Genomic DNA, 115343 nt, shown 5'->3' on the forward strand with positions numbered 1-115343 from the left:
CTTCGGCAACCACTTCCATTACCGGTGGAACCCGCAGGTGTACGCGGGCCGCGGCTACGTCACGGTGATGATCGACTTCCACGGCTCCACCGGCTACGGCCAGGCCTTCACGGACTCCATCGCCGGAGACTGGGGCGGCAAGCCGCTGGAGGACCTGAAGAAGGGCGTGGACGCCGCGCTCCAGAAGTACCCCTTCATCCACAAGACGAAGCGGTGCGCGCTGGGCGGCAGCTACGGCGGGTACATGATCAACTGGATCGCCGGCAACTGGGCGGACGGCTTCCAGTGCCTCGTGAACCACGACGGCATCTTCGACGAGCGCGCCGCCTACTACGACACCGAGGAGCTGTGGTTCCCCGAGTGGGAGCACAAGGCGCTGCCGTGGGAGAAGCCGGAGACGTACGAGAAGTTCAACCCGGTGAACCACGTGGCCAGGTGGAAGACGCCCATGCTCGTCATCCACGGCGGCAAGGACTACCGCGTGGTGGACACGCAGGGCATCGCCACCTTCACCGCGCTCCAGCGCCGGGGCATCCCGTCACGCTTCCTCTACTTCCCGGATGAGAACCACTGGGTGCTCAAGCCCCAGAACAGCATCCAGTGGCACGATGAGGTGCTGGGCTGGCTGGACCGCTGGACGCGCAAGTAGCGCGCGCCCCGCGAGGCCTTCCCTGGGGCGTGCGCAGGCCGCCTCAGGGGATGCCGAAGCAGTCGTCGATGCAGCTGGCGACGACCTCCGAGCAGGTGCGGTCGGCGATGCACTCCGAGCACTCCGCGGTGCGCTCGCGGCGGTCGTCCTGCTCGCTCTCCTTCTCGTCCTCCCAGGCGCCAATCTTCTCGGCGCACTTGCCGGTGTCCAGGTCGGAGTCGAAGCACTCCTTGCGGTAGTCGCAGATGGCGTCCGCGTCGTTGGAACAGCCGGTCAGCAGCAGCACGGAGACACAGGAGGCCAGGGCAATCAGTCGTGACATGGCGCGGCATCATGCACGCGAAGACGCCTCCCGGGAATGCTCTTCCCAGGAGGCGTCAGGTGCTTCAGCGAAGCTGGATTACTTCGTCTTCGTCGCACCGCCCGTGGTGCCCGTCGAGCCGCCCATGGAGCCGCCCGTGGTGCCCGTGGAGCCGCCCATCGAGCCGCCCATGGAGCCCGGGGAGCCGTGGTTCATGGAGCCGTGGTCCATGGAGCCGCCCTGCATGCCGGAGCCGCCCACGCCCATGGTCTGGGGCAGCTTGCCCAGCGTCTGGTAGGCCATGTCGCGGTGCTTGGGCAGCTCCTGGCTGAGCTGCGTCAGCATGGTGGTCATCTCCGCGGGAGCGGAGGTCATGCCCTGCTTCGCGGCCATCACCTTGCCAATGGCGTCGTCATGGGCGCCGACCTGATTGGCCATGTAACACGAGTCGAACGGCATGCCCTTGAGGGTCTGGAGCTTCTCCATGTGCGCCTTGTCGGCGGCCATGGCCTTCTTCTCCATGTCGTTGGCGGGCTTGGGCATGTCCGCCAGGGTCATCTTCTGCGTCTTCGCGAAGTCCATGACCTGCTTGTCCGCGGCCGTGTGCGAATCAATCATCATCTTCGCGTAGCTCTTCACGTCCGGGTTCTCGGAGGTCTTCTGCGCCAGCTCGGCCTGCTTGATCTCCGACTGGTTGATGTAGTGCAGGCGCTCCAGGAAGGCCTTCGGGTCCGTGGGGGCCATGAAGCCCTTGAAGTCGGCCATGCCCTTGGCGGCGGGCTTCGCGGCGGGCGTGGCGCTCTGGGCCAGCGAGACACCGCCGGTGAAGAGGACCGCGGCGAGGGTGACTCCGTGCAGGGTGCGCTTCATTGGGTGCTGCTCCTTTTCAAGGCCTCGGAAGTGAGGCGGGACAAAGTCGGTGGACCGGGGGTAGCCGGATCCGCGCGGCGCACCTTGGGGCAGGGCGCCACGGCGGACCCAGGGCGTAGGAAGGCAGACGTGTGCCAACTCACGTTGCGCCAGCGGTCGGGTGCGCCAGTGGACAGCACCACTGGCCCCGGGACCGGGCGCGGACGTTCAGCACCACACGGCTGTCTGGGAACGCCATCCGTCCTCCTGTGCCCGAAAAGCTAGGCATCCCGGGAGGGCGGGAAGGCAACGAAGGCATTGCCCCGGCTGGCTGGCAGCCGGGGAGGGTGGCTACTTCGCGGGCTTGGGGGCCGGGGAAGATTTCGGTGCGGCCTTCGGCGCGTCGGGTGTGCCGGCGGGGACGTTCTTCGTCTCCGACAGCTCGTCCTCCGCGCGCAGGAAGGCCTGGGCGGCGCGGTCCACGTCGTCGGGCTTGAGGCCCGTGAGGTTGGCGGCGGCCACGCGCGTGCGCGACGCGAGCGCCGTCTCCCCCAGCGCGCCGTGGATGCGCGTGAGGGCCACGTGGATTTCAGGGTCGAACGGGTCCGAGGCCAGCGCCTCCAGGTACGCCGTCTTCGCCTTCGGGTAGTCCTTGCGGAACAGCAGGATGCGGCCCAGGTGCACGTTGGTGGAGGGCGAGCCCGGGTGCATGCGCAGCGAGCCGCGCAGCACGGACTCCGCCTCGTCCAGCCGGCGCAGCTCCAGCAGCGCGAGCGCGAACTTGTTGGAGACGGACTCGTACTTGTCGCCCACCAGCTTGTGCGCCCGCGCGTACTCCTCCGCGGCGGCCTTCACGCGGTTGCGCTCGCGCAAGACCTCGCCCAGGTGCGCGAACTTGCGCGCGGGGACCTCCGTCACCTCGGAGAAACCGCCGAAGGAGATCTCACGCCCCTTCTTCTTGTCGCCGTCCTTCTGCGCGCCCTTGGCGTCCTCCTTGAGCACCACGCGGTCGTCGCGCGGCACCAGCTCCTGGGGGAAGGGCTGCTTCTTCACGTAGGACAGCCACGTCTTCTCGAAGAGGGGGAAGGGCATGCCCGTCGCCGCCTCCACCGCCTTCTTGTCCAGCTGGCCCGCCTTCAGCTCCTGGAGCAGCGTGCGCAGGCCCGCGGTGCCCTTGGTGCCGTGGATGTAGTCGATGGCGTAGAACACCTCCGCGAACGCGGTGGCCGCGTCCTCCGCCGTGGGCAGCATGGCGATGGAGGGGTGCATCTTCTCGAAGGGGATGAGCTTGTCCTCCTTCACGCGCTTGCCCAGCAGCGCCTGCGTGGAGGGCGTCATGGCCAGGCCACCCTTGCCGCGCCAGCGCGACTCCAGGAACTTGGCCAGGCCCTCGTGCAGCCAGATGGGCACGGTGTTGTGGGACAGCTGGCTGACCACCAGGTGCACGTACTCGTGCGCCAGCGTGTCCTGCCAGTCGTAGCCCTGCGCCACGGCCTTGGGGCTCGTCACCATCAGCTTGTTGAACTTGCAGATGGCGATGGTGCCCGTGGTGCGGATCTGCTTCTCCGTCAGGGTGCTGACGCGGGACAGCTCGCGCGCGTTGTTCACCACCTCCACGCGCACCTTGCCCGGAGGCGTCCAGCCCAGGTCCTCCGCGAGCGCGCGGTGGATGGACTCCAGCGTCTCCAGCGCGTAGGGCACCAGCACCTCTTCCTTGCCCTTCGGGTAGTAGAAGATGAAGTGCTCGGACTCCGCGCGCTGGTGGTCCTTGACGATGGCGCGCGTGTCCTTCGCGAGCCGCAGGTAGCTGCCCGGCTTGTCCTCGATGTTGGCCGCTTCCAGCAGCGTCACCGCGTCCTCGTACTGGCCCTCCTCGAAGGCCACGCGCCCCTGGAAGTACTTCAGGGGCTCCAGCTCGGACGGCACGCGCTTCTCCACCTCGGCCAGCTCGCGGCGGGCGCTCCCCACGTCCCAGTCATCCAGGGACTGCTCCACCTTGCCCAGCCGCTGCTTCACGTCCTCCTTGAGGGCCGCGTCTGGCGGCTGCGCGAAGGCCGTGGGGACGGCGAGGAGAAGGGCGCACAGGAGGCCCAGGCAGGGGATGGACGCGTGCGTGCGGCGGCTCACTTCACCAGCTCCTCGTAGTAGCGCTTCACCTGCTCGCGGTACTTCTCCGGCGCGCCCTGCTTCATGGCGTCCAGCAGGTCCTTGCGGAACTCGCGAGGCGCCTGGAACGCGTCCTCGTCCGGCAGCTCCACCTTGTCCTGCGGGTTGCGGCCGTTGCCCTCCTGCTGGCGGCCGGAGCCCATGGGCATGGGCAGCCCGCGGCCGCCCTTGCGGCCCTTCTGGCTCTGCTGCATTTGCTGCTGGAAGCGCTTGAGGCCTTCCATGGCGGCCTGCTGTTCGCCGTAGCCGCGGCCGGGGTCCTTGCCCTGCATGCGCTGGGACGCCTCGCCCATGCGCTGGCCAATCTCATCCATCTGCTGGCCGGCCTCTTCGCCGAAGAGCGGCGCCGTCTGCTCCATGTCCTCCATCTGCTGGCGCAGGCCCTGCGCGCGCTGCTCCAGTTGCTGCTGGCGCTGGCCCAACTGCTGGAGCTGCTGCTTCTCCTGCTGCGACAGCTGCGAGCCCGGCGGCGGGAAGAGGTTCTGCAACTGCTGGCTCACGTCCGACACGTCGCGCGCGTCCTTCTTGAGCTGCTCCGCGAGCTTCGCGGACTGCTGACGCACCTCCGGCGGGTTGCCGAACATCTCGTCCAGCTGGCGCTGCTGCTCGCCCATGCTGGACAGCTGGCGCGCGGCGTCCTCGGCGCGGGCGGCGGACTCCGCGGCCAGGTCGAAGTCGTCCACCTTGAGCGCGTTCTCCACGTTGCGCAGCTCGGACTGGGCCTCCTCCAGCGGGCGGGCCGCGCGGCTGTTGAGGCGACCCGGGTCCAGCTTCTGGTAGTGCTCCTGCACCTGCTGCACCTTGCGCGCGAGCTCGTCCTTGAGGGCCTGGCCCTTCTCCTTGAGCCGGTCGCGGTTCTGGCTGCGGGCCTGGTCGCGCAGGGCGCGCGTCTGCTCGGCGACCTTCTGCTGCTCGTCCATGGTGCCCTGCAGGTCGTCCATGAACTTGCCGAACTTCTCCGCCAGCTCCGGGTACTGCTCCGCGCCGAAGTCCTCCTGGGACTTGTCCATGGAGTCGAGCATCTCGTCCATCTGCATGCCCAGCTCCTGGAGCTTCGCCAGGGCTTCGTCCGCCTTGCCCTCCTGCATCAGGCGCTCGACTTCATCCATGGCGCCCTGCATGTCCTCCTGCTCCATCATTTCCGACAGCGCCTCGGCGTTGAGGTGCTCGTCGCGGATGCCCTTGCGCAGCTCCGCCATGCGCTGCATCAGCTCCTGGATGCGCGACTTGAGCTGCTGGATCTGTTGCATCACCTGTTCGCGCGCGGCCTCGTCCGGGTTGGCCTTGAACTGCTCGATGAGGCGGGACAGGTCGCGGCGCTCGTTGGCCAGCTGCTTCGTCAGCTCCTGGAGCGCCTCCAGCTTCTGCCGGTCCAGCAGCGACTCCAGGTAGAGGATGTCGCGCTCCAGGCCCTCGATTTCGTCCTCCACCACGGCGGTGAGCCGGGTGCCGGTGCCCCAGTCCTCGCCGCGCGCTCGCTGGGTGCGCAGGTACAGGCGGCGGAAGTCGGAGGTGGTGCCCACGCTGCGCTTGAGCTCCCCGCCGATGTTCAGGAGCGCGGAGATGATCTCCTTGGGGACGTCCTTCTCGCGCGACAGCTCGGAGCCCTGGGCGCGGAAGTCGTCCGCGAGCTGCTGGCCGTTGGTGTCCACGGACTTCGCGGACTCCACCGCCTGCGCGTCCTTCTGCTTCGCGCGGTCGGGGCCCTCCAGGCGGTCCGCCAGGTGGTCCACGAGCCGGCCCCAGAGGACTTCCGCCTTCTCCAGGGCGGCGCGGCGGTGCTCGGCGGCGCTGTAGACGCGCAGGGTCTGCGTGCGGCTGACGCCCTTCTTGGGGCCCTCCACCGCGTCGTTGTCCTTCGCCTCCACGTAGTAGGTGATGCGGTCGCCGGGGGCGGGCTTGAGCGGGCCCAGGTCCCAGTTGAAGGTGCCCCGGCTGCGGCGGCTGTCCTCGCGCGGCAGGTTCACGCGCGTCTCCTGCTTCGCGCCGGGCATGCGGAACACCAGAGCCAGGCCGGACAGGCCGTAGTCGTCGGTGGCCTCGTACTTGAGCGTCACCGTCTGGCCGGGGTCGACCTCAATCTCCGTGGACGGCGTGAGCAACGTCACCTGGGGGGACTTGTCCGCCTCCACGGTGAGGGGGATGTCCGGGCCCACCGCGAGCGGCTTCGCGCGCGCGCCGTAGAAGACGAAGTGGTAGTGGCCGCCCTTCTGGGCGACGAAGCTGCCGGTGAGCTCGCGGCCGCCGGTGACGGTGAGGGGCAGCGTCTGGTCGTTGACGACGACCTCCGCGCGCTCGATGGGGCGGTCCGAGCGCGTCTTCAGCGCGACCTCGGTGCCGGCGGGCGCGCTGACCTCGCCGTTGGTGCCCGGCACGGTGCGCGGCGCCAGGCCGGTGTACGCGGGGTAGCGGTACGTCAGCTCGATGTCACCGGTGATGGGCTCGACCTGCGCGGCGGTCTCCGGGCGCGCGGCCTGCTCCCGCAGGTGCTTCCAGCCCGCGGCCCACCGGCCGCCCACGAAGAACAGCGCCACCGCGAGCAGCAGCACCGCGGCGCCGCACGCCATGGCCACGCGGCGCAGCGGCTGGCGGTCCACCACGAGCCCGGCGTCCACCGTGCGGGCCCGCTCGTCCATCTGCCGCAGGAACGCGTCCGCGAGCTGCGGAGACCAGCCGGCCTCCTCCCGGCGCTCGCGCGACAGCTCCACCGCGGCGAGCACGTCCAGCGACAGCTCCGGGCGGCGCTGGCCCACGAGCCGGGCGGTGAGCAGGTCGTCGCCCACCTGCCGGCGCGCGAGCACGACGCCGAAGAAGGCCGCCACCGCCGCGCCCGCCGGTACGGCGAGCCACAGCAGCCCCTGCGCGAACCCCGGCGCCACGCGGCCCAACAGGCCCGTGGCGAACAGGAGCACGAGGGCCGTGACGGTGCCCAGCAGGGCGCCCTGGGCCCAGAGCTGGCGGCGCTGGCGGGCGCGCACCTGGGCGAGCAGCTCCGCCACGCCGTGCGAGCGCGCTTCGCGCCGGGCCTGGGGCGGCGGGGCCGGAGGAGGTGGCGGGGGCGGCAGCTCGGGGCCTGGGCTCTGCGGTGTCTCGAGGTTCACGCTGGCTTGTCCGCTCGTCGGTCGCGAGCCAACCCCGGGCGGGGCAGGCTATTTCCCAATTGTGACGCACTCCCGCCGTCTTCGCGCGTGCATCGCAGGGGCGGAGGGCGGAAGGGAACGGCCTGTGTCCGCCGCAGGAAGGAGGGGCGGACGGCAGGGTTCTGGGGACAACGCGGAAGGGGGACCCGCGCCCTCCCCGCCCGCTGGGGACGGTGGGAGGGCAGGGGAGCGCGCTCAGCCTTCAGCGGGAGGGGTGGAGCGGGAGGCCGCCGGAGCGTCCTCCAGGGGCGCGGAGAGGCCGCCCAGCTCCTCGGCGAGCGCGGTGAGCACTTCCTGGGTGAAGACGATGCGGTCGCGGGGCATGCGGGCGAGCACGCGCTGCACGGCGGACTCGACGGTGCCTTCCGACGGGATGTCCAGCGCGCGGCCGGAGTCGGTGAGCGCGAAGAGGGCCTTGCGGCCATCGAGCGGATCCGACTTGCGCTCCAGCAGGCCACGCTTCTCCAGGCGCTTGAGCACCCCGGTCAGGGTGCTGGGGTGCACGTGGAGGATGTTGGCGAGCGTGCCGGCGGTGATGCCCGGGAAGCGTCCCACCAGCCGGATGACCAGCCGCTGCGGGCCGGTGAGCCCCAGCGTGGACTCCATCCGCTTGGACGTGGACTGCAGGCCATGGTCCACGGCCCACAAGAGGCGCATGAACTCCAGCACCTCGCCCAACTGCTGTTGCGATCCCCGGGACTTGCTGCCGTCCGGGCCTGCCATCGACTCCGGGGCTTGTGTGTCCTTCATGGGCGCATCCTCCCTCACCTCCGGCCTCCCTGTCTTTCCGTTGTGTTCCAAAGGTGGGCGTGTCCTAGCGCGTCGGCCTGGGGGTTCCAGCAAAATCCGGAAGGGGTGCTGGAAGGAAGACGGGGACGCCCGCCCGGGGACCATGGAGGGCGGCGATGACGCGGACGGATGACGCGGCTCCCCAGGCGTGATGGGTCCTGTCCAGGGGGCAACCCTCCGTGTTTTCCTGGTTGTCCGGTAGCGCGGCTCTTGGCGCCGCACGGTTCCAGGAGGCTTGAAGTCCATCATGTTGGTCCTGCCTGACGGTCGCGTCATCCGCTCGCCGAGCGCCACAATTCCCCTCGAGCTCTTCGGGACGAAGATCTCGGTCACCACCAACGGAGGCGGGGCCAAGGTCAGCATCAAGCTGGAGGAGCTGGGGAAATACCTGGCGCGCGAGTACCTGGGCCGGTACTTCCCGACGGGGTGGGTGACGGACCTGCTCAAGTCCTTCGTGGATGTGAAGACCAAGTGCAACGCGGCGCTCAGCTACAACTACAAGCGGCCGAAGCGCGAGGGGCTGCACGGCTTGATGATGGACGCCACGAACAACGCGTTCGGCGACCTCCAAGGCGCGCTGCTGGGCGTGGAGCACGGGCCGCTGGAGCTGTGGAACACGGTGGAGGACCTGAGCGGGACCGTGCGCAAGTGGAAGCCGACGGACCCCATCCGGGCCTGCACGGCGAAGGTGGTCGCGGGGGTGGTCCTCAAGTCCAAGGTGGCGTGGCTGCCCATCGACGGAACGCTGAAGATCAATTACTCGGTGGTCTACGAGGAGTACGTCGACCGCATCGAGGTGCACCTGGCGGACATCAAGGTCGCGGGCGGGCTGAAGTACCATGCCCGTCTGGACGTCCCCCGGCTGACCACGGTCGTGGAGGGCATGGACCGGTTCTCGGGCCAGTACCCGCTCGGGGGCACGATGGCGCTTCCGTCCTCGGTGATTCCGACGTCGAAGAAGGTGGAAGCCGAGCCGCTGACCCTCGAGGGCGCCTCGAAGATCAAGCAGCTGTCCTTCAAGCAGGAGATTGAGGCCTCCACGTTCACATGGAACCGGCGCACGGGGGCCGTGGGCATCTCCGGCTTCGTGGTGCAGAACTTCCAGCTGGTGCTGCTGCTGGTGCTCATCTTCTTCATCTACTTCCGGTGCTCGTACATGAACCTCAGCAAGCTGATGGAGCGCTGAGCCGGACGGGAAGCAAGGGCCGCCACCCCCGGACATGCCGGGGCCCGGGAATGGCGGCCCTCATGAGCCTGACTCAACCAATGGGTTTCATGGGTTCGTGATGGGTCCCTCCCTTCCCGGCGGCGGGGATGCGGGGACCTGCTCCACCTTGAGCGTCGTGGGGCCGCTGAGGGCCAGGTGGGCCCTGAGCTTGAGGAACTTCTTCTTGCCGAAGCCCTTGACCCGGACCAGCTCCTCGACGCGACCGAAGGGCCGCTTCTTGCGGTGCTCGAGGATGCGCTGCGCCGCCTTCTCACCCACGCCCGGCAGCAGGTCCAACTGTGCCGCCGAGGCTTCATTCAGGTTGACCACCCCCACGTATTGCATGCGCGGGCTGGCGGCATCCGCACGCCCCGGCCCCATCAGCACGCAGCCCAACACCCACGCCCAGGCCCACTTCACGAGTGGCCCCCCACGCCCGTCTCCACCCCCGCGTCGCCCGCGAAGCGTCCGCCCGCCGCCGTGTCGCGCTTCTCCGCCGCCTCGCGCACGTGCAGCTTCCCGTCGAGGGGCAGCACGTCCAGGAGCACGTTGAGCGAGCCGTCCTTGTTCACGAACGCGCTGCCCGCGCGCACCCAGATGCTCCCGCCCTTGCCCTCGCGGATGGAGAACACCGCCAACCGCTTCCCCGCCATCAGCATCGACACGCTTCCCCCTTCAGACTCCCGCGCCACCACGGCCCGGGCACCTCGCTGGCTCGACCGCCTGAGGTCGCGTCGGGGCTTGAGCAGTCCGCGTGCCAGCGGCGTACGCCTCTGAAGTGGAGTCAGCGCACCGTGCGGCGGTGCGCGCGGCGTCCACGCGCGGGGATGGGCGCGGATGCTCCAGCGCGTGTCTTGCGCGGTGAGAGTTGGGGCATCGCGTCAGCACCGGGGGCATCGGTGGCAAGGATGGCGGCCGAATTGTCTCCGCGGTGCGGAGACAATTGGAGGCACGCCCTACTCGGCATCATTTTGCACGTGCGTGTGCCTGCAATGGGCTCATCGCGCCAGGTGTCGGGCGCAGCCCCTCTCGTCGCGGTGCCGTGAGGCATTGCTCCGGCCCGCATTGACAAACACTTTCCCGATGCCTACCTCGCGCACTGTCCGTGTGCCGCGCCGGTCCGGTGCGGCGTTGAAGCAGTCGCTGAAGGTCCAGGCAGTGGCGGATTCCCCCTCCGCAAGACGCTTCCCACATGTGCGCAATGCACAGGAGCAATCACGGATGAAGACCGGAGAGGGATTCAAGGGGTTTACCTGGGTGCTGACGACCCTGGCGATGGCACTGACCAGCACGGGCTGCGGTGAGGAGGACGTCGCGGATTCCAACGACTGGAACCCGCACACTGTCTTGACGGCCGCTTCCACGTCCGACGCGGGCACGAGCATCGACGCGGGCTGGGACCTCGACGCGGGGCCGTGCGAAACCACCCCGTACGACCCGAAGCTGGGCACGCTTCAGCTCCAACCGGGCTTCGTGGCCGGTGAGTCCGTGCCATTACCCGCGGCGGCCGGCGTGGTGGGCGTGACGCCCGGCCCTACGTACTCGCTCTACACGTTGGTGTCCGAGAACTATCACGGCCCGCATGCGCTGTACTCGCTGGGCACGTGGCCTCTCCTGTCGTTGGGCTCGGCGCCGCTGCTCGACATGAGCCCTTCCGGCCTCCCGAACTACAGCAGTTACTTCGTGCAGACGGATGGCCAGCACGTCATCACCGGCGTGAACTTCCCAGGCACCGTGGGCGTGTATGACATCGCCGCGCCCTCCGCCTCCACCTCCATTCCTTTGACGACCCTCACTGCCGCAGCGGTCGTGCCGGGCGCGTTCCTCCTCACCACGAGGCCCCTGGGGAACCCGCCAGGAGGCGCCGGCGAAACAGAGACCCTCGTCGCGTTGAGGACGGACACGTCGCCGCTCACCCAGACGACGGTGGCGACGTTCCCTGCGGAGAGCCAACGCAGCGCCTCCGTCTCCGTGGCCACTCACGGCGCACTGATGGTGAGCTATTACGAGGCCTCCTCCTTCATCAAGGCCCGCCTGGTGGCCCCGGCGACCGTTGCCCAGGCGCTCACTTCCGGCGTGCCGTTCTCCCTGGCGGACGCGCCCGTGATGAACGTGGGTTCGCGCTTCAACCGCATTGCCGGGCACGGCGCCGGCATGTCGGTGCTTCGTGGCTCCATTCCCGCGCCGGGCTTCCCCTATACCGACAGCGACGTCTCGCGCTTCCCCATCACCGTGACGAACAACGGTGCAACCGTGACCGTCGGCAGCCGTCAGCCAATCGTTGTCTTCCCGGACCGGTGCACCCAGGTGACCGGCATGAATGCCATCGGTCCAGATCTGCTCCTGCGTGTGCAGGACAAGAACGGCACTCGCCTGGTCCGCATCCAGCAGGCTCCGTGAGCCGAGGCCGCACGGATCCGTGCGGCTTCCCTCTCGGAGGAGGCGACCGTCTGGAATCGAGGCGGTTCGGGTTGAGGCCCGTCCGCCACGGTGCCGTGAGGCATCGACCCGGTCCGCATTGACAAACACTTCCTCGATGCCTACCTCGCGCACTGTCCGTGTGCCGCATCGGTACGGTGCGGCGTTGAAGGTCCAGGCAGTGGCGGATTCCCCCTCCGCATGACGCTTCCCACATGTGCGCAATGCACAGGAGCAACCACGGATGAAGACCGGAGAGGGATTCAAGGGGTTTGCCTGGGTGCTGACGGCCCTGGCGATGGCACTGACCAGCACGGGTTGCGGTGAGGGGGACGTCGCGGATTCCAACGACTGGAACCCGCGCACTGTCTGCGTCGACGGACAGTGTGGACTGACGGCCGCTTCCGCGTCCGACGGGGGCATGGCTTTCGATGCCGGCACGACTTTCGATGCCGGCACGACCTTCGATGCCGGCACGGCGGCGGACGCGGGCACGACCTCCGACGCCGGGTCTTCGTGCGAAACGGAGACGTATGACCCGAAGCTGGGCACGCTCCAACTCCAGCAAGGCTTCGTGGCCGCTGAGTCCGCGCCCCTGCACGAGGGGACGGGCCCATTGGGCGTCACTCCTGGCCCCGCGTACTCGCTCTACACGTTGGTGTCGGGGAGCCCCAACGGCCCGCATGCGCTGTATTCGCTGGGCACGTGGCCTCAACTGTCATTGGGGGTGACGCCGCTGCTGGAAATGCCCGCTGCTGACAGCTACAACCACCGCGGCGATTTCGTGGAGACGGATGGACAGCGCGTCATCGCCGGCGTGAACTACCCGGGAACCCTGGCGGTGTATGACATTGCCGCGCCCGCTGCTTCCACCTCCATCCCTTTGACGAACCTCACTGCCGCAGGGGTCATCCCGGGCGCGTTCCTGCTCACCACGAGGCCCTTGGGAAACTCCCCGTGGGAATACCCGTGGGAGGGGGAGGCCGGAGAACGTGAGACCCTCGTCGCGCTGAGGACGGACACCGCGCCGCCCACACGGACGACGGTGGTGACGTTCCCGTCAGAGAACCGAAGCAGTGTCTCCCTCTCCGTGTCCACTCACGGCGTGGCGCTGGTGAGCTACTACGACCCCGCCTTCAACCTCGTCACCCGCGTGGTGGCCCCGGCGGCCATCGCCCAGGCCATGACTTCCGGCATCCCGTTCTCCCTGGCGGATGCGCCCGTGATGAACACGGGGGCACCTGCCGTCCGCGTGGTGAGGCACGGCAGGGGTGTGTCGGTGCTTCGCATCGGTCCCCCAGCGCCCAACTCCCCCTATGCGTTTGATTACAGCGACGTCTCGCGCTTCGCCCTCAGGGTGACGAACGCTGGTGCGACCGTGACCGCTGGCGCCCGGCAACCCATTGTCGTCTTCCCGGACCGGTGCACCCAGGTGACCGATATGACCGCCATCGGGCCGGACCTGCTCCTGCGCGTGCAGGACAAGAACGGCGCTCGCCTGGTCCGCATCCAGCAGGCTCCGTGAGCCGTGGCCGCACGGGCCGCGCCTTGACGGGCATGGGGTGACCTCCTAGAACGGCCGGGCCCTTGGGTGCCCATGCCGGGCCTTCAAGAGGGAAGCCGGTGTGAGTCCGGCGCGGTCCCGCCACTGTGTACGGGTTGCCCTGAGGTCCAGGGCCGGAAGCCTCGGCTGTCACCACTTTCGCATCCCGATGCGAGGGGAAGGTGGAGGCTTCCTTCCAGAAGGGCGCAGCGTGCGCCCACGTCTGGAGCCCGTCAGCCAGGAGACCTGCCCAGGGGTGCGGCAGCGGTGCTGCCGTCAGGCCTTCTCTCTTCGACGGAGGGAGCGGAAGGCGGAGCATGCGGCGCTCGCTTCTTGCCCGGACCGTCGCGGGTCTGGTGCTCAGCTTCCAGGGACTGGCCCGGGCCGGGCAGGAGACGCCTGCGCCCGAGGCCAGCGAAACGCCCCTTCCCGAGTTCGTCCTCCCCACCGTGGAGGTCATCGGCAGGGACGACCCCTCCGCCCCCGTCGACTCCGCTCAACGCCGCGACCCCACCGGCGCCATCACCGTCATCGATGCCCGCGAACGCGCGGGTGAAGCTCGCGACACGGCGGAGTTGCTCGGCGGATCCGCGAGCCTCGTCGTGCAGGACTCCGGCGGCTATGGCCAGAGCAAGAGCCTGGTGGTTCGCGGCGCGTCGTCCAATGGCGTGCTCGTGTTCCTGGATGGCATTCCGCTCAACGGCGCGGGCGGCGTCGCGGACCTGTCGCTCATCCCCGTCGCGCTGCTGGAGCGCATGGAGATCCTTCGCGGCGCGGCCGGGGCCCGCTACGGCGCGGGCGGCCTGGGCGGCGCGGTCAACCTCGTCACCCGTGCGCCTTCCTCACGGCTGCTCTCCAGCGGCGAGGTCACCTACGGCAGCTTCGACACCGTGATGGCCCACGTCGCCGCGTCGGGCGCGCTGCTCGACGGTCAGGCGCTGGTGCTGCTGCACGGTGGCCGCTCGCAAGGGGACTTCAGCTACCGCGTGGACGAACTGCCCGCGCTGGACGACAACCCGCTCACGCAGGAGGTGCGCACCCGCAACGACGCTCGCGGCGGTGGTGCGCTCCTGAAGTACCGGCACGGCCTGGACGGTGGCGGACGCGTGGACGTGCTGGCGGAGCTGTCGCTGGAGGACCGCGCGCTCGCGGGCACCGTGCAGAACCCCACCGCGTCCCGCCGTCAGGACCAGACGCGCCTGTCGCTGGGGGCTCGCTGGGCACGGCCCTTCGGTGACACGGGCGAGGGCAGCGCTCGCGGGTTCTTCCGCCGCGACTGGCTGGACGTCACCGGCGGCACCACCGGCGTGGACTCCGGCGCGCAGCACTACACCGTGGGCGGCGTGGAGGTGGAGGGCCGCGCGGTGCTGGGGCCGAACGCGCTCGCCGTCACGCTCGCCGGGTCTTCGGAGTCCGTCACGCAGGCGGTGGGGGGCCAGGCCGCGTCGTGGTGGCGCGCGAGCGTCATGGCCATGGACGAGCTGTCCCTGTTCTCCGAGCGCGTGAAGCTGGTGCCTTCGCTGCGCGTGGAGCGCGTGGGGCACTACTCGCTGCTGTCGCCCAAGCTGGGCGCGAGCGTGGACCTGGGCCGTGGCTTCGGCGTGCGCGCCAACGCGGGCCAGTCCCACCGCGCGCCTTCGTTCCTGGAGCTCTACATCCGTCAGGGGCTGATGCTCCCCAACCCGGAGCTCAAGCCCGAGCGCGCCCTGTCCGTGGACGCCGCGGCCCTGTGGCACGGCGACACCTGGAGCGTCACGGCCGGTGGCTTCGCGGCCGTGTACGAGAATCTCATCGCCTACGAGCTGTATCCGCCGAATCTCGCCAAGCCCTACAACTTCGCCGCCGCTCGCGTGTGGGGCGCGGAGTTGGAGGTGGAGGCCCGGCCTCGTGCGTGGCTCACCGCCACCAGCAGCTATGCGTGGACCCGCACGCAGAACCGCTACGGCGACCCCCGCTACTTCGGCAAGGAGCTGCCGTACCGGCCTCGCCACAAGTGGGTGGGCCGGCTGCGCGTGGGGCCGGACTGGCTCAACGGCCGCACGGAGGTGCTCGTCCAGTCCGCGCAGTTGATCAACCGCGTGGGCGAAGCGCGCCTGTCGCTGCCTTCGCGCACCTGGGTGAGCGTGGGGGCCTCCAGCACCTTCCTGCACAAGCCCGACCTCACCGTGTCGTTCGACGTGAAGAACCTGCTCGACGCGCGGACCGCTGACTACACCGGCATGCCGCTGCCCGGCCGCGCCGCCTACGTGACGTTCGCCGTGGCGCTCGACCCTTCCGCCTCCGAGGACTCCCATGTCGCGTCCCTTCCCTGATGCGCGGCTCGCGCTGCTGCTGTCGGCCGTTGCCGCGGTGCTTCTCACCGGTTGCCCCGAGGAGAAGGTCCTGTGCACGTCCGGCCTGAGCGTCTGCGGCGCGGAATGCGTGGACCTCCAGGGCGACCCTTCGAACTGCGGCGCGTGTGGCACCGCGTGCGGGGCAGGGGAGACGTGTCAGGCGGGCGTGTGTGGCTGCCAGCCGGGCACGGAGGTCTGCGGTGACGCGTGTGTCGCGCTCGCGAGTGATCCGCTGAACTGTGGCGGTTGTGGCGTCACGTGTCCTTCCGGCCAGGTCTGCGAGTCCCGCACCTGCCGCGAGGGCTGCTCCGCCGGTGCCGAGCGGTGCGGGGACAGCTGCGTCGTCCTCGCGAATGATCCGCTCCACTGCGGCGCTTGCGGCAGGGTGTGCCCGGACGTGCAGTCCTGCCACGAGGGGCGGTGCATGTATGACGTGGTGACGGCCTGCTACACGAACGGGCAGCTCGTCGGCATCCAGGCGGGGACGGACCGGATGGGCCCCCGGCGGCAGTTCGGCTCGGGCGTGCAGGCGCTGGCGGCGTGGGATGGCGTGGTGCTGGCGGCGGACGCGGCGCGCTCGGTGCTGTCGCAGGCGCCGGCGGGCGCGCTGGGGACGCTGGTGGAGGAGGACTCGCTGGGCGCGGTGGCGGCTTCGCCCAATGACATCCTCGTGGACCCTCCGTATGTGTATGTCCTCGACTCGGTGAACAACACGCTCCAGGTGCTCAAGCGGGAAGGGGCCGCGCAGGGCGGTGGGCTGGGATTGCGCACGGTGGGGCAGGTGAACCTGGGCGCGAACACCAGCCCGCAGGTCCTCACGAAGCGCGGCGACACGTTCTACATCCCGCTGTTCGGCACGGCCGGCTCCGACTTCAAGCAGGGCAACGCGGTGGCTCGCGTCAGCGTGAGCGACCCGGAGCATCCCCGGCTCGTGGACACTGTTTCGCTCAAAGGCCTGGACCTGAAGTCGTTCGATGGCGGCACGACGATGGCACTGCCGTACGCGGCGGTGTCGGTGGACGCGGGCGTGTACGTGGCGCTCACCAACCTGAACCCCGCGAATGATTACCTGCCCAACGGGCCCGGGATGCTCGCGCGCATCGACCCGGCGGATGGCGGTGTGAAGGCCATCGACCTGGGCGCGAAGGACTGCCTCAACGCGGGCGACGTGCAGGCCGTGGGCGACCAGTTGGTGGTGAGTTGCCTGGGCGAAGCGGTGTTCGACACGGCGGGCGGCTACCGCGCGAAGGCGGTGCGGGCGACGGGGCTGGTGCTGGTGAAGGATGACAAGCCCGTGGCGTCGTATGCGCTGTCGCCGGGGTGCTCGGGCGGGCCGGAGAACGGCTGCGACCTCGCGGTGGGCGGGCGGCTCGCGGTGGTGGGCAATGCCGTGTACGTCACGGACGTGAACGCGGGCCGCGTGTTCGTGGTGGAGGTGCGCGATGGCCAGCTCGTCGAGCGGCGCGGCAATTCCACTCCGGCGGCGAAGGGCCCGGCGTTGGATGTGTGTCCGGTGGATGCGCGGCGCGGGGTGTCCAACGCCATTGACATCGTCGCGGTGCCTTGAAGCGTTGCATTGACAAGGACTGCCGTCCGCCATACTCCAGCGCGCGTCGTTGGTACGCCGCATCCGCATGATGTGGCGTTTAAAGGGAACCCGGTGTGAGTCCGGGACTGCCCCGCAGCGGTGATCAGGAACGAAAGCCGTCCTCGCAAGCACTGGTCCTTCAATGGGCTGGGAAGCGACGGCCAGTAGGTGGGTGACCCGATGAAGGTCTCCCTCGCCTGTGAGTCCGAAGACCTGCCACGACCCATGCCCCCGGGCATGGCCAGACCGGAGCCTCCGAGGGGAGGTGACGGAGGTCTTCCGCTCGCGCGGCGTGTCGTGTCCTGACGTGTCCCTCGTTCGCGGTCCGCTCTCCGTCAGCGCCCCTTGGATTCACCTCGCCCGTGGGGGCGATGCAAGGGAGCAGTCGCGGATGAAGACAGAGCGGATGATGACGGGGCGGGGACTCAAGGACGTCGCGTGGGTGCTGACGACCCTCGTGATGGCGTTGACCGCGACCGGTTGCGGTGATGAGTGCACCGATGATTTCGACTGCCGCGACCAGGGCACTCCCGCGGAGGGCCAGCGGTATGTCTGCGTCGAGAACCGTTGCGAGCTGACGTCCAACCCCGTGCCTGATGCGGGCACGGGTAGCGACGCGGGCTCGAACACCGACGCGGGCACGGGTGGCGATGCCGGTGCGACCACGGACGCGGGCACCGTCACCGACGCGGGCTCGAACACCGACGCGGGCACGGGCACCGATGCCGGTACGTCGACCGACGCGGGCACGAGCACGGACGCTGGGACGACGACGGACGCGGGCACGGGCAGCGATGCCGGTACGACGACCGACGCGGGCACGAGCACGGACGCTGGAACAACCACCGACGCGGGCACGGAGACGGACGCGGGCACGGAGACCGACGCAGGAACGGATCCGTGCGCGAGCGCCACCTACGACCCGAAGCTGGGCACGCTCCAGCTCCAGACGGGCTTCGTGGCCGGTGAGTCCGCGCCGCTGCCCACGGCCGCGGGCCCGGTGGGCGTGACGCCCGGCCCCACGTACTCGCTCTTCACGGTGGTGTCGGAGGGCTACACCGGCCCGCATGCGCTGTACTCGCTGGGCACGTGGCCGCAGGTGTCGCTGGGCGCGACGCCGCTGTTCGACGTGGCCGCTCCCGCCGACCGGGGCCCCTCCGCCGCGATCTTCCTCAGCCCCTTCGTGGAGACGGATGGTCAGCGCGTCCTCACCGGCTACACGAAGTCCGGCGGTGGCTTCCCCGGCTCCGTGGGCGTCTACGACAGCGCCACTCCGTCCTCCTCCACCTACGTCTCCGCCCCGAGCAACTTCTCCGCGGGCGTCGTGCCGGGCGCGTTCCTCGTCAACGGCGGTGGGCTCGGCACGGTGTCGGCGGGCCTGGGCATCTACGCGTTGAGGACGGACACGTTCAGCGCGCTGAAGGTGGGCACGCTCCCTCCGGAGACGGGCGGCAGTGGCTTCACCGCCGTGTCCACCAACGGCGTCGCGATGCTCGGCTACTACTCCGACGACACCTTCCTCAACGAGGGCCGCGCGGTGGGCCCCGCGACCATCGCCCAGGCGCTCTCCTCCGGCACGCCGTTCGACGTGGCGGCCGCGCCCGCGCTCGAGGTGGGCTCCAACTTCGTCGCCGCCTCCGGCCACGGCGAGGGCGTGTCGGTGCTTCGCGGTGACTACGTTCCCCCGAACTACAACTTCGAAGGCACGGACGTCTCGCGCTTCGCCTTCACCGTGACGGATGCCGGCGCGACCGTGTCCATCGGCGCCCGTCAGCCCGTCCTCGTCTATGCGGATCAGTGCACGCGCGTGACCGGGCTGACCTCGCTCGGCTCGGACCTGCTCGTCGGCGTGGATGACAAGAACGGCACGCGCCTCGTGCGCATCCAGCAGGCCCGGTGAGGACACCCATGAAGACCCTTCTTCCGAAGTCGTTCGCGCTGGGCTTCACCGCGCTGCTCGCCGTGGCTTGCGGCGGCGAAGACATGCAGGACTCCCTCCAGACACAGCCGCTCGTGGGCGACGCTTTCGCGGACCGCATCGAGTCCTTCTCGCCGGGCACCGGCGCCGGGTTCGGTCAGTCGCAGCTTCCGGGCATCGTGCTGGGCGCTCCGCAGGGGGCTGGCGCGGGGTCGGGCTCGCTGGACGTGGTGTCGCTCGGGTTCAACGGCGTCATCGTCCTGGAGTTCACCGACATCGCGGTGACGGACGGGCCGGGCGTGGACCTGCTGGTCTTCGAGAACGCGTTCATCAAGCCCAGCGGCAAGCCGTTCGCGGAGACGGGCGTGGTGGCCGTCAGCGACGACGGCGTCACCTGGCACGAGTTCCCGTGCGCGTCCTCGGACGTGACGAACAACTTCCCGGGCTGCGCGGGCGTCACGCCCGTGTACTCGAGCTCCGCCAGTGGCATCTCGCCCACCGACCCGGCCGTGGCGGGCGGGGACGGCTTCGACCTGGCGGACGTGGGCCTCACCCGGGCCCGCTTCGTGCGCATCCGCGACTCCGGCGCCAACGGCTACGCGGGCACCAGCGGCGGCTTCGACCTGGATGCCGTCGCGGTGGTGAACGGCGTGCAGTTGCCGTAGTCGCGCGCGCGAGCGCCGGGGCCGTTCTCCAGCGGACGGTCCCGGCGGCTTCGCGCGCCCATACGGCGAGTCCGGGCCGCACGAGGCTTCCGGGGTGGGGGCGGCGGCATTACATGCGCGCTGTCCCTCCCCCGGATGTGCCTCCATGAATCGTCGTCTCGCCTCACTCCTCGTGCTGCTGGGCGTCCTGCTCGGCGCGGCCGCCACCTTCCTCGTGCCCTCGGCGGTCTGGGCCCAGACGTCGCGCACCCGGGCGGCGCCCGCGAAGGAGGCACCGCCGCCTCCGCCCGCGCCTCCGCCGGCTCCCGCGTACGAGTACACCTTCCTCAAGCGCGAGGGCCCGGACGAGGACCTCGTGGAGCTCCAGCGCCTGGGCGCGGAGGGCTGGCGCGTGGTGTCCACCGTCGTCGTGGACGGCAGCACGCGGCGCTACGTGCTGATGCGTGACCGCCGCGCGGAACCCGCGCCGCGGGCCCCCTGACACCGGGTCACCCTCGTCCCGCCCATCCGCGGCGCAATTGCTGGCGGCGACTCCGCGTCCCTGTCCTTTACTCCTCGCCACCGATACCCGTGCGCCATCACGGCTCACGGGCAAGGAGCGAGGACGCGGATGCGTAGCGACAGCAACACGATGTGGATGGGCAAGAAGGCGCAGCGCGCGGGACTGCTGGGCACCCTGCTGGCGGTGATGCTGGGGAGCACGGGCTGCGGCGAGGAGTGCGTGGACGCCTTCGACTGTCGTGACGAGGGCACGGCGCCGACGGGCAAGGCCTGGGCCTGCGTCGAGGAGAAGTGCACCCAGGTCGCCATCACCAACCCCGATGGCGACGACGCGGGGACGCAGACCGACGCAGGAACACAGACGGACGCCGGAACACAGACCGACGCTGGGACGCAGACCGACGCTGGGACGGAAACGGACGCGGGCACGCAGACGGACGCGGGCACGGAGACCGACGCCGGAACGGATCCGGACGCAGGGCCGGACGTGGGCTCCGACCCGTGCGAGACCGCCACGTATGATCCGAAGCTGGGCACGCTCCAGCTCCAGACGGGCTACGTGGTTGGCGAGTCCGCGGCGCTGCAGGGCCCGGCCAACAGCTCGGGCTTCATCGTCGTCACGCCCGGCCCCACGTATGCGCTCTACGCGGTGATTGGTGGCTCGGTGCAGTCCAGCGAGGCGCCCATGGTGTATTCGCTGGGCACCTGGCCCCAGGTGGAGCTGGGAGCGACGCCGCTGTTCGACGTGCTCGCTCCCGAGGACCGGAACACGACCCCTGGGTGGATCGCCAGCGCCCTCGTGACGGATGGCCAGCACCTCCTCACCGGCTACATGCGGCCCAGCGGAGGCATTGCACCCGCGGCCGGGGCGGTGGGAGTCCACGACCTCGCCACGTCGGCCGCCTCCACGTATCTCCCCGCGCCCAACATCCTCTACGCGGGCGCCGCGCCCGGCGTGTTCCTCACCGTCAGCGATGGCCTGGGCACCGTGTCCGAGGGGCGGAGCGTCTACGCGCTCAAGACCGACGCGTCTCCGTTCACCGCCCTGAAGGTCGGCACGTTCCCGGCGAACATCCACGGCGGGGGTGCCATCAGCGTCTCCACCCATGGCGTCGCCATGCTCAGCTACCTCTCCCAGGCGGACAATCGCTACCACGGCCACGCCGTGGCGCCGGCCGTGCTGACACAGGCGCTCACCACGGGGACGCCGTTCGCCGTGGCGGAGGCTCCCGAGGTGGACACCTTCCTGGGCCCCGTCTCCGCGATGGGCGAAGGCGTCGCGGTGCTGCGCGGCGGCGACACGCCGCCCGACTTCGGCTTCACGGACATCGCCCGCTACGCCTTCACGGTGACGGGTGCGGGCGCGACCGTCACGGTGGGTGCTCCCGAGCCCGTCCTCACCTTCCCGAACCAGTGCACCCTGGTTTCGATGATGGTCCCCATGGGCTCGGACCTGCTGGTCAAGGTGCAGGACAAGAACGGTGCGCGGCTCGTCCGCATCCACGACGGGCGATAAGCGTCTTCATTCCCACGCGGTCGCCCTGGCGGCCGCGTGTGGAACCCGCACCGCATTGACTTTGCCCCGGGGCCGCCATAGTCCCGCCCCGTCATCGATGCCTTCCCGCCATGGGGTAGGAGGGCTTCCAGGGAACCCGGTGTGAGTCCGGGACTGCCCCGCAGCGGTGAGCAGGAGCGGCGTTCGCACGAACCCCGCTCCCGCGAGTCCGAAGACCTGGCGACGACCCGGCGCCCCTCCTCACGGAGGGGCCCGGCTACAGACCGGAACCTCCGAGGGGAGCTGACGGCGAAGGCAGGCCTCCAGCGCGCGACACGCGCCTGGCGGTCCGGTGCCTCGCGTCCGTGCCGCCCCCCGCCAGGAGAAGGCCTTGTCCGCCTGCGTGCGGAGAAGGGCCAGGAGCGAGGACGCGATGCGGACCGACATGAAGCGGATGGGCACGAAGGGCCAGCGCGCGGCGCTGATGGGCGCCCTGCTGGCGGTGGTGCTGGGCGGTACGGGTTGCGGCGAGGAGTGCGTGGACGCCTTCGACTGCCGCGACAAGGGCTCGCCCCCGGAGGGCCGGGCCTGGGCCTGTGTCGAGGAGACGTGCACCCAGGTCGACGTCTCCACGGGCGGCGACGACGCGGGCACGGACACCGACGCGGGCACCGGCACGGACGCGGGCACGAACACCGACGCGGGCACGAACACCGACGCGGGCACCGGCACGGATGGCGGCACCGGTACGGATGGCGGCACCGGTACGGATGGCGGCACGGCCTCCTGCGGCCCGCTGCCTCGCGAGTCGGTGCTGGGCACGCTCCAGCTCCAGACGGGCTTCGTCGTCGCGGAGTCCGCGCCCCTGTCCACGGAGGTGGTCGCGGTGGTGTCCACGCCCGGCCCCACGTACTCGCTCTTCGGGCTGCGCCAGACGGCCACGGGCCGCGACGTCTTCTCGCTGGGCACCTGGCCGGACGTGCAACTGGCGGACGCGGCGCTCGACACGGTGCTCGCGCCCGCGGACCGTGCCAACGCGGCCGGCACCTTCCCGTCCTACTTCCTGGCCCATGACGGCACGCGCCTGCTCGCGGGCTACACGAAGAGCGGCTTCCCCGCTCCGGGCTCCGTCGCGGTGGTGGATCCGGCCGGGCGCGACGCGACGGACTACCTCGACGCGCCGGACAACTACACCGCCGTGGGCACCACGGACGCGTTCCTCATCAACGGCGGCGGCCTGGACACGGTGTCGGAAGGCTTCGGCGTCTACGCGCTGGTGACCTCCGCCAAGCCCTACGCCGCGGTGAAGGTGGTGGACTTCCCGGCGCAGGTGGGCGGCAGCGGCTTCTCCGCCATCGCGAGCAACAACATCACGGTGTTCGGCTACTCGCTGCCGGACACGTACGTGAACGTGGCCCATGCCGTGGCCTACGCGAAGCTGGGCGAGGCGCTGGCCTCGCGCACACCGGTGGTGCTCACGAACGAGCCGAAGGTGGACGTGGGCTCGAACTTCAACGCCGCCGCGGGCTTCGGCAGCGGCGTGGCGATGGCGCGCGGCGCCTACAATGCCTCCTTCACCTTCGAGGTCTCCGACGTGTCGCGCTTCTCGCTCACCCCGGGCCTGGGCGGCAACCAGCCCATCAGCGTGGGCACCCGCGAGCCGGTGGTCACCGCCACGGACGCGTGCACGAGCGTGAACCTGCTGTCGTCGCTGGGCTCGGACCTGCTCGTGGGCGTGACGGACGTCAACGGCCGCCGCCTCGTGCGCATCCAGCAGGCTCCGTGATGAAGCGCCCGTTGCTCGCGCTCGGCGCGCTGCTGACCCTGGGCGCGTGCTCGGGCGACCCGGACCCGGCGCCGCCGCCGGGCTCCGACATCGTGGACGCCGGCACCCGCGCGGATGCCGGTCCGTCCGATGCCGGCGTCACCGATGCCGGGGCGGACGTGGACGCGGGGACGGACACGGATGCCGGTGCCGACGCGGGCTCGCGGCCGGTGGATCCGTTCGCGGACCGGGTGACGGCGTATCACTTCGGCGACGCGGCCGGCTTCGGGCAGGACCGCTTCCCGGGCGTCGTGCTCGGGGCTCCGGTGGGGGCGGGCCAGTACACGGGCTCGCTCGACGTGCTGTCGCTGGGGAAGGGCGGCTCCATCACCCTGGAGTTCACCGACCTGTTCGCGGTGGACGGCCCGGGCGTGGACCTGCTCGTGTTCGAGAACGCCTTCCAGAAGGTGGGCGGCGACATCTTCGCGGAGACGGCCAGCGTGTCCGTCAGCGACGACGGCCTCACCTGGTTCGACTTCCCCTGCGCCTCCACCGACAAGGACGGCGGCTTCCCGGGCTGTGCCGGGACGCATCCGGTGCACTCGGCGCCGGACAACGGCGTGTCCCCCACCGACCCGGCCGTGGCGGGCGGGGACGGCTTCGACCTGGCGGACGTGGGGCTCGCCCGCGCCCGCTTCGTGCGCCTCACCGACACGGGGCTCAACGGCTACGCGGGCACCAGCGGCGGCTTCGACCTGGATGCGCTGTCCGTGGTGAACGGGCAGCTGCCGGACGGTGGCGTGCCGTGAGCCCGCGTGCGCTCCACCCGCCTTCCGAAGACGCGGGGGTGGGTGGAGTGGATCGCCGTCAGGCGCTGTGCACGCTGCTGCGCGGCACCTGCGCCCTGGCCGCGCTGGGCTGCGGCGGTGACTGGCGCGAGGCCGTGGTGCTCCCCGCGCCGGAAGGGGACGAAGACCCCGTGCCCGCCACCTGCGGCGACACCGGGGTCCCCGGCACGGCCCAGGAGGGGTGGGTGGAGGTCCCGCTCCAGCAGCATCCCGCCCTGCGCGAGCCGGGAGGCCAGTCCACCGTCCGCGTCCCGGACGCGCTCCTGGACGTGGTGGTGGTGCACACGGCGGACGGCTGCTACCGGGCCGTGTGGCGCACCTGCACCCATGGCGACTGCGCGGTGGCCTGGGACGGAGCGCTGGGGCTGGTGGAGTGCCCCTGCCATGGCTCGCGCTTCGGCCTGGACGGCCGCGTGGTCCGGGGCCCCGCGTCCCGGCCGCTGACGGCCTTCCGCACCCTGCGCGTGGGTGACTCCCTCTTCATCCACCGCCCCAGGTGAACTCCGACCCCGGCCCGGCTCCCAGCGCGGGCCGGGCCCCCTGGGTATGACGCGACGCGGGAGGGCTTCCGGGGCCTTGGCTGGACGCCCGTATTCCACGGGAAAGCGTCTCGGACTCTCGGAAGATTGGGAGGTCGTGTAATGTCGTGGGCCCGATGTGGCAGATCATCATCAACGGGCCCGGCTACTTCGACACGTCGTACGACCTGCCCGAGGGCGTCACCAGCCTCGGCCGTGCCGACGAGAACGACATCGTGCTGGGCGGTGACCTCGTGTCGCGCCGGCACGCGCGCCTCTACGTCGAAGGCGATGTGCTGCGCATCGAGGACCTGGGCAGCCGCAACGGCAGCCGGGTGAACGGCGCGCCCCTGCAGGGCAGCAAGCACCTGAACGCGGGCGACACCGTGGCGCTGGGGGAGAACACCCTGGCGGTGCGCCAGCCGCACACGGTGGAGAACGCCGCCACGGAGATGATGGACCTGGGCGCGGGCGGCGTCGTGCGCTTCGGGCACGGCACGGACGTGGGCCCGGCCGTGCTGATGGCCAAGAACGTCAAGGACGCGGACGTGCTGCGCCTGCTGGACAACGTGGGGCCGCTGCCGTTCGACGACGCGTTCTCCGGCCCCTCGCCCGTGCCCGCGGGCTCCGCCGTCGCCAGCCCGCGCGTGTCGTATGAGACGCTGGTGCTGCTGGTGCACGCCGCGGAGGCGCTGGCCACCGCGCGCACGCTGACCGCGTTCCTGGAGTCCGCGATGGACCGGCTCCTGGAGCGCACCGACGCCACGACGGCGGTGGTGCTGCTCAAGCACGCCGCCGGGCCGCTGGTGCCCGCGGCGGTGCGCCACCGGGGACGGCTGGCCAAGGGCGAGGTGCCCGTGTCCGACGCCATCGTGGACGAGGCCCTGCGCCAGGGCCGCGCGCTCGCGGTGGGCGACGTGAAGGACGACCGCCGCTTCGCCGGACGCGAGAGCGTCATCATGTACGGCGTCAACCGGGTGCTGTGCATCCCCATCGGCACCGAGCCGCCCTTCGCGGGCGTGCTCTACGTCAACGTGCCCGCCGAGGGCGACACCAGCCTGGAGCTGATGCTGGACGCGTGCACCGCGGTGGCCCACCTGGTGGCCAGCGGCGTGCAGCGCTTCGCCGTGCGCGACGGCTCCAGCACGGACCGGCTGCGCCGCAACCTGGAGCGCTTCCACTCGCCGGAGGTGGCCGAGCGCCGCTCCGCCGAGGCCCAGCGCACGGGCGGCAAGCTGCCGGGCCTGGAGGAGAAGAACCTCACCGTGCTGCACGCGGAGCTGGCGGACTTCGGCGCCGTCATTGGCCGGCTGGGCGCGGCGCGCGCCACGCAGCTGCTCAACGACTTCCACGCGCGCATGAGCGGCATCGTCTTCAGCTTCGAGGCCACCGTCGAAGGCTTCATGGGCGAGTCCATGCGCGCGCTGTTCGGCGTGCCCTACGCCAAGGGCGACGACGCGGTCCGCGCGGTGCGCGCGGCGCTGGCCCTGCGCGCGGACTGGGAGCGGGGCATGGCCCGCCGGCCCCAGGACGAGCGCTGCGACCTGAGAATCGCGCTGCACTCCACCAAGGCGCTGGTGGGGATGATCGGCACCGAGTCGCGCACGGAGTACAGCGCCGTGGGAGAGGGCATGGGGGTGGCAGGCTGGCTGGCCTCCACCGCGGCCCCCGGCCAGGTGCTGATGACGGGCAAGCTGCTGGCGGCCACCGGGGCGCGCTTCGACGTGATGCCGCTGGGGGAGCGCGTGGTGCGGCCTCCGCGCGACAAGGTGGCGGTTTTCGAGGTGATTGAAGAGGACATGGGCATGCTGACCAACCCCGGTATCCGGTGAGGCGGTCGGCGCGGCCGGTTGACGGGTTGAAGCGGGGGGCCTGCCCGGGGTTCAATGCGGTTTCCGTGGTGGACCCCCGCACCGCATGAACTCTTCGACCCAGCCCGCCCGATTGCGTCCCTTCCGGCCGCAGCCCTTCGGCCGGTACACGCTCCTGTCGCACCTGGCCACCGGCGGCATGGGGGAGATCTACCTCGCCCGTCTGGAGGGCGCGCAGGGCTTCGAGAAGCTGTGCGTCATCAAGAAGATCCTCCCGCAGTTCGCGGAGGACCAGGACTTCGTCGACCGCTTCGTGGGTGAGGCGCGCACGCTGGTGCGGCTGGGGCACGGCTCCATCGCGCAGGTGCTGGACATGGGCGTGCACGAGGGCGAGGCCTACATGGCCCTCGAGTACGTGGACGGCAAGGACCTGCGCAAGGTGGCCGCGCGCGTGCGCGACCGGCAGACGCCGCTGCCGCTCACGTTCGTGCTCTACGTGATGGGCCGCGTGCTGGACGCGCTCGCGTACGCGCACCGCAAGCGGGACGAGGACGAGAAGGAGCTGAAGCTCGTCCACCGGGACATCTCGCCGCAGAACATCCTCATCTCCTACGAGGGGGAGGTGAAGGTCATCGACTTCGGCCTGGCGAAGAGCCGGCTGTCGGCGGCCAAGACGAACCCCAGCATCATCCTGGGCAAGTTCCTCTACATGTCGCCCGAGCAGGCCCGGCACCAGCCGGTGGACCGCCGCAGCGACCTGTACGCGGTGGGCCTGTGCCTCTACGAGCTCATCTCCGGCAAGAACCCCTTCGACGCGATGCCGCCGGGCGAGCTGATGTCCGCCGTCGCGAACCCGAAGGTGGCGCCGCTCAGTGAAGTGGAGCCGCTGACGCCGCCGGCGGTGTCGCAGCTGGTGGCGAAGGCGCTGGCGGTGGAGCCGGCCCAGCGCTTCCAGACGGCGGAGGACTTCCGGGTGCGCCTGCAGGCGTGCCTCATGGAGATCGACACCAGCGCGGGCCCGGAGAGCGTCAGCCGCTTCATGCGCGACCTGTTCTCCTCGGACTACCAGTCCGAGCGCCGCCTGCTGGCGTCCCTGCGCGAGGTGTCGCGCGACGTGCGCGCCAGCGGCACGTACGAGTCGCTGGGCCCCGCGCCGCGCCCGACGATGCCGGCGCCCACGCTGCCGGCGAAGACCATCCGCCTGGACGGGCCGGTGGAGCCGCTGTCGTTCCACCCCACGCCGCGCAGCCGCGAGGACGGCGGTGGCGCGCGCGACGACGGTGAGACGCGCCCTGGCGTGATGGTGGACGAGTCCACCCGCCCCGCGTTCCCGGTGGAGGCGCTGGAGGAGGCGGCCCGCGCGAAGATGCGGCCCAGCCCCGCGTCCTCGGAGCCGTCGCCCACGGTGGAGGTCCGCCAGGACGCGATGGAGCGGCCCACCATCCTCGAGGGCCTGCCCGCCATCCGGCTCCCCTCGGACCGCGCGGTGGAGGCGGAGGCTCCGGTGGCCCCGCCGCTCGGCGAGCCCACCGCGCCCCGGACGGAAGCGCTGCCCGTGGCGGAGGCGAGAGGGGAGCCCACCGCGCCGCGCGCCACGTCGCTGCCGTACGCGGATGCAGGGCTGCCGTCGCGTGACGCGCCTCCCGTGGAGGACGTGCCCGCGCCGACGCCGTTCGCGGACGCGGGACGGGGGGCTTCGCTGCCCTTCTCGGATTCGGTGGGGCCTCGTGGCGTGCCGCCGCCCGCGCCGATGGCGGCGATCCCCGCCGTGCGGCCGGCGGATGGACCCGTGCCCTTCGTGCCGGCGGATGCGTCGCGGCCGGTGTCGCCTCCGCCGATGCCGTCGTCGTTCGACGCCGGGGCGGAGCGGTTCGATACGTCCGGCGAGTCGCTGCCGTTCATGGAGCCGCCGCCTCCGCCGGACGGCCCGTTCCTCGATGACGAGGAGGAGCTTCCCGAGAGCGACTACCCGTGGCCGGCGCCCATCGTCGAGGGCGTCCAGATCGAGTCTCGCGCCGCCGAGCCGCGCATTCCGGAGGGGCAGCGCCCCACCGCCGCGATGCCGTCCCTGTCGTCGTCGCGCCCCGGGGTGACGACGCCGTCGAATGGCAGCCGTCCCGTGTCGCCGCCCCCGTTCGACGCGGCCCGCACCCCGGAGCCCCTGCCGACCTTCGAGCCGGTGCGCGCGCCGGAGTCCTCGCGCGGCTTCGACCCGCCGCGCAGCCCCGAGTCGTCCCGAGGCTTCGATGCGCCCCGCGCCGAGCCGCGCATTCCGGAAGGCCAGCGCCCCACGGCCGCGATGCCATCGCTGCCGTCCTCGCGCCCTGGCGTGACGACACCGTCGAATGGCAACCGGCCGGTGCCGGCGTACGCCGCGCCCACCATCCAGGTGCCCTCCATCCAGCCCGGCGCCTCGCGCTCCATCGACTACGACGAGGCGCCGCTGGGCTCCGAGCCGCTCGATTCGGGGCCGGCGCCCCGGCCCACGATGCAGGACACGCGGCCGTCGGAGGAGCTGATCTCGGTGGATCCGCGCGCGCTGGAGGTGGACTCCAGCGTGCCGTACATCTCCGCGGATCCGGACGACGCCCTGGCCGCGCGCGAGGGCGACGCGGACACGCACCCGCGCATCCAGATGCCTCGCCCCCCGCGCCGCGAGGAGCCCCAGGCCCGCGTGGTGCTGGACGAGGCCGCGCTGCGCGAGCCCTCCACCTCCTCCGGCAAGCGCGATCCCGACACCGGCCCCACGGGGCCTGCCCGGGGCCGCACGGGGTCTCGCCGCGCCGTGCGCGGTTCGTCTCCCAGCACGCCGCCTCCGCGCTCCAGCACCGCGTCGAGCATGCGCGCCGTGGCTCCACCCCGCGCCGCCGCGCCCTCCGTGGACCCGGACGAGTCCTCCACCTCGCGCTCGACGCGTGACGACTCGACCCGGCGCAAGGCGATGCCCGTACGGCCGGAGCCCTCGGAGCCGGCCCCTGCCTCGCGGCGTGAGCCGGCGCCGGCCCGCAAGGGTGGCGCGCTGCGCTCCGTGCTGATGTTCACGCTGCTGATGCTCGTGGCGCTGTCCATCGTGGGCGCGGGGCTCTTCTTCGTCCCCGAGCTGCGCGTGGCCGTGGGCCTGGAGCAGTCGCGCACGTCGACGCCGGCTCCGCCGACGAAGGTGCAGCCGATTCCGACGACGCTGCCCCCGACCCCGCCGGTGCGCCCGTCCACGCCCGCGCCGTCCGAGGACACGAAGCCAGACCAGGAAGTGGCCGCGACGCCCACCGCCGAGCCGGCGGAAGTCACGCCGCCACCCGCGGAGCCCGTGCAGGCCGCCGCCGAGACCGCCGCCCCGGCAGAGACTCCCGCCGAGCCCTCGACGCTGGCGCTGGAAGACATGCTTGGCCCGGGTGGGCAGGCCGAAGGGACCGCTGCTCCCGGCTCCACGCCGGCCACTCCCACGGGGAAGAAGGCGGCTCCGGCCCGCCCGGCCAAGCGCACCGCCAAGGAGGCCGCCGCGACCACCGAGCTGGAGCGGGAGTGGGCGAAGACGAAGGAGCTCTTCCTGAAGCTGGAGAAGAACCACAGCTGCGCGGCCATGGCCATGCAGTGCAGCCGCTTCGGCACGCTCCTGGAGGACTTCAACGAGGGCGGCAGCAAGACGCCGACCCTCAAGGAAGTGCGAGCCCTCTACAACCAGCTCAAGGACGTGCAGCGCCGTCAGGAGTAGCGTCTCCTGACGGCCCTGGATTCACGGGTGCGCCTAGCGCCGCGTGCCAGCGTCGCGCGTCGTGCCCGCGTCCATCATCCCCGTGCCCGCGTCACGCGTGGTGCCCGCGTCCATCATCCCGGTGCCCGCGTCGCGGCCGGAGCCGCCCGTGCCCTGGTAGCTCTCCGCGAGCCCCGTGCCCAGCTCCTGGTTGCCGCCGGTCTTCCGGCCGGAGTTGTTCGGGGCGTCGCCCTCCACGGCGTTGGGGGCGGACGTGCCGCCACCCAGCGCGGCCTGGCTGTCGCTGTTGTAGGGCCTGCCGCCTCCCTCCTCGGTGGAGGGGTGGCTCAGGTTGCTGCCAGCCTCCCGGCCCGCGGGCGCCGGCTGGGAACGGTGCTGGAGCTGCACGGGGTCCTGGAACCCCTGGGGGCCTCTTGAAGCCTGCTCGCTGTTGCAGCCCCAGGCCGCCAAGGCACCACCCACCAGCAGTCCCAGCCCCATCACGCGCTTGATGCCCTTCATGGTTTCCCCCTCGGGCGCGAGGACCTCCGCGCCTGTCCGTCCGGGAAGTTAGGACCGACGCCCGCTGGGGCCACCCACCCCAGCAGCAGCCCGCCTGCTTGCCCGCCGGGCGCCAGGACGTGCCCGTGTTGACAAGACTGTCGCCCTGGCGGGAAACACTGTGAGCGCGGGAAGTCCTACGCCGTGCGTCTTGCCCCGCTCCCGAGGTCGCATGGTCCGCTACGCCCTCGCCATCTTCACCAGCGCCTTCCTGCTCTTCGGCGTCCAACCGCTGGCGGGCCGCTACGCGCTGCCGTGGTACGGCGGCACGCCCGCGGTGTGGACGGTGTGCATGCTGTTCTTCCAGGCCGTGCTGCTCGCGGGCTACGCCTATGCGCACGCGGTGGCCTCGCGGCTGCGCCCGCGCGCGCAGGCCTTCCTGCACCTGGGGCTGCTGGCGGTGGCGCTGGGCGCGCTCGTGGCGCGGGCCTCGTGGACGGGCTCGCCGCTGGCGCCGGGGGAGGGCTGGCGCCCGGTGGATGATCACCTGCCCGTGCTCCGGCTGATGCGGATGCTGGCCGCCACGCTGGGCCTGCCCTTCTTCGTGCTCAGCACCACCGGGCCGCTGCTCCAGTCGTGGTTCGCGCGCGCGCGGCCGGAGCGCTCGCCGTACGTGCTCTACGCGCTCTCCAACGCGGGCTCGCTGCTGGCGCTCTTGGGCTACCCGTTCCTCGTGGAGCCCTGGGTGGGCCGCAGCGCGCAGGCGTGGGGCTGGGCCGCGGGCTTCGTCCTCTTCGTCCTCTTCGTCCTGGCCTGCGCCCGGGACCTGCTGCGCCGCGCGCCCGGGGCGAACGCGCCCGAAGCTCCAGCCGAAGCCCACCCCGAGGCTCAGGCCGACTCACCGCGCCCCGGCGTGGGGCGCACGCTGACGTGGCTGGCGCTGAGCACGTGCGCGTCGGTGCTGCTGCTGGCCACGACGAACAAGCTCTCCCAGGACGTGGCGGCGGGCCCCTTCCTGTGGGTGATGCCGCTGGCGGTGTACCTGGTCACCTTCATCCTGGCCTTCTCGCGCGAGTCCCTCTACGCGCGCACGCCGTACTCGGTGGCGCTCATCGCCTCCGTGGTGCTGGTGACGTACGCGCACAAGGAGGGCCCCGCGCTGGGCCTGGGGTGGCAGGTGCTCTTCCACGCGTCCGCGCTCTTCACGGGCGCCATGGTGTGCCACGGCGAGCTGTACCGGCGCCGCCCGGCTCCGCGCTACCTGAGCGCCTTCTACCTCTGGGTGTCCGTGGGCGGCGTGGCGGGCGGCGTGTTCGTCAACCTGGTGGCGCCCGCCCTCTTCAACACCTACTGGGAGCACCCGCTGGCCCTGGCCGCGTGCTGCGCGGTGGCCTTCGCCGGGCTGCTGCGCCGGCCGAAGGAGGAGACGGCGGTGGTGCGCACGCAGCGGCTGCTGCGCGGGGCCATGCTGGTGGGCGTGGCGCTGCACCTGCCGCTGCTCGTCGCCTCGGACCAGGAGCGCGTGCGCTTCGCCGCGCGCAACTTCTTCGGCGTGGTGCGCGTGCTGGAGCTGTCCCCGGAGGACCCCCAGCAGCACCAGTTCGCCCTGCGCCACGGCGCCATCACGCACGGCTGGCAGTACATCCGTCCGGAGCGCCGCCACATCCCCACGGCGTATTACACGCCGGACACCGGCCTGGGGCTCGCGCTCGCGGAGCAGCGCCGGTGGCGCCAGTCCCAGGGGCTGCCCACCGGCCTGCACGTGGGCATGCTGGGGCTGGGCGTGGGCAACAGCGCCACGCTGATGGCGGCCGGGGACGACGTGCGCTTCTACGAAATCAACCCCGTCATCATCGGCCTCGCGCGGGGCCAGGGCGGCTTCTTCAGCACGCTGACGGACACGCCCGCGCGCGTGGAGGTCATCGAGGGCGACGCGCGCATCTCGCTGGAGCGGGAGCTGGAGCACGGCTCGCGGAAGTTCGACGTGCTGGCGCTGGACGTCTTCAGCTCGGATGCCATCCCGGTGCACCTGCTGACGCACGAGGCGGTGGCGCTCTACCTCCAGCACCTGGCGCCGCGTGGCGTGCTGGCGCTGCACATCAGCAACCAGCACCTGGACCTGGTCCCCATCAGCCTGGCGCACGCGCGCGCCTCCGGCCTGTCCGCGGCGCTGGTCACGGTGGACGGCCAGGGCGACACGGTGTCGAGCTCGTGGATGCTGCTGAGTCCGGAGCCCGGGTTCTTCGCGGGCGCCACCTTCACCGGTGGCCCCGCGCACGTGCGCCGGCTGGTGCTGCGCGGCGAGCCCGCCTACGTCTGGACGGACGAGCGCAGCAGCGTGCTCCAGGCCCTGCGCCCCCGGGCCCAGGGCCGCGCCGCGGCGGACCCCAACGTCACGGACGCGCCCGCGGTGGCCCGGCCCTCGGAGCCCTGATCAGCGGTCCGGAGCGGCGGGGGACGGCGCGGGCTTGACGTTCAGCCGCAAGTCCAGCGCGGCCAGCACGCCCAGCACCACGCACGGCAGCACCAGCGTCAGCGCCCCGTGGCGCAGGAAGAGGTAGGGGCCCAGCGTGGAGCCGGCGAGGAACGCCAGCGCCAGCCCCAGGTGCAGCCGCGTGCGCTCGAACTGCACGGCGGAGGGCAGGTCCCGCACGCGCTGCCACAGCCCCGGCGCGCCTTCCCCCCGCAGGCCGTCGCGCACCCACGCCAGCATCTGCACCCCCTGGATGCCGATGTCCGTGAGCAGCCCCGTCACGTGGCTGGTGCGCACCACCGCGCCAGACACCCGCGTGACGAGCGCGTTCTGCAGCCCCATGGCGAAGGCGATGCCCCAGAGCGGCCCCGGCGCGCGCGCGCCCGGCGTGGACGCCATGCCCAGGCCCACGCCGCCCAGCACGAGCATCTCCAGCAGCAGCGCGGCCACGTGCCGTCCTCGCGTGCGGTGCCGCGAGGCGTCCAGCAGCCCCGTCGCGCAGAAGGCCCCGGCGACGAACAGCCCCATCAACTGCGCGGGCAGCCGCGCCGTGTCCCAGCGGCCCTGGGCCAGGGACTCGCCCAGCGTGGCCATGTTGCCGGACATATGGGACGCATGCGCGCCCAGCGCCACGAACCCCACGGCGTTGACCGCGCCGGCCACGGAGGCCAGCAGCACGGCGAGGAGGGAGTAGGCGCGGCGCGACTGGGGCGACGACTGGGCACTGAACATGAACGGCGAAGGCGGCTAGCCCGGGGGCCAGTGCAGGGGACGGCCCGCGAGCAGGTGCAGGTGGATGTGGAACACCGTCTGGCCCGCGTCGCGCTGGGTGTTCATCACCACGCGGTAGCCCGTGTCCGCGAAGCCCCGTTCGCGCGCCAGCTTCGCCGCGCCGATGTAGAGGCTGCCCACCACCTCGCGGTCCTCCGTCGTGATGTCGTTCACCGTGGCGATGTGCTTGCGCGGGATGAACAGCACGTGCGTGGGAGCCTGCGGGTTGATGTCCTCGAAGGCCAGGCAGTCCGCGTCCTGGTAGACGACCTTCGCCGGGATGAGGCCATCGCGAATCTTGCAGAAGAGGCAGTCGGATTCGGGCATGGCCCTGGCTTACCAACCCGCTGGTGGAGCCGGAAGGGTCTTCTGGACCCGAACTGTCCCCCTCAGGGCAGTCGCCACGAATAGCCGGGGTCCGGCGTGCAGCCCGCGATGGGCAGCTTCACCAGCACCAGCGAGCCCTCCCGGGCCACCGCCGTGCCCGCACCCTCGTAGCCCGCCGCGGTGATGACGTGGCTGAAGCGGTTGGAGCCCCGGCCGGGGCCGTTGTGGGCGTACAGCGGCACCTTCCGGTGGAAGTAGCTGTAGCCCCCCGTCCACGCCTGGTGGACCGCCTCCACCTTCAGGCCGCACACGTCGTCGAGCCGCCCCGCGGCCTCCAGCAGCCGGTTGACCGGGCCCTGGTCGTCCCACGCGCTGTCCTGGGGGCGCACGCGTTCGTACTGGCCCAGCTCGCCGAAGGTGAGCGTCCCCGCGTTGGCGCCGGACAGGAGCGCCGCCGCCACCACCGCCAGCGCGACGGTGGCCCGCGCGGGGAAGCCCCGGAGCACGCGCAGGACGGAGTCCAGCCCCACGCCCGCCAGGGCCGCCAAGAGCGGCATCGCCGGCACCAGGAAGCGCAGCTCCTTGTGCGGCTGGGCCGCGTGCAGGAGCACGAAGGCGGCCGTGAGGAAGGACAGCCCCCACGCCCGGGGCAGTGCCAGCAGGGCCAGCGCGCCCACCAGCAGGGACAGGCCCGGCATCGCGCGGCGCAGGATGCGCGGGTAGTAGTCGAAGGCCTCCGTGCCCCACTGGGCCGCCTTGCCCTGCACCACGTTGAAGTCCAGGTAGACGATGGCGGAGTGGAACCACCGGCCCCAGGTGAGCTTGTCCAGGAGGCCAAAGGCCAGCGCCCACCCGGCCAGCACCGCCAGCGCCACGCCCGCCTGCCGCCACTGGCGCCGCGCCAGGAGCACCGCCAGCAGCCCCACGCAGAAGACGCCGTTCTGCAGCCGCAGCAGCACCGCCAGCCCCAGCAGGGACGCCCCCGTCACCAGGGCCCGCCGGGACGCGGTGGCCGGCAGCACCAGGGCCAGGCCCAGCGCCACCGGCAGCACGGAGGCGTTCTCGCTCATGGCCCGGGGGGCGAAGTACAGGGGTACCGACGCCAGCGCGAACAGGGCCGCGCCGCCGGAAGCCGCCAGGGTGGAGGCCCCGGACGCGCGGGCCAGCCGCCACGTGGCCCACGCCGTCGCCGTGCCAAGGAGCGCGAAGCAGCCCTTCACCAGCGCCAGGTAGCCCGCCGGCTCCGTCAGCCCCACCGCCCGCCCCAGCCCCAGCAGCGCCGCCACCAGCGCCGGCAGGGCCCAGTTGCGGGCCCCCTCGACGAACTCCCAGGCAATCAGGCCGTAGCCGTAGACCAGGCGGTGGGCGGGCTCCAGGCTCTGGTAGACCTCGTCCGGCCAGTAGATGCCGTCGTCGTACAGGGCCCAGTACAGCCGGAACGCCGCGCCCAGCCCCAGCACGCCCAGCAGCAGCAGCAGGCCCAGCCGGCGCTCGGTAGGGGCGTCGGCGCCAGCCTCGGAGGCGGCTGTAGGGGAGGCGGGGGGGACGGCGGACACGGTGCGGTTCACCTCCGGAGGCCGGTGGGTGATATCCACGTCCTGACGATGAAATCCATTCGCATCTCCCAGCTCCTCGAGGACCAGGGCCACGACCTGCGGCTGACCCTGATGGCGGGCAGCCAGGGCCTGACGCGCACGGTGGACTCCTCGCGCATCCAGAAGCCGGGCCTGGCGCTGGCGGGCTTCACCGAGCACCTCCACCCGCACCGCGTCCAGGTCTTCGGCAACACCGAAATCTCCTACCTGGCCACCCTGGCGGAGGACGCGCAGCGCGCCTCGCTGGCCAAGCTCTTCAGCGAGGAGGACCTGGCCTGCGTCGTGGTCACCAAGGCGCTGGACGTGCCGCGTGCACTGGTGGACGCCTGCGAGGCGGCGGGCCTGTCGCTGATGAAGACGCCGCTGCTCTCCAGCGAGTTCATCCAGCGGGTGCAGAGCTTCCTGGAGGACGCGCTCACGGAGTCCAGCAGCCTGCACGGCGTGCTGATGGACGTCTTCGGCGTGGGCATCCTGCTCTTGGGCAAGAGCGGCATCGGCAAGAGCGAAATCGCCCTGGACCTGGTGATGCGCGGCCACCGGCTGGTGGCGGACGACATCGTGGACGTGACCCGGAGGAAGGGCGCCGTCTACGGCGCGGGCAACCCGGTCATCAAGCACCACATGGAGATTCGCGGACTGGGCATCATCAACATCAAGGACCTCTTCGGAGTGTCCGCCGTCCGGGAACAGAAGAAGATTGAGCTTGTGATCGAGCTGCAGGAATGGGATCCGCACCAGGAGTACGACCGCCTGGGCGTGGAGGACAAGCACCTGCAGATCGTCGGCGTGGACATCCCCTTGTCGGTCGTGCCGGTGCGTCCTGGACGCAACATGGCCACCATCGTGGAGGTGGCCGCGCGCAACCAGTTGTTGAAGCTTCAGGGCCACCATTCGGCGCGAGAGTTCGCCGAGCGACTCAATCGAGCCATCGCCCAGGGGGCGATGCGCCGCACCTTGGGAGAAGAGGTCGAGTGACCGCCCCCGCGAAGCAGATCATCGTCATCACCGGCATGTCAGGTTCCGGAAAGTCCACCGCCATCCGGGCGCTGGAGGACGCCGGCTTCTTCTGCATCGACAACCTGCCGGTGCTCCTCTTGCCCAAGCTCACGGAGCTGGCGGGCGGCGGCAACATCGAGCGCATGGCGTTGGTGATGGACGCGCGCGAAGGCGTCTTCCTCAAGGACGCGCCGCGCGTGCTGGATGAGGTCCGCCGCGCGGGCCACCAGGTGGACGTGCTCTTCCTGGACGCCAGCGACGACAGCCTCATGCGCCGCTTCAGCGAGACGCGCCGCCGTCACCCGCTGGCCCCGGACGGCACGGTGGCGGAGGGCATCCACCTGGAGCGCGAGGCGCTCAAGGACCTGCGCGAGCTGGCGGATCAGGTCATCGACTCGTCGGCGCTCAACGTGCACGATCTGAAGCGCATGGTGCAGGGGCGCTTCAGCCCGGAGCCCACGACGGGCCCCAGCCTGTCCATCATGTCCTTCGGCTACCGCTACGGCGTGCCGCCGCAGGCGGACCTCGTGTTCGACGTGCGCTTCCTGCCGAACCCGTACTTCGTGCCGGAGCTCAAGGGGCTCACCGGCAAGAACCCGAAGGTGTCCGGGTACGTGCTGGAGCGCGAGGAGACGCAGCAGTTCCTGGAGAAGGTCGTGGACCTCTGCCGCTTCCTGTTCCCGCGCTACCAGAAGGAGGGCAAGGCGTACCTCACGGTGGCGCTGGGGTGCACGGGCGGCAAGCACCGCTCGGTGGCGCTGGCGGCGGAGATGGTGCGCCGGCTGTCCGCGGACTACGGCCGCGTGCAGCTGTGGGACCGGGACATCGAGAAGGAGTAGGCCCGCTCGGCCGGCCCCGGCGCCTCTTCAGTGCCGGGTGTCGGTGACGGGCGTGAAGCGCGCGCCGGTGACGCGCTCCTTCTCCAGGGCTTCCTTCACGACCTCGGAGACGACGAGGGTGACGGGCCAGCCCCAGGGGCGGAACACGCGGGCGCGGCCCACCTGGGCGGGGTCGATTCTCAGGCCCCGGACGGAGCGGTACTGGCCCACGCGCGCGGGGATGCCGTCGCCGGGGCCGTAGCGGTGGAGCTCCAGGCAGGCGGCCTCGTCCACGCAGCGGATGAGGCGCGTGGCGACGACGAGGAAGTACGGCTCCGGCTGGCCCTCGATGTCCACGGGGATGAGCTGCACGTCCTCCGGGGCCAGGCGCGCGAACACGGCGGCCACGCGCGGGTGCACCACGGGGGTGAGGCCTGCGCCCGCGAGGCTGAAGTCCAGCGGGGCGGCCCGCTCCTCGTTGGGGATGTGCAGGGGCCCAGGCGGATCCACGGGGCGCCCGGCGGTGAACATCCACACGTCGCCCACCACCTTGTCCTCCAGGTCCTGTGGGTCGCCGGGCTCCCAGCGGCCGGGGGCGCGGAAGTCGTCGTGCAGGTCGTAGAAGCGCGCGGAGGTGACGCCGGCGCGGCGGACCTTGCGGTTGCTGACGTGCGGGGTGGCTCCGTGCGCGACGATGCGGACGGCCGGACGGCGGGGACGGCTGGTGCCGTGCTTCGCCTGGGGGGAGGGTTCCTCCGCGACCGACGCACGCGAGCGCCGGGGCGCGGCGGCGGGTTCGGTCCCGCCGGCCGGGCTCTGCCGGTCCGGAGGGCTGCTTTCGGCGGGGCGGTGCCACAGCCGTCGCAGCGCGTTGGTGAGACGCCTGAACATCAAGCGATGTTACCCAAGCGCCTGCTGGAGGGGAGCCCCTACCGTACGGCTTCCTCGCCCGTCCTCAAGGCAGGCCGGCAGCCGTCGGGGGTGGCCCATGTGGGGCCATGGGAGACGGGGCCTGCCGGGAGCCGCTTCGGACGTGGCCGGGCCACGGGGCCATGCCATGGTCCGCGCCCATGACGACCCCGAGCCCGAAGTCCGAAGCCCCCGCGACGCCGGAAGCCGTGTTCGCCCGCCTGCTCCAGGGGCTGAGGGAGGCGGGCAGGGCTCCGGCTGGAGCGCCGGCCACGCCGAAGACGCCCGAGGCGCTGGCGGCGGCCCTCTTCGACGTCGCGGGAAGCACGGGCGCGGCGATGTTCTCCGTCTGGGCGGCGGATGACACGGACAGCGCCGAGGACGGGGACGGGGAGGGTGGGGACGTGGGGGCAGGGGAGCGGATCATCAACGCGGGCATCTCGCTGTTCTTCATCGCGAAGGACCCGTCAGGCACGGTGGGACTGCTGGGCGCGGAGCGGATCCCGGTGCGTCAGCCCATGGCGTACGAGCTCTACCGGCCACTGGGCAACGCGCTGACGGCGTACGCGAAGCGGGGCGCGGATCCGGTGATGCCGGACCGGGGCAGCGTGGCCTTCCCTGCGGGCGCGGCGGATCCGGACGTCGAGTTCCGCGTGTCGTTCCGCGAAGACGCGCTGGGCACCTGGACCACGGCGCTGGCGAGGGACCGGGAGACGCGCAAGGCGTACCCGAGCATCGCCAGCCTCCCGCTGTCCGCCGAAGCGGCGCGGTTCCTGAAAGGGCTCTTCAACCGCCTGGACAAGTCGCTGTTCAACGGCCAGGTGGTCCTGCTCACGGGCGCATCCAGCACGGGCCGCAGCACGACCCTGCGGGCCGTGATGGACGCGCTACCTGACAACGTGCACGCGCTGGCGGCGGTGGAGGATCCGAAGGGCGGACCGGGAGGGGCCATCGGCGTCGTGAAGGTGGGCGGGGAGTTGCCGCTGACGCAGGCGCTGCGTTCATTCCTGCGGCAGGACCCGGACCTCGTCTTCGCGGACGAGGTGCGCACGCTGGAGGACATGCAGATGCTCTGCAACGCGGCGTTCACGGGACACGCGGCGGTCAGCGTCCTGGAAGCGAAGACCCCCGAGGAGGGCTACGCCTGGCTGACCGAAGCCATGCCGGGACTGCCCGTCTCTGCGTTCATCGTGCATCACACGCGCGACGCGGCGGGCACACTGGCGATGACGCTCCACGAGACGAAGTCCACGGAGGACGGCAACACGCTGCGCCTCGTCCCGTGGACGCCTGGGAGCTGATCAGGCCTCTGGGAAGATGGTCCCGATGGTGTCCTTCACCACGGGGTACTTGAAGAGGAAGGGCGGTCCCGCGCCCAGCGGCTTCCATCCCGCGCGGAGGGCCCGCCGGATCATCTCGCGAACCATGGCCGTGGTGATGCCGGTCTGATGCGGGACGATCCAATTGTCCGGACGGCTGATGCCGAGCCGGACGACCAGGACCCGTCGAGGACCCTCCGAGAGGGCCTGGACCGCAAGGTTCATGGGGCCGGCGAAGTCCGCCTGGAAGTGCGTCGGCTTCCGTCGGATGTGCCAGAGGTACTCGGTCCCATCGACCTCGACGCGGCGGCTGCCCTTCCTGGGAAGGCTCATGTCGCGCGAGCCTCGCGCGTCGCCGTCAGCTGCCGCATGCCCCAGCGCAATGGAACGCTGCCGTCCGTACGCCGCAGTGGTTCCACGGCCTGGAGGAACGCGGCCTGAAGAGACGCCTGTGCCGCTGGAGACAGACGGTCCGCGTCGTACGTCGTGAGCAGCGACTCCCAGACCTCGCTCGGTGACCCATCTCCCTGCACGGAGAGGGACCGCACCGTGACGTCCGCGAAGCCCTCGGCGAAGAGTTCCCGCAGCCCATCCACGGAGCGGACACGCGAGTCGCCCAGCCGCGTGGGAGGAACCGTCGCCGTGCTCTTCATGAGCCCTGCGAAGACTTCCAGCGCCTGCCCCGGCACCATGTCCCCGCCCACGACGATGGACACCCGCCCGCCCGGCTTCAGCACGCGCCGCAATTCCGCGAGCACGGTCTCCACGTCGTCCATCAGCATGAGCGCCAGGTGGCTCAGCACCACGTCCACGCTGGCATCCCCGAATGGAAGCGACTGCGCCCGTCCCTGGATCAGCGTCGCCGCTCCGTTCAACCGCGCCCGCGCCGCATCCAACTCATGCGCGCTCATGTCGAGCCCGACGAGCGACAGCCCCGGTTGCTCCCGCCGCGCAAGCAGCTCCAACAGGTGCCCATCTCCACACGCCAGGTCGAGCACCGTCAGGGGCCGTGCATCGCGAGGCACGACGGCCTCCAGCAGCGCATAGGTCGAAGGAGCCGATTCCTTCGCGTGCACGGGCGCGTGCGCGAACCACCGCGAGGTCACCCCCGCGAGGCGCGCATGGAAGTCGAGCAGGTAGGACTCGGAAGGGGAGGGCATGGGCACTACATCCAGGAGAGCCATTCCGTTGGGGGCGTCCAGCGATGGGCGTACTGCTGCCGCTCCGCAGGGGGCAGGCGCTGCCAGAATGAAGACCAGACGTGAGCGAGCCAATACTCTCCGTTGCCTTGACGCCATCCTGACGACACAGGGCCGTACCCGGGAAATGCCTTCCAGGGAGGTGCCATGTCCCCGGTCTGGTTGAGTTCACGGGTCCTGAGGAGAAATGCTTCGTTCATCCCGATCAGGGCAATCTGGCAGACCCATTCGCTCCAGGAATTCACCTGGACCAGGAGGCGTGCTTCCTCCTGACGCCCATGCTCCTCGCAATGCGGAACCCCGTCGAGGAGCCGTTCTCTACGAAGGAGCCCCAACCATCCTGGGGGCGCATGAACGGGAAGCCAGCGCTGCACGGCCCGCAGGCAGACGCAACATTCCTGGGGGAACGCCAGGGAGTGTTCCTTGCGCCAGCGTTCCAAAGCCGGGACGGCCAGGAACACCTCTGTCTGCCGCAGCGTGGGATAGCCCATGAATGCCAGGCTCGTATTACTTATGGCCTGAGATTGCTCTCGGGCAGGGACCGAGGACTTCGCAAGCCTGAAGACACGTTGGATCTGTCGGTCCAGATTCATGATCCCCAAGAGTCAGGCCACTGGTTTTCGTCGATCAAGTCCGCGACCCAGTCTGCCCCGAAGTACCCTGCCGTTCCAACGATGAGCGCGCCTGCGAATCCGGTGAGAATGGCTCCTGGGCCCGTTTCGAATCCCAGCGTGGCACCGGTCAGTGCGCCAACCTTCATCCCTGCCATGGCCGCGGCCCACCCACCGACCTGGCGGATTCCTTCCGCGGTGATGGGCTTGATGGAGGCCTGCTTCACGGACTTCTCGGTGGCCTTGCTGACGTCATAAACCGTGAACGCCAGGCCAATGACCTGGATTGCCTTCAAGCTTCGAGCCGCAGTCATCGCATGATGAGTTCGTTTGATGGCTGACGCGGGCACGTTTCCTTCCAGCAGGACCTCGCCTTCCATCACGATGGCCTTCCTGAGCTTGTCGATGCGGGTTCGCCAGTCAGGGTGGGCTTTCTCGAGACGCGCGAGATCCTCCAGGATGGCTTCTGTCGAGTGAATTTTCACCCCTGCGTCCGTTGCCTTCTGGATGTCGATATAGACAGGGCGTCCCGTGATGTTGGGCGCACCAGCCCTCTGGGTGCTCGCCGAAAGGAACCTGCTTTGATTGTGTCCCAGCGCGTGCTCTCCCAGTGAGAAGGATGAGGTGGGACTTGGGGGCTTCATGCCAAAGATTTCTGGGTTCGCCAGGAAGTACTCCGCCTGACTGGCGCCCGGGAACTCAAGCACCTTCCTCACGACCTTCCCGGAAGGGACGGTTTCATCCACGACCACGAAAAAGAAGCCCCTCCACTTGTCGCTGTCCAGGGGGTGTTCGTGGACGGCTTGGAGTGCCTTGTGGCAAGGACCTCCTCCTGGGCCAGGGGAAGGTAGACCTTGTCTCCGACCTGCAACCATCCACGGCGCCGATGTCCTGATGGGAGCCGGCCCATGATGAGTGGGTTCTGCTGCTCAAGCGCACTCATTGGAACCTTGTAGTGCTTGGCGATGAGCCACAACGAACTCAGACCGTCTGATTCATTGACCACATGGATGCCGGGCACACTCACCTCCGCAATGGCAATGCAAGGGTGAGCCAAAGAGGAGCTGCAAGACAAGGAGGGTGGATACCGCGTCGCTGGTTCTTTGAAGACACCACTCCAAGGGATGCGTAGCCTCAGGCCACCTCTCCGGTCCTTCCTTGGCTGTGTATGTTATTGAGGCCCATGACATGGGCATGAACGCCGCACGCACCTTCAGCGCCGGGGCTTCTTCTGTCCCGCGTTCGTGGCTTCAGCCGTGAGGGCCAGCACGGAGTACAGGTTCATCGTGTAGACGCTGTTCTCCGGCTCCAGGTCCGAGGCCTTCTGGAAGAACGCACTGGCGCGCTCGTAGTCGCGCTGGTGGTTCAGGAGGATCATCCCCATGCGGTTGTAGAGCGGCGCGGGCTTCGGCAGGAGCCCGATGCTGCGCTCCAGCAGGTCCAGCGCCTCCGCCAGCTTCCCGGCCTGCTCCAGCCGCACGACGCGCTGGAGCACCTCCTCCCGCGTGTCCTCCACCCTGGGCGGTGACACCGGCGGCATCGTGGGAGGCTTCGCCGTCAGCGCCGTCCCCAACGTCACGGACGGCGTCGGTGCCGGAGGCCGGGCCGCCGGAGCACGGGCCGCCACCGCCTTCGCGGACGGCGGCGGCTTCGGCTCACCCCGGTCGAACACGGGCGTGCCATCCCCGGAGAACGATGCATCCGTCGAAGCCAGCGTGCCCACCAGCTTCGTCACGCCGCGCTCGGACAGCGACTCGAACACCGCGCGCAGCTCCAGCTCCGTCACCTGCGTGATCAGCGCCATGTCCGACAGCGCCGTGCGCCCGTCCACGAACGACAGCACGTACGCCTCGAACGGGCTCAGCGGCTGGTTCACCAGGTCCAGCCCCGCCACGATGACCGGCCGCACCGGCGGCCCCTTCTTCGCCGTGGCCTGCGCCTGGAACGCCACGACCCGCGTCGCCTCCTGCTGGGGCGGCCGGGGCACGCCGCGCGCTCCCGTCTGCTCGGGCTTCGTGAGCAGCGCGCGCACCAGCGACACGTTGTCCCGGGGCGGCAGGTCGTCCACGCTCCGCACGAGCAGCAGCTCACAGCGCGCGCACTGGAAGTCCCCCGGCATGCACGACGCTCCGCAGTGCGGACACACCAGGTCCTCCGGCGGGTGCTCGAAGGCGTTCGCGTCCGCGTAGTAGTGCTTGCGGATGGCCGCGCGGATGGACCGGCGCACCGCCACGAACGGCAGCACCTGCGCCACCCCCACCGTCGAGGCAATCTCCTCCAGCGCCCGCTGCCGCTGCGGCTCGGAGATGGCCACGTACAGCGCGTCCTGTGCCAGCCGCAGCGGCATGAAGTCGAAGCCCTCCGCCAGCCGCACCGGCACGCGCTCCAGGAGTGCGGGGTCCACCTTCGCCTGCGCCAGCTTCTCCGTGGACACGAAGCGCGTCTTCAGCTCCTGCGCCAGGAGCCGCAGCACCGGCGTCTCGTCCACGCCCAGCCGCACCAGGCACTCGCCCAGCTTCAGCCCCGTCTCCTGCTGCCGCGCGAGCGCCCGGGACAACAGCTCCGGCGTCAGCACTCCATCCAGGACCAACTGCTCCCCGAGCTTGCGCGTCATGCCCCCGATTCAAGGCCGCCCGGGCCCACCCCGTCCACCGGCATCCACGCCACCTACACCGCTTTCCCTCCAACCTGTGTTGCGAACGTGTATGGATGACACTAAGATGGTGTCGAAAATACACAAACGCAGCAGGTGAGGGGGATGCGCGGATGTTCTTCGGGTACATGAAGTCAACGCCGACCACGTACGTGATGCAGTACCGGGACGGCGAGGTGGTCCGCGAAGGTGCGGGCCTGTCGTTCCTCTACTGGAAGCCGGCGACGACGCTGGTGGCGGTGCCGCTGTCGAGCGCGGACGTCCCGTTCGCCTTCAACGAGGTCACCCGCGACTTCCAGCCGGTGACGATTCAGGGCCAGCTGACATACCGGGTGGACGACCCGCGCAAGCTCGCGGGGCTCCTGGACTACTCCATCACCCCGTCGGGGCGTCACCGCTCGGAGGACCCGGAGAAGCTGGCGGACCGGCTGGTGCAGGCCGCGCAGGTGCGTGCCCGCGCGGTGGTGCAGTCCCTGAGCCTGCGCGAGGTGCTGGTCCAGTCCGACATGCTGGAGGCGCGCGTGCTGGCGGCGCTGGCGGAGGCCGAGTCCGTGAAGGCGCTGGGCGTGCACGTGATGGCCTTCTCCGTGCTCTCCATCCAGCCCACGCCGGAGATGGCGCGCGCGCTGGAGGCCGCCGCGCGCGAGGGGCTCCAGCGGGAGGCGGACGAGGCCATCTACGCCCGCCGCAACGCGGCCGTGGAGCAGGAGCGGCGCATCAAGGAGAGCGAGCTGGCCACGGAGCTGGTGGTGGAGGAGCGCCAGCGCCAGATTCGCGAGGCGAAGATGGCCGCGGACATCGCGGTGGAGGAGCAGCGCGCCGCCCTCATGGAGCGCTGGGTCCAGAACGAGCGCCAGTCCGCGGACGCGCGCGCATACACCCTGGAGAAGACGCTGGAGCCGGTGCGCAACATGGACTGGAAGACGCCGCTGGCCACGTCCTCCAACGGCGGCGACCCGGCCCTGAACATCGCCCTGGCCTTCCGCGAGATGGGCGAGAACGCGGAGCGCATCGGCGAGCTCAACGTGTCGCCGGACCTCCTGCGCTCGCTGCTCCCCGCGGACTCCAGGCCGCACAAGCCGAACAAGCCCCCCCGGGCCGAAGTCCAGACCTTCGACCCTCGCGACCGCTGAAGGGAGGCCCCGGATGAACACCCCGTTCGAGAAGGTGGTCCTCGTCACACGCAAGACGCGGCTGGCGGACCTGGTGGTGCGCTTCAACACGAAGAAGCAGGCGAAGTTCTATGTGGAGCGCAACAACCAGGACTTCAACGCCTTCGAGGCGGAGGACGACACCTACCGCCGCGCGGTGGACGGCCTGCGCTCGCAGTTGGACGTGGGGCTGCCGGTGCAGCAGGTGGACCGCTCGCTCGTACCCACCTTCCTCTTCACCGGCAAGGAGCTCGTCGTGGCGGTGGGGCAGGACGGGCTCGTCGCCAACGTGGCCAAGTACGTGGGCAGCCAGCCGCTCGTGGGCGTGAACCCGGACCCCGAGCGCTTCGACGGCGTGCTGCTGCCGTTCCTCCCGCGCGACGCCCGGGCCGCCGTGCTGCGCACGCTGGAGGGCCGCGCGAGGGTGCGCCAGGTGCAACTGGCGGAGGCGCGGCTCCAGGACGGCCAGCGGCTGCTCGCCTTCAACGACCTGTTCATCGGCGCGCGCACGCACGTGTCCGCCCGCTACGAGGTCCGCTACGGCGGGAAGGAGGAGTCGCAGTCCTCCAGCGGCGTGCTCGTGTCCACCGGCGCGGGCTCCAGCGGGTGGCTGTCGTCCGTGTTCGCGCTCGCGCGGGGCCTCACCCGGTGCACGGGCGGCACGCCGGGGAAGCCCTGGACGCTCGGTTGGGAGGAGGCGCGGCTCGCCTTCGTCGTGCGCGAGCCCTTCGTCAGCCGCCACTCGGGCGCGGACATCGTCGGCGGCTTCGTCACGGCCCAACAGGAGCTGGTGCTCGAGTCCCGCATGCCCCAGGGCGGCGTCATCTTCAGCGACGGCATGGAGGAGGACTTCCTCACCTTCGGCGCCGGCGCCACCGCGCGCATCCGTCCGGCCGAGCAGAGGGCACGCCTGGTCGTCCACTGAGACACCGCACCCGATGCGACAGGTCCCAAGAATCCGGGACGCCCCGAGTATCGATGGACCTCGCGGGCACTCCCCGGATTTCCGGGTGATACAGCCGCTTCCACGCGATGGCCCGGTCGCCTTCCTACCCACCGAGCGGGGACCGTGGAGTCGCCCCGGAGGGCACGCACCGCGCGGGTGCGCCGTGCATCTCTACAGCGTGGGGAGACCGCGCCCGGCTCCCCGTCCGGCAGACGACACCGTGTCCCTTCCCCGGACCTGAAATTCCAGGCATGGTGGGCGCAGTCGCCTTACCTTCGAAGCGTAGTCGTTGGGGCAGTGGTCCCAGGTGCAGGCGGAAAACTTCGCCGGAGTTGCGTCCGGTCGTTGATGGGCGTAGGACGCAAATCTCCCGGGAAGTTGCTCAGGGGTGATCAATGGTCGGCCTCGTCATCGCATCGCACGGGCGTCTCGCGGATGAGCTTGTCTCAACCGCTGAACAGATCGTGGGCAAGCTGCCCGCCGTGGCCACGTGCAACATCGAGCCGGGGGCTCCCGTCGAGGACCTCCGCGCCAAGATGAAGCTGGCGGTCAAGGCCGTGGATGAAGGGGACGGTGTCATCATCATGGCCGACCTCTTCGGAGGTACCCCCTGTAAGGAATCGCTGATGATGTGTCAGCGGATGAATCTGGAGGTCCTGGCCGGCGTCAATCTGCCCATGCTGCTGAAGGCCAACTCGCTCCGTTCGGAGCAGATGGCCCTGTCGGACATGGCCAACCAGCTGGCGTCGTACGGCCAGCGCAACATCACCTGTGCATCCGCCCTGCTTCGCGAGGCCCAGCAGCAGCCGCGAACTTGACGGACCCGCCCGGGTCGGCGATTCGAGACTGCCGTGATCACCCTGGTCCGCGTCGACAACCGCCTCATCCATGGTCAGGTCGTCGAAGCCTGGCTTCCCCACCTCAAGGTGTCCCGTGTGGTGGTGGCGGACGATGAGGCGGCCTCCAGTCCCCTCATCCGTGCCGCCATGGCGCTCGCCGTGCAGAGCGCCATCGAGGTGCAGATCCTCCCGCTTGCCCAGGTGGACTTCGCCGCCCTGTCCAAGGACGGCGTGCGCACCCTGGTGCTCTTGAGGGACGTCGCCTCCGTGCCGTTCGCCTTCCAGCACGGGCTGGCCATGGACCAGCTCAACCTGGGCAACGTGCACTTCGGCACCGGCCGGCGGCAGGTGTCGCCGTCCGTCTTCCTGGCGGAGGGCGAGCTGCAGGCCCTCCAGCAACTGTCCGCGCAGGGCGTGCGCGTGGAGGCGCGCGCCGTGCCCGCGGAGAAGTCCGTGGACCTGCCGGACCTGACCGAGCGCTGGTCGAAGGCCGGGTGAGCCGGTGAACGTCGGCTGGACCCAGGTGGCGCTCGCGTGTCTCTGGGGGGGCCTGGTGGCCGTGGAGCGCAAGGCGTTCCTCCAGGCCATGCTGTCCCGGCCCCTGGTGGCCGCCACGTTCATGGGCGCCCTGCTGGGTGACGTGGGCGGGGGCCTGTCCGTCGGCATGCTGCTGGAGCTGTTCTACCTGGGGACCGCCAACCTGGGCGCCTCCCTGCCGGAGAACGACACCATCGCGGCCACTGGCACCGCCGCCGCCGCCGCCACCCTCACCACCGCCACGGGCGCGGGCTCCACGCCGGCCATCTGGTCGCTGGCCGTGCTGCTCTTCATCGGCCTGGGGCGGGTGGGGCGCCGGCTGGACCGGCTGCTGGAGGGCTACTCCGCCCGGCTCGCGCGCGTGGCGCTGGCGTCCGCGGAGGCCGGCAACCTCACGCGCGCGATGCGGCAGAACCTGTGGGGCATGTGGCCGCACTTCGTCTGCTACGGCGCCATCACCGGCGCGTGCGCGCTGGCCGGCTACTTCCTGGAGCCGGTGATGGTGGCGCTGCCGCACGGGCTGGTGCGGGGCCTCGCGTGGGCGTACCCGGCCATGGCGTCCGTGGCGGCGGCCATCGCGGCGCAGTCCAGCCACGCGAAGCGCGCTCCCCTGTACGCGGGGCTTGCCGCGGCGGCCGTCACCGCGGCGGTGGTGCTGGTGCAGTTGCAGGAGCAGCGGCCATGAGCGTGCAGACGACGCCCACGCCCGCGGCCGCCCCCGCCTTCACGCCGCCCGCGCGGCTGTCGCGGGGCACGGTGCTGCGCGTCTTCCTGCGCTCGCTCTTCCTCCAGGCGTCGTGGAACCCCAAGGGCATGCAGAACCTGGGGCTCGCGTACGCGGTGTATCCCGCGCTGGAGCGGCTGTACCCGCCGGGCCCGCAGCGCGAGGCGGCGGTGCGCCGGCACCTGGTCTTCTTCAACACGCACCCATACGTGGCCGCGGCCATCGTGGGCGGCGTGGTGAACCACGAACAGAAGATTGCCCGGGGGGAGGAGACGCCGGACCGGGTGGTGGGCTTCAAGGCGGCGCTGATGGGGCCGCTGGCGGCGCTGGGGGACGGGTTCTTCTGGCTGTCGCTGAAGCCCGCGGTGGGCGGCCTGTGCGCGGCCATGGTGCCCTTGCTGGGCGTCTGGGCGGTGGTGCTCTTCCTGGTGCTCTACAACCTGGTGCACCTGCTCTTGCGCATCCGGCTGTACTGGCTGGGCCTGAGCCTGGGGGACCGGCTGGTGGAGGCCGTGGCGCGGGTGAACCTTCCTGCCAAGGGCGCCCGCCTGCGGGGCGTGGCGGCGGCGAGCGCGGGCGGGCTGGCCGCGTGGCTGGCGGTCAGCTTCGGGGCGACGGCGGGCGGGACCTGGGCGCCGTTCCTGGCGGTGGGGTGCCTGGCGGTGGGCGTGTTGGCGTACGTGGCCGTCAACCGGCGGGTCCCCACCTACGTGGTCCTCTATGTCGCGGCGGGATTGGCCTGCGCGGCGGGCGCCTTTCTGTGAGTACGAACACCTTTTGAGTGAAGCAGGAGTCGCACGATGGCGAGTGAAGCCGAGGGAACCTTCGAGATCATCAACGCGCTGGGGCTGCACGCCCGGGCCGCGGCGCAGATGGTCAAGGTGGCCAACCGCTTCAAGAGCGAGGTCTCCATCCAGGCCTCCGGGCAGCGCGCCAACGCCAAGTCCATCATGGGCGTGCTGATGCTCGCGGCGGCCCAGGGCACCAAGGTGAAGCTCACCTGCAAGGGCGAGGACGCCGAGGCCTGCCTGTCCGAATTGAAAAAGCTCATCGAGGACCGGTTTGGCGAAGCGCAGTGAGCGTCGAAAGGGGAGGTAGACTCCCCTAGAGGTCAGGAAAACCGTGAGCAGCCAGGCCACCCCCACACTCAGGTTGACGGGCATCGGCGCCTCCCCGGGCGTGGCGGTGGGCCATGCCTTCATCCTGGACCGGAAGCGCATCCGCACCCCCAAGCTGCGCCTGGCGGACGCGGAGGTGGAACCCGAGCGGATGCGGATGAAGACGGCCATCGACCTGTCCGACCGCCAGCTCGCGGAGCTGAAGGACCAGATTACGCGCACGGAGGGCAGCGACCACGCCCTCATCCTGGAGGCGCACCGGCTGATGCTCCACGACCCCATGCTCGTGGACGAGGTGAACCGCCTCATCGTGGAGGACCGCATCAACGCGGAGTGGGCCGTCCGCCGCACGGCCCGCAAAATCAAACACCTCTTCGACAACATCCCGGACGAGTACTTCCGCGAGCGCCGCTCGGACGTGGACTACGTGGCGGACCGCATCATCCGCAACCTCATGGGCCAGGTGGTGGACGAGGAGGTGGAGGTGCCGGCGGAGGCCATTGTCGTCGCGCATGACCTGCCGCCCGCGGACGCCGCGATGATGGCTCGCAGCGGACGCGTGGCGGGCTTCGTCACGGATTTGGGCGGACAAACGAGCCACACCGCCATCGTCGCCCGCGCGCGGGAGACGCCCGCGGTGGTGGGCGCGGGGCGCGCGAGCGAGCAGATCTCCCCGGGCGACCTCGTGGCCATGGACGGCACGCGCGGCGTGGTGCTGGTGAACCCCACCGAGGACCAGCTGGCGCTGTTCCGCGAGGAGCAGCGCCGCTACCTGGAGAGCGAGCAGCTGGCGCTGGCCACGAAGGACCAGCCCGCGGTGAGCACGGACGGCTTCCGCATCCGGCTCAACGGCAACATGGAGTTCCTGGAGGAGATCCCCTCGCTCTTGGCGCACGGCGCGGAGGGCATCGGCCTGTACCGCACGGAGTTCATGTTCCTGGACCGCAAGACGGCGCCCACGGAAGAAGAGCACTACCGCGCCTACAAGCAGGTGCTGGAGGCCATGGGCGGCCGGCCCGTCACCATCCGCACGCTGGACCTGGGCGGCGACAAGGTGCCGGGCAAGACGAAGCACGAGAAGGAACCCAACCCGGCCATGGGCCTCAGGGCCATCCGCTACTGCCTGTCCAACCGGGAGCTGTTCCGCGTCCAGCTGCGCGCGCTCTTGCGCGCGAGCGTGCACGGCAACCTGCGCCTCATGTTCCCGCTCATCTGCGGCGTCAGCGAACTGCGCGAGGCGCGCAGCGAGCTGGAGGCGTGCCGCACGGCGCTGGGGCGCGCGGGAGTGCCGGTGGGCAAGCGCTTCCCGGTGGGCATCATGGTGGAGACGCCCAGCGCGGCGACCATCGCGGACCGGCTGGCGCAGGAGGCGGACTTCTTCTCCATCGGGACGAACGACCTCATCCAGTACTCGCTCGCCATCGACCGCCAGAACCGCGAGGTCGCGTACCTCTACCGGCCGCTGCACCTGTCGGTGCTGCGCATGCTCCAGGGCATCGTGGACGCGGCGAAGAGCGCCAACATCCCCGTCTCCATGTGCGGTGAGATGGCCGGTGACCCGCTCTTCACCCTGGTGCTCCTGGCGCTGGGCTTCGACGAGCTGTCCATGACGTCCGGGCAGATTCCGGTGGTGAAGCGGCTGATGCGCCGGGTGAGCCGGAGCGAGGCGGTGGAGATGCTCCAGGGGGCGATGGAGCTCACCACGGCGGAGGAGATCGAGCGCTTCGTGCGCACGGAGATGGACCGGCGCTTCAGCGGCCAGGAGGGCTCGCTGCTGTCGCCCGTGCGGGACCCCGAGCCGGAGCCCGTGTAGGCCCTGCTCCCCCTGGCTGAATGCAGCGGGGAGGGGGTCGCCGTTTCCAGGCAGGGTGCACACTTTGGCCGGACACGGATGCAGGAGGCAGCAGCGTGTTCAAGCCAACGGACATTCAGCGGGGCATGACGGTGCGGGACCGGGACGGCGAAGCGCTCGGGGGCATCGTCGCGGTGGACCCGCGCGGCTTCACCATCGGCAAGGGGCGCATCTTCGAACGGGAGTACCCCGTGCGCTTCTCCGACGTCGCGGACCTGGACGGGGATGACGTCTACCTGCGCCGGGACCTGGCCAGCCTCCCGGGCGCCATGCTGGCGGAGGGCGCGCTGGAGCTGGAGGACGGCCACTGCCACCCGGACACGCCGCACCGGCCGGTGGCCTACACGCACGACCTGACGGGCGCGCTGGTGCCCATGGAGTAGGAGCGAATCGCAGCGGCCGCTCGCTCGGTGCGCCGCGCGCTTCAATCCGGACGGGACTCCTCCTCACCCAAGGGGGGCCCGTCTTCGTCGTTCTTGCCGCCGCTGGAGCGCTCCCTGGGGCGCCCGCCGTGGCGATGCTCGTCGGGCGTCAGCAGGCGGGAGACGGGGCGCAGCACCACCAGTGACAGCAGGGCCAGGGCCACGGTGGCGCTGGCGGCCATGTAGAGGCCCAGGCCGCAGGCCAGGCCCACCGCCGCCGTCACCCAGAGGTTGGCCGCGGTGGTGAGCCCCTTCACCGCGCCCCCGTTGCGCAGGATGACGCCCGCGCCCAGGAAGCCGATGCCCACGACAATCTGGCTGGCGATGCGGCTGATGTCCGTCTGCGTGCCGCCGGGGTTGGCGCCGGAGCGCAGCAGCTCCTCCGTGTAGACGCTGGAGAGCGTGAAGCAGCACGCCCCCAGCGCCACCAGCGTGTGCGTGCGCAGCCCCGCGGCCTGGTTGCGCGCCTCGCGCTCCACGCCCAGCACGCCGCCCAGGAGCGTGGCCAGCACCAGGCGCCAGATGAGGACTTGAGGATCCACCGGGCCTGGACGCTACTCGCCCAGGTCGATCTTCTCGTCCTTGTCCGCTTCGTTCAGTTCGGGATTGGGCAGCGTGTCCAGCGTGGCCACCAGCAGCTTGTAGGACGGGACGACGTAGGGCTCCACGTCCGGGCCCAGCTCCTTCACGTACTGCTCCTTGCGCTCCACGTACTTCTTGTCCTCGGAGTCCCAGCTGCCGCCGGCCTCCGCGGCCCAGACCTCCTCGCCGTCGCGGCAGCGGATGAGCTGCGCCTTCAGCGCCACCTCCGCGCCGTCCTCCACGCGCTTCACCGTCGGGTCCAGCCAGAGCACGCCCTCGATGCCCTCCACGCACTGGTCCTTGAAGGTGGTGTCCGTGGGGCGCTCCGGCAGGGACGTGTTGGCCTTCACCAGGTAGTCCCGGTTCTGGTTCAGCCACTGCCGGGCGATGAGGCTCCACAGGTCACCGATGTACTGCTGCCCCTGGGGGAACGGCTGCGTCACCACCGCCAGCCGCTTCACCTGCTGCCGGTCCACCGTGGCGTAGTCGTCGCGCAGCCGCTGGCTCTTCACCGTGCCGCAACCCGTGAGCACCATCAGGCCCAGCACCGCGCCCACCCGCTTGAACGTCCCCATGGCTTGAAGCTCCCGAAGAAAAGAACGGCCCCGCGCTTCCCTTTGGGGGAAGGCGGGGCCGTGAGGTCCGGCGCGGGATATTAAGCGCTTCTTTCGCGCTGTCAGGCGGCGCGTGTGGAGGACGTGTCGCCCCCCGTCGCGGAACCGCCCTCTGGCGAACGTCCCGCGTCCTTCTGCCGCTTGTCGTGCATCAGCTGCATCACCGCCGCCAGCACCGTGAAGGACACCAGCAGCGTGGTGATGAGGCCGATGCAGGCCACAAGGCCCATGGAGCGCAGGCCGTTGTGGCTGGCCACCAGCAGCGCCGCGAAGCCCGCCACCGCCGTCAGCGTGGAGGACGCCACCGCCGCGCCCACGCTGCGCAGCGCCACCAGCGGGGACGTGCCCTCCAGGAAGCGGTGCAGCAGGTACAGGCCGTGGCTCACGCCGAAGCCCAGGAGGATGGGCAGGATGATGATGTTCATGAAGTTCAGGCGCAGGTCGAACAGCGCCATGAAGCCCATCATCATCGCCAGGCCCACCGTCAGCGGAATCACGGACGCCAGCGCCAGCTTCGCGTTGCGGAAGTCCGCGAAGTGCATCACGAGAATCCACAGCGCGGTGAGGATGACCGTGAGCTTCGCGTCCTTGAGCACCATGCGCGCCAGCGACGCGTAGAGCTGCGTGGCGCCCGCGGCGCGGAACTCCTTCTCCACCGGCGCGCCCGTGGGCCCGCCTGTCGTGAACTTGCCCGGCGTCACCATTCCCTTGATGGAGGAGGTCTGGTCCGCGAACTGGAGCATCTGCTTGCCGTCCCACAGGTCCACGCTCGGGTAGATGAACGTGAGGTAGCCGTGGTTCTCCGGGCTGGTGGTGGGCAGGTGGCGGAACTGCGACGCGTAGATTTCCGGCACGTGGTGCACGTCGAAGGGACGGGCCTCCAGCATCTTGAAGAACAGGGCCGCCTTCTCCTGCGTCTCCGGCGGCAGCGCCTTCACGTCGATATCCTTCAGCTCCTCCTGCCACTCCTCCAGGATCTTCGTGTTCGCCTGCGCGATGCCCTCCGGCGGCACGAAGGTGAAGAGGCTCATCACCTGGGAGATGGCGGGGCGCTTCTTCGGGTCGGTCGTCAGCTCCTTGTAGAGGGCCTCCGTCTCCGCCAGGTCCTTCGTGTAGACGGCCAGCGGGTCGCTGGCGATCTTGAAGCGCGCGTTGATTTCATCCTGCAGCACCACGGACGGCTGGTTCGCCGGCATCAGCGCGCGGGTGTTGTAGTTGAAGCGCACGCCGTAGGGCAGCCGCGCGAAGAAGCCCGCGTCCGCCGGGGGCTCGCCGCTCTTCCACGGGATGGCCGCGCCGCACACCACGGCGACAATCACGCAGCCCACCGCCAGCACCAGGCCGGGGCGCGGGATGCGCAGCTCCTTGCCGGACGCGTTGTTCGCGGGCGGCGGCTTCATGATGCCGATGAGCTTCTGGGGCAGCTCCGGGTTCTTCCGGCCGGCCAGCGCCAGCATCGCCGGGCACCAGGAGAACAGCGTGAAGCCCAGCATCAGCGTGCCCGTGCCGGCCAGGAAGCCGAACTGGGAGAAGCCTTTGAACTCGCTCACCATCAGCACGTAGAACGAACCCGCCACCACCACCGCGGACACCAGCGCCGGACGGCCCGCGTTGATGACCGCGTCGCGGATGGCCACGTCGTAGCGCTTGCCCGCGCCCAGCTCCAGGCGCGTGCGGAAGATGAAGTGGATGCCGTAGTCGATGCCGAACCCCATCAGGATGCCGCCCAGGATGGAGGTGATCATGTTGAGCTCACCCAGCGTCGCGTAGGTGAAGCCCAGCGTGTACAGCGTGCCCGCCACCGTGCCGCTCACCACGATGAGCGTGGGCGCCCACTTGCGGAAGAACGCGATGGTGATGGCGAAGATGGCGACCAGCGCGATGATGGTGACCGGCTGGAGCGAGTCCTCGATGGCGTACGAGTCGTCCACCGCCGTCTTGTAGGAACCCGTGAAGCCGTAGGCGACCGTCTTCTTGTCGCCCATCTTGTAGTAGTCCTCCACCAGCTGCACGCCGGCCTTGTTGCTCTTGGAGTACTGCTCCAGGTCCGCGCGCAGCTTGTCCACGTACAGCTTCGTCTGGCCAATCTGGTTGGTGTCCCACATCGGCTTGATGAGGAGCAGCAGCAGCTTGCGGTCCTGGGAGATGTAGTAGTCGTCCGCGATGCTCTTGTTGCCAACGCTGGAGTACTTGTCGACCAGGTCCTGCAGGTCCAGCTTCACCGGCTCCGTCTTCTTGATCTCGATGTAGAAGGGGTTCGCGCGGCGGATCTGATCCTTGAGGAACGCCATGATGCGGCGCTTGCCCTCGGCCAGGTCCTCCGTCTTCACGAACAGCACCATGTTGTTCTGCACGAACTCGACGGGGATCTTGTAGGTGATGGAGCGCGCGTGCTCCTTGTCGTTGCCCACCATCACCGCCAGGTCGTCCGCCACCTTCTTGAGCGTGGCCTCGTCATCGCCGCGCAGCGCGACCATGAAGAAGCCGCTGCCGCCCACCATGTCGATGACGCGCTTGACGTCCTTCACCTCCTGCAGGTCCTGGGAGATGAGGTCCAGCTGGTTGGAGTTGATGGTCAGCTTCGACGTGCCCCACACGGCCAGGCCGAGCAGCAGCAGCAGCACGGTCATGACGGTGCCGGGGCGCCGGACCAGCATCTCTGCGTAGGCCAGGGCGAGGCGGGGCGGGGGATGGGACGAGGGATTGCCGCTCATGGGCGCGGGACCCTATCGCTGAACGTTCCCGCCCGGAAGCAAAGCCCGGGATGCCTGTCCGCCCTACCTGCGCGCAGGACAGGGCCTCTCACCCGCCGGGAATAACTCCTGGCTGGACCTCCGCCCCGGCGGGGACGGGCTCGTCCCGGGGCGGGAGGAGGAAGGGACCGGGCTGGCGCAGGAAGCGCAGGGCCATGGCGCCCATGAAGCGCAGGCCCTCGCGCAGCGGCACGTCGCGGGCGCGCAGGGCCACGCCCAGGGCCAGCGCGAAGGACACGCCGAAGTTGACGACGCCGACGACGAGCACCCCCGCCACGGCCGCCAGGAAGTCCGGCTCCAGGACGGCGGACGGGCCCAGCGCGCAACCGGCCAGGGTCAGCGACGCGAAGGAGAACGTGACGTGCCGCACGTCCAAGGGCAGGCCGAAGAAGCCGCCCACGCCCGGCGCCACCGCCAGCAGCACGCCCAGGGTGATGCTGCCGCCCACGCCCGCCGCGTGGTGCATGAGGGCGTCCGCCACGCGCCGCGCCCCGCCCGCGCCCACGAGCGCGCGCAGCACCCGGTGGTGGGCCAGCGACTCCGGCAGGCGGCGGTAGACGACGAAGTTCTCGAACCAGCCCGCGGCCACGCTGGACGCCCACAGCAGCACGCCGGTGAGCGCGGCGTACAGGAGCGTGGCGCTCTTCCACGGGTGCAGCGCGTCCACCACGTGGCGGGCCTGCGCCTGCTCCAGGAACGGGTGGCCCGTGAACGCCTGGAGGCCCAGCGCCAGCGCCACCGCGACGGGCAGCACGCAGCCCAGGTTGCCCAGGATGGCCGCCAGTTGTGAGCGGGTGACGCGCGGCACCAGGGCAATCAGCCGCTCCATGCGCCCGGAGCCCGAGTCCTCGCCCACCGCGGCCGCCAGCGTGGAGGCCGTCATGGACGGCTGCTTGGTGGCCAGGGTGAGCCCCAGCAGCTGCATCAGCACGAAGCCGCCGGCGTAGTTGAGCGCGACGAAGAGGCCCGCGAAGAAGGGGGCCAGCGGCAGGCCCACCAGGACGAACTTCAGCGCGGCGGCGAGCGTCGCCACCAGCCCGCCGCCCGCCGCCGAGTGCACCATGTGGTGGTACTCGGCGGGCGTGGAGGTGATGTAGTGCTCGCCGCTGGTGCCGGTGCGCTCGATGATCTTCCGCGCCATCAGCCGCGTGTTGCGCCGCACCAGCGCGCGCACGGAGCGGTCCGCGTGCGCCAGCCGCAGCAGCTCCGACAGGAGCGCCAGCGCCTCGCGCCAGCGGGCCTCGCCCCGGGCCGCGCCCAGCACCCGCGCGATGGCCTCCATCCGGTCCAGGCCGCGCCGGATGCGCTCCAGCCGGTACACCAGGTCCACGCTGACGCCGGAGGACTCCAGCTGCCGCGTGACGGAGCGGGCCACGCCCCGGCAGTCATCCACCGCGCGCGTCAGGTCCTTGAGCGCGTCCGGGGCCGCGTCGCGGGCCAGCACCACGTCGCACACCATGCGCAGCCGCAGGAACGGGGATGCGCGGAAGGACAGCTCCGGGGTGCGGTCGCGCACGTCCTCCGCCAGCCCCAGCGCCGCCACCTGCACGCCCAGCATCAGCAGCGCGTCCATCAGGTCGCCGCGCACGCGCGAGGACGGGGTGGGGTCCGGTGGCGGCGGCTCGCCCACCAGCGCCGTCAGCCGCGCCAGCAGCACCGGGGACAGCGCGCCCAGCCACGCCGCGTCCTCCGGCACCGGGAACAGGCGCAGGAGCAGCTCGGACAGCTTGCCCGGCTCCGGCGGCGTGGGCAGCACGCCGCGCACGAAGCGGTCCGTCAATTCGGAGAAGAAGCCGTTGCCCGCGCTCAGGCCCACCTGGGCGAAGAGCTTCAGCCCCCGGCTGCCCGCGCACACCCCGGACACCAGCCGCGTGACGGACGCGCGCAGGGCGGGCTCACCCTCCAGCACGCGCACCAGCAGCGCCAGCCGCGAGTTCGTGGGGGAGAGGGTGGGGTCCTCCGCGTCCGTGAGGCCCTGGGCGGGGATGCGGTCGCGCATCCAGTGGATCCACCGCGCCACCCACTCCAGGCGCGGCTCCAGGCCGTCACCCGGGACCTCCGACAACAGCCGGAGCAGGTCCCGCACCGCGGGGTGGCCCGGCGCCCGGGGCGCGTACTGCACACAGAACGCGTCCACCTCGCGCGCGGACGGCGCGCTGCGGGCCCGGAACGGCGGGGCGGGGGTGGAAACGGTCATGCTCCAGGCGCTCCGGGAACGGGGAACGCCCGAGCCTACCCGGCCCGCGCCTCCCCCGGAACCCGGAGGGAGGACGAGGGCCTGACTGATTGGCTGCTGAAGGGGGGAACGGCTGGATTACTTCAGCTTCACCGCACCCAGTTCGTCGTTCTTCTTGCGCATGGCGCCGAGCAGGCCGTCCCAGCCGCCCTCCTTGAAGAGGGGGCGGACCTGATCATCGCGGATGCCGGTGAGCATGGAGTCACCCAGCACGGACACGTCCACGACCTTCCAGTTGGCGCCCACCTTCTCCACGGCGTACTTCAGCTTCATCTCCTGCTTCTTGAGCGGGTGGTTGATGAAGATGGTGGAGCCCACGAGCGCCTTGTCGCCCGTCACCTGCGGCTCGTCGTAGGTGATGGAGTCCAGGTTCTTGAAGTTCTCGCGGACCTTGGGGAAGGCGATCTTCGCGAAGAGGCTCTGGAACAACTGGGTGAACTCCTTGCGCTGGGCGTCCGTGGCCTTGGTCCACTCGTCGCCGAGCAGGAAGAGGCCCTGCTGGTCGCTGCCCAGGTTCTCCAGGGCCTTGAGGTCCTTCTCGTAGCGCACGGACTGCACGACGGTCTTCACCGGCTTGGTGATGGCTTCGGACGCCTTGGGCGCGGCGAGCGCGGGCACGGCGAAGGTGAGGGCAACCAGGAAGGGGAGGGTGCGGATGCGGGCGTTCAGGTTCATATGGGTCGTGACCTCCAGAAGAAGGGCGCGGGTCGTGTAGCCAGGGGAACGCCCGGCGGACCATTAAATTCATCCGGCGGGCGGGCACACCCGGCGCGTCGGGTCCGCCCGGCCAACGGGCGCTGCCCCCGAATAAAGCCGGGCACCTGCAGGTTTGACTCTGCTGGGACCGCACGTTTAGTGTCCGCCCCCTGCGCTGCGTCACCGAAATAGCGCGAAGCCCGAGACGACATGCCTACCGACTTCCTGTTCACGTCTGAATCCGTCACCGAGGGCCACCCGGACAAGATCGCCGACCAGATCTCCGACGGTGTGCTCGATGCCATCATCGCCAAGGATCCGCAGGCGCGCGTCGCCGTGGAGACGCTCGTCAAGACGGGCCTCGCCATCGTCGCGGGTGAAGTGACGACGAACACCTACGTGGACATCCCGAAGATCGTCCGCTCCACCATCACGCGCATCGGCTACACCGATAGCTCCATGGGCTACGACGGCAACACCTGCGGCGTCATGGTGGCCATCGAGGGCCAGAGCCAGGACATCGCGCGCGGCGTGGACAACAAGAAGGACCAGGGCGCCGGCGACCAGGGCATGATGTTCGGCTTCGCGTGCGACGAGACGCCGGAGCTGATGCCCGCGCCCATCCACTACGCGCACGCGCTGACCCGCCGCCTGGCGGAGGTGCGCCGCAAGAACCACCCGTGGATCCGCCCGGACGGCAAGAGCCAGGTCACGGTGGAGTACAAGGACGGCAAGCCGCTGCGCATCGACGCGGTGGTGCTGTCCACGCAGCACTCGGATGACGTCTCCAACAAGAAGATCCAGGAGGCCATCCGCGAGGACGTCATCCTGAAGGTCCTGCCGAAGAAGCTCATCGACAACAAGACCAAGTTCTTCATCAACCCCACGGGCCGCTTCGTCATCGGCGGCCCCATGGGCGACTCGGGCCTCACCGGCCGCAAGATCATCGTCGACACCTACGGCGGCATGGGCCGTCACGGTGGCGGCGCGTTCAGCGGCAAGGACCCGTCCAAGGTGGACCGCTCGGCCGCGTACATGGGCCGCTACATCGCGAAGAACGTCGTGGCGGCGGGCCTGGCCAGCCGTTGCGAGGTGCAGGTCTCCTACGCCATCGGCGTGGCGGAGCCCGTCAGCGTGATGGTGGAGACGTTCGGCACGTCCACCGTGCCGGAAGAGCAGATCGCCCGCGCCGTGCGCCAGACCTTCGGCCTGCGCCCGCGCGAGATCACCGAGCACCTGGACCTGCTGCGGCCCATCTACCAGAAGACCGCCGCGTACGGTCACTTCGGCCGCTCGGACAAGGAGTTCACCTGGGAGCGCACGGACAAGAAGGACGCGCTCCGCGAGGCGGCCTCCTCCGCCGCCCCCGTCAAGACGCGCACGCCGCGCCTGAAGGCGGTCTGAGGCACTTCCGGTAGGCACTCCGGTTGAGCCCACGCGCTCGTCCCTCCTTTGGGGCGAGCGCGTTTTCATTCGCCGGGCATTCACGGTGGGTGAATTGTTAGGACACGGCCATGCCGACTTCCGGTGCCGCGTCTGGCTGGCGCATCGTGCTGCTCACCGTGGCCCCCGCGGTGGCGCACGACTTCACGTTGTCGCTGCGGGCCCAGGGACACGAGGTGGTGGCGCTGGTGGTGCCGGCGGGCGTCCGGGGCCTGCGTCCGCTGGACCTGGAGGGGTGGGCGGAGCTGGGGCGCCTGTTCGAGGCCGCGCCGCCGTCATTGGACGTGCTGCTGGTGAGCGAGCGGGCGCACCTGACGTCCCGGCTGACGGAGCTGAGGCCGGACCTGCTGCTGTGCTTCTTCTTCCCGTGGAAGCTGCCGCCGGAGTCGCTGGCGCTGCCGCCGCTGGGCGCGGTGAACGTGCACCCCTCGCTGCTGCCGCGCTACCGGGGGCCGTGCCCGCTGGGGTGGGCGCTGCGCGAGGACGCGCGCGAGGTGGGGCTGACGTTCCACCGCATGGACGCGAGCTTCGACACCGGGCCCGTGCTCGCGCAGGGGACGTTCCCGCTGCGGGACGAGGACACGGAGGAGCTGATCTTCGAGAAGCTGATGCTCGCGTCGCGCCGGCTCCTGCCGCGCGTGATGGAGCGCGTGGCGCGAGGGGACGTGGGCGAGCGGCAGCTGGAGGCGGCCGCCACCTTCGCGCCCTTCTTCGAGCCCGCGTACCGGGACATCGACTGGCATGACAGCGCTCGCGCCGTGCACCTGAAGGTGCGCGCGTGCCGCTTCGCCGCGTGGCGCGAGGGCAACGGCGATGCGAGGGCCCGGCTCCAGGGCCGCTGGATGCGCGTCCAGCGCACGCGGGCGTGGCGGGGGGAGGACCCTCGCTCGGCGCCGGGCACGCTCCTGGCCCGGCAGGGGGACGAACTGCTGGTGCAGTGCGGGGATACGCCCCTCTGGGTCGTGTCGCACGAGCCGGAGGTGGGCTGAGCCCACCGCCGCGGGCAGACGGGCGGGGACCGCGGGCGCGTGGGTGGCGCCTGCGGGCGTGCGGACGCAGACCAAGGGCATGGCGAAGAATCCCAGAGACCCGTCCCCGCTGGTCCAGGTCGAGCACTACGAGCGCTACGTGGGCGCGGAGGCGGTGGAGCGCATCCTGGAGAAGGCGCGCCCGCTGCAGGACCTGCGGGTCGCGCACGTCAACTCCACGTACTACGGCGGCGGGGTGGCGGAGCTGCTGTCGCCGCTGACGCTGCTGACGAACAGCGTGGGCATGGCCACGGAGTGGCGGGCCATCCAGGGGCCGCCGGACTTCTTCAACATCACGAAGAAGATGCACAACGCGCTGCAGGGCGCGGACATCCACCTGACGCCCATGAAGGCGACCATCTACGAGGAGGTCGTCTACGAGAACGCGGTCCGCAACCGGCTGGACCACGACCGCGTCGTCATCCACGACCCGCAGCCGTTGCCCATCGTGCGGCACAGCCGCAAGCGCGGCCCGTGGATCTGGCGCTGCCACGTGGACCTGTCCCACCCGGAGCCGTCCCTGTGGGCGTACCTCAAGCCGTTCGTGGAGCAGTACGACGCGACGGTGCTGAGCGTCCCGGAGTACGCGCGCGAGCTGTCCGTCCCGCAGGTGTTCTTCATGCCAGCGATTGATCCGTTCTCCATCAAGAACCGGGAGATGCACGAGGCTGAAATCGAGGAGCGGCTGCGCCACCACCGCATCCCCACGGACCTGCCGCTGGTGGTGCAGGTGTCGCGCTTCGACCGGTGGAAGGATCCGGAGGGCGTGGTGGCCGCGTGGCGGCTGGCGCGCAAGGAGATGCCGTGCACGCTGGTGCTGCTGGGCAACATGGCGTCGGACGACCCGGAGGGACAGAAGGTCTACGAGCAGGTGATGCGGCACAAGGACGAGCGGCTGATGGTCCTCAGCCGCGAGGACACGGCGCTGGTGAACGCGCTCCAGCGCCGCGCGGCGGTGGTGGTGCAGAAGTCGCTGCGAGAGGGCTTCGGGCTGACGGTGGCGGAGGCGATGTGGAAGGGCACGCCCGTCATCGGCGGGAACGTGGGAGGCATCCGCCACCAGATTGAAGACGGGCACAACGGCTTCCTGGTGGACACGGTGGACCAGTGCGCCGCGCGCATCGTGCAGGTGCTGCGCAACCCCAGGCTGCGCCACCAGCTGGGGCACCGCGCGCACGAAACGGTGCGCCGCCGCTTCCTGCTCACGCGCTACCTGGAGCAGTACCTGGACCTCTTCAACGCCTTCGAGGCCCGCTACCACCTGCGCCCCTTGCCGCACGTCTCGACGTGAGGCCGCGTGCCGCTTCGCCACGCGGGATGCGCGCGGTGACATGACACGGTGGCGCGTCGCACAGGACCTTCGCGCCAGAAAGACAGACATGGCCTTTCGAGTTGAGGGGCCGCGAGGGTGGAGGGGCGCGGGCCTGCTGATTGCAATCACAGCCATCCCGGGAGGCAGGGACATGGCAAGAGCGCAGCGACGTCAGCGGGGCATGACGCTGTTGGAGATCATGGTCGTCATCACCATCCTGGGGCTCATCGCCGCCGTCGTGGGCGTGTCGGTGCTGGACCAGTTCGGGGATGCGAAGCAGAAACGGGTGAAGCTGGACTTCGGCTCGCTGGGCCAGGGCCTCCAGCTGTACGCGATGAAGCGGGGGCGGCTGCCGGACACCTCCACGGGGCTGCGCGCGCTGGTGGAGGACCGCATCCTCACCGAGCTGCCCCGCGACCCGTGGGGCAACGACTACGTGTACACGCTGGACCGGGGCGTGCCGGCCATCGTGTCACTGGGCGCGGATGGCGCTCCGGGCGGCGACGGGGATGCGCAGGACCTGTCGTCGCTCGACCGGGACGCGCGGTCCCGGGAGTGACGGACGGTCGGGAAAAGGGTGCTGCCCGAGTGGAGAAGCCACGTTGGGTGGCGTGATAGGCCAGGACGGATTCGAACCGTGAGTTCCCTTGAGGGGAACCTTACCAGGGCGTGTAGGGCCTCTTCGGCCGGGCAGCACTCCCAGGGACGCAGGCGCCGCGGAAATCCTGACGGGGGATTTTCGCGGGCCTTTTTCAGTCCACCGCGAAGGTGTCGAGCGTGAGGGTTTCCGGAGGGACCTTCAGCTCGCGCGGCAGCTTGAGGACGCCGTCCAGGTAGCGCCAGCCGGTGCCGTCGTGGCGGAAGTCCGAGCGCTCCACGAAGGACTGGTCCTTTCCCTTCTCGAACACCTTGGCGAAGAAGAGCACGCGGGACAGCCCCGTCGCGTCCGGAGGCTGGTGGCCCAGCACCACCAGCCCCGGGTACTGGTGCGCCTGCGCGAAGGCGCGCAGCTCGCGCACGACGTCCGCTTCCGGACGGGCCCGCATGGGGTGGTCGGGGTGGAGCGTCTTCCACAGGTAGGCGGCTTCACGCAGGGCGAAGGCGCTGTAGCGGCTGCGCATGAGGCGCTCGGCGTCGGGGGCTTCCGCCTCGGCTTGGTGGAAGGGGGCGCAGCACTGCTTGTAGCGCTGGCCGGAGGAGCAGGGACACAGGGGGGCGGGGGGCATGGCGGGGCCCAGCCTACCCGGGTTGCCGGGGCGGACGGTCGGGTGGCGGACCCGGGCCGGGGTGTGGGGAACCTTCGCGCTTGCGGGGCAGGGGGGCAGGGCATATCCCTGGCGGCCACGCCCCTATGAGCCTGCTCGAAGCCATTGTCCTGGGTCTGGTCCAGGGTCTCACGGAGTTCCTGCCCATCAGCTCCACCGCGCACCTGCGCATCGCGCCGGAGCTGTTCGGCTGGCCCGACCCGGGCGCCGCGTACTCGGCCATCATCCAGTTGGGCACGGTGGCCGCGGTGCTCATCTACTTCCGCAAGGACATCGTCGCGCTGGTGAAGGCGTTCGTCGTGGGGCTGGTGAAGCGCGACCCGTTCGGCACGCTGGAGGCGCGGCTCGCGTGGTTCGTGGGCGTGGGCACGCTGCCCATCGGCATCTGTGGGCTGGCGTTCAAGAAGCTCATCGAGACGCAGTTCCGGTCGCTCTACGTCATCGCGTTCAGCCTCATCGTGCTGGCCATCGTGCTGTTCGTCGTGGAGAAGCGCGCGTCGCACCAGCGCACCGTGGCGGACATGACGTGGAAGGACGGCATCCTCATCGGCCTGTGGCAGGCGCTGGCGCTGGTGCCGGGCTCGTCGCGCTCCGGCACGACGCTCACGGGCGGCCTGTCGCTGGGGCTCAAGCGCGAGGACGCCGCGCGCTACTCGTTCCTCCTGTCCATCCCGGCCACGACGCTGGCGGGCATCTTCGAGTTGAAGCACCTGCTGGAGGCCACGCAGCGTCCGTCGACGGTGGCACTGGTGGTGGGGACGCTGGTGGCCTTCCTGTCGGGCATGGCCGCCATCGCATGGCTGTTGAGCTTCCTGAAGCGGCGCACCACCCTGGTGTTCGTGGTGTACCGCATCGCGCTGGGCCTGGTGCTGCTGGGGCTGTTGCAGGCGAGCATCCTCAAGCCGATGTCCGGCGTGGAGAACCTGTCGACGCCCGACGCCCCGACGAAGCCGCCGGTGGAGAAGCAGGTCACGGATTGAGGAAGGGGGAGGTCGTGCGTGTGCAGGCCCTGTTCGATGCGCTGGAGACGCGGCTGAAGGCGAGGCCGGCGCTGACCTTCGAGTGGAAGGGCCGGGCGCTGCGAGAGGCCGCGGTGCTCCTGCCCCTGTTCGAGCGGGAGGGCGTGCCCTACGTGGTCTTCACCCGGAGGCCCGCCACCCTGCGCACGCACGCGGGGCAGTACGCGTTCCCGGGCGGCGGCCAGGAGGCGCGCGACGTCACGCCGCTGGAGACGGCGCTGCGTGAGACGGAGGAGGAACTGGGCATCTCGCGCGCGGGGGTGCGGGTGCTGGGCCTGCTGGACGAGACGCCCACCACGTCCGCGTACCGCATCCGTCCCTACGTGGGCGTCATCCCGGGGGACGGGACGTACGTGCCCAATCCGGTGGAGGTGGACCTGGTGCTGGAGGTGCCGCTGGTGCGCCTGCTGGACCCGGCCATCGTCCGCGTGGAGCGGCACACGTGGGAGGGCATGGAGCACGACGTGCACTTCTACACGCACGGAGAGCACGTCATCTGGGGCGCCACGGGGCGCATCCTGCGCAACTTCCTGCAGTTCGTGGCGGAGGTGCCGGGCATCCAGGGGCTCCTGGACGCTCCCCCGCCTGCTGGGCACTGAGCCCCGGAGTCCATGCGGGCGGGCGGTCCGGGCGGAGGACGCCTTGTCGCTCTGTGGGGGCGGTCCCACGTTGAGGGACAGACCCTTCGAAGGGACGCGACGTGGACGGTGGCGATGGGCACGGGATGGCAGAGGTGAGGGAAGCCGCGCTGACCGCGCTGGGAGAGGCCCTGCGAGCCACGGGCTATGCCTTCACGACGGTGACTCCGGAGACGCACCGGCGGGTGAATGAACGGCCGGGGGCGAAGGAGGCCCATTCGCTGCGGGACGTGTTCGGGTGGAGCCGCCGCTTCAGGCCGGGCGTGGTGGAGCCGCGGATGCTGGCGCTGCTGGAGCAGGCGGGCGCGCTGGTGGACTGCAAGGACGGGACGCACCGGAGCCGGGTGCGGTTCTCCACGCTGGGGACGGGGCTGTATGTCCATTCCGCGTGGCCCACGTCGGAGAAGGACGCGGTGTTCTTCGGGCCGGACACGTACCGGTTCTGCGCGTTGCTCCAGCGGGTGCCGGGCACGTTCCGGCGCGCGGTGGACCTGGGCTGCGGCTCCGGAGCCGGTGGGCTGTCGGTGGCGCAGCGGAGCAGGGAATTGGTGCTCGCGGACCTGAACCCGTTGGCGCTGGAGTACTCGCGGGTGAACGCGCGGCTGAACGGCGCGCATGCGGTGGAGGCGGTGCACTCGGACCTGCTGCGGGACGTGTCGGGCCGGTTCGACCTCATCATGGCGAACCCGCCGTACCTGGCGGACACGGACGGCCGCACGTACCGCGATGGCGGCGGCACGCACGGCACGGAGCTGTCGGTGCGCATCGTGCGGGAGAGCGTGGAGCGCCTGGAGCCAGGAGGCACGCTGGTGCTCTACACAGGCGCGCCGGTGGTGGAGGGAGAGGACCTGCTGCGCACCGCGCTGGAGCCGGTGTGCCGGAGCGCGCCCCTCACGGACGTGGTCTACGAAGAACTGGATCCCGACGTCTTCGGCGAGGAGCTGGAGAAGGAGCCCTACGCCGGCGTGGAGCGCATCGCGCTGGTGGCCCTGACCGCCCGGCGAAGTTGAGGAGGCGCCAACCCGCTCCAGTCTCCTGGGGTTCTTGCCGTCGATGGCGCGCCAAAGGTCGCCGAAGCTCCCGCCTTCCAGGACCTGGCCGGTTGGCTCGCGTCGGACGGTTCTCGCGCGGTTGCCATATCGTCACTGGGTTTGTTGAGCTGCCTGCGCCAGAGGAACGCTCAACTCAATTGGGGTGGGTTCAATCGCTCCCACCACGCCTTGGGCGTGGATGTGCTCGACGAAAAGAAACTCATGCGGTTGGCCACGCAGTCAGGCATTCGGTGCCGCGAGCCGCCCCTGCGACAGGGATGCGTGATCGGCTATCCTGCTCCCAACCATTACTGATGGGGGAGTGATGTCGAACCAATGGGTTCTGTCTGGGGCATCCTCGGACTATGCCTATCTCGTCGTCTGGTCCAAGGATGCGGCGACGCAGGACACCCGTCGACGAGTCTCTCCCTTCCAGGCCTGCGCAGCGCTCGAACAGTGGCTCCGCTTGAACAAGCAAAGTCTTGGGGAAATCTATGACCGCCTGGGCGAGGGGCGGGTGCAAGGGGCTTCATGCGTGCAGACGCTGCCGGATGACGGGCTCATCAGGCGCCGCGTATCCGAAGCGCTTCTGTCGGGCCGGCTGATCGCCATTGAAAACAAGCCACAAATCGGTGCTGGAGCCGGTTTCGATGGGGATGCCCCTGTCTCAAACAGAAGCCCAGTCCCACAGAAACAAATGATTCTCCGGCTTGGAGTTGCCTATAGGCCAGAGGGAGTCAACTTGCGCGAGGCGCCATCGCCCGATGCGCGTGTTTTGATGCGCTTGGGTTTCAATTCTCGCGTCTTCGTTGACTCACACGACAACGGGTGGCTCTTCGTCTCCACTGATAAAGGGAATTTCGGCTACTGTGTTGCGTCGCACATCGACACCCGCTTGCCCGAGCCTCACGCACGGGTTCATTGGGTTCAGAGCGGTGATTCGGCGCTCTCAATCTCGCACAGGTACTACGGCGGGATGGCTCAGTGGGGAAGTGACCATCGCTTTTACGTGGAGGGCCTTGTCTACGCCAATTTGAACTCCAGGCAACAAGGCATCTACAAGGAAGACCCTGCGGCTGGTTGGGACACCACGAGCGTGACCGCAGGCCGGATGATTTGGATTCCCAGCCTCGCGTTCTTGAAATCGCTTCGCGGAAAGGTCTCGTCCGAATCATTCACCTACGACGCGTGGACGACAGCGAAATGGGCAGCCGATGCGGTCGCCGACTTCAGCGTTGGAACCGCGGCCTTCATCGCAGGGATCATCCACGGCGCACTCGAGTCGTTGTGGGACGTCCTGGTCGGGTTCAAGGACCTGGCGGTGATGCTCTGGGACATCCTTTCCAGTCTGCTCACCGGGAACCTGCTTTCGGACGCCCGTACTCTTTGGAACGATGTAAGCAAGACTGACTGGAACACGCTCGCGCATGGCTGGGTGGCTCGTTTCGACGAGCAATGGAACGATTCCCAGGTGCTCCGGCGCTGGCACTTTCGGGGCTGGGTGATTGGCTATGTTCTCATGGAAGCCCTGATGCTCTTCTGCTCGGGAGGCATGGTCCAGGGCATCAAGTGGGTGGGGAAATCGTCCAAGGCTTCGAAATTCATCAAGTCCCTGCCGCAGGTGCAGAAACTCGCCAGGACGGTCAAGGAAAGCAACGCGTTCCAAAAGGTCGCCAGGGCATTGGGCAAAGGCGCACCTCTCGCTGAGAATGCAACGGATGCCAAGAGGTGGATAGAGCGGCTCCTCCTCAATCCTAAACGCATCTGGGGTAAGGGTCCGGATCAGATCGCGGAGGTCTTCCGACAAGCAGGGTATAAAGTCGAGATAGCGCCATCGACCAAAGGATCGAGACTTTCCAAGCAAATCCAGATCAAGAACTCCGACATCCAGAACATCCAGGTCCACCCAGGAGGGGGAAGGCACGGTGGTTCCTATTACAAGCTTTCCACCTCCTCCAAGGGGATCCTCAAGGTGGTTGACCGGGCGACGTATATTCCGACATTGGGCGAGAAGGCGACCATCATCTACGTGGATGTCGGTCTCCAAGGCTGGATGCTGCAAGCGGCCACTGCGAATGCTGCGATGCAGAACGCTCTGGATGAGCTCGGCGCTGATGGTGGGGGTGATAGATGAGACGGAAGATTGTTGTTCATGTGCACGGTGTCGCTTCGCCTGAGGAGGCGGAGCAGCTTGAGTCGTTGGGCGTAGACCTCGTGGGTGTGGTGATGGGCAGTCACACCGCAGGGCGGGTTGTTGGCGGCGACGACGTTCCTTTGATCGCAGCGAGCCTCAAGCGGGCTCGGCTGTGCGTGGAGCCCCTGGGGGGGGCAGCGGCTCTGGATGCCAGAACAGCACAGCGTATGGGAGTTCGAGTGGTGCAGGTGCCTTGGGGAACGGAGGTGACTACGGGATGGCGCCAAGCACTCGCGCATGCAGGAGTCGAGTGGGCACTCATGCGGGTGGCTGCCGAGGCGGACGATGATCCTGCATGGGTGAGGACACGACTGGTGGACACAGGCGCGCCTCCGCCTGCATGGGCACAGGTGGAAATCTGCCCATCGCTTGATGATGGCTGGCGCATCATCCGCGAGTTGAATGAGAGTGAATTGGATGCTCACGACCTCAATGTGATCGCCTCGGAGATTCCTGTCCTGTTCTCCCTTCCCCTATCGCTTGAAGACGTTCACGACGTGTGTCAGGGATTGAGTCATGCGAAGGGTTTCTCTTTCGTTCTTGGAGATCAGTCAGGCATGGCCCCAGGTGCTCATCACATCACCTTGGAGCAGTTGAACATGCTGTTGGGGCGGTTGGACACCGAGGGGCAGTGAGGGCGAGGACAGAGCTTTTGGCAATAAATGATGTCAGTTGACGGGACATGCGTTGCAGTGCTCCGCTCAACAATGATCCAACAGGCTGTTGGACGATTGCGGCCTCGTTCAATGCATTGGGAACGCTGACGCCGGATCAGGGCTGACGTTTGACGTCGCAGCGGGCGGAGGCCTTCCTGGCGAGGTCCTCCGCCACGGAGCGCAGGAGGCTTCCCAGGACGGGCGTCCCGGAGGACGCGGGCTCTGACTGCGTGAGCCAGCGCGCCATGCGGCCCAGGCTCGCGGCCGTCACGACCTGGAGCCTGACCTCCACCTGGATGACGAAGTGCTCGTCCGCTTCGGGCCTGGCCTCCAGCGTCCAGGCCATTCGCTCCAGCTCCAGCGTCGCCACGCCTCCTGGCAGCTCCCTTCCGTCCAGCAGGTAGCCCGCGCTCGTGAACGCGAGCACCTGGGTCAGCCTCGCGCTGTCCACGTGCGCGTCGAACCAGAAGGCCCGGCGGCGCCAGAGCGTCAGCTCCACCTCCAGCTTCCCCGCGAGCCCCAGCCGTACCAGCCGGTCCAGCTCCGGGGAGATGAAGGCGCGTGCCTCCGGCCGGACCGTCACGCGCCTTCCGGAGAGCGTCGCCGTGCAGGCCGCGGACGCTTCTTCCGCCCGCGCTCCGGACGCGAGCAGGCACGCCGCGACGACGAGCGCCGCGCCACGCCTGCTCTGGGTTGCGTGCCTTCCCATGGCTCAGAAGGTCCGGTTGAACAGCAGCCGCGCCTCGGGCGTGAGCCGGGCCTTGTCGTCGAGGCGCCACGCGGCCTCGAAGCGCACGTCGTCACCGAAGTGGAAGCTGCCACCCAGGCTCAGCTTCGCGTCCGACCACTCCGACGCCGCGTGCACCGAGCCCAGGTCCGCGAACACGCCCAGGCCGTGCCAGCGGTACTCGGCGCTCGCCAGCACCGAGCTGTCGCCTCCGCGGTACTCCTTGAAGCCGAAGCCCCGCAGCGCGCTCCAACCGCCCAGCGCCTCCTGCTTCTGGAGCGGCAGGTCGTGCCCCGTCGCGGCCCGCAGGCGCAGGCTCAGGCCCGTGTGCCAGTTGACCGGCAGGTCCATGGCGACGTCGCCCACCAGCTTCCAGAAGCGCGCATCCGCTCCGTCCGCCCCCGGCCCCTCGCCCACCTCCATCGTCACGAAGCCGCGCAGCGCGGGCTCGCGCTTCCAGCCTTCGTGGCGCTCGAAGAGGGACGTCTCCGGCGTGCGGAAGAGGGAGCCCACGCGCGTGCCCCGCTCCGCCGCGCCGCTGTACTCCAGCCGCAACACCGCCGAGCGGAAGCGCCCCTCGTTCACGGGCGCGTTCGGGAAGGGCGGGTGGTCGTTGCGGAAGAGGCTCAGCGGCGGGGTGAACGACTGGAGCGAGCTGACCGTGTCGCCGCGCACCTCCACGCCCGCGAGCCACGAGCGCTGCCAGCGCCAGGTGGCGAAGGCCGTGAACCCCTGACGGCGGAAGTAGTCCCGGTCCGGCCGGTTGATGAGGAACGAGTAGAAGTACGAGTCGAAGTCCCCCAGCCGCCAGCGGTCCAGCGTGTCGATGAAGTCATGCGCCTGCGCGCCCAGTTCCTCCAGCCCCAGCGCGGGCAGTTGCACCTTCGCGCCGCCCAGCAGGTTGACGCGGCGCTGACGGCGCGTGCCCTCGGGGTCGTCCGGCAGCCGCTGTCCGCCCAGCCGCAGGGGGATGAAGAAGGCCGCGTCCAGCGTCGTGTGCACCCGGTCCTTCGGGTCCCAGAAGCGCAGGTTCGCCTTGAGCCCCGGCGCGAAGCCCGTCACCTGCGTGTGCACGGGCAGCAGGTCCACGTCCAGGTCCGGCGGCCGCGGACGCACGTGCACGATGAGGCGCTTGCCCTCCATCGTGAGGCCTTCACTGCTGGCGTCGTCTCCGTCGTTGAAGAGCCGGCCCCAGCCCACCTCGAACTCCACGCGCTCGTGGCGCCGCGACTTGCGCGGGGCTTCCTCGCGGGTGCTGTAGCGGCGCGTGCCGTCGGCCTCGCGCTCCTCGACGATGCGCACCGTCGTGCGCTTCTCATCGAGGTCCTCGTTGTCCTCCCTCTGGAGGAACGGCAGCCGCGACTCCATGCGCTCGAGGGCGCGGCGCGCGTCACTGCGGAGGAAGACGCTGCCGGGCTCCAGGTTCAGGGCCTCCCGCACGCGAGCCGCCATCGGCTCGTCCACGCCGCGCACCTCCACGGACTCCAGCCGGCCTTCGTCCACGGTCACGACCAGCCGTCCCTCGGGAGACAGCGTCGCGGTCACCGTGGCCAGCAGGTAGCCCTCGTCCTCGCGGAGGGTCTGGAGGATGCGCTCGAGCGCGGCGTCCAGGCCGCCGAGCATGATGCCGGGCTGGAACTTCCCGTCGTCCCTTCGCGCCAGCCAGGGCCGGGGCGGACGCGGCGTGGGGCACTCGCTGACGACGCGCAGCGTCCCGTGGCGCTTGTGCAGCCGCAGCGTCGCGACCTCTTCCTGCGTGTCGTTGTTCTCGGGGAAGCGGGAGGGCAGCTTGAACAGCGCGTCCCACAGGTCATCGGGACGGAGCTCCTGAAGGCCCACGAACTCCACCGACGTGAGCGTGGGGTACTCCTCCAGATTCACCTCGAGCACCGCCGGCCCCTGCTCGCTGACGCGAACGCGGGGCTCCACGCGAGCGAAGAGGCCGGTGCGTGCCAGGCGCTGCAGCAGGGCCTGCACCTCGTTGCCTGTCAGGGTGCGTGAAGCGTCCGCGGGCGGTGCGCCCACGAGCTTGCGGACCTGCGGATCCGTGAGCCGCTGGAGCCCGCGAAGCTCCAGGCCCGTGGGCGTGAGTCCCTGGCCAGCGACCTCCACCTGCATGGCCCCAAGGACCGAGGAGTCCGCGGGCTCCGCCGAGTCCTCGCTGAAGCCCTCCGGGCACGTCGGGTAATCGGAGTCCTCTGAGGCGGTGGTGGCTTCAGGGGGAGTGTCGGTCGTGGATGCGGCGGAGGTGCCGGCATCCTGGGGAGGCTGGGCCAGGGCCGTGAACGAGAGGAAGCAGAGCGCCAGTGCGAGACGGTTCATGAAGGGCGGCAGGAGCATGGGCCGTTCCAGGCGGGGGCTCACGGCAAGTGCCCGGAACGACGAAGGGCGAGCAGGCGGGCGGATGTCATGGACACATCCGGATGTATCGGGCGGTTGTGGCCGTGACATCACCCCGCCTTCCCACGCGGTCAGGAATCAACGGGCAGGCCCAAGGCCTTGATGCGCCGGTAGAGGTTGCCCCGGTCCACCTGGAGGATGCGCGCGGCCCCGGCGATGCTCTCGCCTTCCCGGAGCGCGGCGCGGATGAGGTCCCGCTCGAAGTCCTCCACGTGCTCGCGGTAGCTCTTGTCTCCCAGCGCGCGGCGCGGTGCGGGCGCGGTGCCGGTGGGGGCCGCCACCGCGTCCGGCCTCAACTCCAGGGGACCCTCGCCCCGGAGCAGGTTCAGCCGCTCGATGACGTTGCGCAGCTCGCGCACGTTGCCGGGCCACGGATAGGCGCGCAGCGCGGCCTCCGCTCCTGGCGCGAGCACGAGCGGCGTGCGGGGGCCCGCGAGCTCCGCGGCGAAGACCCGCGCGAGGGGCAGCAGGTCCTCGGGGCGCTCGCGCAGCGGCGGCAGGTGCAGCGGCAGCACGTTGAGCCGGAAGAAGAGGTCCTGCCGGAAGCGGCCCTCCTTCACCGCGCGGCCCAGGTCCTGATGCGTCGCCGCCAGGATGCGCACGTCCACGGACACCGGCAGCGTGCCGCCCAGCCGCTCCACCTGTCGCGTCTCCAGCACGCGCAGCAGCTTGGCCTGGAGCTCCAGTGGCATGTCGCCCAGCTCGTCCAGGAACAGCGTGCCGCCCTGCGCCTGTTCGAAGCGGCCCGCCCGCCGTGCGACCGCGCCGGAGAAGGCGCCCCGCTCGTGGCCGAACAGCTCGCTCTCCAGCAGCGTCGAGGGGATGGCCGCGCAGTTGACCGCCACCAGCCGGCCCTTGCGCCCGGAGGCCTTGTGCAGCGCCTGCGCCACGCGCTCCTTGCCGGTGCCCGTCTCACCGGTGATCAGCACCGCCGTGTCGCTGGGGCCCACGCGCGCGATGAGCTGGCGCAGGGACTCCATGGCCGGGCTGTCGCCCACCAGGTGCCCAGGCTGGGCCAGCGCGTCCAGCAGCCGCTCCCGCTCCTCGCGCAGTGAGCCCAGCGCCAGTGCGTTGTGCAGCGCCGTGAGGAGCCGCTCGGGCGACGGGGGCTTCTCCACGAAGTCCGTGGCCCCCAGCTTCAGGGCCTGCACGGCCTCGGTAGGGGAGGCCTCGCCGGACAGGACGACCACCGGCACGGGCAGCGGCTTCGGCAGGCGCGCCAGCAGCTCCAGGCCCGTCTCGCCCGGCATGCGCAGGTCCAGCAGCATCAGCGCGGGGGGTGCGTCCGGCGCTTCGAGCAGACGCTGCGCCTCCGCGGTGGAGCGGGCCTCCACGGGAGAGAAGCCGCCGTCTTGCAGCAGTCCACGCACGGCCCGGAGCACACCGGGGTCGTCGTCGACGATGAGGATGCGGGCTCCGGGCTTCATGCGGCCACCTGGGAGACGTCGGAGGAGGGAATGCGCGGCAGCACCACCTGGGCCCGTGTGCCGCCCTGGGGGCCCGGCTCCAGGCGCAGACTGCCGCCGTGCTCGTGGGCGATCTTCTGCGCGATGGGCAGGCCCAGCCCGCTGCCTCCGGGCTTGGTGCTGAACAGCCCTCGCGTGAGGACGGGGCCCTCCAGCACTTCGGAGATGCCGCTGCCGCCGTCGCTCACGGTGACGTGCACGCGGCCGTCCTCCGCTTCGCGCAGCGCCACGTGGACGGGCGGGGCATCCGGCGGGGACGCTTCGGTGGCGTTCTTCACCAGGTTGCCGAAGAGGCGGCGCAGTCCGTCGGGGTCGGCGCGCAGCGACACCTCGTCGCCGGGGTCCAGCACCACGGGCACGGAGGAGGTGCCCTCGTACAGGGCGCACACCTCCGCGAGCAGCGGACGCAGCGCCACGTCCTGGAAGCGCGGGGCGGGCAGGCGCGCGAAGGTGGAGAAGCTCTGGGTCATGCGCATGAGCAGGTCCACCTCCTCCTGGAGGAGCGACACCGCTTCGGCGAGGCGCGTCGGGTCGGGCAGGGTGCCGGCATCCTGGGGGGACAGACGCGCGAGCGACAGCCTCATTGCGGTCAGCGGGTTCTTCAACTCGTGGGCGAGCGCGCGGGCCACGTCCTGCCACGCGGCGATCTGCTCGGCGGCCTTGAGGCGTTCGCGCTGGCCCAGCAACTCCTGGCCCATGCGGTTGAACTGGCCCAGGAGGAACTGGAGCTCGTCGCGCGCGGGTTCAGGCACGGGCAGGCGGACCGACAGGTCTCCGCGCGAGTAGGCCCGCATGCCTTCCAGCAGCGTGGCCATGGGGCGCGTGAGGACACGGCCCAGGAGCACCGCGGACACGGCCAGCACGACGGCGGCGAGGGCGCCCACGCCCACGATGAACACGGGCACGCGGCGCACCAGGGCCCGCCGCGCCAGCTCCGCCTGCGCCAGGTTCAGCCGGGCCTCGTCGAGCGCATCCGGCGGCAGCCCCCGGCGGGTCAGCTCGTCGGACACGCCGTCGAGCACGTCCTCCACGGGCGCGATGGAGATGGAGAGCACGCGCTCCAGCACGCCCTGCGCGAGCGCCCCCAGCAGCGCCAGTGGGATGAGGCCCGCGAGCAGCATCACCGCCAGCAGGCGCCGGCGGAAGCGGAACGGAGGCGGCGGTGGATCCACGGGCGGTGCGCGGTGCATCACACGCTGTTCATATCGCGGAGCGCCAGGGCCGTGGCCGTGCATCGTTCGGGTGGGCGGAGACTCTTCATGGGATGGCACGGCCCATGAGGGCCGGGCGTTGGGGGTCCCATGCGCAGATCCTGGATGTCGTTCGCGTTGGCCGTTGTCCTCCTGATGGTGGCCCCTCCCGCTCGGGCCCATGAGTCGCTTCGCGAGCGCATCGACGCGTACGTGCGCGCGGAGCAGAAGCGGCTGGGGATCCCGGGGCTCGCCGTGGGCGTGGTGAGCCACGGCCGGGTGGTGCTGGCGAAGGGATATGGCCTCGCGAACCTGGAGCACCAGGTCCCGGTGGGGACGGACACGCTCTTCCAGTCGGGCTCGCTGGGGAAGATGTTCACGGCGACGGCGCTGATGCTCCAGGTGGAGGCGGGGCGCGTGTCGTTGTCGGACAGCGTGACGAAGTATTTCCCGGATGCGCCCGCGACGTGGAAGCCCATCACGGTGCGCCATCTGTTGACGCACACGTCCGGCATCGCGGACCTGGAGGGGCTGCTCGACGAGCGCAAGGACTACACGGACCAACAGTTCGCGGAGTTCATCTACGCGCTGCCGCTGGATTTCCCGGCGGGGCTGCGGTGGCGCTACAGCAACTCCGGCTACGTGCTGCTGGGCATCCTGGTGAACCGCGTCGCGGGCATGACGTATCAGGAGGTGCTGGGGCGCCAGGTCTTCAAGCCCGCGGGCATGAAGACGGCGCGTGGCATCAGCGAGGCGGACGTCATCCCGAACCGTGCCGCGGGCTACCAGTTGGTGGGCGGCGTGGTGAAGAACCAGGGTTGGGTGTCGCCGTCGTTGAACACGACGGGGGACGGTTCGCTCTACGTCTCGTTGAAGGACCTGCTGGCCTGGGAGGAGGCGGTGGAGGAGCGCGCCATCCTGACGCGGGGCAGTTGGCGGGAGATGTTGTCGCCCGCGAAGTTGAACAGCGGCGCCACGTATCCGTACGGCTTCGGGTGGGAGGTGCTGGAGCGCAACGGCCAGCCGCTGCACCAGCACACGGGAGCGTGGCAGGGGTTCCGGACGGCCTACTCACGGTTCCTGGGGGATGAGCTGTCCATCGTGGTGCTGGCGAACCTGGACCGGGCGAATCCATCGCTGTTCGTGGAGGGCATCGCGGCCATCGTGAATCCGGCGCTCGCGGTGCCGCCGCTGGCACCCATTCCGGACCTGGAGCCGGAGATGACGGCGCGGCTCACGGAGTTGTTGGAGAAGACGCGGCAGGGCGCGTGGGAGCCGTCCATGTTCGCCTACGTGCCAGACTGGTACGTGGCGCAGGCGGGGCCGCTCTTCCAGTCCATCTTGCAGGGGCTGGGGCCCGCGGGTCCGCTGGTGCTAGCGAAGCGTGAGGTGAAAGGCGACGACCGCATCTACACGTACCTGGTGCAGTTCGGCACCGCGACCTGGCGCTACCGCGTGGGGCTGACCCCGGACGACCGCATCACCCTGTTCACCCTCCAGGTGAACTGAAGCGGTCAGGTACACTCGGCGGGACAGCGCGTCCCGTCGAGGGTGGACGGAGCGCTGTGGAGATTCCAGTGCTGAAGCCGCATCACGTGCTCCTCTTCGTCTCGCTTCTCCAGGACGGAGGGATGGATGGCCCGCGGACTGGTATTGCCGTCGAGAACGCAAGAACCGCACGCGAGCCCATGGTCGCGGAAGGCATCCAGTGGCCTGAAGACCTTCAGCCCCTGGCGACGCTGGATGGGCCCGCGGTTCTTGCAGCGCACGCCGCATTGCAGCGGAGGCTCTCCCGTTATCCCAAGGAGTACGCCAAGAGCTGTGCATTCTCCGCGAAGGGAATGGAAGTCATCGTGGGCGAAGAACGGGGGATGTACTTCGTCCGCATCAACCCTCGACCCGACAAGTGCGGTTGGGCGCCGGGCACGGTGCTCGGGTTCGACGAGTTCGAACTGTATGCCGTCTCACCCGAGGGCAAGGTGCTGGCTCGGTATCCGTACATGCCCTGAGCGAAGCGCGCGTACTCAGAACTGCAGGTACACGTACGGGCGGGTCTCCAGGGTGGAGAGCTGACGGATGCCCAGGCCCAGGAGCACCAGGACCACGGCCCTTGCCGGCGCGGGCAGCTTGAGGAACGCGAGCGCGGTCATGTCGTAGAGCTTCATCGGCACCGCGTGCGCGATGATTGCGATGGCCAGCATGCTCCAGACCAGCGGACCTACGTTCGCCAGGCCCGGGATTCCCGCCAGCATCCGCGCGTAGAACTCTCCCGCGTGCGCCATGTCCGGCGCCCGGAACACCACTCGCGTCAACACCACCAGCGTGAACGTGGCCAACATCCCCAACGCCACACGCACCGGCCCCGGCTCCTGCTGCTTGCCCCGGTACCACCACCAGCAGCGCACCGCGCACAACGCCACGCCGTGCACCGCGCCCCAGACCGCGAAGCGCCAGTCCGCCCCGTGCCACAGGCCTCCCAGCACCATCACCATCATCAGGTTGAAACACACCCGCGGCTTCGACCGGCGGTTGCCGCCCAGCGGGATGTACAGGTAGTCCCGCAGCCATGACGACAGGCTCATGTGCCAGCGGTTCCAGAACTCGAACAGGTTCTTCGCCAGGTACGGCCGCGCGAAGTTCTCCGGGAACTTGAACCCGAACAGCGACGCCACGCCGATCGCGATGTCCGAGTACCCCGAGAAGTCGTAGTACAGCTCCAGCGTGTACGCGACCGCCGCCACCGCGCACTCCGCGGACGAGTACGCGTGCGGACTGCCGAACACCGGATCCACGATGCCGCTGCCCAGCACGTCCGCGATGACCAGCTTCTTCACCAACCCGACGGCGATGCGGAACAGCGCCTTGTTCCCGTCATCCGACGACAGCGAGGGCACTTCCCGGAAGTGCGCCATCAGCTCCGACGCCCGGACGATGGGCCCGCTCAACACGCGCGGGAAGAACAGCATGTAGAGCAGGTGCTCCACGAACGAGTGCTCGGAGCTCGCCTTCCCCCGGTACACGTCCACCGTGTAGCTGATGGACTGGAAGACGAAGAACGACAGGCCCACCGGCAACAACAGGTGGAAGGGCTCCGGCCGCACCTCCACGCCCCACGGCCCCAGCAGCGACGCCACCGTCCGGCGCAGCAGCTCCAGGTACTTGAAGCCCGCCAGCAGCCCCAGGTTGGAGACGATGGACAGCACCACCAGCGCCTTGCGCACGCCGGGCCGCTCCGTGCGCCCCATCCCCTTCACCAGCACGTGATCCACCGTCACGCCGGCCACGAAGATGAACAGCGGCACCAGCTTCACGATCAGCGCGCCGGGCGGCATCCCGCCCACGAACGCGGACAGCGGCACCCCGAGGAACGAGACGTAGACGAACAGGCTGGCCGTGAGCAGCAACAGCATCCGCGGCCAGTAGTAGCGGTGCAGCGCCCAGTAGAGCGCGAACACCAGGATGACGAAGATGACGTACTGGAGGCTGTGGGACAGCACGGCTCAGGGCGCTCCCGCGGCGGAGGCCGTCGGCTCGCCGCCCTTCTTCGTGGACTCGTACGCCGCCATCAGGTCCTTCACGAACGCGTTCGCCAGCACCGCGTACCCCTGCGGCGTCAGGTGCACGCCGTCCGCGTGGCCCAGCGGCACCGGCTGACGCTGCCAGCGCTGCATGGACCGCTCACCGCCCATCGCCGCGCGCGCGGACCAGTACGCACACCCCGCGTCCTTCGCCACCTGCGGCAGCGTGTTCAACACCTTCCCGAGCGACGGCGCCTCGCTCCAACGGCCGTTCGCATCCTGTGCCAGCCGGTCCGTGGGCCCGATGAGCAGGCACTCCGCGCCCGTCGCCTTGCGCATGCGCCCAATCAGCGCCGCGTAGTCCTGGCGCAGCCCGCTCGCGTCCAGCTCCGGCAGCTCCGCCTCGTTGGTGCCGTACCAGAACACCAGCAGGTCCGGCCGGCGCGCGGTGAGCTGTGCGTCCATCGCCGCCGCGTCCATGTCCCGCGCCGTGAACGCCGTGGCCCCGGGCAACCCCAGCGCGTCGTACACCAGCCCCGGCGTGTCGTACTCCAGCGACGCGCCCAGCACCGTCGCGCTGCCGCCACCCTCCGGCACCTTCACCTGGACCGAGTGCGCCACGCCCGTCACCGGGAACGAACGGATCCGCACCGTGGGCTGCGTCAGCGGCTCGGGGGGCGGCGCTTCGGGAGCAATCGCCTCGCCGTCCACCGTGATTTCAGGCGCGGCGGCCCCGGGCGCGTCCAGCGCGTACAGGTCCAGCCGGCCCTGGCGGTTCTTGTCCTCCGCGCAGCCGTCACAGAAGGAGATGCCCAGGCTCGAGCCGGGCGTGCCCACCGCGCGGATGCCGGTGAGGCCCCACAGCCCTCCAGGCGTGGCCTTCGCGTCCTCCACCGTCCACTCGCCGTCCAGCGAGCGCGTCACGTGCGCCGCCTCCAGCCGGGACGACGGCTTGCCCGCCGCGATGAAGCCCCGGCCCGCGTCGCCGAAGCGCTTCGTCAGCGCGTCGCGGACCTTGTCGGAGAAGTAGTGCGCCGCCGTGTGCGACGCGCCCAGTTGCGCGATGCCCACGCGCAGCTTCGCGCCGGACTCGCGGCGGGCCAGCGACTCGAACGTGCGCTTCAGCGCCGGGGTCACGTTCTGCAGGCCGGTGGTGTCCGTGCCCGGCACGCGCGGCGGATGCGTGCGCGCGAAGGCCCGCTGCAGCGCCAGGTCGAACAGGTGGCCCAGCAGGTTGGAGCCGCGCACGCGCGGGTGCACCAGGTCCTCCAGCATCAGGCCGGACTCCAGCCACTTGAGCGCGGAGCCCTCGCCACCCATCGCCGCCAGCGTGTCGTAGAAGGCGCAGCCACCGGCGCACGCCTCCTCGCGGAACACCTCCGACACCTCCGCCGAGTGCCGGCGCGTGATCAGCTCACCGCTCAGCGTGCGCACGCCCGCGTCGATGGGCGACATCACGAGGCACGCCGCGTCCGGCACCGCCGTGCGCACGCGCGACACCAGTTCCTTCATCTGCGAGCGGACCGCGTCCAGCGTGGTGCGCTCGCGCGAGAGGAAGAACGCCTCGTTGCCGCCCACCATCAACACCACCAGCGACGGCTTGCGGTGCTTGAGCTGCGCGCGGAACGCCTGGGGCTGCGCGCGCAGGTACACCTCCGCCATGCCGCCCAGCAGGCCCACCGTGTCGTAGACGACGCCCGGCGTGCCGGACTCCAGCGAGACGCCGTGCAGCTCCGTCTTGCCGCTCGCGGTGAGCGTCAGCGTCTTCGCGCCCTCCGGAAGCTTCAGCCGCGCGAACGCCGCTTCCGCCTTGGGGCCGAACGCGCGCGTCTGGATGCGCTGCGTGTTCTTGCCGTCCACCGCCACCTGCACGGCGCCGTTGGAGGGCTGGGCCAGGAAGAACAGCTCCGCGTCGCGCACGCCCTCCACGGAGTAGCGCGTGGCCTGCGCGGGGCCGCTCGTGGAGAAGGCCACGCCCGTCCAGCCCACGCGGTCCCTGGGCCAGTGCGTGTCCACCAGCCGCTCCATCTTCCAGCCGTCGGTGCTCGCGGTGCCCGCGCGCGTGGCGCGGCCGGCGCTCGCCAGCCGGTGGATGTAGAGGAAGCCCGGGCCGCCCGAGCCGAAGCGCTCCTGGAGCCGGTCGCGCACCACGTCCGTGATGTAGTCCGAGGCGATGAGCGAGTCGCCCAGGTGCACCACGCGCACCGGCGTGCGCCGCGCGTCCGAGCGCAAATCCCCCAGCGCCTTCATGAACGGCGCGAGGCCGTCCTCGTCACAACCGCCGTCCGCGCGCGTCTTCCGGCAGTTGAGTTCGATGTCCACATGCTTCGCGCCCATGCGCTCGCGCAGCGCTTCCAGCTCCCGCGCGGTCGTCAGCGTGGGGGCGCTCAGCTCCTCCAGGCCGATGCCGGGCACGGCGGGCGCTTCGCCCACCTGCGGGCCCGCCTGCGGATCCGTGTCGTTGACGGCGGTGTCCGCTTCCGCGAGCGCGGAGGGCGGAGCATCCGGCGCCAGGCCGTCGGCGGGTGGACGCCCGGCCTTCACGCCGCGCAGGGACGCGGGCAGCACGAGGGCCGCCACCTTGGGCCCGAGCGAACCTTCCTGACGAAGGGTGGGGAGGGGGCGGAACTTCTCCGGCAATGGCGCCAGGGACACTCCCACCGCCAGGAGCACGGTGAAGGCCAGCGTCCATCCGGTGGATGTGGGCTTGAGGCTCAACGCCGGGGCATGAGACTGGCTTTTCGGGGGCGGGTCAAAACTCTGCCCACATTGTCGCGGCCCATCCCTCGGGGGGCAGGCGGCCGGGCCCCCTTCACTTCGTCGGGCCGGATGGGAGACGCTGAATCATGGGACAGAGCTCAGACTCCTCGAAGACGCCGCCCGTGGTGCTGACGAATCCGAAGGGGTTGTTCGACCCGGCGCCCTATGGCTTCTCACATGTGGCGCAGGTCGCGCCCGGCTCCCGGCTGGTCTTCCTGGCGGGGCAGGGGGGAGAGCATGAGACGGGCGCGCTCGAGCCCGACTTCCGCCTCCAGGTGCGGCAGGCGTTCAAGAACGTCCGGACGGCCCTCGAGTCCGTGGGCGCGGGCGTCGGTCACGTCGCCAAGCTCACGATGCTCGTGGTGGACCACACGGAGGAGAAGCTGCGCATCATCGGCCCCGAACTGGACGCGGCCTGGAACGGCGGCATGAAGCCGACCTGTACGCTGATTCCCGTCCCCCGGCTGGCACTGGACGGGATGCTCTTCGAGGTGGAGGCCATCGCGGTCCTGCCCGCCTGAGCCGCGAGCAGCCCCTTCCTCCGCTGGCGCGACGCGCTATGGTGCGCCGCCGTGCGCGCCAGGCGGTGGCCTGGCGTGCCCCTAGGAGCTCGCACCCGCATATGGCCCTCTATCCCGTCATCATGGCCGGAGGCTCCGGCACCCGCTTCTGGCCGCTGTCCCGCCAGGCCCGTCCGAAGCAGTTCCTCCCGCTGGCCTCCAAGCAGCCGCTGCTCACCGACACCGCCCAGCGCCTCAAGGGTCTGGCGCCGGTGAAGAACACCTTCATCGTGTGCGGCCCCGTGCACGCGAAGACGGCCGCGAAGCTGGTGAAGGGGCTGCCCAAGGGCAACCTCCTGGTGGAGCCCGTGGCGCGCAACACCGCGCCCGCCATCGCGCTCGCCGCGCTCCAGGTGGCCGCGCGCGACCCCAAGGGCGTGCTCGCGGTGCTGCCGTCGGATCACCACGTCGCGGACGTGAAGGGCTTCCAGCGCACGCTGGCGGAGGCGGCGCGCATCGCGGAGGGCGGCCACATCGTCACGCTGGGCATCAAGCCCGCGCGCCCGGAGACGGGCTACGGCTACATCCAGGTCGGCGACGCGCTGGAGGGCGGCGGCCGCCGCGTGAAGGCGTTCAAGGAGAAGCCCGACCTCAAGACGGCGCAGGAGTACGTGGCCGGCGGCGACTTCCTGTGGAACGGCGGCATCTTCGTCTTCCGCGCGGACGTGATGCTGGAGGCCTTCCAGAAGCACATGCCGGAGATGCAGAAGGGCCTGGACGCGCTCCAGAAGGCCGCGGGCAAGCGCACCTTCCCGGCCGTGCTCAAGCGCGTGTTCCCCAAGTTGCCCTCCATCTCCATCGACTACGGCGTGATGGAGAAGGCGGAGAACATCGCGGTGCTGGACGGCGACTTCGGCTGGTCCGACGTGGGCTCCTTCGCCGCCATCCCGGAAGTGCGCCCCGCGGACGCGCAGGGCAACGTCGTCTCCGGCGACGCGGTGCTGGTGGACTGCACCAACTGCGTCGTGCTCGCGGACAAGCGCACGCTGTCCGTCGTGGGCATGAACGACGTGGTGGTGGTGGACTCCGGTGACGCCGTGCTCGTCGTCCCCAAGGACAAGAGCCAGGACGTCCGCAAGGTCGTCGAGGCGCTCAAGGCCCGGAAGCGCACCAAGCTGCTGTAGGCGCCGCTGTAGTCCTTGCGGCGACCTCGCCTCCTGTTTCCCCTCACACGTTTCTTCCCGGGGCTCCCTGTCGTTTCTACAGGGGGCCCTGGTTCGTTTTGCGGGAGTTGCTGGCACCTACGGGTGTTGGAGTGTCGCGGAGCGGACGAAGACGGGCCCCGGGCACGAGGCGCGCCGGTTGCAAGTCCATCCCGCGTCCGCCCCATTTCCGGGGCGACAGGCGGGGATGGCGATGGGCTGCAAGCGCTGCGCGGACGAACACCGGAACGACGAGGCGTGCCCTGGCGCACGGCCCGGGGTGCCGGTGGATTCGCTGGAAGGCCAGCGGCACGGGCCGCTGCTCTTGAAGCGCCGCCTGGAAGTGGGGGCGGTGGCGTCGGTGTACCTGGCGGAGTACGTGCCCACGGGGCACCGCTTCGCGGTGAAGGTGCTGCACGCGCACCTGGCGGCCCGTCCCGCCGTGCGCGCCCGGTTCGTCGCGGAGGCGCTGGCGCAGCGCAACGTCGTGCACCGCCACGTGGCGCGCGTGCTGGACGTGCGCCCCGGTCCGCAAGGGCTGCCCTGCGTGCTGATGGAGGCGCCGGAGGGCGAGTCGCTGAGCGCGCTGCCCCTGCCGCTGTCGCCGGCCGAGGTGGGCGAGGTGTTGGAGCAGGCGCTCTCCGGTCTGGAGGCGGCGCACGCGCGGGGGCTGGTGCATGGGGACCTCACGCTGGATTCGATGTTCGTCACGCGCGACGCGAAGGGTGAGCGGCGCGTGCGGGTGCGCGACTTCGGCGCGGGCGCGGTGCGCGAGGCGGCGCTGTCGCAGGAGGAGCGCGCGCGGGGCGCGACGGTGGGCTCGCCCACGTTCATGGCGCCCGAGCAGTGCGCGGGGCTGGGCGCGAGCCCGCGCGCGGACCTGCACGCGATGGGCGTGGCGGGCTACCTGCTGGTGACGGGCCGGCTGCCGTTCGGGCTGGGGCGCTCCGCGGACGTGACGCTGTTCCCTCCGCACGCCGTCAACGCGAGCGTGCCGCCCGCGCTGTCCACCGTGCTGCTGCGCGCGCTGGCCGCGAAGCCGGAGGACCGGTTCGACAGCGCGTGGGCCTTCCGCGTCGCGCTCGCGGAGGCGCTGGGCCTGAAGGCGCCGGTGCGCAACGCGTCGGCGGATGCGCTTGAGGAGGCCGTGGACGTGGAGGTGACCGACGCCGGCGAGCAGGGCGCCGCGCTGGAGACCTCCGCGGCGCACGACGCGGACGACTTCGACATCGTGGAGGACGTGCCCGAGTGGGGCATGGCCGCCACGTCCATGGAGGATGCGGCGCTGCGCGCGGCGGATGGCGCGCCGTTCAACGCCCGCGCCGGTGAAGGCGCCATGCGCGAGGACGTGGCCGCGTTCTGGTCCTCGGCCGTGGCGCTGCTGGGCCCGGCCGAGCCCGAGCTGCCCGCCGACATGCTGCCGCTGACCGGCGCCCGAACTTCGGCATCCACCGCTTCGGGGGCTCCAGTCCTGCTGGTGAAGCCGGCGGCCCATGCCCCGGCGGCGACCATGAAGCTCGGGGTCGTCGAGGCGAACCCCCTCCTGCTGGTGGATCCGGCCTCGCCCCTGGACGTCACGCCCCAGCCGGCGGTGAGCCCGTCGTCCACGCTGGGCGCCGCGGCCATCCCGTTCATGACCCTGGCGCCCACGGTGATTCCGTCGCCTCCGCCCATTCCGCTGGTGGACGTGGTGCAGGACGCCGCGCCCATCCCGCTGGTGAATGCCGCGGTGGCTCCGCTGGAGGCGTCCGCGCCTCGCACGGACGCGCCCGCGGACCTGCGCGTGCGCCTGGGCCTGACGCCCGGTGAGGTCCTCCAGCCCGTCTCCGTGAGCGACGTCGCCCCCGAGGGCCTCTTCGCCGAGTGCCAGGGCAACCTGCCCCCGCTCGCCGCGCGGCTGACGGTGGAGGTGTCCTTCCGGGGCGAGACGGCCCTGGGCGCCTGCGACGTCGTCCGCCACGTCACCTTCGACGAGGCGCGCACCTGGAACGTGCCCGCGGGCGTCTTCGTCCACTTCTCCGACGAGTTCCCCGCCCTGGGCCGGCTGCTCTCGCGCGCCCTCATGGAGGACGCGGAGCCCGCGCCCGACGCGGAGCTGGCCCGCATGCTGTCCCGCGCGGAAGGAGTGGCCCGCGACCCGTACGCCCTGCTGGGCGCGAAGCACGACGCCGACTTCGCGGACATCCACCGCCGAGCCCAGGCCGCCCTGCGCCGCCTGGTGACCTTCCAGAACCGCCCGTTGCCCACCGCCCAGCGCCAGGCCCTGGATGCGCTGCGCGTGCGCGTGCTGGCCGCGCAGCGGATGCTCGGCGACCCGCTCTCCCGCGTGGGCTACGACGCCACCCGGGGCAACCTGGGGGGCCTTGCCCGCTGCGTCGCCTCAGGCGTCCCGGAGCCCACCATGGAGGCCCTGCGCAGCGCCTTCCTGGCCGCCCGGCCGGAGGTGGAGCGCAAGGCCCGCGCCCTCTTTACCCAGGGGCATGCGTTGGAGGTCCAGCGGGCCGTCCCGGCCGCGCTGGAGCGCTACGCGGAGGCCCTCAAGCTGGACCCGCTGAACACGTCCTGGCTCAAGCACTACCAGTCCCTGCGGCGGCAGGTGCCGGCGGGTGCCGGGGCCGGGGCGAGGAGCCCGGAGGCCATGGCCTGATGGGGGCCATCAGCCGCCCCCCGGGGTAGGTTCCGCCCTCCCGGGGCGGCCCGGGCGTTCAACAGTCAGCCGGGCGCGTTCGGGCGTGTGCAGCCCCCGGGGCCCCTCGTGTAGTGTCCGACGCCTTCCGTTACGCCCTCCCGGTTCCTGTCGAGGGTGGGGACACTGCCATGAACGCGCACATCTTCCGCGAGTACGACATCCGAGGTCTGGTGGACAAGGACCTCACCATCGAGGTGGTGGAGCTCCTGGGCCTGGGCCTGGGCACCATGATCCGCCGCAAGGGCGGCACCTCCATCGTGGTGGGCCGCGACTGCCGCGAGTCCTCCACGCGCTTCCGCGACGCGCTCGCGAAGGGCCTCACCGCCACCGGCCTGGACGTCTACGACGTGGGCGTGGTGCCGACGCCGCTGACCTACTTCGCGGCGAACACGCTGCCCGTGGACGGCCTGGCGATGATCACCGGCAGCCACAACCCGAAGGAGTTCAACGGCTTCAAGATTGGCGCGGGCAAGACGACCTTCCACGGCCCCGAAATCAAGGAGCTGCGCCGCCTCATCGAGGCGAAGGACTTCGCGACCTCCAGCAAGCCCGGCAAGGTCACGCCCTACGACATCATCACGCCCTACAACCACTTCATCCGCCAGACGGTGAAGGTGGGCCGCAAGGGGATGAAGATCGTCATCGACGCGGGCAACGGCACGGGCGGCGCCATCGCGGTGCCCCTGTTCGAGAGCATGGGCTTCGACGTGGTGCCCCTGTTCTGCGAGATGGACGCGGACTTCCCCAACCACCACCCGGACCCCACGGTGGTGGAGAACCTCCAGGACCTCATCAAGAAGGTGAAGGAGGTCAAGGCGGAGGTGGGCATCGCCTACGACGGCGACAGCGACCGCATCGGCGTCATCGACAACGAGGGCAACGTGCTCTGGGGTGACCAGCTGATGGTGCTCTTCAGCCGCTACGTGCTGAAGGAGTCCCCGGGCGCGGCCATCATCGGCGAGGTGAAGTGCAGCTACACGATGTACGACGACATCGCGAAGCACGGCGGCCGGCCCATCATGTGGAAGGCCGGGCACTCGCTCATCAAGTCGAAGATGAAGGAGGAGCACGCGGAGCTGGCCGGCGAGATGAGCGGCCACATCTTCTTCAAGCACCGCTACTTCGGCTTCGACGACGCGGTGTACGCGTCCGCGCGCCTGCTGGAGATTTTGACGCACGAGAAGCAGTCCATGTCGCAGCTGCTCTCCGACGTGCCGAAGACCTTCGCCAGCCCCGAGCTGCGCTTCGACACGACCGAGGAGAAGAAGTTCGCCATGGTGAAGCGCGCCACGGAAATCCTCCGCGACGCGGGCCACAAGGTGGTGGACGTGGACGGCGTGCGCGTGACGTTCCCGGACGGCTGGGGGCTCATCCGCGCGTCGAACACGCAGCCCATCCTGGTGCTGCGCTACGAGGCCAGCACGGAGGCCCGCGTGAAGGAGATCCAGGCGCTCATCGAGAAGACGGTCGCCCAGGCGCAGAAGGAAGTCGGCGCCTGAGCCGCTGACGCTCCACGCGAAGCACACGCACGCACGTAAGGGAGGGAGCTGGACATGCCGACGCTGGGAATCGACCTGGGCGGGACGTTCGCCCGGGCCGCGGTGGTGGACGGGAAGGGTGAAATCCTCGCGAGCGCCAAGGTGGCGGTGCAGGACCGCAAGCCGCAGGGCGTGGTGGAGACCATCGCCCAGGCGGCCGAACAGGCGGTGAAGACGTCCGGCGTGAAGGTGGACGGCTGCGGCGTGGGCGCGGCGGGGCAGATCCACAAGGACACGGGCGTCATCTCCGTGGCGCCCAACCTGGGCTGGCGGGACGTGCCGCTGGCGGCGATGTTGACGAAGCGGCTGGGCTTCGACGTGAAGGTGGTGAACGACCTGTCCGCGGCGGCGTGGGGCGAGCTGCACGCGGGCGCGGGTCGCGGGGCCCAGGACATCCTCGTGGTGTTCGTGGGCTCCGGCGTGGGCAGCGCCATCATCGCGGACGGGCGCCTGGTGCAGGGCGGCGGCGGCGTGGCGGGGGAGTTCGGCCACATCAAGGTGGTGCCCGGCGGCCGGCTGTGCGGCTGCGGCGAGCACGGCTGCCTGGAGGCGTACGCGGGCGGCCACAACCTCATCGCGCAGACGAAGGAGCTCCTGGCGTCCGGCGGTTCGCCCGTGCTGGAGCAACTGATCAACGCCGACCCGTACTCCATCACCCCGGTGACGCTGGAGACGGCGGCGGACGCGGGGGACGTGAAGGCCAGGGAGATCCACGACCGCGCGGGGCAGTTCCTGGCGGTCGCGGTGGCCAACTACGTGACGGTGCTCAACCCGTCGCGCCTGGTGCTGGGCGGCGGCGTGCTGACGCACTGCCCGGGGCTCAAGCGGAAGGTGCTGGACGGCGTGCAGCAGTGGGCGTCCCGCGTGTCGCGCGAGGGCCTGCTCATCGCCGACGCGGAGCTGGGCGACGACAGCGGCATCATCGGCGCGGCGCTGCTGGTGAAGTGAAGCACCCGGCGCGGGGAGCAAGCTCCCCGCGCCCGAAGTGAGTTACGGGGCGAACACCAGCTTCGCGATGCGCCCCTCCTCCCCCACGGCCCAGGCGGTGTCGCGCGCCCTGGGCGGCGTGGACACCGCGTGGAAGCCCGCCGGGTCCAGCGGCTCCCACGTCCTGCCCGCGTCCTTCGACACGTCCGAACCGGTGGGGCCCACGGCGACGAGCCACAGCTTCCGCTCGCGTGTGAGCGGGGCCACGCAGGAGCGGTATCCACCGAGGCCCTTCTGCGGCACGGTCCACTTGCGTTTGGCCCCGTCCAGCGTGAGCGCCGCGGTGCCTGTCTTCACCTCGGGCTGCTTGTAGTTGCCACCTACCGCGATGCCCGCCATCGGGCTCCAGAAGTAGAGCGAGAACACGCCCGCGCCCTCACCCGTGGCCAGCGGCGTGGGCGCGATACCCCACGTCTTGCCCCGGTCCGCGGAGTGGAGCACTCGCGCGATGGAGCCTCCCAGCCCGAACCAGACGTCTGACTTGCCGTACACCGCGATGCTCGTGCCGCTGGCGGCGAAGCCCGCCTCGCCCGCGAGCGCCGCCGGCAGCGCGCCCTCCGGCACGGGCTTCCACGTCGCGCCTCCGTCCTCCGTGGTGATGACCACGAAGTGCCCGTCCACCGGGTCGCTGAAGGCGATGCCGTGCTGTTCGTCCCAGAAGGCCATGCCGTTGAAGAAGGCCCCGGGCCGGGCGTTGGTGAACTGGAGCGTCCAGTGCGCGCCCCCGTCCGTCGTCTTGTAGATGCGCGACTTGTCACCCGCGCCAATGGACAGCACGTACGCGGTGCGGTCGCTGAAGGCGTCCACGTCTCGGAAGTCCAACCCCTCCGAGTCCGGCACGGGGGCGCGCGTCCACGTCCTGCCGCCATCCGTGGTGCGAACGACGGTGCCCTTGTCCCCGCTGGCCCACGCCACGCGGCCGTCCACCGCGCTCACCCCGCGCAGCCGCACCGTCGTCCCGCTCGCCTGCGGCTCCCACTTCATGTCCGCGCTCCCCAGGGCCAGCCACGTCGCCAGCCACACCGCTCCCATCGTCATGTCCCGGTGCCTCCCGCGTGTCCGTCCACGCACGCGAAGGACGCTAGCCGAAGGGGACCGGTCAGCGCCGCGCGGCGGTGTTCGCGGCGTCGGGGAGCGACGCGTCCTCGGGCAGGGAGTCGATGCGGCACTTGTCCAGCAGGGGCCCGCAGGCGCGGTCCAGGTCGCCGCGCGTGTCGCAGCCCGGGCGCTCCTCGCAGGTGTCCGGCAGGAAGGCCCAGACGAACTGGAGCACGTTGCCGTCCCGGCCCTCCGGCAGCGCGGCGAGGAAGTCCTGCTTCCGGTCCTGGAACAGCCGCGCCAGGTGCACCGTCTTGTCCTCCAGCTTCACGTGCCGCGCATCCCCCATGTACCGGCGGCTCGCGTCGTTGAGCTGGGCGTCCAGGAACTCCGGCTGGTAGGGCGCGCCGTCCAGCCGGGGCCCGCCCCGCGTCCCCCGGAAGAGGGCGAAGTGCACGCGGGGGTCGGCGTACTCACCGAAGAGGATGCGCTGCTCCATGGCCCACAGCGTCAGCCGCTCACCGCCCACCGGCCTCGCGTGGCTCCAGTAGAAGCCGCCGAACCAGGACGCCCCCACGCCGTCCGGGTAGCGCTCCACCAGTTGCAGCAGCACCACCGCGTTGTACGCGTTGATCCAGTACGCCAGCCCGTCCTCGGGGGATGGGAACAGCTCCGGCTGACGGTGCGGCGACACCGCCGCGAGCGAAGCGACGAAGCGCTCCAGCGCCTCGCGGTCGCGCAGCAGCCCCTCGAAGTCCAGGTCCCCGCTGGGCCGCACGTGGCTCAGCGCCTGCGCGTAGTCCGCGTAGCCGAAGGGCCCGGCGGCCTGGGGCACCGGCGCCGGCAGCGCGCCCCCCACGTACAGCCCTGCTCCCACGGCGAGCGCCACCAGCACGGCCAGGAGGGCCACCACGGCGAGCCAGCGCGCGCGGCGGTAGGAAGGGATGGGGGCGTTCACGGCCCGGCAGTCTATGCCACCCTCGCGGCCCGGCTCCCACCCTTCAGGTCCCGCCACGACCCACCCGGGGTCCGCCGCGACAGGCCGCTATACTGCCGGCGCCATGGAGCCTACCCCCGACGTCGTCAGGCACTTCCATCCGGTGCTCCCCTCCCGTCAGCTGCGCCGCCAGCCCGTCCGGGTGGAGCTGGCGGGCCATGCGTACGCGCTCTTCCGGGACGCCACCGGTCAGCCCGCGGCGCTGTCGGACGCGTGTCCCCACCGCTTCGCGCCGCTGTCGAAGGGCACCGTGACGAAGGAGGGGCAGCTCCAGTGCCCGTACCACGGCTGGCGCTTCGACGCGCGAGGGCAGGGCTTCAACCCCAGCCAGCCGGAGCTGCGCCACTGCGAGGCGAAGAGCTTCCAGGTGGTGGAGCGCCACGGCTACCTCTGGCTCGCGCACGCGAGCACGCCCGTGTCCGCGATGCCGGAGCTGTCCGGCGGGGACTACGTCTTCGGCGGGACGTTCTCCACGCTGTTCCAGGCGCCGCTGCACGTGGCGCTCGACAACTTCAGCGAGGACGAACACACGCCCTTCGTCCACACGCGGCTGGGCTGGAGCGGCGCGCAGGCGGGCGCGGTGGAGTACGAGGCGCACAACCACGAGGACCACACGGAGGTGCACTACCGCGCCCCGCAGCGGCCCGCGCCCATCATGCGGCTGCTCATGGTGGGCAAGGGGGACGTCTTCCACAACGACTGGGTGACGCGCTTCGACCCGGTGCGCAGCGTCTACACCGTGAGCTGGAGGAAGCCGGACGGGACGCCGCGCCCCTTCACCACGCAGGCGCACATCTTCTTCGTGCCGGAGACGGCGCGCACCACGCGCCTGCACGTCTTCTCCTTCCTGCGCACGACGGTGCCCGCGCTCCGGTCCTTCCTGCCGGTGGCGGCGAAGGCCGCGCTGGGCCTCACCTGGTGGGAGGTGCGCGACGACGCGCGCTTCATCCCCACCGTGGCGGACACGCCCTACAGCCACAAGGGCATGCGGCTGGACAAGTACGACAAGCCGCTCGTGCACCAGCGCAAGCTCATGGAGCGCATCTACTACGCGCAGGACGCGCACGAGCCGGGGCCGGCGCCGCTCCGGGTCCGCGACGCCACGGGCACCTGAAGCAGCGGGTGCGCCGTCGCGTCGCGAGGACCGGTGGGCGTGTCAGTGCATCGGCGCGGGTTCCTCGTAGACGGGCACCGTCTCCCCGGTGCGCGCCTCGTAGGCGTTGCAGCCGCTGTCACCCGACACCACGAGCGCGAACTGCTTGAGCTGTGGCTGGTTGCAGCTCTGCGTCTCTTCGTCGCTCGGCTCGTCGCTGTTGCCCGCGAAGAAGCGACAGTTCTTGCAGTTGCCCCAGGATGCGTCCGCCATGGTTCCCTCCTCGTGGAACGGGTCCGTAAGAGGAGGGTGGGGCCGGTCACGAACCCCCACAACGAAGCACCTGCTTCCCGCCCGGGAGGGCAGGGGACCCGGCGCCCTCAAGCAGGCGCCGGGAATTCCACTCCCCCCGCGCCTACTGCTGGGGCGCGGGCTGCTGCGGAGCCGGCTGCTCCTGGGCGGGCTGCTGCGCCGGCGGCTGCTGCTGGGCGGGCTGCTGCTGGGGCGCGCCCGCGCCGGGCTGGGCGCCCAGGGCGGCCGCGTCCTTCTTCACCGAGCCGGACTCGAAGGAGCCCAGCGAGTTGAGCAGGCGCAGCGCGGCGAGCGACGCCTGGAGGCGCTCGGACACGAAGCCCACTTCCGCGTTGGTGAGCGCGGTGTTGGCGTCCGCGACCTCCAGGTAGGTGGCCACGCCCGCCTTGAAGCTCACATCCGTCAGGCGGTTGGACTCGCGCGCCAGCTCCAGGGCCTCCTCGGCCTTGGAGCGGTTGGCCAGCGCGTTCTCCAGGTCCAGCTTGGAGCGCCGCACCTCTTCCTTCACCCGGGCCTGCGCCAGCGCCTGGGTGACGGTGGCCTCGCGCACGCGCGACGACGCCTCGGAGAGGTTCGCCTCACGCAGGCCGCCGTCGAACAGCGTCCAGCTGGCGCCGAAGGTGATGGCCCAGGTCTCGTTCTGGCCGGTGAAGCCCGCCGCGTTCGCGATGCGGTACGCGCCCGTCACGCCCAGCGTGGGCAGGTAGCTCAGGATGACGCCCGTCTTGTTGATGCGGCTCAACTTCAGGCCCACTTCGGCGGCCTGCACGTCCGAGCGATCCTGGATGGCCTGGTTGACCAGGTCGTCCGGCGACGCCTGCGCGGGCACCGTCGGCTCCGGCGGCGGGGCCAGGTCGAAGTCCGGCTCGCGCTGGATGAGCGTGCCCAGCGCCAGCTTCAGGCCCGCGAGCGCGTTCTTCGCGCGCACCAGGTCCTGCTCCGCGCGCGAGCGGTCCAGCTGGGCGCGCAAGAGCGCCACGCGCGTCACCGTGCCCGCGTCGAACCGCGCCTGGGTGTCCTTCTCCCGCGCCTGGTTCAGCTCCAGGAGGCGCTCCTGCGCGCGCAGGGCTTCCTGCTGCGCCGCGGCGCCGTAGTACGCCTGCGCCACGCCGAAGAGCACCTGCCGGCGCGCCGTCTGCGTGTTGAGCTCCGCCAGCTGCACGGCCTTGTAGGAGGCCGCGATGCCCGCCCACAGCTGCGGCGCGATGATGGCCTGCCGCGCCTCCAGCTGCGCACCCTTCTGGATGAGCGGCTGGATGGTGATGTCCACCGGCGCGATGGGGCCCGCGGGGATGACCGCCGCCACGTTGTTGCGCGTGATGGACGCTCCGGCGGTGATGGTGGGCAGGTAGCCGGCCCAGGCGCGGCGCGTCGCGAGCGATGCCTGCTCGAAGCGCTCCTGGGCGACCTTCAAATCGAGGTTCTGCTGGCGGGCGGACTCCAGCGCCTCATCCAGCGTCAGTACGGGCGCCGCGGCCAGGGTGGCCGACAGGGACAGCGCCAGAAAGGTACTCATACCGCTTCGACCTCCTCACCGACCCGCGGGAGCGCGAGGCGGATCCGTCCAATGGACGACTGCGTTGCGTCCTCTACCCGAGCCCGGAGCCTCGTGAAAGTACTCCGCACTGTCGGATGTTGGAATATGCGGAATGTAGTAGCGGTCAATGGTTGAGGATGTCAATTGTTTATGTGCGCCCGATGAATTAACGTAACTTCACTATGAACGGTCTCAACGACGGTCCCAGCGAGCAGGTGATGCGTCGGCAGGCGTCCCCCAGTGGCCCGGCCGAGAGCGAGGGTGGGCTCCCCGAGCAGGCGTGGACGCTCCTCTTCGAGCTGCTGCACACGCACATGCGCAACTTCCCCGCGCTGGCGGCGGAGTTCGACCTCTCCCCGGTGCAGGCGCACGTGCTGCGGCAACTGGGCGAGGGAGCGCTGGCGATGAGCACGCTCGCCAACTACCTGTCGTGTGACGCGTCCAACGTGACGGGGCTGGTGGACCGGCTGGAGGCGCGCGGGCTGGTGGAGCGCAAGAGCAGCGAGCAGGACCGCCGCGTGAAGATGCTGGTGCTGACGGAGGCCGGCGCCCAGCTGCGGGGCCGGCTGATGGCGCGGCTGAGCGCGCCGCCTCCGCTCATCGCCGCGATGCCCGACGAGGACTTGGCCTCGCTGCGCGACATCATGCGCCGCGCGCTCAAGACGCAGTAGCGCGGCAGCGGCGCCCCAGTCGCTGGGGCGCCCGGACTTCTTTCAGTCCAGCAGGAAGGTGTACGAGTACTTCATCTCCGTGGCCACCGCCTCGCCGCCCTTGATGGCGGGCTTGAAGCGGAAGCGCCGGATGGCGTCGCGCGCGGCCTCGTTGAGGCCGTAGCCGGGCCCGGAGACGACCTTCACCTGCGTCACCTTGCCCTCCGCGTCGATGGCGATGGACAGCGTGACGGTGCCCTCGATGCCCGCGCGGCGCGCCTCGTCCGGGTAGGGAATCTTCACCTCGGACGCGACGGAGGGCTCCGAGTCCACCTGGTACACGGGCACGTACTTCGGCGCGGAGTAGCCCTTCACGTCCTGGGGCGCCTTCGCGGGGCCGTTGGCCTTGCCGTAGGCGGTGTTGCCCACGGGCGCGGCGAAGGAGCCCGCGCTGGTGGTGGACGACATGGTCATGCCCACCACGAGCGGCGGCGGCTTGGCGTTGGGCTCCGGCGGCGGCGTGTCGTTGGGCGGCGGCGGGGCCTCCGTCGGGGGCGGGGGCTTGGGCGCCTCCGCGACCTTGATGGGCGGCGGCTTCACCGGCTTCACCTTCGGCGGAGGCGGCGGCGGGGGCTCCTCCTTCTTCTCCTCGGGAGGCGGCGGGGGCGGCGGCTTCTGCACCTCCACCATGACCATCTCCACGGGCTTCTGGGCGGGCGTGAGCTTGCGGCCCTCCAGGGTGGAGAGCAGCCCGAAGCCCACCCCGTGCAGCGCGAGCGACACGAGGAGGAACACGACGAGGAACCGCGTGGAGCGGTCGCGCTGGGGGATGGGGTCGAGGACCGCCTGGCTCATCTTTCGCGGCCTCTTCAGGGCGAGGCGGGCGCGGCCCGTGCGGGGGCCGCGTCCTTCTCGATGTTGAGGGCGAACTTCGCGATGCCCTGGCCCTTCACCACGTCGATGAGGCGCATCACGCGGCCGTAGGCGAGCGTCTGGTCCGCGCTGATGATGGCGCGCGTGTCCTTGTCCTTGGCCACGGCCTCCGTCACGCGGCGGGACAGGTCCGCCTCCGTCACCTCCGCGCCGTCGAAGTAGAGCTTGCCCTCCTTGTCGAGGACGACGTTCACCAGGCCCTGCACCGTCTCACCGCCGTTGGCGGCGCGGGGCAGGTCCACCTCCACCGTCTCGCGGACGATGAAGTTCGCGGTGACCATGAAGATGATGAGCAGCACCAGCACCACGTCCACCAGCGGGGTGACGTTGATGCCTGAGATTTCCTCGTCGCTGTCGTTCGCGCCGCCGGCCATGGGCTAGTTGCCTCCCGCGGCGCCCGGCTTGCGCGCCTTCATGGCGCCCACGAGCGCGTGGCCCAGGGCGGTGGTGCGGCTGGTGAGCGTCTTCAACTGGCGGTTGAAGATGTTGAAGGCGACGACGGCGGGGATGGCGACGGCGAGGCCCACGGCCGTGGCGACGAGCGCCTCCGAGATGCCGGCCATCACCGTCTGCTGCATGGCGCCGCCCTTGGCGTTCATGGCGCCCAGGTCGTTGAAGGCCTTGATGATGCCGAGCACCGTGCCGAACAGGCCGATGAACGGGGCGTTGTTGCCCAGCGTGCCCAGGATGGACAGGCCGCGCTCGTACTGGGGGCGCTCGCGGGCGACGGTGGACGCGATGACCTGCTCCACGGTGTCGGGGCCCTGCTGCGCGGAGGCCAGGGCCTCGCGGATGACGGAGGCCTCCATGCCCTTCTGGTTCTTCACCTCACCGGCCACGGCGTCGAACTCGCCGCGCGCCAGCCGCACCGCCAGCGCCTCCGAGTTGGGCAGCCGGTGGCGCGAGAAGTAGACCGCGCGCTCCAGCATCACCGCGATGGAGAGGATGGAGAGGATGACGAGCAGCCAGAGCACCCACTCGGCGCTGCCCAGCGTCACCCCGAGCAGCTTGCTGCTCAACCATCCGAGTTCGGGTTGGGCCGCCTGGGCCAGGAGGAAGAAGGACGTCATGTGGGAAATGCCCGGTTCAAGAGTGGGACCGCGTCAACGCGCGGCGCAGTCTCTTGTTCCCCCCGACTCAAAAGTCAAATGGAACGGTCGGAGTTCACCTGGGTGTCGCGCGCTGGTGGACGGGCATGGCGTCGGGAGGGCGCGGATGTCGGATGGCGGGCACCGCATGCGGCGGCGGGGCGGGCGCTGGAGCGCCTGCCCCGTGTCGCGGATTCTCAGGGCCTGCGAGCCGGGCTGCTCGTCTGAGCGGGGTCGCGCTCCACGACGGGACCGATGATGGCGTCGATGCGGCGCATCAGCTCCGCGTCGAGCTTCACGCCCGTGGCCTTCACGTTGTCGAGCACCTGCTCCGGCTTGGAGGCGCCGATGATGGCGGAGGCGACGCTCTTGTTCTGGAGGACCCACGCGACGGACAGCTGCGCGAGCGACAGGCCGGCCTCCTGGGCCAGCGGCTTGAGCTGCTGGACGCGGGTGAGCACGTCGTCGGTCATGAAGTTGGTCATGAACTGCGCGCCCTGCTGATTGGCGGCGCGGGTGTCCGGGGGCGGCGCCTTGCCGGGGAGGTACTTGCCGGTGAGCACGCCCTTGGCGAGCGGGGACCAGACAATCTGGCCCAGACCTTCCGCGTCGGAGGTGGGGATGACCTTGGACTCGATGACCCGCCAGAGCATGGAGTACTGGGGCTGGTTGGAGATGAAGGGCACGCGCAGCTCGCGGGCGAGCTTCGCGCCGGCGGAGATCTGCTCGGCGGTCCATTCCGAGACGCCGATGTAGAGGGCCTTGCCCTGGCGGACGATGTCCGCGAACGCGAGCATGGTCTCCTCCAGGGGCGTCTCCGCGTCGAAGCGGTGGGCCTGGTAGAGGTCCACGTAGTCCGTCTGGAGGCGGCGCAGGGAGCCGTGGATGGACTCGATGATGTGCTTGCGCGACAGGCCGCGGTCGTTCTGGCCGGGGCCGGTGGGCCAGTAGACCTTGGTGAACAGCTCGTAGCCTTCGCGGCGCTGGCCCTTGAGGGCGCGGCCGAGGACGGACTCGGCCTTGGTGCCGGCGTAGACGTCGGCGGTGTCGAAGGTGGTGATGCCGGTGTCGAGCGCGGCCTTCACGCAAGCGACGGCGGCGTCCTCCTCCACCTGGGAGCCATGCGTGAGCCAGTTGCCGTAGGAAATCTCGCTGACCTTCAGACCGCTGCGGCCAAGGAATCGGAAGTTCATAGGGGGCGGCACAGTAATCGCCGGCTGTTGGGGTCGCCCGGGGATTCGCGGTTTCTCGGCGGCTGGAGTCGGACGGACGACCGTCCGCGGCGGGATTCGACCGTTCCCGGGCGTCGCTTGTGAACGGTGGGCCGGGTGTCCGACACTGCCTTCCACGCATGGCCGCCAGTGACGAACGCCGCTTCCAGTCCCTCGTGCTCGCGCCCATCCGGCGCGTGCAGCGGCGGCTCAACGTCGTGGCCTGGACTGGCGCGGGACTGGCTCCTGTCTGGGCCACCGCCACCGCGTGCGTGCTGTGCCGGCTCCTGCTGCGCGACCTGGCTGTCTGGGCTGTGCCTCCGCTCGTCATCGCGGGCCTGGCGTGGTGGTTCGTTCGTGCCCGTTCGCGGGGCGTGTCGCTGGAGTACGCGGCGGTGCTCGCGGACCGTTCCGCGAATGCCGGGGGCCTGCTGCTCACGCGGCTGGAGCGCCCTGTCGGCGAGTGGGAGCTGAGCCTCAACCAGTTCGCCCGGCAGGTGAAGCCTCCGGAGGTTCCCTGGCGCCGGCCCGTGGGCGCGCTGCTGGGGGCGCTCGTGTTCCTCGCCGTGGGGTTCCTCGTTCCGCTTCCGGCGTTGCGCACGTCGAACATCAACGCCGCCGCCGCGACCCAGGTTGCCGCCGTGCAGGCGCAGGCCGAGGCCCTGGCTCGCGAGGAGCCCCTGGGCCCTGACGTCGAGGAGGAGTTGCGCCGGCTGTCGGAGGAGGTCGCGCAGGGCCGCTTCGACTCCGCGGACTGGGAGGCCGCCGATGCTTTGGAGCAGCGGCTCGCCGAACGCGCCTCCGAGGCCGCCGCCGAGCTCAACCGCGCTTCCGAGGCCGCCGCGGAGCTGGAGGATGCGCTCGCCGCCGCCGGGAGTGCCGAGTCCGCCACCCGTGAGCGTGAGTCGCTGGAGCAGGCCCTGATGGCGCTGGATGCTCGCGCCAGTGGGAGCGCGGAGGACTCCGCCGCCGGGGAGCAGGAAGGCCCCGCGTCCGAACGGAACTCGCAGGGCCAGGGCGCCGGTGAACAGGACGGCGAGCAGCAGGGCGGCGACAAGCAGGGCTCGCAGGGACAAGGCGCGGACGGACAGAACGGTGGCGACAAGCAGGGCTCTGGCGCTCAGTCGCGCGAGGCCCAGGCCCGTGCTTCCGCTCGTGCTCAAGCCTCCGGCTCGCCGGATCAGATCGCCGACCTGCGCCGCACGCTGGAGCGCCGGCAGCAATCGCTGGCCCAGCGCTTCGGTGAGGAAAACGCGTCGCGCGGGAACCGGGGCGCCCAGGCCCGGCGTCCCACCCAGCGCCAGCAGTCCGGACGGGGACAGGGGCAGGGGCAGCGAGGCCAGCAGGGACAGGGACAAGGCCAGGATGGGCAGGGCGAAGGTGGAGAGGGCGACGGCGAGGGCCAGCAGGGCAGCAGTCAGCACGCGAGCCGGAACACCCGACAGGGTGAGGGCGCGGGCGTGGGCCGGGGCGGGGAGAGCCAGCCGCTCGTCTTCGGCGGTGAGGCGGAGATGGATCCGGAGCGGCTCGCCTTCCAGCCGCTGCCGGAGGGGAATGGCGGTGAGGCGGAGGAGCTGTGGGGCCTTCGCGCCGCGGATCCGCAGGCCCGTACGGGGCAGGCGGGGCCGTCCAGCGCGAAGGGCACGGGCGCGCAGGGCGATGCGACGGCGGGACCGACCTCCGGTCCGCTGCTGCCTCGCAACCGCGACCTGGTGAAGCGGTACTTCGGTGGTCCGTAGTCCAGAAGGGGGAACGACGTGGCAGCGGAGCTTTTGAGTCCCGCCGAGGCACAGGGCGCGGCGGACGTGGCCTCCCGGCTCAAGGCCGGGCTCAACCAGGTGATGCTCGACCAGGAGACGGTCGTCGAGCAGGTCGTGACGGCGGTGCTCGCCCGGGGCCACGTGCTCCTGGAGGGCCTGCCCGGCCTGGGCAAGACGGAGCTGTGCAAGGCCCTGGCGCGGCTGTTGTCGCTGCCCTTCCGCCGCATCCAGTTCACCCCCGACCTGCTGCCCGGCGACATCACCGGCACCTACGTGCTGGAGGGCGAAGCGCGCCGCGACTTCGTCTTCCGCGAGGGCCCCCTCTTCGCGAGCCTCGTCCTCGCGGATGAGATCAACCGCTCCAGCCCGAAGACGCAGTCCGCGCTGCTGGAGGCGATGCAGGAGCGCTCGGTGACGGTGCTGGGGCAGACGCGGCCCCTGCCCGATCCGTTCTTCGTGCTCGCCACGCAGAACCCCATCGAGCTCGAAGGCACGTATCCGCTGCCTGAGGCGCAGCTGGACCGCTTCCTCTTCCGCATCCTCGTGCCGCCCGTCGGCTCGAAGACGTTGCGCACGCTGCTCACCACGCGCGTGCGCGGCGCGCCTCCCGCGCTGGAGCCGGTGCTGGATGCGCAGGGACTGGCGCGCCTGTTCTCCGCCGTGGACCGCGTGCACCTGCCCGGCCCGGTGGCGGACTTCATCGGCCGGCTGGTGGAGGCGTCCGACCCGCGCCAGGCCTCCGCCCCCGAGCCCGTGCGCCGCTTCGTGCGCTTCGGCGCGAGCCCCCGCGCCGCGCTGGCCCTGGCCGCCGCGGGCCGAGCGCGCGCGCTGCTCGATGGCCGCCCCAACGTGGGCTTCGACGACGTGGTGGCCGCCGCGCCCGCTGCCCTCAACCACCGCCTGGTGCTGGCCTACGAGGCGTCGTTGGAGAAGGTGTCCGCGCCGGACGTGGTGCGCGAGCTGCTCAAGGCCACGCCCGAGGTGCCCCGTGGTTAGCCGCGTGTCCCTGGCCGGCGCCGTGCTGCTCGGAGCCCTGCTCTGGACGGGCCTGCCGGGTGTGCCCGGTGGAACGGTGGCGTTCGCGACCGGCCCGGCGATGGAGGAGGTGGCCGTGCCAGCGGCGGCGGTGGCGGTGCCGGCGACGGTGGAGGAGGCGCGGGAGAAGGAGCCCGAAGGCAGCGGCTACCGCGAGGTGTCGGAATCGGCGGACACCTTCCCCGACCTGGGCGACCTCAAGGCCACCGTGCGCGGGGTCACGCTGGTGCCGAACCGGGGCTACACGCCCCTCCAGGTGACGGTGCACAACACCAGTGGCCAGCCGCGTCCGGTGCGCCTGTCCGTCCACTCGCAGGGGCGCGTCGTGGAGCGCTCGCTGCAACTGGCGCCTCGCGAGCGCACCGTCACGTGGCTCCTGCTGCCCGCGGACCTGCAGTCGGGGACGCTCCACATGGACTCGCCCGGCATGGACACCGCGGCCCACGGCTTCTACCTGGACAGCTACCGGGGCGCGCGCGTGATGGTGCTGGGCGACGTGAAGGCCTTCGAGAAGGCGACCGGGTTGAGCCGCGCGGTGGAGAACACGGAGCCGCTTGTCGCCACGCGCTTCGTGGATCCGCACATCGCGCCGCGTGAGCTGGCCGCCTACGCGGGCTACGACGCGGTGCTGGTGGCGGCGCCGGCGGATCAGGTGCCCGACGACGTCTGGGCGGTGCTGGAGGCGTTCGCCGTGAGCGGCGGCAAGCTGGTGCTCGACCAGCCCCCCGCGAATCCGCGCCTGCGCTTCCCGCTGCTCCAGGACGACAAGGCGGAGCTGTCGCTCTACGGTTTCGGAACCGTGCGCCAGTTCCGCGAGTGCCGGACGCGCGCGCCGGGCTGCGGCTTCGACCTGGGGGTGGACGCGGAACGGTCGCCGGCCGTGGTGGTGCCCGCGGGCCCGCCGCCCCGGTGGGAGCGCAACGACCTGCTGAGCGACGGGCGGATGCCGCTGCTCTCCAGCGCCCGCGCGCCCGTGGGCCGCTTCCTGCTGCTCATCTTCCTCTTCTCGCTCGCGGTGGGGCCCGGCGGGTGGATGCTCGCCCGGCGGAAGGGGCCGCTCGCGGTGCTCATCGCCGTGCCCTCGCTGGCGGCCCTCACGTGTCTGGGATTGGTGGCGTGGTCGGTGCTGGTGGACGGCTTCAGCGTGCACACCGCGCGCTACAGCCTCACGCTGCTGGACCGCGAGCGGGCGCGCGCGGTGACGGTGGGCCTCAACGCCTGGTACGCCAACCTCGCCGAGGACGGCGTGCGCATGCCCGCCTCCAGCGTGCTGCTGGCCCCGAAGGAGCCGGAGGATCCGCCGCGCTCGCTGGACTGGACGAACGGGCTGGCGGTGAAGAACAGCTTCCTGCCCTCGCGCAGCTACCGCGAGTGGGGCGAGGTCGCCGTGATTCCCTCTCGCGCGCGGCTGACGGTGCGCAGGTCGGGCGCCACCGTGCAGGTGCAGAACGCGCTGGGGGCGCCCCTGCGGGGCGGCACGCTGAGGCTGGACGGCTGGCTCTGGAACCTGCCGGAGATTGCGGACGGCGCGGAGGGGACGGCCACGAAGGGCATCGAGGGGACGACGGTGACCGACCTGCTGGAGTTCCAGGGCGAGCCGTCCTACCGCTTCCCGGGGGCGGTGCCCGCCCTGGCGATGCCGCTGGACGAAGGGACGTTCGTGGCGCGGCTGGGCGGGCGCGGCTTCACGCCCACGGCGGTGATGGACGTGGAGCTGGAGGCCTCGCAGCACGTGGTGCGCGGCCAGGTCGAGGAGGCACGACGATGAGCCTGCTGGAGGTGAAGGGGCTGCGGCGCGACTACGGGGCGCTGCGCGCGGTGGACAACGTGTCGTTCAACCTGGAGGCCGGGAGCATCCTGGGCTTCATCGGGCCCAACGGCGCGGGCAAGAGCACCACGCTGCGCATCCTGGCCACGCTGGACGTGCCCACTTCGGGGACGGTGCTGCTGGACGGCACGTCGCTGGTGGACGCGCCGGACCGGGCCCGGCCGCTGCTGGGCTACATGCCGGACCGCTACGGCACCTACGACGACATCACCGTGAAGGAGTTCCTGGACTTCTTCGCGCGTGCGTACGGGCTGAAGGGCGCGCAGCGCAAGCAGCGCGTGGACTCGGTGATGGAGTTCACCGGGCTGGGGCCGCTGGCGGAGAAGCTCACCACGGAGCTGTCCAAGGGCATGCGTCAGCGCGTGGCGCTGGGGCGCACGCTCTTGCACGACCCGAGGCTCCTGCTGCTGGACGAACCGGCGGACGGGTTGGATCCGCGCGCGCGCATCGAGCTGCGGGAGTTGCTGCGCGCGCTGGCGGATCAGGGCAAGGCGGTCATCATCTCCAGCCACATCCTCACGGAGCTGGCGGAGATCTGCGACAGCTGCGTCATCATCGAGCAGGGGCGCCTGCTGGCCCAGGGCAAGGTGGAGGACCTGCTGCGCCAGAGCGCGGGCCCGTCCCGTGTGACGGAGCTGACGGTGCGGCTGGCGGCGGCGGGTGACGAGGGTGAAGCGCTGTGGGCGCGCACGGAGCGCACGCTGCTGGAGCAGCCGCGCGTGAAGGACGTGTCGCGCGAGGGCGGCGCGCTGCGCGTGCGGCTGGAACTGGAGGCGGACGCGGGGCCGGCGCAGGCGGAGGCGGCCGCGGCGGTGCTGCTGGCGGCACTGGTGGCGCAGGGGCTGCCGGTGTGCGCGTTCAGCCCGCGCGAGCGCAACCTGGAGGACGCGTTCATGACGGTGACGAAGGGGAGGGTGGCGTGAGCACGCAAGCAAGTCCCGCGTCGGGCGCGGCCGAGTCCGCCCCGGGTGTCCCCGCCGTGACGTCCGACCGCTGGGAGAAGTGGGGCGACCGGCTCAACCCGCTGGTGGTGAAGGAGGTGCGGCAGGGGCTGCGCACGCGCGTGTTCTGGGTGTGCTTCGGGCTGTTGCTCGCGGCGTGCCTGGTGCTGTCGCTCATCGCGTTCGCCAACACGCACGCCAGCACGTACACGCGCGAGGGGCGCACGTACTTCTTCTCCTTCTTCGTGTGCCTGGCGCTGGTGCACTTCGGCGTCATCCCCTTCAACGCGTACCGCTCGCTGGCGCGCGAGCGCGAGGACGAGACGTGGTCGCTGCTGCTGCTCACGGGGCTGGGGCCCCGGCGCATCCTGGGCGGCAAGGTGGCGTCGTTCCTGGTGCAGGCGGCGCTGTACGCGTCGGCGGTGGGGCCGTTCCTGCTGTTCAGCTACTTCCTCAACGGCATCGACCTGCCCACCATCCTGATGGTGCTGCTGATGGGCGGAGCGTGGATGGTGTTCCTCACGCTCGTGTCGGTGTGCGCGGCGACGCTGGCGGACAGCCGGATGGGGCGGGCCGCGGTGCGGCTGGCGCTGGTGGGCGTGCTGGTGGTGACGTTCTTCCAGACGCTGACGTTCACCTTCGTGGTGACGCAGGAGCGCGGCAGCGGGTTCTCGTTCGACCGGGACTTCTTCCTGGGGCTGGGCGCGGCGTTCTGGGCGCTCGTGTCGACCGGCTGGCTGGTGTTCGAGACGGCGGTGTCGAGGCTGTCGCTGGTGACGGAGGACTACACGCGCCATCCCCGGCGGGCGCTGGTGGTGCAGATGGTCCTGACGTTCGTGGGGATGACGGCGGTGTGGTGGTGGCAGGGCAAGGACAACGACATCCCCGAGGTGATGGGCATGCTGGGAGGCCTGCACCTCATCTTCGCCACCCTCTTCATGGGGACGGACGTGGACGGGCAGTCGCGTCCCCTGCGCGCGGGAACTCGGGCCTGGTCGCTGCTCAAGCCCGGGGCGCTGCGCGGGTTCCGGCTGTCGGTGCTGCTGCTCGTGGGCTGGGCGGCCGGGTGCACGGTGCTGCTGTGGATGTCGGACGACTCGACGAGGACCCTGCGGATGACGATGCCGGTCATGGCGCTGGGGCTCTACGGGGTGCTGTATCTGTCGGTGGCGCTGCTGCTGGGACGGATGCCGCGCTCGGGGCGGTTCGCGTCGCCGGTGTCGGTGCGGCTGCTCTACGTCCTGGTGGGCGTGCTGGGGGCCGGGGTGCCGCCGCTGCTGGCGGTGTTCCTGGACCTGGAGGGGCGCGATGAATTGCTCAACCTGCTCAACCCGGTGCTGGGGACGCTGAACTTCGGCCGGTACGACTACAGCGACCCGAGCGGCCTGAAGATGCCGCCGGAGCTGCTGCTGTGCGTGGCGCTGGTGGCGTTCCTGGCGGCGTTCGCGGCGGACCGCGTGCTGGCGGACCGCGAGCGGCGGGTCCATCAGCGGTGAGCGCGAGGCTGGATGAGGCGGAGGTGGCGCGGCTGGCGCCGGGCTTGAGCCTGGCCCTGCCGCGCCTGCCGCAGCGGGGACGGGTGGGCGAGGTGCGTGCCACGTCCGCGGGCAGCGCGATGGAGCTGCACGACTTCCGCGCGTACCAGCCGGGGGATGACCTGCGGCAGCTGGACTGGAACGCGGTGGCGCGCACGGGGGAGCTGGTGTTGCGCGTGCGCCAGGACGAGGTGTCGCCGCGCGTGGAGGTGCTGCTGGACGGCTCGCGCAGCATGGGGTTGTCGCCGCGCAAGGCGGCGGGGGCTCGGGAGGTGGCGCTGCTGACGGTGGAGGTGGGCGGGAGGCAGGGGTTGACGCCGACGCTGCTGTGGGGCGGGGAGCGGTCGGAGCGGGTGCAGGGGCCGGCGTGCCGCGCGGCGCTGCGGGGCACGGAGTTCGAGGCGCGGGATGACCTGGCGTCGGCGCTGGGACGGCTGCCGCTGTTGCGGCCGTGTGGCTTGCGGGTGGTGGTGAGTGACTTCCTCTTCGAGACGGACCTGGAGGCGCTGTGCGCCCGGCTGTCGCGAGGAGCCTCGGCGCTGTTCCTGGTGCAGGTGCTGGACGCGGAGGACCTGGAGCCCACGGGCGGTGAGGGCGCGCGGCTGGTGGACGCGGAGAGCGGCGTGGCGCTGGAGGAGTTGCTGACGGACGGAGTGCTGGCCGCCTACGCCCGCCGCTTCGCGGAGCACCAGCGCGCGCTGAGGAGCGCGGCGACGCGGGCACGCGGAACGCTGCTCACCGTGAACGCGGCGGAGGGCTTGCGAGCACAGGTCGCGGGACCGCTGCGCGCATTGTTCATCGCGGGAGGCGGGGCGTGAGCTGCGTGGCGCGTGAAGCATGGAGCACGGGCGTGCGTGAGGGCAGGCGCGCTCGCGTGCTGTGCATCGCGGGAGGCGGGGCGTGAGCTTCGGGCTTCCCTGGGGGCTGCTGGCGCTGGGCGCGCTGGTGCCGTTGGTCGCGGCGTACTTCCTGCGCCGCCGGCAGAAGCCGGTGGTGGTGAGCGCGCTGTTCCTCTGGCGCACGCCGCGTCCTCGCGCGGAGGGCGGGCCGCGGTGGGAGCGCTTCACTCGCGAGGCGTCGCTGCTGCTGGAGGTGCTCGCCGTGCTCGCCGCCGCGCTGTATCTGGCGGACGTTCGCTTGGGCGAGACTGCTCGGCGCCGTCACCTCGTGCTGGTCGTGGATGGCAGCCTGTCCATGTCCGCTCGGACTCCGGATGGCAGGACGGTGCTGGAGCACGTGCGCACCGAGGCCGCGAAGCGCGTGGAGACCGAACGCGCGACGCACGTCACGGTGCTCGCGAGCGGTGTGTCGCCCCAGGTCATCGCTGGACCGGAGGCGGAGGCCTCGCGCGCCCTGGGCGCACTGGAGTCCTTCGAGGCTCGCGGGCCGGACCATGACGTCACGGCGTCGCTCCTCTGGGCGCAGGAGCTGGCCGGACCGGGCACGCGCGTGCACTTCTTCACCGACGCGCCACCCTCCACGGACGCGACCGTGCCTCCCTCCGTGCGCTGGACGGCGCTGGGCCGCTCCCAGGGCAACGTGGCGCTGGTCTCCGCACAGCGGCGCGACGAAGGCGGCCGGGCCACCGTGACGCTGCGGGTGGCTCGCTTCGGCGCGGGTCCTTCGGAAATCGAAGCTCGCGTGCGCGCCGCACCGGGACCGGGCGCTCGCGAGGGCACTGAGCGCACGGAGCGCATCCCGCTGCCGGAAGAGGGCGCCGCGACGGTGCACCTCACGTTCCGCGAGGCCGGCGACGTGGAGGTGTTCCTGCCGGACGACGCGCTCCCCGATGACGGACACGTGCGCCTGCCTCCGTCCCCCGTGATGCCGGTGGCGGTGGGGCTGACGGAGGGCCTGTCGCCCGCGTCGAAGCAGGCGCTGGAGCGCTTCCTGGCGGTGTCTCCCGACGTGGCGCATGGCACTCCCGTTCCCGGTGCGCCGGTGCTGTCCGTGGGCCCCGCGCGCGCGGAGGCCCGCGTGACGCTGGGCGCGGAAGGACCGCTGCGCACCTTCGTGGGGCCGTTCTTCATGGAGAAGGGCAGCTCGCTGATGGACGACGTACAGCTCGCGGGCGTGCGGTGGACGGCGGGCGCGAACCCTCCGGGCCGTCCGCTGATGACCGCGGGCGAGGCCGTGCTCGTGTCGGAAGAGGAGGGCGGACGGCTGCACCTCAACGTGGACCTGGCGCGCTCCAACCTCCAGCGCACCACCGCCTGGCCCGTGCTGTTGGGCAACGTGGTGCGTGAAGCGCGGCGGCTGCGCGAAGGCTTCCCCCGACATCAGCTCAACCTGGGCGAGTCGCTCGCCGTGGTGACGGAAGCCGGGGCTCGCTACGCGCTGAAGGGGCCCTCGGGGCGCAAGCCCGTGTTCGGCGCGGGCGCGCTGAGCCTCCCAGCGCCCACCCACCCCGGCCGCTATGTGCTGGAGCGCGAGGGCCGGGACGTGGACTCGCTGGAGGTGCTGGCGCTGGATGCGCGGGAGTCGGACCTGCGCGGCCGGGGCAGTACCGACGTGCCCGCGAAGGAAGCAGGCGAGGACTCCGAAGAGACCGGCGGCCATGAGCGCGCCCGCTGGCCCCTGGTGGTGCTGCTGGCCGCGCTGCTGGCGGACTTCTACGTCACGAGGAAGGCATGACCTTCACCCTTCCCCAGGCGTGGCTGCTGCTGTTGCCGCTGGGCCTCTTCCTGTGGCGCCATGGCCGGAGACCCGGCCCGCCCATGGTGCTGCGCTGGGCGCTGCTGGTGCTCGGCGTGGGCGCGCTGGCCGGGCCGGAGCTGCGGCTGGCCAACGCGGGCAGCGACGTGGCCGTGGTGGTGGACCGCTCGCGCTCCATGCCGCTGGACGTGGACCGCGTGGCGCAGGAGCTGATTTCGCTGGTGGAGTCCCAGCGCCGGCCGGGCGACCGCGTGGGCGTCATCACCTACGGTCGCGAGGCCCGGGTGGAGTCTCCGCTGTCGGAGGTCGGCCGGTTCGGCGGCTTCACGCGGCCGGTGGACGCGGAGGCGTCGGACCTGTCGGCCGCGCTGGATGCGCGGGCGCGCTCATTCCCGCTGAACGCACGGGCCGGGTGCTCGTGGTGTCCGACGGGCGGGCCACGGGCGCGGATGCTCGGGGCGCGACGCGGCGGCTGGCGGCGCGAGGCATCGCGGTGGACTACCGGCAGGTGTCCCGTCCGGAGCCCGCGCTGGACGTGGCCGTCGTGTCCCTGGACGTGCCCGCCACCGTCTCCGTGCGCGAGCCCTTCCAGTTCTCCCGCCGTGGTGCAGGCCACCTCCGCCGTCACCGGCACCGTGCGCCTGGAGCGCGACGGGAAGGTGCTGGTGAAGGGCCGTTCGACTTCAAGCCCGGCCCCAACCTGTTTGCCCCTTCGCGACCTGCTGGAGGAGCCGGGGCTCGTGCGCTACCGGCTCACGGTGGAGGTGCCCGGCGACGGCGTCCCCGAGAACGACGTGGGCGTGGGCGTACTGCGAGTGGAGGGCCCGCCGCGCGTGCTGCTGCTCACCTCGCAGCCCTCGGGCACGCTGGCGAAGGCGCTGTCGGCGACGGGAATGGAGGTGGACGTGAAGGCGCCGTTCCACCTGTCGCTGGAGGCGCTCGATGGGGTGGGCGTGGTGGTGCTGGAGAACGTGGACGCCAACGCGCTTGGCGAGACGGGCTTGAACGCGCTGGCGGACTACGTGGACCAGGCCGGCGGCGGGCTGGTGATGACGGGAGGGCGTTCGAGCTTCGGCGAGGGCGGCTACCGGCGTTCCCCCGTGGAGCCGTTGCTGCCCGTGTCGCTGGAGATGCGCGAGGAGCAGCGGCGCGCGTCGGTGGCGATGAGCGTGCTCATGGATTCCAGCTGCTCCATGGGCATGCAGGTGCCGGACGGCCGCACGAAGATGGAGCTGGCCGCGGAGGGCGTGACGGCGGCGCTCACGCTGCTCAACGCGAACGACGAAGCCTCCGTGCACATGGTGGACACGGAGCCGCACGAGTCTTCCCGCTGAGCCCCGTGAGCGACGCCTGCCGCTGGCCAGGTGGCGAGGGGCTTCAGCGGCGGTGGCGCATCTACTGGGCGCGGCCCTGCGAGCGGGCCGCAAGGAGATCCTCCGCAGCGACAAGCCCACGCGGCACGTGGTGCTGTTCTCCGACGCGGCGGACTCCGAGAGCCGGACGACTACCAGGCGACGCTGGCCGCGCTGCGGAGGCCCACGTGACGGTGTCCGTCATCGGCCTGGGCAAGCCCACGGATCCGGACGCGGACCTGCTGCGCGAGGTGGCCCGGCGCGGAGAAGGGCGCATCTACTTCGCGGAAGACGCCATGAGCCTGCCGCGCATCTTCAGCCAGGGACGCTCGCGGTGGCGAGGGCCACGTTCGTGGACGAGCCCGCGTCGATGGAGGCCGCGCCGGACCTGCCGCTGCTGGGGCCGCTGCCGACGACGGGGCTGCCGCAGGTGGGCGGCTACAACCTCACCTACCTGAAGCCCCGCGCGAACGTGGCGCTGCGCACGCTGGACACCAACGCCGCGCCGGTGCTGGCGCTGTGGCCGCATGGAGCCGGGCGCACGGTGGCGCTCACGGCGGAGGTGGACGGCAAGTACACGGCGAGCTGCGCGAGTGGAGCGCGCTGCGGGCGACGCTGGAGGCGGTGGTGCGCTGGTCGATGGGGCGGGCCACGCCGAAGGAGGAGGCGGTGGTGCGCTCGGAGCGCCAGGGCAACCTGCTGCGAGTGACGTTGGACCTGCCGCCGGAGAGCCGATGCCGGAGCACTGCCCACGGCGGTGTTTGCTGTCAGGCGACGGCGCTCGGGCGCGGAGAAGCCGCTGCACTGGGAGGATGAGGACCGGCTGGTGGTCGAGTATCCCCTGAGCGGCAGCGGCACTGGCATCCGGTGGTGAAGTGGGGCGGGCGCGTGTTGAGGGCGCCACCGGTAGCGCTGCCCTACGCGCCGGAGTTCGAACCGGGCAGCGCGAAGGAGGGGCTCAAGCTCCTGCGAGCCCTGGCGGCGGTGGGAGGCGGCCAGGAGCGGCTGTCGATGACAGGCCTGTTCGCGGAGGCGCCGGAGTCCGAGGGCCGCGTGCCGCTGGCTCGTGGCTGTGGCGTTCGCGCTGGCGGCGATGCTGGCGGAAGTGGCCGTGCGCCGGTTCCTCTCCGCGCCCCGAGTGAAAGCAGCCCGGGAGCGGCCCGCGAAGGACGCCAGGGCACGAGGGCCGGCGGAAGCACCGCGCACCGACGCAAGACCCCACCGCGACACCGACCCGGCCTGCGCCAGAGGAGCCAACCCAGCAGAAGCCGGAACCCCCAAGCCGCCCGCCGGAGTGGACTCCGCGCTGGAAGCCGCACGCGCCGTGCACGGCGCCGCACAGGGCGCTGAACGCTGAGCTCCAAGGAATGCCCCATCGCCCTGGGGCCGGACCACCAGGCGGGAACCTCCGCCGAGTGGCGTCCAAACCTGTCCGACAGTCGGACAGTTCCCGCGACGCGCGTGAGTGGAGCCCCCAAGTCGAAGCTCGCCAAACTGGTCCGACAGTCGACCAGTTTGGAGACTTCGACTTGGGGGCTCCTCACGCCGCGTCGCGGGAACCTGTCCGACTGTCGGACAGGTTTGGACGCCACTCGGCGGGAGGTTCCCGCCTGGTGGTCCGGCCCCAGGGCGATGGGGCATTCCTTGGAGCTCAGCGTTTCAGCGCCCTGTGCGGCGCCGTGCACGGGCGCGTGCGGCTTCCAGCGCGGAGTCCACTCCGGCGGGCGGCTTCGGGGGTTCCGGCTTCTGCTGGGTTGGCTCCTCTGGCGCAGGCCGGGTCGGTGTCGCGGTGGGTCTTGCGTCGGTGCGCGGTGCTTCCGCCGGCCCTCGTGCCCTGGCGTCCTTCGCGGGCCGCTCCCGGGCTGCTTTCACTCGGGGCGCGGAGAGGAACCGGCGCACGGCCACTTCCGCCAGCATCGCCGCCAGCGCGAACGCCACCAGCCACGGAGCCAGCGGCACGCGGCCCTCGGACTCCGGCGCCTCCGCGAACAGGCCTGTCATCGACAGCCGCTCCTGGCCGCCTCCCACCGCCGCCAGGGCTCGCAGGAGCTTGAGCCCCTCCTTCGCGCTGCCCGGTTCGAACTCCGGCGCGTAGGGCAGCGCTACCGGTGGCGCCCTCAACACGCGCCCGCCCCACTTCACCACCGGATGCCAGGTGCCGCTGCCGCTCAGGGGATACTCGACCACCAGCCGGTCCTCATCCTCCCAGTGCAGCGGCTTCTCCGCGCCCGAGCGGCCGTCGCCTGACAGCAACACCGCCGTGGGCAGTGCTCCCGGCATCGGCTCTCCCGGCGGCAGGTCCAACGTCACTCGCAGCAGGTTGCCCTGGCGCTCCGAGCGCACCACCGCCTCCTCCTTCGGCGTGGCCCGCCCCATCGACCAGCGCACCACCGCCTCCAGCGTCGCCCGCAGCGCGCTCCACTCGCGCAGCTCGCCCGTGTACTTGCCGTCCACCTCCGCCGTGAGCGCCACCGTGCGCCCGGCTCCATGCGGCCACAGCGCCAGCACCGGCGCGGCGTTGGTGTCCAGCGTGCGCAGCGCCACGTTCGCGCGGGGCTTCAGGTAGGTGAGGTTGTAGCCGCCCACCTGCGGCAGCCCCGTCGTCGGCAGCGGCCCCAGCAGCGGCAGGTCCGGCGCGGCCTCCATCGACGCGGGCTCGTCCACGAACGTGGCCCTCGCCACCGCGAGCGTCTCCTGGCTGAAGATGCGCGGCAGGCTCATGGCGTCTTCCGCGAAGTAGATGCGCCCTTCTCCGCGCCGGGCCACCTCGCGCAGCAGGTCCGCGTCCGGATCCGTGGGCTTGCCCAGGCCGATGACGGACACCGTCACGTGGGCCTCCCGCAGCGCGGCCAGCGTCGCCTGGTAGTCGTCCGGCTCCTCGGAGTCCGCCGCGTCGGAGAACAGCACCACGTGCCGCGTGGGCTTGTCGCTGCGGAGGATCTCCTTGCGGCCCGCTCGCAGGGCCGCGCCCACGTAGATGCCGCCACCGCCGCTGAAGCCCCTCGCCACCTGGCCCAGCGGCAGGCCGTCGCTCACGGGGCTCAGCGGGAAGACCTCGTGCGGCTCCGTGTCCACCATGTGCACGGAGGCTTCGTCGTTCGCGTTGAGCAGCGTGAGCGCCGCCGTCACGCCCTCCGCGGCCAGCTCCATCTTCGTGCGGCCGTCCGGCACCTGCATGCCCATGGAGCAGCTGGAATCCATGAGCACGCTCATCGCCACCGACGCGCGCCGCTGCTCCTCGCGCATCTCCAGCGACACGGGCAGCAACGGCTCCACGGGGGAACGCCGGTAGCCGCCCTCGCCGAAGCTCGAACGCCCTCCCGTCATCACCAGCCCGCCGCCGGCCTGGTCCACGTAGTCCGCCAGCGCGTTCAAGCCCGTCTCGCCAAGCGCGTTGGCGTCCACGTTCTCCAGCACCACCACGCCCACCCCATCGAGCGCCTCCAGCGACAGGTGGAACGGCGCCTTCACGTCCACCTCCATTCCCGTCGCCGACAGCGCCTTCGCCAGCGTGCCCGAGGGCTGCGAGGTGAGCAGCAGCACGCGCGGCGGGCCCTCCACTCGCAGTACGCCCACGCCCACGTCGTTCTCGGGGACGCCGTCGCCGGGCACCTCCACCGTGAGCCGGTAGCGCACGAGCCCCGGCTCCTCCAGCAGGTCGCGAAGGGGCAACAGGTTGGGGCCGGGCTTGAAGTCGAACGGCCCCTTCACCAGCACCTTCCCGTCGCGCTCCAGGCGCACGGTGCCGGTGACGGCGGAGGTGGCCTGCACCACGGCGGAGAACTGGAAGGGCTCGCGCACGGAGACGGTGGCGGGCACGTCCAGGGACACGACGGCCACGTCCAGCGCGGGCTCCGGACGGGACACCTGCCGGTAGTCCACCGCGATGCCTCGCGCCGCCAGCCGCCGCGTCGCGCCCCGAGCATCCGCGCCCGTGGCCCGCCCGTCGGACACCACGAGCACCCGGCCCGTGCGTTCAGCGGGAATGAGCGCGCCCGCCGCATCCAGCGCGGCCGACAGGTCCGACGCCTCCGCGTCCACCGGCCGCGTGAAGCCGCCGAACCGGCCGACCTCCGACAGCGGAGACTCCACCCGGGCCTCGCGACCGTAGGTGATGACGCCCACGCGGTCGCCCGGCCGGCGCTGGGACTCCACCAGCGAAATCAGCTCCTGCGCCACGCGGTCCACGTCCAGCGGCATGGAGCGCGAGCGGTCCACCACCACGGCCACGTCGCTGCCCGCGTTGGCCAGCCGCAGCTCCGGCCCGGCCAGCGCGCCCACGCCGAGCACCAGCAGCGCCCAGCGCAGCACCATGGGCGGGCCGGGTCTCCGGCCATGGCGCCACAGGAAGAGGCCCAGCGGCAACAGCAGCAGCCACGCCTGGGGAAGGGTGAAGGTCATGCCTTCCTCGTGACGTAGAAGTCCGCCAGCAGCGCGGCCAGCAGCACCACCAGGGGCCAGCGGGCGCGCTCATGGCCGCCGGTCTCTTCGGAGTCCTCGCCTGCTTCCTTCGCGGGCACGTCGGTACTGCCCCGGCCGCGCAGGTCCGACTCCCGCGCATCCAGCGCCAGCACCTCCAGCGAGTCCACGTCCCGGCCCTCGCGCTCCAGCACATAGCGGCCGGGGTGGGTGGGCGCTGGGAGGCTCAGCGCGCCCGCGCCGAACACGGGCTTGCGCCCCGAGGGCCCCTTCAGCGCGTAGCGAGCCCCGGCTTCCGTCACCACGGCGAGCGACTCGCCCAGGTTGAGCTGATGTCGGGGGAAGCCTTCGCGCAGCCGCCGCGCTTCACGCACCACGTTGCCCAACAGCACGGGCCAGGCGGTGGTGCGCTGGAGGTTGGAGCGCGCCAGGTCCACGTTGAGGTGCAGCCGTCCGCCCTCCTCTTCCGACACGAGCACGGCCTCGCCCGCGGTCATCAGCGGACGGCCCGGAGGGTTCGCGCCCGCCGTCCACCGCACGCCCGCGAGCTGTACGTCGTCCATCAGCGAGCTGCCCTTCTCCATGAAGAACGGCCCCACGAAGGTGCGCAGCGGTCCTTCCGCGCCCAGCGTCACGCGGGCCTCCGCGCGCGCGGGGCCCACGGACAGCACCGGCGCACCGGGAACGGGAGTGCCATGCGCCACGTCGGGAGACACCGCCAGGAAGCGCTCCAGCGCCTGCTTCGACGCGGGCGACAGGCCCTCCGTCAGCCCCACCGCCACCGGCATCACGGGGGACGGAGGCAGGCGCACGTGTCCGTCATCGGGGAGCGCGTCGTCCGGCAGGAACACCTCCACGTCGCCGGCCTCGCGGAACGTGAGGTGCACCGTCGCGGCGCCCTCTTCCGGCAGCGGGATGCGCTCCGTGCGCTCAGTGCCCTCGCGAGCGCCCGGTCCCGGTGCGGCGCGCACGCGAGCTTCGATTTCCGAAGGACCCGCGCCGAAGCGAGCCACCCGCAGCGTCACGGTGGCCCGGCCGCCTTCGTCGCGCCGCTGTGCGGAGACCAGCGCCACGTTGCCCTGGGAGCGGCCCAGCGCCGTCCAGCGCACGGAGGGAGGCACGGTCGCGTCCGTGGAGGGTGGCGCGTCGGTGAAGAAGTGCACGCGCGTGCCCGGTCCGGCCAGCTCCTGCGCCCAGAGGAGCGACGCCGTGACGTCATGGTCCGGCCCGCGAGCCTCGAAGGACTCCAGTGCGCCCAGGGCGCGCGAGGCCTCCGCCTCCGGTCCAGCGATGACCTGGGGCGACACACCGCTCGCGAGCACCGTGACGTGCGTCGCGCGTTCGGTCTCCACGCGCTTCGCGGCCTCGGTGCGCACGTGCTCCAGCACCGTCCTGCCATCCGGAGTCCGAGCGGACATGGACAGGCTGCCATCCACGACCAGCACGAGGTGACGGCGCCGAGCAGTCTCGCCCAAGCGAACGTCCGCCAGATACAGCGCGGCGGCGAGCACGGCGAGCACCTCCAGCAGCAGCGACGCCTCGCGAGTGAAGCGCTCCCACCGCGGCCCGCCCTCCGCGCGAGGACGCGGCGTGCGCCAGAGGAACAGCGCGCTCACCACCACCGGCTTCTGCCGGCGGCGCAGGAAGTACGCCGCGACCAACGGCACCAGCGCGCCCAGCGCCAGCAGCCCCCAGGGAAGCCCGAAGCTCACGCCCCGCCTCCCGCGATGCACAGCACGCGAGCGCGCCTGCCCTCACGCACGCCCGTGCTCCATGCTTCACGCGCCACGCAGCTCACGCCCCGCCTCCCGCGATGAACAATGCGCGCAGCGGTCCCGCGACCTGTGCTCGCAAGCCCTCCGCCGCGTTCACGGTGAGCAGCGTTCCGCGTGCCCGCGTCGCCGCGCTCCTCAGCGCGCGCTGGTGCTCCGCGAAGCGGCGGGCGTAGGCGGCCAGCACTCCGTCCGTCAGCAACTCCTCCAGCGCCACGCCGCTCTCCGCGTCCACCAGCCGCGCGCCCTCACCGCCCGTGGGCTCCAGGTCCTCCGCGTCCAGCACCTGCACCAGGAACAGCGCCGAGGCTCCTCGCGACAGCCGGGCGCACAGCGCCTCCAGGTCCGTCTCGAAGAGGAAGTCACTCACCACCACCCGCAAGCCACACGGCCGCAACAGCGGCAGCCGTCCCAGCGCCGACGCCAGGTCATCCCGCGCCTCGAACTCCGTGCCCCGCAGCGCCGCGCGGCACGCCGGCCCCTGCACCCGCTCCGACCGCTCCCCGCCCCACAGCAGCGTCGGCGTCAACCCCTGCCTCCCGCCCACCTCCACCGTCAGCAGCGCCACCTCCCGAGCCCCCGCCGCCTTGCGCGGCGACAACCCCATGCTGCGCGAGCCGTCCAGCAGCACCTCCACGCGCGGCGACACCTCGTCCTGGCGCACGCGCAACACCAGCTCCCCCGTGCGCGCCACCGCGTTCCAGTCCAGCTGCCGCAGGTCATCCCCCGGCTGGTACGCGCGGAAGTCGTGCAGCTCCATCGCGCTGCCCGCGGACGTGGCACGCAC

Annotated in this window: 95 protein-coding genes and 3 riboswitches (2 of these 98 only partly in view); of the genes, 55 read left to right on the top strand and 40 right to left on the bottom strand. The window is 70.9% G+C overall.

Annotated features, from left to right (window positions below; genetic code table 11):
- Nucleotides 1-649, top strand: the 3' end of a protein-coding gene (locus JYK02_RS26385; RefSeq protein WP_207054975.1) for a prolyl oligopeptidase family serine peptidase. 1382 nt of this gene lie to the left of the window's left edge; 649 of the gene's 2031 nt are visible here — the last part of the coding sequence; its start codon lies beyond the left edge, outside the window; the stop codon is at nucleotides 647-649.
- A 43-nt stretch (nucleotides 650-692) separates the two neighbouring features.
- On the opposite strand, the gene JYK02_RS26390 is transcribed toward JYK02_RS26385, so the two are convergent.
- The 5 genes from JYK02_RS26390 to JYK02_RS26410 all read right to left on the bottom strand — a co-directional run bounded on the left by JYK02_RS26390 (nucleotide 693) and on the right by JYK02_RS26410 (nucleotide 7828).
- Nucleotides 693-971, bottom strand: a complete 279-nt coding sequence (locus tag JYK02_RS26390) for a hypothetical protein (protein ID WP_207054977.1) — start codon at nucleotides 969-971, stop codon at nucleotides 693-695.
- A gap of 78 nt (nucleotides 972-1049) precedes the next feature.
- The gene (locus tag JYK02_RS26395; RefSeq protein ID WP_207054979.1) at nucleotides 1050-1820 is read right to left on the bottom strand and encodes a DUF4142 domain-containing protein; all 771 of its coding nucleotides are present in this window, start codon (nucleotides 1818-1820) and stop codon (nucleotides 1050-1052) included.
- A 330-nt stretch (nucleotides 1821-2150) separates the two neighbouring features.
- Entirely contained in the window at nucleotides 2151-3926 is a 1776-nt protein-coding gene (locus JYK02_RS26400) for a peptidase MA family metallohydrolase (protein ID WP_207054981.1), read from the bottom strand.
- Entirely contained in the window at nucleotides 3923-7066 is a 3144-nt protein-coding gene (locus JYK02_RS26405) for a DUF4175 family protein (RefSeq protein WP_207054983.1), read from the bottom strand. The genes JYK02_RS26400 and JYK02_RS26405 overlap by 4 nt, the downstream gene beginning before the upstream one ends.
- Nucleotides 7067-7300: 234 nt before the next feature.
- A complete protein-coding gene (locus JYK02_RS26410; protein ID WP_242589252.1) occupies nucleotides 7301-7828 on the bottom strand; it encodes a MarR family winged helix-turn-helix transcriptional regulator in 528 nt (175 codons plus the stop codon).
- Nucleotides 7829-8141: 313 nt separating this feature from the next.
- Here JYK02_RS26410 and JYK02_RS26415 point away from each other — a divergent pair, with 313 nt between their 5' ends.
- Complete coding sequence (locus JYK02_RS26415; protein ID WP_207054987.1) at nucleotides 8142-9080, top strand: hypothetical protein; 939 nt, start codon at nucleotides 8142-8144, stop codon at nucleotides 9078-9080.
- A gap of 87 nt (nucleotides 9081-9167) precedes the next feature.
- On the opposite strand, the gene JYK02_RS26420 is transcribed toward JYK02_RS26415, so the two are convergent.
- Together JYK02_RS26420 and JYK02_RS26425 are read right to left on the bottom strand one after the other, a co-directional pair.
- Nucleotides 9168-9482 carry a helix-hairpin-helix domain-containing protein gene (locus JYK02_RS26420; RefSeq protein ID WP_242589253.1) on the bottom strand — a complete coding sequence of 105 codons (315 nt, stop codon included), beginning with the start codon at nucleotides 9480-9482 and terminating at the stop codon, nucleotides 9168-9170.
- 35 nt (nucleotides 9483-9517) lie between these two features.
- Nucleotides 9518-9760 carry a hypothetical protein gene (locus JYK02_RS26425; RefSeq protein ID WP_207055348.1) on the bottom strand — a complete coding sequence of 81 codons (243 nt, stop codon included), beginning with the start codon at nucleotides 9758-9760 and terminating at the stop codon, nucleotides 9518-9520.
- 562 nt (nucleotides 9761-10322) lie between these two features.
- Here JYK02_RS26425 and JYK02_RS26430 point away from each other — a divergent pair.
- The 13 genes from JYK02_RS26430 to JYK02_RS26490 all read left to right on the top strand — a co-directional run bounded on the left by JYK02_RS26430 (nucleotide 10323) and on the right by JYK02_RS26490 (nucleotide 30216).
- Entirely contained in the window at nucleotides 10323-11501 is a 1179-nt protein-coding gene (locus tag JYK02_RS26430) for a hypothetical protein (RefSeq protein ID WP_207054989.1), read from the top strand.
- 262 nt (nucleotides 11502-11763) lie between these two features.
- Complete coding sequence (locus tag JYK02_RS26435; protein ID WP_207054990.1) at nucleotides 11764-13044, top strand: hypothetical protein; 1281 nt, start codon at nucleotides 11764-11766, stop codon at nucleotides 13042-13044.
- Nucleotides 13045-13091: 47 nt separating this feature from the next.
- Nucleotides 13092-13330, top strand: a riboswitch (cobalamin riboswitch).
- Between the two features lie 49 nt (nucleotides 13331-13379).
- Nucleotides 13380-15374 carry a TonB-dependent receptor plug domain-containing protein gene (locus JYK02_RS26440; RefSeq protein ID WP_207054991.1) on the top strand — a complete coding sequence of 665 codons (1995 nt, stop codon included), beginning with the start codon at nucleotides 13380-13382 and terminating at the stop codon, nucleotides 15372-15374.
- A complete protein-coding gene (locus JYK02_RS26445) occupies nucleotides 15355-16962 on the top strand; it encodes an MXAN_6577-like cysteine-rich protein (RefSeq protein WP_207054992.1) in 1608 nt (535 codons plus the stop codon). The genes JYK02_RS26440 and JYK02_RS26445 overlap by 20 nt, the downstream gene beginning before the upstream one ends.
- A gap of 32 nt (nucleotides 16963-16994) precedes the next feature.
- Nucleotides 16995-17218: riboswitch (cobalamin riboswitch) on the top strand.
- Between the two features lie 156 nt (nucleotides 17219-17374).
- Nucleotides 17375-18883 (top strand): hypothetical protein, encoded by a 1509-nt coding sequence (locus JYK02_RS26450; RefSeq protein ID WP_207054993.1) that lies wholly within the window; start codon nucleotides 17375-17377, stop codon nucleotides 18881-18883.
- Between the two features lie 8 nt (nucleotides 18884-18891).
- Nucleotides 18892-19566, top strand: coding sequence for a cell surface protein (locus JYK02_RS26455; RefSeq protein WP_207054994.1), 675 nt, complete (start codon nucleotides 18892-18894; stop codon nucleotides 19564-19566).
- Between the two features lie 145 nt (nucleotides 19567-19711).
- Nucleotides 19712-20047, top strand: coding sequence for a hypothetical protein (locus JYK02_RS26460; protein ID WP_207054996.1), 336 nt, complete (start codon nucleotides 19712-19714; stop codon nucleotides 20045-20047).
- Nucleotides 20048-20176: 129 nt separating this feature from the next.
- Nucleotides 20177-21583 carry a hypothetical protein gene (locus JYK02_RS26465; protein WP_207054998.1) on the top strand — a complete coding sequence of 469 codons (1407 nt, stop codon included), beginning with the start codon at nucleotides 20177-20179 and terminating at the stop codon, nucleotides 21581-21583.
- Nucleotides 21584-21661: 78 nt separating this feature from the next.
- A riboswitch (cobalamin riboswitch) is annotated at nucleotides 21662-21821 on the top strand.
- A 174-nt stretch (nucleotides 21822-21995) separates the two neighbouring features.
- Nucleotides 21996-23348, top strand: coding sequence for a hypothetical protein (locus tag JYK02_RS26470; RefSeq protein WP_207055000.1), 1353 nt, complete (start codon nucleotides 21996-21998; stop codon nucleotides 23346-23348).
- On the top strand, nucleotides 23348-24136 hold the full coding sequence (locus tag JYK02_RS26475; RefSeq protein ID WP_207055002.1) for a cell surface protein: 789 nt from the start codon (nucleotides 23348-23350) through the stop codon (nucleotides 24134-24136). The genes JYK02_RS26470 and JYK02_RS26475 overlap by 1 nt, the downstream gene beginning before the upstream one ends.
- Before the next feature lie 47 nt (nucleotides 24137-24183).
- The gene (locus JYK02_RS26480; RefSeq protein WP_347402583.1) at nucleotides 24184-24675 is read left to right on the top strand and encodes a ubiquinol-cytochrome c reductase iron-sulfur subunit; all 492 of its coding nucleotides are present in this window, start codon (nucleotides 24184-24186) and stop codon (nucleotides 24673-24675) included.
- 155 nt (nucleotides 24676-24830) lie between these two features.
- Complete coding sequence (locus JYK02_RS26485) at nucleotides 24831-26525, top strand: FHA domain-containing protein (RefSeq protein WP_207055349.1); 1695 nt, start codon at nucleotides 24831-24833, stop codon at nucleotides 26523-26525.
- An 85-nt stretch (nucleotides 26526-26610) separates the two neighbouring features.
- Complete coding sequence (locus JYK02_RS26490) at nucleotides 26611-30216, top strand: serine/threonine protein kinase (RefSeq protein WP_207055005.1); 3606 nt, start codon at nucleotides 26611-26613, stop codon at nucleotides 30214-30216.
- Between the two features lie 33 nt (nucleotides 30217-30249).
- Here the strand turns inward: JYK02_RS26490 and JYK02_RS26495 are convergent, their stop codons facing one another.
- Nucleotides 30250-30717 (bottom strand): hypothetical protein, encoded by a 468-nt coding sequence (locus tag JYK02_RS26495; RefSeq protein ID WP_207055372.1) that lies wholly within the window; start codon nucleotides 30715-30717, stop codon nucleotides 30250-30252.
- A 211-nt stretch (nucleotides 30718-30928) separates the two neighbouring features.
- Between JYK02_RS26495 and JYK02_RS26500 the strand changes: the two genes are divergently transcribed.
- Nucleotides 30929-33130, top strand: coding sequence for a fused MFS/spermidine synthase (locus JYK02_RS26500; protein ID WP_207055006.1), 2202 nt, complete (start codon nucleotides 30929-30931; stop codon nucleotides 33128-33130).
- Here the strand turns inward: JYK02_RS26500 and JYK02_RS26505 are convergent, their stop codons facing one another.
- The 3 genes from JYK02_RS26505 to JYK02_RS26515 all read right to left on the bottom strand — a co-directional run bounded on the left by JYK02_RS26505 (nucleotide 33131) and on the right by JYK02_RS26515 (nucleotide 35862).
- Nucleotides 33131-33901: a YoaK family protein gene (locus JYK02_RS26505; RefSeq protein WP_207055007.1), complete on the bottom strand. Its 771-nt coding sequence runs from the start codon at nucleotides 33899-33901 to the stop codon at nucleotides 33131-33133.
- A gap of 15 nt (nucleotides 33902-33916) precedes the next feature.
- Entirely contained in the window at nucleotides 33917-34267 is a 351-nt protein-coding gene (locus JYK02_RS26510; protein WP_207055008.1) for a histidine triad nucleotide-binding protein, read from the bottom strand.
- A gap of 62 nt (nucleotides 34268-34329) precedes the next feature.
- Complete coding sequence (locus JYK02_RS26515) at nucleotides 34330-35862, bottom strand: hypothetical protein (protein ID WP_347402584.1); 1533 nt, start codon at nucleotides 35860-35862, stop codon at nucleotides 34330-34332.
- Between the two features lie 9 nt (nucleotides 35863-35871).
- Here JYK02_RS26515 and hprK point away from each other — a divergent pair, with 9 nt between their 5' ends.
- Together hprK and rapZ are read left to right on the top strand one after the other, a co-directional pair.
- Complete coding sequence (hprK, locus tag JYK02_RS26520) at nucleotides 35872-36837, top strand: HPr(Ser) kinase/phosphatase (protein ID WP_207055009.1); 966 nt, start codon at nucleotides 35872-35874, stop codon at nucleotides 36835-36837.
- Nucleotides 36834-37697, top strand: coding sequence for an RNase adapter RapZ (gene rapZ / locus JYK02_RS26525; protein ID WP_207055010.1), 864 nt, complete (start codon nucleotides 36834-36836; stop codon nucleotides 37695-37697). Before hprK ends, rapZ begins: the two co-directional genes overlap by 4 nt.
- 27 nt (nucleotides 37698-37724) lie before the next feature.
- On the opposite strand, the gene JYK02_RS26530 is transcribed toward rapZ, so the two are convergent.
- Nucleotides 37725-38567 (bottom strand): imm11 family protein, encoded by an 843-nt coding sequence (locus tag JYK02_RS26530; protein WP_207055011.1) that lies wholly within the window; start codon nucleotides 38565-38567, stop codon nucleotides 37725-37727.
- 179 nt (nucleotides 38568-38746) lie between these two features.
- Between JYK02_RS26530 and JYK02_RS26535 the strand changes: the two genes are divergently transcribed.
- Nucleotides 38747-39886, top strand: a complete 1140-nt coding sequence (locus tag JYK02_RS26535) for an ATPase, T2SS/T4P/T4SS family (protein ID WP_207055012.1) — start codon at nucleotides 38747-38749, stop codon at nucleotides 39884-39886.
- Here JYK02_RS26535 and JYK02_RS26540 read toward each other — a convergent pair whose 3' ends face one another.
- From JYK02_RS26540 to JYK02_RS26565, 5 genes are all read right to left on the bottom strand, one after another.
- On the bottom strand, nucleotides 39887-40237 hold the full coding sequence (locus tag JYK02_RS26540) for a hypothetical protein (RefSeq protein ID WP_207055014.1): 351 nt from the start codon (nucleotides 40235-40237) through the stop codon (nucleotides 39887-39889).
- Nucleotides 40234-41064 carry a class I SAM-dependent methyltransferase gene (locus JYK02_RS26545; protein ID WP_207055016.1) on the bottom strand — a complete coding sequence of 277 codons (831 nt, stop codon included), beginning with the start codon at nucleotides 41062-41064 and terminating at the stop codon, nucleotides 40234-40236. Before JYK02_RS26545 ends, JYK02_RS26540 begins: the two co-directional genes overlap by 4 nt.
- A 5-nt stretch (nucleotides 41065-41069) precedes the next feature.
- Complete coding sequence (locus JYK02_RS26550; protein ID WP_207055018.1) at nucleotides 41070-41594, bottom strand: hypothetical protein; 525 nt, start codon at nucleotides 41592-41594, stop codon at nucleotides 41070-41072.
- 98 nt (nucleotides 41595-41692) lie between these two features.
- The gene (locus JYK02_RS26555) at nucleotides 41693-42466 is read right to left on the bottom strand and encodes a hypothetical protein (protein ID WP_207055020.1); all 774 of its coding nucleotides are present in this window, start codon (nucleotides 42464-42466) and stop codon (nucleotides 41693-41695) included.
- Between the two features lie 461 nt (nucleotides 42467-42927).
- Entirely contained in the window at nucleotides 42928-44328 is a 1401-nt protein-coding gene (locus JYK02_RS26565; RefSeq protein ID WP_207055023.1) for a general secretion pathway protein GspE, read from the bottom strand.
- A 152-nt stretch (nucleotides 44329-44480) separates the two neighbouring features.
- On the opposite strand from JYK02_RS26565, the gene JYK02_RS26570 reads away from it, so the two are divergent.
- The 9 genes from JYK02_RS26570 (at nucleotide 44481) to JYK02_RS26610 (ending at nucleotide 51917) form a co-directional block, all read left to right on the top strand.
- Entirely contained in the window at nucleotides 44481-45500 is a 1020-nt protein-coding gene (locus tag JYK02_RS26570) for an SPFH domain-containing protein (RefSeq protein ID WP_207055024.1), read from the top strand.
- Between the two features lie 13 nt (nucleotides 45501-45513).
- Nucleotides 45514-46443, top strand: a complete 930-nt coding sequence (locus JYK02_RS26575; RefSeq protein ID WP_207055025.1) for an NAD+ kinase — start codon at nucleotides 45514-45516, stop codon at nucleotides 46441-46443.
- A 416-nt stretch (nucleotides 46444-46859) separates the two neighbouring features.
- Nucleotides 46860-47282, top strand: a complete 423-nt coding sequence (locus JYK02_RS26580; RefSeq protein ID WP_120527413.1) for a PTS sugar transporter subunit IIA — start codon at nucleotides 46860-46862, stop codon at nucleotides 47280-47282.
- A 33-nt stretch (nucleotides 47283-47315) separates the two neighbouring features.
- Nucleotides 47316-47801: a PTS sugar transporter subunit IIB gene (locus tag JYK02_RS26585; protein ID WP_207055026.1), complete on the top strand. Its 486-nt coding sequence runs from the start codon at nucleotides 47316-47318 to the stop codon at nucleotides 47799-47801.
- Nucleotides 47802-47805: 4 nt separating this feature from the next.
- Nucleotides 47806-48525 (top strand): PTS sugar transporter subunit IIC, encoded by a 720-nt coding sequence (locus JYK02_RS26590; protein ID WP_207055027.1) that lies wholly within the window; start codon nucleotides 47806-47808, stop codon nucleotides 48523-48525.
- A complete protein-coding gene (locus tag JYK02_RS26595; protein ID WP_207055028.1) occupies nucleotides 48522-49328 on the top strand; it encodes a PTS system mannose/fructose/sorbose family transporter subunit IID in 807 nt (268 codons plus the stop codon). Before JYK02_RS26590 ends, JYK02_RS26595 begins: the two co-directional genes overlap by 4 nt.
- 36 nt (nucleotides 49329-49364) lie before the next feature.
- The gene (locus tag JYK02_RS26600; protein ID WP_014399907.1) at nucleotides 49365-49643 is read left to right on the top strand and encodes an HPr family phosphocarrier protein; all 279 of its coding nucleotides are present in this window, start codon (nucleotides 49365-49367) and stop codon (nucleotides 49641-49643) included.
- A 43-nt stretch (nucleotides 49644-49686) separates the two neighbouring features.
- On the top strand, nucleotides 49687-51495 hold the full coding sequence (gene ptsP, locus JYK02_RS26605) for a phosphoenolpyruvate--protein phosphotransferase (protein ID WP_207055030.1): 1809 nt from the start codon (nucleotides 49687-49689) through the stop codon (nucleotides 51493-51495).
- 95 nt (nucleotides 51496-51590) lie between these two features.
- Entirely contained in the window at nucleotides 51591-51917 is a 327-nt protein-coding gene (locus JYK02_RS26610; RefSeq protein ID WP_207055032.1) for a hypothetical protein, read from the top strand.
- Between the two features lie 41 nt (nucleotides 51918-51958).
- On the opposite strand, the gene JYK02_RS26615 is transcribed toward JYK02_RS26610, so the two are convergent.
- From JYK02_RS26615 to JYK02_RS26635, 5 genes are all read right to left on the bottom strand, one after another.
- Nucleotides 51959-52498: an MgtC/SapB family protein gene (locus tag JYK02_RS26615; protein WP_207055034.1), complete on the bottom strand. Its 540-nt coding sequence runs from the start codon at nucleotides 52496-52498 to the stop codon at nucleotides 51959-51961.
- 12 nt (nucleotides 52499-52510) lie between these two features.
- Nucleotides 52511-53113: an MXAN_6521/LA_1396 family lipoprotein gene (locus tag JYK02_RS26620; protein WP_207055035.1), complete on the bottom strand. Its 603-nt coding sequence runs from the start codon at nucleotides 53111-53113 to the stop codon at nucleotides 52511-52513.
- Nucleotides 53114-53214: 101 nt separating this feature from the next.
- Nucleotides 53215-55866, bottom strand: coding sequence for an efflux RND transporter permease subunit (locus tag JYK02_RS26625; protein ID WP_207055037.1), 2652 nt, complete (start codon nucleotides 55864-55866; stop codon nucleotides 53215-53217).
- Nucleotides 55867-55954: 88 nt separating this feature from the next.
- A complete protein-coding gene (locus JYK02_RS26630; RefSeq protein WP_207055038.1) occupies nucleotides 55955-58102 on the bottom strand; it encodes a site-specific recombinase in 2148 nt (715 codons plus the stop codon).
- A 117-nt stretch (nucleotides 58103-58219) separates the two neighbouring features.
- Entirely contained in the window at nucleotides 58220-58810 is a 591-nt protein-coding gene (locus tag JYK02_RS26635; protein ID WP_207055351.1) for an ABC transporter substrate-binding protein, read from the bottom strand.
- Nucleotides 58811-59047: 237 nt separating this feature from the next.
- On the opposite strand from JYK02_RS26635, the gene metK reads away from it, so the two are divergent.
- From metK to JYK02_RS26655, 4 genes are all read left to right on the top strand, one after another.
- On the top strand, nucleotides 59048-60241 hold the full coding sequence (gene metK / locus JYK02_RS26640) for a methionine adenosyltransferase (protein ID WP_207055039.1): 1194 nt from the start codon (nucleotides 59048-59050) through the stop codon (nucleotides 60239-60241).
- Between the two features lie 110 nt (nucleotides 60242-60351).
- Complete coding sequence (locus JYK02_RS26645) at nucleotides 60352-61269, top strand: methionyl-tRNA formyltransferase (protein WP_207055040.1); 918 nt, start codon at nucleotides 60352-60354, stop codon at nucleotides 61267-61269.
- Between the two features lie 58 nt (nucleotides 61270-61327).
- Nucleotides 61328-62599 carry a glycosyltransferase gene (locus JYK02_RS26650; RefSeq protein ID WP_347402585.1) on the top strand — a complete coding sequence of 424 codons (1272 nt, stop codon included), beginning with the start codon at nucleotides 61328-61330 and terminating at the stop codon, nucleotides 62597-62599.
- Nucleotides 62600-62771: 172 nt separating this feature from the next.
- A complete protein-coding gene (locus JYK02_RS26655; RefSeq protein WP_207055041.1) occupies nucleotides 62772-63179 on the top strand; it encodes a type II secretion system protein GspG in 408 nt (135 codons plus the stop codon).
- A 193-nt stretch (nucleotides 63180-63372) separates the two neighbouring features.
- Here the strand turns inward: JYK02_RS26655 and JYK02_RS26660 are convergent, their stop codons facing one another.
- Nucleotides 63373-63846 carry a YchJ family protein gene (locus JYK02_RS26660; RefSeq protein ID WP_207055042.1) on the bottom strand — a complete coding sequence of 158 codons (474 nt, stop codon included), beginning with the start codon at nucleotides 63844-63846 and terminating at the stop codon, nucleotides 63373-63375.
- Between the two features lie 125 nt (nucleotides 63847-63971).
- Here JYK02_RS26660 and JYK02_RS26665 point away from each other — a divergent pair, with 125 nt between their 5' ends.
- The 5 genes from JYK02_RS26665 to JYK02_RS26685 all read left to right on the top strand — a co-directional run bounded on the left by JYK02_RS26665 (nucleotide 63972) and on the right by JYK02_RS26685 (nucleotide 69402).
- Nucleotides 63972-64865 carry an undecaprenyl-diphosphate phosphatase gene (locus tag JYK02_RS26665; protein ID WP_207055043.1) on the top strand — a complete coding sequence of 298 codons (894 nt, stop codon included), beginning with the start codon at nucleotides 63972-63974 and terminating at the stop codon, nucleotides 64863-64865.
- A gap of 14 nt (nucleotides 64866-64879) precedes the next feature.
- Nucleotides 64880-65503, top strand: a complete 624-nt coding sequence (locus JYK02_RS26670) for an NUDIX domain-containing protein (protein ID WP_207055045.1) — start codon at nucleotides 64880-64882, stop codon at nucleotides 65501-65503.
- Between the two features lie 125 nt (nucleotides 65504-65628).
- Nucleotides 65629-66552 (top strand): methyltransferase, encoded by a 924-nt coding sequence (locus tag JYK02_RS26675; protein ID WP_207055046.1) that lies wholly within the window; start codon nucleotides 65629-65631, stop codon nucleotides 66550-66552.
- A gap of 346 nt (nucleotides 66553-66898) precedes the next feature.
- A complete protein-coding gene (locus tag JYK02_RS26680; RefSeq protein WP_207055048.1) occupies nucleotides 66899-68707 on the top strand; it encodes an SH3 domain-containing protein in 1809 nt (602 codons plus the stop codon).
- Entirely contained in the window at nucleotides 68704-69402 is a 699-nt protein-coding gene (locus JYK02_RS26685; RefSeq protein ID WP_207055049.1) for a hypothetical protein, read from the top strand. The genes JYK02_RS26680 and JYK02_RS26685 overlap by 4 nt, the downstream gene beginning before the upstream one ends.
- Before the next feature lie 136 nt (nucleotides 69403-69538).
- Here the strand turns inward: JYK02_RS26685 and JYK02_RS26690 are convergent, their stop codons facing one another.
- From JYK02_RS26690 to JYK02_RS26705, 4 genes are all read right to left on the bottom strand, one after another.
- Nucleotides 69539-70132 (bottom strand): hypothetical protein, encoded by a 594-nt coding sequence (locus JYK02_RS26690; RefSeq protein WP_207055050.1) that lies wholly within the window; start codon nucleotides 70130-70132, stop codon nucleotides 69539-69541.
- 3 nt (nucleotides 70133-70135) lie between these two features.
- On the bottom strand, nucleotides 70136-72490 hold the full coding sequence (locus tag JYK02_RS26695) for a hypothetical protein (protein WP_242588908.1): 2355 nt from the start codon (nucleotides 72488-72490) through the stop codon (nucleotides 70136-70138).
- Between the two features lie 131 nt (nucleotides 72491-72621).
- Nucleotides 72622-73977, bottom strand: a complete 1356-nt coding sequence (locus JYK02_RS26700; RefSeq protein WP_207055051.1) for a sigma-54-dependent transcriptional regulator — start codon at nucleotides 73975-73977, stop codon at nucleotides 72622-72624.
- On the bottom strand, nucleotides 73974-75206 hold the full coding sequence (locus tag JYK02_RS26705; protein ID WP_242588909.1) for a sensor histidine kinase: 1233 nt from the start codon (nucleotides 75204-75206) through the stop codon (nucleotides 73974-73976). The genes JYK02_RS26700 and JYK02_RS26705 overlap by 4 nt, the downstream gene beginning before the upstream one ends.
- A gap of 138 nt (nucleotides 75207-75344) precedes the next feature.
- Here JYK02_RS26705 and JYK02_RS26710 point away from each other — a divergent pair, with 138 nt between their 5' ends.
- Nucleotides 75345-76715 carry a serine hydrolase domain-containing protein gene (locus JYK02_RS26710; RefSeq protein WP_242588910.1) on the top strand — a complete coding sequence of 457 codons (1371 nt, stop codon included), beginning with the start codon at nucleotides 75345-75347 and terminating at the stop codon, nucleotides 76713-76715.
- A 68-nt stretch (nucleotides 76716-76783) separates the two neighbouring features.
- Complete coding sequence (locus JYK02_RS39900; RefSeq protein ID WP_242588911.1) at nucleotides 76784-77215, top strand: hypothetical protein; 432 nt, start codon at nucleotides 76784-76786, stop codon at nucleotides 77213-77215.
- 15 nt (nucleotides 77216-77230) lie between these two features.
- Here JYK02_RS39900 and JYK02_RS26720 read toward each other — a convergent pair whose 3' ends face one another.
- Nucleotides 77231-78703, bottom strand: coding sequence for an MBOAT family protein (locus tag JYK02_RS26720; RefSeq protein WP_207055053.1), 1473 nt, complete (start codon nucleotides 78701-78703; stop codon nucleotides 77231-77233).
- Nucleotides 78704-78706: 3 nt separating this feature from the next.
- Nucleotides 78707-81442, bottom strand: coding sequence for a GDSL-type esterase/lipase family protein (locus tag JYK02_RS26725; RefSeq protein WP_207055054.1), 2736 nt, complete (start codon nucleotides 81440-81442; stop codon nucleotides 78707-78709).
- A 128-nt stretch (nucleotides 81443-81570) separates the two neighbouring features.
- Here JYK02_RS26725 and JYK02_RS26730 point away from each other — a divergent pair, with 128 nt between their 5' ends.
- From JYK02_RS26730 to JYK02_RS26750, 5 genes are all read left to right on the top strand, one after another.
- Nucleotides 81571-82005 (top strand): RidA family protein, encoded by a 435-nt coding sequence (locus tag JYK02_RS26730; RefSeq protein WP_207055055.1) that lies wholly within the window; start codon nucleotides 81571-81573, stop codon nucleotides 82003-82005.
- A gap of 101 nt (nucleotides 82006-82106) precedes the next feature.
- Nucleotides 82107-83168, top strand: coding sequence for a mannose-1-phosphate guanylyltransferase (locus tag JYK02_RS26735; RefSeq protein ID WP_207055057.1), 1062 nt, complete (start codon nucleotides 82107-82109; stop codon nucleotides 83166-83168).
- 232 nt (nucleotides 83169-83400) lie between these two features.
- On the top strand, nucleotides 83401-85833 hold the full coding sequence (locus tag JYK02_RS39905) for a serine/threonine-protein kinase (RefSeq protein WP_242588912.1): 2433 nt from the start codon (nucleotides 83401-83403) through the stop codon (nucleotides 85831-85833).
- A gap of 170 nt (nucleotides 85834-86003) precedes the next feature.
- Nucleotides 86004-87374, top strand: coding sequence for a phosphomannomutase/phosphoglucomutase (locus JYK02_RS26745; protein ID WP_207055058.1), 1371 nt, complete (start codon nucleotides 86004-86006; stop codon nucleotides 87372-87374).
- A gap of 54 nt (nucleotides 87375-87428) precedes the next feature.
- Nucleotides 87429-88361, top strand: coding sequence for an ROK family protein (locus JYK02_RS26750; RefSeq protein WP_207055060.1), 933 nt, complete (start codon nucleotides 87429-87431; stop codon nucleotides 88359-88361).
- 42 nt (nucleotides 88362-88403) lie between these two features.
- Here the strand turns inward: JYK02_RS26750 and JYK02_RS26755 are convergent, their stop codons facing one another.
- Together JYK02_RS26755 and JYK02_RS26760 are read right to left on the bottom strand one after the other, a co-directional pair.
- Nucleotides 88404-89438, bottom strand: coding sequence for a WD40/YVTN/BNR-like repeat-containing protein (locus tag JYK02_RS26755; protein ID WP_207055063.1), 1035 nt, complete (start codon nucleotides 89436-89438; stop codon nucleotides 88404-88406).
- Between the two features lie 61 nt (nucleotides 89439-89499).
- Nucleotides 89500-90396 carry a DUF547 domain-containing protein gene (locus JYK02_RS26760; protein WP_347402586.1) on the bottom strand — a complete coding sequence of 299 codons (897 nt, stop codon included), beginning with the start codon at nucleotides 90394-90396 and terminating at the stop codon, nucleotides 89500-89502.
- Nucleotides 90397-90499: 103 nt separating this feature from the next.
- Here JYK02_RS26760 and JYK02_RS26765 point away from each other — a divergent pair, with 103 nt between their 5' ends.
- Complete coding sequence (locus tag JYK02_RS26765; RefSeq protein ID WP_207055065.1) at nucleotides 90500-91549, top strand: Rieske 2Fe-2S domain-containing protein; 1050 nt, start codon at nucleotides 90500-90502, stop codon at nucleotides 91547-91549.
- Nucleotides 91550-91591: 42 nt separating this feature from the next.
- Here JYK02_RS26765 and JYK02_RS26770 read toward each other — a convergent pair whose 3' ends face one another.
- Nucleotides 91592-91801: a hypothetical protein gene (locus JYK02_RS26770; protein WP_207055067.1), complete on the bottom strand. Its 210-nt coding sequence runs from the start codon at nucleotides 91799-91801 to the stop codon at nucleotides 91592-91594.
- Between the two features lie 142 nt (nucleotides 91802-91943).
- Nucleotides 91944-93356, bottom strand: a complete 1413-nt coding sequence (locus tag JYK02_RS26775; protein ID WP_207055069.1) for a TolC family protein — start codon at nucleotides 93354-93356, stop codon at nucleotides 91944-91946.
- A gap of 203 nt (nucleotides 93357-93559) precedes the next feature.
- On the opposite strand from JYK02_RS26775, the gene JYK02_RS26780 reads away from it, so the two are divergent.
- Nucleotides 93560-94048: a MarR family winged helix-turn-helix transcriptional regulator gene (locus tag JYK02_RS26780; protein ID WP_207055070.1), complete on the top strand. Its 489-nt coding sequence runs from the start codon at nucleotides 93560-93562 to the stop codon at nucleotides 94046-94048.
- Nucleotides 94049-94090: 42 nt separating this feature from the next.
- Here the strand turns inward: JYK02_RS26780 and JYK02_RS26785 are convergent, their stop codons facing one another.
- The 4 genes from JYK02_RS26785 to JYK02_RS26800 form a co-directional block, all read right to left on the bottom strand.
- Nucleotides 94091-94882, bottom strand: a complete 792-nt coding sequence (locus JYK02_RS26785; RefSeq protein WP_207055071.1) for an energy transducer TonB — start codon at nucleotides 94880-94882, stop codon at nucleotides 94091-94093.
- A gap of 14 nt (nucleotides 94883-94896) precedes the next feature.
- Nucleotides 94897-95334, bottom strand: a complete 438-nt coding sequence (locus JYK02_RS26790) for an ExbD/TolR family protein (protein WP_207055072.1) — start codon at nucleotides 95332-95334, stop codon at nucleotides 94897-94899.
- A 3-nt stretch (nucleotides 95335-95337) separates the two neighbouring features.
- A complete protein-coding gene (locus tag JYK02_RS26795; protein WP_207055073.1) occupies nucleotides 95338-96030 on the bottom strand; it encodes a MotA/TolQ/ExbB proton channel family protein in 693 nt (230 codons plus the stop codon).
- A 215-nt stretch (nucleotides 96031-96245) separates the two neighbouring features.
- Nucleotides 96246-97241, bottom strand: a complete 996-nt coding sequence (locus JYK02_RS26800; protein WP_207055074.1) for an aldo/keto reductase family protein — start codon at nucleotides 97239-97241, stop codon at nucleotides 96246-96248.
- Nucleotides 97242-97399: 158 nt separating this feature from the next.
- Here JYK02_RS26800 and JYK02_RS26805 point away from each other — a divergent pair, with 158 nt between their 5' ends.
- From JYK02_RS26805 to JYK02_RS39915, 9 genes are all read left to right on the top strand, one after another.
- The gene (locus JYK02_RS26805; protein WP_207055075.1) at nucleotides 97400-98998 is read left to right on the top strand and encodes a hypothetical protein; all 1599 of its coding nucleotides are present in this window, start codon (nucleotides 97400-97402) and stop codon (nucleotides 98996-98998) included.
- 18 nt (nucleotides 98999-99016) lie between these two features.
- The gene (locus tag JYK02_RS26810; RefSeq protein WP_207055077.1) at nucleotides 99017-100015 is read left to right on the top strand and encodes an AAA family ATPase; all 999 of its coding nucleotides are present in this window, start codon (nucleotides 99017-99019) and stop codon (nucleotides 100013-100015) included.
- Between the two features lie 4 nt (nucleotides 100016-100019).
- Entirely contained in the window at nucleotides 100020-101822 is a 1803-nt protein-coding gene (locus JYK02_RS26815; RefSeq protein WP_207055078.1) for a hypothetical protein, read from the top strand.
- Nucleotides 101819-102805 (top strand): ABC transporter ATP-binding protein, encoded by a 987-nt coding sequence (locus JYK02_RS26820; protein ID WP_207055079.1) that lies wholly within the window; start codon nucleotides 101819-101821, stop codon nucleotides 102803-102805. The genes JYK02_RS26815 and JYK02_RS26820 overlap by 4 nt, the downstream gene beginning before the upstream one ends.
- Nucleotides 102802-104319: an ABC transporter permease gene (locus tag JYK02_RS26825; RefSeq protein WP_207055080.1), complete on the top strand. Its 1518-nt coding sequence runs from the start codon at nucleotides 102802-102804 to the stop codon at nucleotides 104317-104319. The genes JYK02_RS26820 and JYK02_RS26825 overlap by 4 nt, the downstream gene beginning before the upstream one ends.
- Complete coding sequence (locus JYK02_RS26830; RefSeq protein ID WP_207055081.1) at nucleotides 104316-105176, top strand: DUF58 domain-containing protein; 861 nt, start codon at nucleotides 104316-104318, stop codon at nucleotides 105174-105176. Before JYK02_RS26825 ends, JYK02_RS26830 begins: the two co-directional genes overlap by 4 nt.
- An 82-nt stretch (nucleotides 105177-105258) precedes the next feature.
- Nucleotides 105259-106992: a BatA domain-containing protein gene (locus tag JYK02_RS26835; protein ID WP_207055082.1), complete on the top strand. Its 1734-nt coding sequence runs from the start codon at nucleotides 105259-105261 to the stop codon at nucleotides 106990-106992.
- Nucleotides 106989-108347, top strand: coding sequence for a vWA domain-containing protein (locus JYK02_RS40515; RefSeq protein WP_277991407.1), 1359 nt, complete (start codon nucleotides 106989-106991; stop codon nucleotides 108345-108347). The genes JYK02_RS26835 and JYK02_RS40515 overlap by 4 nt, the downstream gene beginning before the upstream one ends.
- A gap of 352 nt (nucleotides 108348-108699) precedes the next feature.
- Nucleotides 108700-109074: a hypothetical protein gene (locus JYK02_RS39915; protein WP_242588913.1), complete on the top strand. Its 375-nt coding sequence runs from the start codon at nucleotides 108700-108702 to the stop codon at nucleotides 109072-109074.
- Nucleotides 109075-110024: 950 nt separating this feature from the next.
- On the opposite strand, the gene JYK02_RS26845 is transcribed toward JYK02_RS39915, so the two are convergent.
- The 3 genes from JYK02_RS26845 to JYK02_RS26855 all read right to left on the bottom strand — a co-directional run.
- The gene (locus JYK02_RS26845) at nucleotides 110025-112766 is read right to left on the bottom strand and encodes a VWA domain-containing protein (protein ID WP_207055083.1); all 2742 of its coding nucleotides are present in this window, start codon (nucleotides 112764-112766) and stop codon (nucleotides 110025-110027) included.
- Nucleotides 112763-114496, bottom strand: a complete 1734-nt coding sequence (locus JYK02_RS26850) for a BatA domain-containing protein (protein ID WP_207055082.1) — start codon at nucleotides 114494-114496, stop codon at nucleotides 112763-112765. Before JYK02_RS26850 ends, JYK02_RS26845 begins: the two co-directional genes overlap by 4 nt.
- 82 nt (nucleotides 114497-114578) lie before the next feature.
- On the bottom strand, nucleotides 114579-115343 hold the 3' portion of the coding sequence (locus JYK02_RS26855) for a DUF58 domain-containing protein (protein WP_207055081.1). It continues 96 nt past the right edge of the window; only the last 765 of its 861 coding nucleotides appear in the window; the start codon falls outside the window, past its right edge; the stop codon is at nucleotides 114579-114581.

The organism is Corallococcus macrosporus (assembly GCF_017302985.1).
In the GTDB taxonomy this organism is placed as follows: domain Bacteria; phylum Myxococcota; class Myxococcia; order Myxococcales; family Myxococcaceae; genus Corallococcus; species Corallococcus macrosporus_A.

Bases quoted from the DNA above. Each gene is read 5' to 3' on its own strand.
- JYK02_RS26485 (WP_207055349.1), top strand. From the start codon at position 24,831: ATGTGGCAGATCATCATCAACGGGCCCGGCTACTTCGACACGTCGTAC.
- JYK02_RS26675 (WP_207055046.1), top strand. From the start codon at position 65,629: ATGGCAGAGGTGAGGGAAGCCGCGCTGACCGCGCTGGGAGAGGCCCTG.
- JYK02_RS26460 (WP_207054996.1), top strand. From the start codon at position 19,712: ATGAATCGTCGTCTCGCCTCACTCCTCGTGCTGCTGGGCGTCCTGCTC.
- JYK02_RS26795 (WP_207055073.1), bottom strand. From the start codon at position 96,030: ATGACGTCCTTCTTCCTCCTGGCCCAGGCGGCCCAACCCGAACTCGGA.
- JYK02_RS26490 (WP_207055005.1), top strand. From the start codon at position 26,611: ATGAACTCTTCGACCCAGCCCGCCCGATTGCGTCCCTTCCGGCCGCAG.
- JYK02_RS26845 (WP_207055083.1), bottom strand. From the start codon at position 112,766: ATGACCTTCACCCTTCCCCAGGCGTGGCTGCTGCTGTTGCCGCTGGGC.
- JYK02_RS26730 (WP_207055055.1), top strand. From the start codon at position 81,571: ATGGGACAGAGCTCAGACTCCTCGAAGACGCCGCCCGTGGTGCTGACG.
- JYK02_RS26780 (WP_207055070.1), top strand. From the start codon at position 93,560: ATGAACGGTCTCAACGACGGTCCCAGCGAGCAGGTGATGCGTCGGCAG.
- JYK02_RS26755 (WP_207055063.1), bottom strand. From the start codon at position 89,438: ATGACGATGGGAGCGGTGTGGCTGGCGACGTGGCTGGCCCTGGGGAGC.
- JYK02_RS26395 (WP_207054979.1), bottom strand. From the start codon at position 1,820: ATGAAGCGCACCCTGCACGGAGTCACCCTCGCCGCGGTCCTCTTCACC.
- metK (WP_207055039.1), top strand. From the start codon at position 59,048: ATGCCTACCGACTTCCTGTTCACGTCTGAATCCGTCACCGAGGGCCAC.
- JYK02_RS26655 (WP_207055041.1), top strand. From the start codon at position 62,772: ATGGCAAGAGCGCAGCGACGTCAGCGGGGCATGACGCTGTTGGAGATC.
- JYK02_RS26390 (WP_207054977.1), bottom strand. From the start codon at position 971: ATGTCACGACTGATTGCCCTGGCCTCCTGTGTCTCCGTGCTGCTGCTG.
- JYK02_RS26695 (WP_242588908.1), bottom strand. From the start codon at position 72,490: ATGCTCCTGCCGCCCTTCATGAACCGTCTCGCACTGGCGCTCTGCTTC.
- JYK02_RS26425 (WP_207055348.1), bottom strand. From the start codon at position 9,760: ATGCTGATGGCGGGGAAGCGGTTGGCGGTGTTCTCCATCCGCGAGGGC.
- JYK02_RS26530 (WP_207055011.1), bottom strand. From the start codon at position 38,567: ATGTTCAGGCGTCTCACCAACGCGCTGCGACGGCTGTGGCACCGCCCC.
- JYK02_RS26465 (WP_207054998.1), top strand. From the start codon at position 20,177: ATGCGTAGCGACAGCAACACGATGTGGATGGGCAAGAAGGCGCAGCGC.
- JYK02_RS26420 (WP_242589253.1), bottom strand. From the start codon at position 9,482: ATGGGGCCGGGGCGTGCGGATGCCGCCAGCCCGCGCATGCAATACGTG.
- JYK02_RS26785 (WP_207055071.1), bottom strand. From the start codon at position 94,882: ATGAGCCAGGCGGTCCTCGACCCCATCCCCCAGCGCGACCGCTCCACG.
- JYK02_RS26775 (WP_207055069.1), bottom strand. From the start codon at position 93,356: ATGAGTACCTTTCTGGCGCTGTCCCTGTCGGCCACCCTGGCCGCGGCG.
- JYK02_RS26600 (WP_014399907.1), top strand. From the start codon at position 49,365: ATGGCGAGTGAAGCCGAGGGAACCTTCGAGATCATCAACGCGCTGGGG.
- JYK02_RS26455 (WP_207054994.1), top strand. From the start codon at position 18,892: ATGAAGACCCTTCTTCCGAAGTCGTTCGCGCTGGGCTTCACCGCGCTG.
- JYK02_RS26565 (WP_207055023.1), bottom strand. From the start codon at position 44,328: ATGACGCGCAAGCTCGGGGAGCAGTTGGTCCTGGATGGAGTGCTGACG.
- JYK02_RS26575 (WP_207055025.1), top strand. From the start codon at position 45,514: ATGAACACCCCGTTCGAGAAGGTGGTCCTCGTCACACGCAAGACGCGG.
- hprK (WP_207055009.1), top strand. From the start codon at position 35,872: ATGAAATCCATTCGCATCTCCCAGCTCCTCGAGGACCAGGGCCACGAC.
- JYK02_RS26625 (WP_207055037.1), bottom strand. From the start codon at position 55,866: ATGAGCGGCAATCCCTCGTCCCATCCCCCGCCCCGCCTCGCCCTGGCC.
- JYK02_RS26595 (WP_207055028.1), top strand. From the start codon at position 48,522: ATGAGCGTGCAGACGACGCCCACGCCCGCGGCCGCCCCCGCCTTCACG.
- JYK02_RS26765 (WP_207055065.1), top strand. From the start codon at position 90,500: ATGGAGCCTACCCCCGACGTCGTCAGGCACTTCCATCCGGTGCTCCCC.
- JYK02_RS26410 (WP_242589252.1), bottom strand. From the start codon at position 7,828: ATGGCAGGCCCGGACGGCAGCAAGTCCCGGGGATCGCAACAGCAGTTG.
- JYK02_RS26705 (WP_242588909.1), bottom strand. From the start codon at position 75,206: ATGCACCGCGCACCGCCCGTGGATCCACCGCCGCCTCCGTTCCGCTTC.
- JYK02_RS26820 (WP_207055079.1), top strand. From the start codon at position 101,819: ATGAGCCTGCTGGAGGTGAAGGGGCTGCGGCGCGACTACGGGGCGCTG.
- JYK02_RS26790 (WP_207055072.1), bottom strand. From the start codon at position 95,334: ATGGCCGGCGGCGCGAACGACAGCGACGAGGAAATCTCAGGCATCAAC.
- JYK02_RS26805 (WP_207055075.1), top strand. From the start codon at position 97,400: ATGGCCGCCAGTGACGAACGCCGCTTCCAGTCCCTCGTGCTCGCGCCC.
- JYK02_RS39905 (WP_242588912.1), top strand. From the start codon at position 83,401: ATGGGCTGCAAGCGCTGCGCGGACGAACACCGGAACGACGAGGCGTGC.
- JYK02_RS26800 (WP_207055074.1), bottom strand. From the start codon at position 97,241: ATGAACTTCCGATTCCTTGGCCGCAGCGGTCTGAAGGTCAGCGAGATT.
- JYK02_RS26550 (WP_207055018.1), bottom strand. From the start codon at position 41,594: ATGGGCTATCCCACGCTGCGGCAGACAGAGGTGTTCCTGGCCGTCCCG.
- JYK02_RS26540 (WP_207055014.1), bottom strand. From the start codon at position 40,237: ATGAGCCTTCCCAGGAAGGGCAGCCGCCGCGTCGAGGTCGATGGGACC.
- JYK02_RS26735 (WP_207055057.1), top strand. From the start codon at position 82,107: ATGGCCCTCTATCCCGTCATCATGGCCGGAGGCTCCGGCACCCGCTTC.
- JYK02_RS26450 (WP_207054993.1), top strand. From the start codon at position 17,375: ATGAAGACAGAGCGGATGATGACGGGGCGGGGACTCAAGGACGTCGCG.
- JYK02_RS26770 (WP_207055067.1), bottom strand. From the start codon at position 91,801: ATGGCGGACGCATCCTGGGGCAACTGCAAGAACTGTCGCTTCTTCGCG.
- JYK02_RS26645 (WP_207055040.1), top strand. From the start codon at position 60,352: ATGCCGACTTCCGGTGCCGCGTCTGGCTGGCGCATCGTGCTGCTCACC.
- JYK02_RS26495 (WP_207055372.1), bottom strand. From the start codon at position 30,717: ATGAAGGGCATCAAGCGCGTGATGGGGCTGGGACTGCTGGTGGGTGGT.
- JYK02_RS26620 (WP_207055035.1), bottom strand. From the start codon at position 53,113: ATGGGGACGTTCAAGCGGGTGGGCGCGGTGCTGGGCCTGATGGTGCTC.
- JYK02_RS26505 (WP_207055007.1), bottom strand. From the start codon at position 33,901: ATGTTCAGTGCCCAGTCGTCGCCCCAGTCGCGCCGCGCCTACTCCCTC.
- JYK02_RS26535 (WP_207055012.1), top strand. From the start codon at position 38,747: ATGACGACCCCGAGCCCGAAGTCCGAAGCCCCCGCGACGCCGGAAGCC.
- JYK02_RS26750 (WP_207055060.1), top strand. From the start codon at position 87,429: ATGCCGACGCTGGGAATCGACCTGGGCGGGACGTTCGCCCGGGCCGCG.
- JYK02_RS26475 (WP_207055002.1), top strand. From the start codon at position 23,348: ATGAAGCGCCCGTTGCTCGCGCTCGGCGCGCTGCTGACCCTGGGCGCG.
- JYK02_RS26680 (WP_207055048.1), top strand. From the start codon at position 66,899: ATGTCGAACCAATGGGTTCTGTCTGGGGCATCCTCGGACTATGCCTAT.
- JYK02_RS26445 (WP_207054992.1), top strand. From the start codon at position 15,355: ATGTCGCGTCCCTTCCCTGATGCGCGGCTCGCGCTGCTGCTGTCGGCC.
- JYK02_RS26435 (WP_207054990.1), top strand. From the start codon at position 11,764: ATGAAGACCGGAGAGGGATTCAAGGGGTTTGCCTGGGTGCTGACGGCC.
- JYK02_RS26665 (WP_207055043.1), top strand. From the start codon at position 63,972: ATGAGCCTGCTCGAAGCCATTGTCCTGGGTCTGGTCCAGGGTCTCACG.
- JYK02_RS26630 (WP_207055038.1), bottom strand. From the start codon at position 58,102: ATGACCGTTTCCACCCCCGCCCCGCCGTTCCGGGCCCGCAGCGCGCCG.
- JYK02_RS26690 (WP_207055050.1), bottom strand. From the start codon at position 70,132: ATGGGAAGGCACGCAACCCAGAGCAGGCGTGGCGCGGCGCTCGTCGTC.
- JYK02_RS26570 (WP_207055024.1), top strand. From the start codon at position 44,481: ATGTTCTTCGGGTACATGAAGTCAACGCCGACCACGTACGTGATGCAG.
- JYK02_RS26500 (WP_207055006.1), top strand. From the start codon at position 30,929: ATGGTCCGCTACGCCCTCGCCATCTTCACCAGCGCCTTCCTGCTCTTC.
- JYK02_RS26470 (WP_207055000.1), top strand. From the start codon at position 21,996: ATGCGGACCGACATGAAGCGGATGGGCACGAAGGGCCAGCGCGCGGCG.
- JYK02_RS26685 (WP_207055049.1), top strand. From the start codon at position 68,704: ATGAGACGGAAGATTGTTGTTCATGTGCACGGTGTCGCTTCGCCTGAG.
- JYK02_RS26415 (WP_207054987.1), top strand. From the start codon at position 8,142: ATGTTGGTCCTGCCTGACGGTCGCGTCATCCGCTCGCCGAGCGCCACA.
- JYK02_RS26580 (WP_120527413.1), top strand. From the start codon at position 46,860: ATGGTCGGCCTCGTCATCGCATCGCACGGGCGTCTCGCGGATGAGCTT.
- JYK02_RS40515 (WP_277991407.1), top strand. From the start codon at position 106,989: ATGACCTTCACCCTTCCCCAGGCGTGGCTGCTGCTGTTGCCGCTGGGC.
- JYK02_RS26440 (WP_207054991.1), top strand. From the start codon at position 13,380: ATGCGGCGCTCGCTTCTTGCCCGGACCGTCGCGGGTCTGGTGCTCAGC.
- JYK02_RS26660 (WP_207055042.1), bottom strand. From the start codon at position 63,846: ATGCCCCCCGCCCCCCTGTGTCCCTGCTCCTCCGGCCAGCGCTACAAG.
- JYK02_RS26545 (WP_207055016.1), bottom strand. From the start codon at position 41,064: ATGCCCTCCCCTTCCGAGTCCTACCTGCTCGACTTCCATGCGCGCCTC.
- JYK02_RS26745 (WP_207055058.1), top strand. From the start codon at position 86,004: ATGAACGCGCACATCTTCCGCGAGTACGACATCCGAGGTCTGGTGGAC.
- JYK02_RS26510 (WP_207055008.1), bottom strand. From the start codon at position 34,267: ATGCCCGAATCCGACTGCCTCTTCTGCAAGATTCGCGATGGCCTCATC.
- JYK02_RS26430 (WP_207054989.1), top strand. From the start codon at position 10,323: ATGAAGACCGGAGAGGGATTCAAGGGGTTTACCTGGGTGCTGACGACC.
- JYK02_RS26700 (WP_207055051.1), bottom strand. From the start codon at position 73,977: ATGAAGCCCGGAGCCCGCATCCTCATCGTCGACGACGACCCCGGTGTG.